This is a genomic window from Sphingomonas dokdonensis (genome assembly GCF_002197685.1).
GTDB classification, from domain to species: domain Bacteria; phylum Pseudomonadota; class Alphaproteobacteria; order Sphingomonadales; family Sphingomonadaceae; genus Sphingomonas; species Sphingomonas dokdonensis.
The window spans coordinates 1-109,260 of sequence record NZ_NBBI01000003.1; the positions used below are offsets into that span (position 1 = coordinate 1).

Consider the following 109,260-nt stretch of genomic DNA (forward strand, 5'->3'; position numbering starts at 1 on the left):
GTCAAAGAGCGACAAAAACCGACGCCACAACCAACCCCTCTTTCGTGGGGCGATCTCGGCGCCTAAGCTTTCGCTAAACCACCGCGGCGACCCGTCCGGGCCACCGCTGCGGTGACACCCATCTAGGGAAAGGGTTCCCACCGGTCAACGGCTTTTTTGCACAACCGCGCAAAAAACCGCAAAACACCAAGAAGGATCAGGTACTTAGCCGAGTCTTCGGCAGCATGTCGGCGCGGTCTTGCCGGGCCACGGCTACGGCGAATCGGCGCGCAAGCCGGCCGCACACTGCAACCACGCGTCCGATTCTCTGGGCATGTTGACCTTTTCGATTGCTCGAATCGGCCCGGGATGGCGCGACGGGCGCTACTTACTGGAAGCCGACCACGCCGTGCGGAACATAGGCGTTTTCCAGCCGGCGTACCTCCGCGTCGCTGAGCACGATGTCGAGCGCTGCAATCGCATCCGCCAGATGCCCCTGCTTCGACGCGCCGACGATCGGCGCCGAGACGACCGGCTGCGCCAACACCCAGGCGAGCGCTATCTGCGCGCGCGGCACACCGCGCTCTGCCGCCACGGCGGCGACCGCCTCCACCACCTTGCGGTCCGCATCGGCGGTGCGGGCATAAAGCGTGCGACCGAACTTGTCGGTCTGCGATCGCTCGGTGGTTGTATCCCAGTCGCGCGTCAGCCGGCCACGCGCCAGCGGGCTCCACGGGATCACGCCGATCCCTTCCGCCTCGCAGAGCGGCAGCATCTCGCGCTCTTCCTCGCGGTATAGGAGATTGAGGTAATTCTGCATCGAGACGAAGCGCGTCCAGCCGTTCGCTTCGGCCACATGCAGCATGGTCGCAAATTGCCAAGCGTACATCGAGGACGCGCCGATATACCTGGCCTTGCCCGCCTTCACGACGTCGTGGAGCGCCTCCAGCGTCTCCTCGATCGGCGTGTCATGGTCGAAGCGATGGATCTGGTAGAGATCGACATAGTCGGTCCCCAGCCGCGTCAGGCTGGCGTCGATCTCGTGCATGATCGCCTTGCGGCTGAGCCCCGCGCCATTGGGCCCCGGCCGCATGCGCCCGTGGACCTTGGTGGCGATCACCACCTCGTCGCGGCGCGCGAACTCCTTCAGCGCGCGGCCCACGATCTCCTCCGAGCTGCCGTCCGAATAGACGTTGGCGGTATCGAAGAACGTGATGCCGGCCTCGATCGCCTGGCGCAGCAGCGGTCGGCTCTGTTCCTCGCTCAGCGTCCATTCGTGATTGCCGCGCGCCGGGTCGCCATAGGTCATGCAACCGAGGCAGAGCCGCGAGATGTCGAGGCCGGTCGAGCCGAGCTTCACATAATCCATTCGCCGCTCCCTTGATCGCACAACACCGTTTACCGTTCCGATCGTTCGCCCGCGGAACCTTCCTTGCTGGCGGTCGTCGCTGGCCTGCTATTCGCCGTGCTACTCGGTCGATCCGGCGTTCGGCTGCTCGCCGGTCTTCTCCTCGCCCAGTTGCCCGGTGCCGTGATAGGCGCGCTTGGACTGGCCGCCATCGAAGTCGCCGCCCTTCTTGCCGGTATGGGGATTGGGATAAGCGCCGCCCTGGCTCTCGCCGCTGCCCGCGGGGTTGCTCGCGATATCGTCGCGCGGCTTGTCACCATGCATCGGCGCGTCGGCGCCGTCCGCCTGCGTTGGTTGCTTGTCGGTCATGTTTTCTCTCCAGCGTACGGCCGAGGCCGGTCTCCGCCCCACAGCAACGAGGCGGGCCGCGGCGTGTTCCGACGCGAGCGGATGAATGCGCGGCGCATCGAGCTGTTGCCGCCAAAAAGCGAAAGGCCGCACCCTTGCGGGCACGGCCTTTCCATTGTCAGCCATTCGTGGCGATCGTCAGGCGAGAACCCCCGCGTCGGCGGTCACACCCATCAGACTTGCCGCGAGCGGCGTGAGACAATGAGACATTCGACCACCTCCTTTCTGTTGTTGAACACTAACCGCGATGTGGGTTGGCGGCGGGCGATTACAATGGTTTAGCGGCCCGATGATGCGCCGCCGTCATATTTTGTTGCCGGGCGCAACGCGTTGCCGGTTCGAGCTTTGTACGTCGCATGCCAACCTATGTCTTTCGCGTCCGCACCCCTGACAATGTCGCCCATCGGGCCCAGCACATCGAGCTGCCGGATCTGAACGCCGCGATGGCGCAGGCCCAGCGCTACGCGCGGACGTTGATCCGCCATCCCGTTCGCCGCGGGCAGCGGGCGATCGGGGGTGCCATGGACGTGGAGGTGGGCGATCAGCCGATCGCGCGGCTGCTGCTGAGCGAAGTCGCGCTGCAAATCTCCTGAGCCGCGGCCGACGAGGGTCTTTGACACCGGCCGCCGACCCGATGCACGGGCGCCGCGATGACCGACGCTCCCAAGACGCTGCTGGCGATCTATGATCTCGATCGCACGATCACCAGCCTGCCGACCTGGACGCCGTTTCTGCTGTTCGCCGCGCGCCGGCTGCAGCCCGCCCGCCTCGCGCTCGCGCCGGCTTTGCTCGGCCCGGCGGCGGCGCGCGCGCTGCGGCTGCTGGACCGTGACCGGCTGAAGGAGCGGATGCATCGCCTGATGCTCGGCCCCGCCGTGCCGCCGCAGCGCATGGCCGAGGTGGCCGACGCCTTTGCCCGCTGGATCGCGCAGCATCACATCCGCCCCGGCGCCCGTGCGCAACTGGCGGCGGACCGGCAGGAAGGCCGCCGTATCCTGATCGCCTCCGCCGCCCACCGTTTCTACGCCGCGTCGATCGCCGCGCAGCTGGGGATCACCGATCTCGTCGCGACGGAGGCTGAGCGCAGCGCGGCCGGCGCGATCCTGCCGCAGCTTGACGGGCCGAACTGCTATGCCGCCGCCAAACAGGTGATGATCGCTGCCTGGCTGGCGCGCGCCGGGCTGGACCGCGCCACCACGCACATCCGCTTCTATTCCGATCACGTCACCGATCGCCCGACGTTCGACTGGGTGGACGAGCCAGTGGCGGTGAACCCGCACCGCAAGCTGCGCGACCTCGCAGCCGCCCGCGGCTGGCCAATGGTCGACTGGGGCGTCGGCTAGGCGCCGAACCGCGCGACGATCGCCGCCGCCGCGCGCACCGATGCCGGCTCCTCGTCACGCGAGAAGGTCGCCGCGAACGCCGCCTCCTGCGCCGCGCGGTAGCGGTCGGGGCTCTCCACCGCGCGGTCGAGCGCGCCGGGCAGCGCATCGACGCTGTCGATCACCTCGCCCAGCCGCCAATGCGTGAAATCCGGGTTCCCCACCCAATCCGCGCCGCTCGCGTTCAGGAAGATCGCCGGGCGCGGCCGCACGATCCATTCGTAAATCTGGCTACTGGCATCGCCCAAATAGATGTCCGCCGCGCGGGTATAGGTCATGTCGACCGACGCCTCGCTCCCCATGTCGACGCGGATATGCGGGAGATCACGAAAGCGCTCGGCCACATCGCGCCGCCAACGGACCACGCGATGCTCGACCGAGGCATGCATCCGCCGCTGCGCCAGCATCACATGCGGCGCGACCACAAGGTTGAAATCGCGCTGCCCGGCGAACCAGGCGATCACCGCCTCACCCATCGCGTACCAGGAGGAGAGCAACGGATCGAAATGCGGGTTGTACAGCACCACCGGCCGATCGTTGTCGAACAAGCGCGCGGGCAGCGCATCGTCGATCGTGTCGAACTTGGGATAACCGACCACCACGTGATTGTCGGGGGTGATCAGCCCGCCTGCCAGCATCCGGTCTCGCACCTTCGCGCCCGACAGCAGCACCAGGTCGAACCCGCGCATCACGTCGCGAAAGCCGACCGAGCGATCCCCCGCCCCATGCGGAATCCACACGTATTTGAGCCGATCGAGCCCGAAGCGATCGCGCAGCAGCAGCGACGTCGTCTCGGGCACAACCAGCACATCCAGCGCCGCGAAAGCCGGCAGATTCTCGCGCAACGTCGCGATCCGGCGAAACGGGGCGACATGGCGAACCACCCGGTCGAGCGCCGCCGCAACCCGCCCCACCGTCAAGGAGACGAACCGCACCTGCCCCGCCGCTGCGCCGAGCAGCCGGCGCACCTCCCCCTCCTGCGCCGCCGAGGACGTAAGCACCACCACCTCGACTTGGCGGTAGCGCAGCAGTGCCGCGATCACCGGCGCGGTGTGGCGGATCTGATGCAGCGCGTCGTGATTGAAGAGAAACCCGACCTTCATGCCGCCGCCCGCCGGCCTTCCATGAAGGCGATCACCGCCTCGGCTGCCCGGCCCGCCGCGCCCGGCGAGGTATCGCCGAGGCTCGCCTTCGCCAGCGCCTCCTGCCGCTCGCGGTACAGCGCATGCCGCTCGGGCGCGGCGCGGATCGCCGCCATCAGGTCCGCCGGATCGTCCACCACATCGCCCAGATGCCAATGCGCAAAGCTCGGATCATCACGCCAGTCGATGCGATGCGCGTTCAGGAACACGCACGGCCGCGGCTGGGCAAGGAATTCATACACCTGGCTGCTGACATCACCGACATAGATGTCCGCCGCCACCGCATAGCTCATGTCGACCGAGCGATCGGAGCCGGGATCGACCAGCACGTTCGCCGTCGAGCGCGCGCGCCACGCGTCACGCACCGCCTCCGTGCGGCGGCGGAACAGCTTCACATGTGGCGCGACGACAAGGTTCATCCCCGGCTCGGCGGCGAACCCCGCGAGCATCGGCTCGATGAATTTGTACCAGGAGGTGAGCTTGGGCTCCTTGTGCGGATTGTAGAGCACGGTGCGCTGCTCGCGCGCAAAGGGTAGCCGGTTCGCCTTGGCGATGCGCGCCGCGGTGTCGAGCTTCACCGATCCGGTCAGCGCATAGCCGCCCTCTCGGACCAAGCCCTCGGCCAGCATCCGCGCCGCCGTCTTCTCGCCGGCGAGCAGCACCAGATCGAACGTCGCAATGCGCGGAATGAAGCCGCGCGCCCGGTCGCCGAAGCCATGCGGGCTGTAGATCAGCCGGGGAAGATCCGCCCCCAGCCGGCGCAACGCCGCCGCGGTATTCTCCACCGCGAAGATCGCGTCATAGCCGTTCAGCTCGGCGATGTTGTCGCGCATCACCATGTCCTTGAACATGCCCAGCCGCCGCAGCCGCTGCTGCGCCGTGCGCGTCAGCCACGATTTGCGCAGTGGCCGCTCCTCGATCGCCGGCCCACCCCACGCCGCCGCGATCCGCGCCAGATGGTGCGGCGTCTCGGGATCGTTATAATGGTTGACGATCGTCCAGTCGGTACGACGGGCGAGCTCCAGCGCGATGGCCGCGCCGTGGTAGCACTGATAGGCTTCTGCGATATAGAGGAAAGCGATGCGCATCCGCGTGCCCCATAGCGCGGTGGCGATTGGAAGACAGCCGTTGACGTCCCCCCCCGAACCAATATCTCCGTTCCGGCGCGCGCTGCGCAACGTCGGCTGGCTGCTGACCGGCAAGGGCCTCGGCGCCGTGCTCAGCATCGTCTATCTCGCGCTCGCCACGCGCTCGCTGGGCGTCGAGACGTTTGGCACCTTCACCCTGATCCTCAGCACGGCGCAGGCAGTGGCCGCGCTGGTCGCCTTTCAGACGTGGCAGATCGTGGTGCGCTTCGGCATGGCGCACCGCGAAAGCGGTGATGCCGGCGCGCTCTCGCGCCTGATCCGCTTCTGCCTCGCGCTCGACATTGGCGGCGCGCTGCTCGGCATCGCCATTGCGGCCGTCGCCTTGTGGCTGATGCAGGCGCATTTCGGCTGGTCCGCCGCGCTGGCGTGGCAGGCGTTCGGCTTTGCCGTGATCCTGCTCCTGTCGGTGCGCTCCACAGCCGTCGGCATCTTGCGCCTGCACGATCGCTTCGCCGTGGGCGCCGCCGCCGATTCGGTCACCTCGATCAGCCGGTTCGTCGGCGCGATCGTCGCGGTGTGGCAGGGCGCCACGCTCACCGGGTTCCTGATCGCCTGGGCGGCGGCCGAAGTGCTGACCGCGCTCGGCTATTGGATCAGCGCCGCGCGCGTCGCCCCGCACGCGCTCGGTCGTTGGCGCGGAGTTTCAGCGACACCCGCCGAGAACCTCGGCATCTGGCACTTCGCCTTCGTCACCAACGTCAATTCGACGCTAAACGCCGCCAGCCGGCAATTCGCGGTCGTGCTCGTCGGGCTGCTCACCGGCGCCGCGGCGGCGGGCAATTACCGGCTCGCCTATCAGCTCAGCCAATCCTTGGTCCGCCTTGCCGATCTGTTCGCACGCGGCGTCTTTCCGGAAGTGACGCGCGCCCACGCCGGGCAGCGGCCGGGCGAACTGCGTCGGCTGGTGCGCCAGTCGGCGAAGCTCGCGCTGGGCGTCGGTTTCGCCACCTGCCTGCTGGTGCCGCTCCTGGGCAGGCCGGCGCTGCACCTCATCGCCGGCGCGGCCTATCTCGGCGCGTTCCCCGTGCTCGTGCTGCTCGGCCTCGCTGCCGGGCTGGACATCATGGCCGTGGGCTTCGAGCCCGTGCTGCTCGGCACCGGCCATGCGGCACGCGCGCTACGCATCCGCGTCGCGTCCGTTGCCGTGCTTTTCGCGCTGATCTTCGCGCTGATGCCGTCGCTCGGCACGATCGGCGCCGGCATCGCCTCGCTCGCCGCCTCCGCGGTGGCGCTCGTCGCGCTGATGCACGGCGCCTATGTCCTGAGCCGGCGGTGAGAGAAGGGCCTCCCCGGCCGACCACCTTGAATTCGCCGCCGCCCGTGGCAACCTACCAAGCTGACAGATCGCCCCCTTCTCGCCGCAAACGGGAAGAACGATGCCGTCACTTGGTTCGAGAACACGCCGGAAAGAAGAACAAGTTTCCACTTCCGCTCGGGAACTGCCGCATTTGCGCCCATTTGCGCAGGCAACGCTCTAGCCGACGATTATCAAACCCTTTCGCTTTGCATCTGTGAGGACGTCAGATTTCCGTGAAAGTGCCCTTTCCGACCGGCGACGCCGTTCCACCCAAAAGTGGGCCGCGCGCGGATCTGATCACGATGCTGGATCGCAAGCCGCTTGCCGCCACGCCCAATGCCACCTTCCGCTTTGCGCGCGGGGCGGCCCGGGCGGGGATCATCAGCAACCCGCGCAGCCGCCGCAACTGGACCGTCGATCTGGAGCGCAAGATCGGCCCCGGCGTGCTCGCGGCGGCGCCGACCACCAACGACCAGCTCGTCGCCACGCTGCGCTCCTTTGCCGAGCAGAAGCTCGAGCTGCTGGTGATCGACGGCGGTGACGGCACGGTGCGCGATGTGCTGAGCGCCGCGGCGGGCATCTATGGCGATGACCTGCCGCCGCTCGCGCTGCTGCCCTCGGGCAAGACCAACGCGCTGGCGCTCGACCTCGGCATTCCCGTCGGCTGGACCTTGCAGGACGCGATGACTGCGCATGCCGAGGGACGCATCCAGACCCGCTCGCCGATCGAGATCCGCCGCGATGCCGAGGAGCCGCTGTGCGGCTTCATCTTCGGCGTCGGCGGCTTCGTGATGGCGACCGAGCTGGCGCAGGGCACGCATCGCCTCGGCGCGATCGACGGCTTGGCGGTCGGCCTGTCGCTGGTCGGCGCGGTGGCGCAAACCTGTTTCGGCAGCCACGCCAACCGCTGGCGCGTGGGCGAAAAGGTCGAGATCCTCGACTACAGCACCGGCGAGACCAAGGTGCGCGACCTTTACCTGCTGCTCGCCTCCACGCTTCACAAGATGCCGCTGGGGATCAAGCCGCTCGGCACCACCAGCACTGGCCTCGATGTGCTGGCCGTCGAGGCACCCCCGCGCATGCTGCCCGTCGCCGCGGCGGCGATCGTCGCCGGTCGCGAGGGCGGCTGGCTGGAGCGGAAGGGGTATCACCATGCCCATGCCGTGCCGCCGGTGCAGCTGAAGCTGGAACGCGGCTTCATCCTCGACGGCGAGCTGTTCCCCGGCGGCACCATCGACGTGCGCACCGGCGCGCCGATCCGGTTCGTGACGCCATGACCGCGCTCACCGATTTCCTTGCCACCGAGCTGCAGCGGCCGGTGCTGCCCGAGGTCGCGCAGGCGGGCCGCCTGATCGCGGAGCGCCTGGGCGGCAGCGCCGCATTGTTCTACGGCTCGGTGCTGCGCACGGGCGACCTCGACGGCCTGCTCGATTTCTACGTGCTGCGCGAGGGCCGTTCGCGCACCGCCATCGGTCGCCTGTTGTGGCCCGACGTCAGCTATCATGAAGTGAGCGTCGGCGGACAGGTGATCCGCGCCAAGGTCGCCGCCATGCCGCTCGATACCTTTGCGCGCGCCGCGCAGGGCGACACGATCGACACCACCATCTGGGCGCGCTTCGTTCAGCCCGCCGCGCTCGTCTGGAGCCAGGATGCGGATTTCAGCCGCCGCACGATCGACGCGGTGGCGGAGGCCGCGATGACCGCGTCGCGCTTCGCCGCGCTGCACGGGCCGGCGGCGGGCGACGCGCTCGATTTCTGGCGCGCGCTGTTTCGCGCCACCTACGCGGCCGAGCTGCGCGTCGAGGCACCGGGGCGCGAGGATCAGATCCTCGGCTACGACCGGGCGCGCTACCGCACCTTGCTCACCCTCGCCTGGCGCGCGGCCGGCGTCGCGTTCGACCAGCACGGCGACACCCTCTCCGCCCACCTGCCCGAGCCGCGCATCGCCGCGCTGGCCGGTGCCTGGCTGCGGCTGGAGCGCGCCGGCAAGCGGCTGAACCTCGCGCGGTTGATGAAGGCCGCCTTCACCTTCGACGGCGCCACCCGCTACGCCGCGTGGAAGATCGAGCGGCATACCGGCCTGCAGGTGCTGGTGACGCCGTTCCGCGAGCGGCACCCGATCATGGCAGCCCCCGGCGTGCTGTGGCAGCTTTGGCGGCACACGGCACTGCGATGACGGCAAACTCAATGCCGGCGGCCGTCGTGCTCGCCGGATCGCGCGGCGGCACCGACCCGGTCGCCGCTTATGCCGGTATTGCCGACAAGGCGCTGATCGACTTCGACGGGCAGACCATGCTGGCGCGCGTGATCCATGCCCTGCGCGCCGCAGACGTCGGCGACATCGCCGTCGCGGCGAACGCTCCCGCCGTTGCAACCGAAGCCGCGGCAAACGACGCCCGGATGCTCCCCGCCGCCGCCGGCCCCAGCGCAAGCACCGGCGCGGCGCTCGCCACGCTCGGCGCGCCCCTGCTCGTCACCACCGGTGATCATGCCCTGCTCCGACCAGCCTGGATCCGCGATTTCGTGGCCGAGGTGCCGCCCGGCGCGGACGTCGCCGTCCTCCTCGCCCGCCGCGAATCGGTCGAGCGCGCCGCGCCCGGCTCGCGCCGCACCTATCTGCGCTTCGCCGACGGCGACTGGTCGGGCTGCAACCTGTTCCTGCTCGCCACGCCCAAGGCCGAGGCCGCCGTGCGCCTGTGGCAAGCGGTGGAGCGCGATCGCAAGCGGCCGTGGCGCATCGTCGGCCGGCTCGGCCCCGGGCTGCTGCTGCGCTACCTCCTTGGCCGGCTCTCGCTCGCCGAGGCGATCGCCGCGCTCGGCCGCCGCGCCGGCGTCGTCGCCGCGGTGGTGGAATGCCGCGACGGCCTCGCCGCGGTGGACGTCGACAAACCCACCGACCTCGATTTCGTCCGCGCGCATCTCGCCGGGACGTAGCGTCCGCGCCTCAGGCCTGCTCGCGCTCCGCCAGGATCGGGCTCTGCGGCCGCGATCGCAGCGCCACCACCAGCACGCCCGCCAGTGCCAGCATCGCGCCCGCTACCATCCGCATGTCCAGCCGGTCGCCGGTCAGCATCACCCCGAACGCGATGGTGAACAGCGGCGTCATCAGCGTCAGCGGCGCCAGCAGGTTCGCCTCGTAGCGGCGGATCAGCCCGTAATAGCTGGTATGCCCCACCACCGAAACGACGAGCGCGGCAAACAGCACCGCCGCCACGAACGGCCATCCGACCGCCGCCGCGCTGCTCCATTGCCCCTGCTCGAACAGCGCGGTCGCCAGCGCCAGCGGCAGGAACGAGACCAGCCCCACCCACGCCTGAAAGCGTAAGGGCGCCACATCCTCCACCTGCTTCATCAGCACCGCGCCGAGCGATCCGGTGAACGCCGCGCCGACCACGAACCACAGCCCCGCAGACAGCGCCACGCCCTCGGGGTTCCACACCACCAGCAGCACCCCCGCCAGCGTCAGCGCGATGCCGAGGCCACGCCGCCAGTGGATCCGCTCCCCCAGCATGACGATCGACAGGAAGGTGGTGAACGGCACGCCGATCTGGATCACGATCGCCGCCGCCGACGGGCTGGCGCTCTGCAATCCGATGAACAGTAACGCGAAATTGCCCGCCCCCATCAACAGCCCGATCACAAGGATGCGCCAGCGCGGACGCGGCATCGGCAGCAGCCAGGGGACCGTCGCGGCGATCACCACCAGGAAACGTACCGCGGCGAAGAACAGCGGCGGCACGCCCCAGGTGCCGACCACGATCTTGCTCAGCACGTTGCTATAGCCCCAGACGAGGCAGATCAGCACCAGCAGCAGAAAGTCGCGCACCTTCATACCGCCACCGTTGGCAGAGCCGGCGGCAGGATACCAGCGGCGACCGTGCCCGCCGCCGATCGGCGCCTTACGCGCGTCCGCGCGCCGAACAGGTCGGTTTCACCAGATGCTCGATGAAGTTGCGGATCTCGGCGGTGCGCCGCTCGGGCACCACCACTTCGTCGTCCAGCCCCAGCCGCCATGCCAGGTCGCGCCGCTCGGGCGCATGATGCAACGCCTCGATCAGCGCGGCGTGGCTTTCCACCGCCTGTTCGTCGCGCGCCAGGTCATGCTCGATCAGGTCGTCCGCCTGCCGCCGTAGCGCCGCGGCCACCTCGAACAGGCTGATCTCGGGATGATATTGCACGCCCCAGAACACGCCGGCGCCGTGCCGGATCTCCGCCGCCTGCACCTTGGTGGTGGCGTTGGTGCACAACAGCGTCGCGCCATTCGGCAGCGTCTCGACCTCGTCGGTGTGGATTGCGGGCGCGTCGAACACCGGCGGGCGGCCATCCAATAGCGGATGCGACCGGCCGGCGTCGGTTGCGTACAGCCGCCGCGCAAAGCCCGCCTCGCGCCGCGCCTCCATCGCCCGCACCGTGCCGCCCGCCGCCACAGCCGCCACCTGAAGCCCGGCACACGAGCCGAAGCTCGGCGTGCCTGCCGCGAACACCGCGCGCATGAAGTCGATCACGCGATTCCCCTCGGCCGATTCCTTATGGAGGTGGAGCGGCGAGCCCGTCAGGATCACCGCATCGGCCGCCTCGATCGCGCCGCGATCCATGGCATCGTCACCGTCATCGACCGGCTTGATCCGCACCAGCTGCGCGTCGGGCACGATGTGCCGCAGCACCGACTGATAGGTTTCGCCCGAGCTTTGGCCGACCGAGTCGCGGCGCGTGTCGCGCGCCTCCGGCGGTTCGCTCTCCGCGATCAGGAACGTCAACGTCTTGCGGCTCACGGCGCGATCCTCTTTGTGCAAATACGGTAAGGAAGCGTCCAGCCTCGACCGGGCGCTGATTGGTCGTCCTCAAGGCTGCACGGGCGGCCCCTCGGTGTCGCAGCCGGTCGGCCGCGCTGCGTCGGCGTCGAGCGTCGCGAACCAGCCGGCATAGGAGCTGTTGCGCGCCAGCCGCCGGTTCTCGTCCGGTGCCCCGTCGGTCCACCACAGCGGCCCGCGCTCGCCCAGCGCGCGCTTGGCCGCGTCGACCTGCGCGCGGGCAGCCTTCAACGCCGCCGCGTCGCCCGTCTGCAGCGCGGTGCGGACGGCACGCCGCGCCGCCATGAGCGCGTCGACGTGCGCCTGCCGCTCCGCCTCCGCCAACGCCGGATTGGCCCGTCGCCACAATCGCCCGCGCACGATGATGTAGCGCCCGTCGGGCGTCACCAGCGGCTCGCTCAGCGCCTGCGCTGCCACATGAAGGCTGCGACACCCGCCGCGACCGCAGCAGCGCCAACCGCCGCGCCAGCCTTGCGCCGCTGATCGGGGCGTCGCCGACCGCCGTCCGGGCCGCTTGCGGTCTCCGGCGGATCGAACAGCGCGCCATCATTGTCCTCGCCCGCTGGCGCCTTGCGCACCCAATGGTCGAGAAAGCCGCTCATGATCGCCGCCGACAGATTGGGCACCGCCAGCTGCCCGAGCTTCAGCGCAATGGCCGGTGCGCCGACCACCGTCGTGTTGCGCGGCCGCTTGGCCAGCCGCACCACGGCTTTCGCCACCGTCTCCGGCGCCAGCGCGCCGGGCGGTAGCGTCAGCCGCGCGCCGGTGTAATTGCCGGCATGGTCGATCCCAGGCGTATCCACAAAGGTCGGATAGACGTCGCACACATGGATGTGCGGCTTCTTGGAAAGCTCGCCGCGGATCGCCTCGCTGAAGCCACGCAAGCCGAACTTGCTGGCCGAATAGGCCGCCGCATAGGGCGTGGCGACGAACCCGCCGACCGAAATCATGTTCACCCAGGTGCCGCGATCCTGCGCCAGGAAGATCGGCAGCACCGCATGCACGTCGTTCATATGGCTGACGAGATTGGCGTCGATCACGCGGGCATGATCGGCGATCGGCACATCCTCGTAGCGGCCGAGCACGCCGACGCCGACACAGCTGAACCACAGGTCAATCCCGCCAAGCGTCGCAACCGCCACTTCGGCCAACCGCGCGACGGCGCCGGCATCGGTGGTGTCGACCACATGGATATGCGCCTGTCCGCCCGCCGCCCGGCACCGCGTGGCGATATCCTTCAGCCCCGCCTCGCCGCGCGCCGCCAGCACCAGCACGGCGCCGCGGCGCGCAAATTCGATCGCCGTCGCCGCGCCGATCCCGCTCGACGCGCCGGTGATGACGATGCGCTCGGCGCGGCTCACTTGCCGATCGCCTCTTTCACCTTGTCGGTCGCCTTGGCGAGCAGGCCCTTCTCGGCCTCCTCGGCCTCTTCCTTGGTCTTGAACGCCGCGCCCTCGGGTTCGGCGGGCGGGGCATAAACGGAGAAGAGCTTCAGCTCGCCCTTGCCCTTGTTGACGACGTTGTGCTCCGACCCCTTGGGCACCACCACCATGTGGTTCGAGCCGGCCTTGGTCGAATGGCCGTCGATCACCACCTGCGCCTCGCCACTGACGATGAAGGTGGTCTGGTCCGCGGGGTGCGTCTCCATCCCGATCTCCTCGCCGGCCGGAATGCTCATCAGCACGATCTGGATCTTGCGATCGCGATACACTTCCTTCTGCCAAAGCGTGTTCTTGGTCGCCAGATCGACCATGTCCTTGTTGAAGATCGCCACGGGGAAAAAATCCTTTGCTTGCGTGGGGCTAAGGACGAACGCCGCGCCGCGCCGTTCCCTCGGCTTTCACCTTTGGGCAGCCGGAAAGGCGTCGCGATGTGCCTCGATCATGCCGCGCAGGTCCACCCGCGCCTTCAGCCGCGCGCATAGCAGCGCGGTGCCGCTCACCTTGCGCTGCACGAACAGCGTGTCGACCGGCGGGACGTGCCAGGTGTCGCGATCGCGCGCCATCGGGATCGCCTCCTCGCGCACCACCGTCACGAAGCCGCGATCGCCGAAGTCGAACGGCCCGGCGCGGTGCAGCTCCGCCACGATGATGTCGATCATGCGATCCACGATGTCGCGGTGCCGCTCGGCCGCCGCCGGCCCCAGAAAGCCTGCCGCAATCGCCGCCTCGCGCACCGCCTGCCGATCATCGTCCAGCGCGGTCATCAGCAGCCGGTGGTACCCCGCCTGCGTCGCCGGCTCGACCGTCCGCGCCGCGCCGAAATCGAGCAGCACCAGCTTTCCCGTCTCGGCCTGCCAGCGATAATTGCCGAAATTGGGGTCGGTCTGCATCAGCCCCCAGTCGAACAATTCGCGCAGCACCAGCGACACGAGCGCCCCCGCCGCCTTGTCGCGCACCGCCTCGTCCGCGCCCTCCAGGCTTTCGATCGGGGCGCCTGCGACATATTCCATCGCCAGCACCTGCCGCGTGCTGAGTTCCGGCACCCCGGTGGGCACGACATAGGCCGGGTCATCGCCGATCAGCGCGCGATACCGCTCCAGCATCGCGGCCTCGCGTACATAATCGGCCTCGTCGCGCAGCTGCTGCTTCGCCTCCGCCAGCAACGGCGCGATGTCGATCTCGCGCGGCAGCAGTCCGGAAACCCGCAGCAGGGTCGCCACATTGTCGACATCGGCATCGATGCTGCTCGCGACGCCGGGATATTGCACCTTGATCGCCAGCACGCGCCCGTCGGGCAGCTCGGCGCGGTGCACCTGCCCGATCGAGGCGGCGGCGATGGGGTGCGCCTGAAAATGCCGAAAGCGCCGCCGCCAGTCGCGACCCCATTCCGCGGCGAGCACCCGCTCCAGCTGCGCCGGCGGCATGTGGTGGGCATTGTCGCGCAGCCGCGCCAGGATCTGCGTCAGCTCGGGCGGCAACAGGTCGCCGGCATCCATCGAGATCATCTGCCCCAGCTTCATCGCCGCACCGCGCAGATGCGCCAGCTGGTCCGCCACGCGCGACGCATTGGCCGGGGTCAGCAGCAGGTCGCCCATCCGCGGACGCTCGCCGGCGGCGAGGCGGCGCGTCCCTTCCGCCAGCACCCCGCTGGCGACCCCGCCCGCCAGCCGCCCGAAGCGGCCGAAGCGCGACAATCGCCCACTCGGCACCGCGCGTCCGCGTCCATCATCCGCCATGGTCGTCCTTTCACCGGGCATCCGCACCGCATCTGGCCGGCGCCCCTTCAAACAAGGCCGGTCATGGCCGATCGTGATCCAAGCGCAGGCCGCAGCGTCCAGTTCCGCGGCCGCGCTGCGCTGGCAAACAGGGCCCTCACGTTGTAACGGGCCGCCGCTCTGCAAAGCTGTCAAAAGGGGCAGCCGGGTCGATCATGGGTGCTGAGTGGTAGACAAAAGCTGGGGCGGCCCGCCCCTCTCCAACGTGCGGGTTCGCACCAACGACAGCCTGGAAGAACGCGCCGCCCGCCGCGCCCGGGAGCGCGAGAATCGGGCGCAATCACGCGACACCGGCATGGCGGAACGACTCGAGGCACGCGCCAAGGCCCGCGAGGCGGGGGCGGCAGAACGCGAGCGAATCCGCCAGGAACGCCGCGAGGCCGAAGCGAAGCTCGCGCAAAGCGATCCCCACACCGCCGCCGCCCAGCGCCGCCGCGGCTCGGGCCGCAAGGACATCGTCCGCGAAGAGCGCGACACCACCGGCTACGCCATGGTCGTCGACCCCGCCCGCATCCGCACGCTCGCCGACCGCGGCGCCTCCGTCGACAGCCTGGCGGCGGTGCTCGGCCTCAGCGTGCAGGAGATCAAGGACGCGCTCGCCAGCGGGAGCGCAGAAAAGCTGCGCTAATCCTTACGAAACGCAGGGCTGCCTTGACAAAACGGCCGCAGCCGCTGATCAACTAAGTCAAGTCGATTAGAGCCTGCGCCAAGCAGGTCGTAACAAGATCGGGGCGTCGCGGGGGCGCCTTGGGAGAGGATGCCGCTACGCTCGCGCTAACGGGCCGATGCCCGGGCCACGCCGTCGCGCGTCCACGGATTTGACGCGTGAGAGGTTGATCATGGCTCGTTTGAAATTCGGCGCGTTCCTGGCGCCGCACCACCCGATCGGCGAGCATCCGATGCTCCAGTTCCGCAGCGACATCGCGCTCGCCAAGCATATGGACGAGCTGGGTTTCGACGAATTCTGGGTGGGCGAGCACCACTCGACCGGCTGGGAGACGATCGCCTCGCCCGAGCTGTTCCTGGCGGCGGTTGGCGAGCAGACGCAGCGCATCCGGCTCGGCACGGGCGTCGTCTCCCTGCCCTATCACCACCCCTTCAACGTCGCGCAGCGCATCGTTCAGCTCGACCACATGACGCGCGGTCGGGTGATCTTCGGCACCGGCCCCGGCGCCTTGCCGTCAGACGCCTACATGCTGGGCATCGACCCAATGACCCAGCGCGACCGGCAGGACGAGGCGATCGGCGTGATTCGCCGGCTGTTCGCCGGTGAGCGCGTCACCCACGAAAGCGAGTGGTTCACACTGCGCGACGCGCGGCTGCAGCTCTTCCCGTTGCAGGAGGACATGCCGTTCGTCGTTGCCTCGTCGATCAGTCCCTCGGGCATGACGCTGGCGGGCAAATACGGCATCGGTGCCTTGTCGATCGGCTCCAATTCGGACGCAGGGCTCGCCGCGCTGCCAACGCAATGGGGCTTTGCCGAGCAGGCGGCGGCGAAGTCTGGCAAGACGGTGAGCCGCAATAATTGGCGCGTGCTGATGAGCTGGCACATCGCCGAAACGCGCGAGCAGGCGCGTGCCGAGGCCGGCGCCGGGCTGATGAAATGGCACAACGAATATACCGTCGGCACGCTGATGCGGCCCGGCGCGAAGGAATTCACCTCGCCCGATCATGCCGTCGACGAGACGGCCTTCGCCGATGGTGCCGCAGCGGTAATCGGCACCCCCGACGATCTGGTCGCCGCGATCCGCAAGCTCTCCGAATCGGCGGGCGGCTTCGGCACGGTGCTGGGCTTCGCACATGACTGGGCCAACCGCGCCAACACGCTGAAAAGCTGGGACCTCGTCGCGCGCTACGTCATCCCCGAGATCCACGGGCTACTCGAGGGGTATCGCACCTCTCGCCAGTATGTGGTGGATCATCGCGAATCGTTCGAGCGCGCCGGCCAGGCGGTCTTGTCCAAGATCATGTCGCACGAGGGCGCGGCGGCGGCGCTCAAGGCGGGGCAGGAAGGTGGCGTCGCAATGCGATCGCCCAATGCGCCCGATCTCAACAAGGCCGCGGAAGCGATGAAGAACTGATCGTCAATCCGGCGACCACCACCACCTCCCGACAAAGGATGCCGCATGTCGATCGATTTCGAAATTCCCGCAGAAGCAAAGGCGATACGCGCCAAGGTGCGCCAGTGGGTGCAGGACGAATGCAAGCCAGCCGAAAAGCGGCTGACCGATGGCGAGGATTACAAGACCGTCCTCAATGAACTGCGCGGCAAGGCGCGTGCGCAGGGGCTGTGGTGCCCGTTCATCCCCAAGGAATATGGCGGCATGGGCCTCGGCCCGCTCGCCAACGCCCTCGTTCAGATGGAACTTGGCGAGAGCCACCTCGGCGCGCTGTCGATGAACACGCAAGGGCCCGATGATGCGACGATGATGACGCTGCTGGCGCACGGCACCGATCATCAGAAGGAGAAGTATCTGAAGCCGCTGCTCAACGGCGAGAAGCGCATCTGCTATTCGATGACGGAGAAGGCGGCGGGTGCCGACGCGACCGGCATGCAGACCCGCGCGGTGAAGGACGGCAACGAGAATTACGTGCTGAACGGCGAGAAATGGTTCTCGTCCGCCGCCAGCGTCGCCGACATCGCGCTCGTCATGGCGATGACCGATCCCGACGCGCCGCGCCACCAGCGCTATTCGACCTTTATCGTCGAACTGCCCAATCCGGGCTACAGGATCGTCCGCGACATCGAGACGATGGCGGTGCACGGCCCGCTGACCGAGATACTGGGCGGCGGCCATTCGGAGGTCGAGATCAAGGACCTCGTCGTGCCGGCGGAGGACCTGCTCGGCGGCGAGGGAAATGGCTTCAACATGGGCCAGCATCGCCTCGCCTACGGCCGCCTACGCCACGGCATGCACAATGTTTCGATGGCGCAGCGCGCGCTCGATCTCGCCACTGCCCACGTCGTTCAGCGGGAGACGTTCGGCAAGAAACTGTCCGAGCGCCAAGGTGTTCAGTGGATGCTCGCCGATTGCGCGGCGGAGATCTACAAGGCGCGGCTGATGCTGCTCCACATCGCCTACAAGGCGGAGCGCGGCGACGACATCCGGCAGGAAAATTCGATCGCCAAGATCTTCCTGGCCAACATGGTGCATCAGGTGGTCGATACCGCCATCCAGCTGCACGGCGCGTTGGGCTTCAGCCTCGATACCCCGCTCGCCGCCTGGTACACCCACATCCGCTCGCAGCGGCTGGTCGACGGCCCGGACGAGGTGCACCGCTGGACGGTCGGCCGCAACGTCATCAAGGCGTTCGAGCGCGAAGGCACGACGGCGTCGGCCTGCGGCGGCGACCTGCTTTGAGCGAGGGGAAGGGTCGCACAAGCGGCCCTTCCTGCGCCGTGTCTTTCAGTAAGTTGGTTGACGCATTCAGGGGCGGCGGGCGAACCAGATGACGTGGGTCGCGCCCTTGCCGTTATCGCGGGCGCGCACCCGCTCCTCCTCCACCGCAAAGCCGGCCTTTACCAGACGTTTGGCAAAGACGGGATCGGGCGCGGCGGACCAGATCGCCAGCGTGCCGCCGGGCTTCAGCGCGCGATAGGCGGCGGCCAAGCCGCGCGCCGCATAGATGCCGTCATTCGCGGGGCGCGTCAGTCCGTCGGGGCCGTTGTCCACGTCGAGCATGATCGCGTCATAGCTTGAGTCGGCGCGGCGAATGGTGTCGGCGACATCGCCCATGTCGAGCGTGACGCGCGGATCGTCGAGACAGCCCGCAGTCATCTCAGCCATCGGGCCGCGCGCCCATTCGATGATGCCGGGCACCAGCTCGGCCACTACCACCTGCGCGTCCGCCGTGAGCCGTTCCAGCACGGCGCGCAGCGTGAAGCCCATGCCGTAGCCGCCGATCAGCAGACGCGACGCGGGTCGGCCGGCGAGTCGCGCACAGGTCATCGTGCCGAGCGCCACCTCCGAGCCGCTCATCCGCGTGCTCATCAGCTCGTTGCGGTCGAGCACGATCATGAAGTCAGCGCCGCGGCGGAACAGCCGCAGCGGCGGCCCGCCCGGCACCTCCGCGGTGCCGATCAGCTCACGCGGGGTCACCCGCGCTGGCGGGCCTTGCGTGCGGCGTAGCGCGCGTCGCGTGCGGCCTTCAGCTCTGCGGGGGTCGGCACCTTGATCGGGGCGGCGCGGCGCGATGCGGCGATCCGTTCCGCCTCGACAGCAGCCTCTTCCTCGGCCTTTGCCCGGGCTTCGGCGCGGGCGGCCTTCTCGCTCTCGATCGCGGCACGGTGGGTGGCGCGGCGCTCGGCGGCGGCGGCCTCCTTGGCCTCCAGCGCGGCGGTGCGCGCGGCTGCCGCCTCGGGATCGACCGCGGGTTTCTCGCGCAGCTTGTCCAGCGCGCGCTGCTTTGCTTCTCGAGACGCGGAGGCGCGCTCGCCGAAATCGGGTATTTTAGCTCCTGCCATGCCGGCGCTCGTTAGCAGAAAATAGCGGCGGCGGAAGGATTATTACCAAGAGTGCCTTGTTGGACCGGCGTGAAGCCGGCCGCTTTCCGGCTCGCTGCGGCGCTTTTCGGCTGGAAAGCGGCGACAAACGGCCTCAAGCGGGAACGCGTCGGCCGCAGCCAGGACCATTGATGCACGGAACAGTGAAAAAAGCGAAAGCCAAACGAAACTGGGTGGCTGCCGCCATGGTCGCGCTGCTTGTCGCCGTTGGCGTAGCGCTGGGTATCACCTGGTCGCAGCCCAAGGACACCGCCGATCAGATCGGCGCCAAGCTGCGCTTGCCGGTCGAGATCACCGCCGATCCCGCGCGGGTCGACTATGCGCGGCTGGACCAGCGGATCGGGCTGGTGATGCAGGAGGCCAATTCGGTGGGTCTCGCCGTGGCGGCGATCGAGCGTGGACGGCTGCGCTTCATCCGCGGCTATGGCGAGACGCTGGCGGGATCGGGCCAGCGGGTGACGCCGGACACGGTGTTCCGCTGGGCCTCGCTGTCAAAGGCGGTTGCCGCCGCGCTCGTCACCCGGCTCGCCGATCAGGGCCGGCTGTCGCTCGACGCCCCGTTGTCGAGCATGAACACCACGCTGACGCTGCCGGGCGGCACCGACAAGGCGACCGTCGCCGATCTGCTGTCGCACCGGCTGGGGCTGGTGCGCAATGCGTGGGACGACCAGCTGGAGGCCGGCGCGGACCCCAGGGCGATCCGTGGCAGGCTGGGCACGCTGCCGCCGTTCTGCCCGCCGGGCACCTGCTATGCCTATCAGAACGTCGCCTATGACGCCGCGTCGGAGATCGTCGAGCGGGCGACGGGCGAGGATTATGCCACCGCCGCACGCACGCGCCTGTTCGAGCCACTGGGCATGAAGAACGCCAGCGTCGGGCGCGCCGGGCTGGAGAATGCCGGGCGCTGGGCCCGGCCGCACCGGCTGGGGCGGCACGCGGTGAGCGTGAACGATGATTATTACAAGATTCCCGCAGCCGGCGGCGTGAACTCGTCGGTGCGCGATCTGGCGCGATGGATGCTGGCGCAAATGGGTGCGGCGCCCAGCGTGCTGCCGGCGGCAACGCTCGCCACGATGCACGAACCACGCGTCGCGACCCCGCCGCATGGGCGGCGCGGCGCGATGGACCGCGCGCTCACCGATGCATCCTATGGCCTCGGCTGGCGCACCTATCGTTATGGCGGGCACGATCTGGTCGGGCATCGCGGCTCGGTCGATGGCTATGGCTCGCTGATCCTGTTCGATCCCGCCGATCGCAGCGGAATCGCGATGCTGTGGAACAGCAACCGGGCCGTGCCCGCGCGGTTGCAGCTCGAATTCTTCGACATGCTTTATGGCCTGCCGCCGACCGATTGGCTGGAACTGCCCGCCACGCCGCCGGCGGGGCGGATCGAAGCCGCACGCTGACCATTGGTGCCGCATGACCAACGAGGCGAGCGGCACCGGCGACATGGAGATCGAACTCAAGCTGGTGATCGATCCGGCGGACGGCGCGGCGCTCGCCCGGTCGCCCGTGCTGGCCGGCATCACCCCCGACGATGGCGCGCAGAGCACCACCTATTTCGACACGCCCGATGGCGCGCTGCGCGACAAGGGCCTGTCGCTGCGCGTGCGGCGAATCGGCGAGCGGTACATCCAAACGATCAAGGCGGCGGGCACCAGCGGCGCGGGCATCTTCGCGCGTGACGAATGGGAGCATGACGTGGCCGGGCCGGCGCCGGATCTCGGCGGATCGTCCCCGCTCGGCGCGATGGTGGACGAGGCGGTGCTTGCCCGGATCGCGCCGGTTTTCTCGGTAACGGTGCGCCGCCGCGCCTGGCAGGTCGTCACCGACGATGCCGAGATCGAACTGGTGCTGGACGAAGGGACCGTCACCGCCGCCGGTCGGCAAGCCCCCGTCGCCGAAATCGAGGCGGAGCTGAAAGGTGGCGCGCCGGCCGCGCTGTTCGCGCTGGCCCGCCGACTCGGGACCGAGGTGCCGCTGCGGCTCGGCGTGCTGACCAAGGCCGAACGCGGCTATCGGCTGTCCGATGGCAAGCTGGGCGCGCCGGTGAAAGCGGCGCCGCTGTCGATCGACCCGGCAGCCGACGTGGCAGCGGCCGTCGCCGCGATCGTCGGCGGCTGCCTGCGACAGTTCCGCCTGAACGAGGACGTGCTGCGCACCCGCGACGATTTGACGGCGCTGCATCAGACGCGCGTGGCGCTGCGGCGGCTGCGTGCCGCGCTGTCGCTGTTCAAGCAGGTGCTGAACGACGATTGCTTCGCCACCTTCACCGCCGGCCTGCGCGAGCTGGCGCGGGCGCTGGGCGAGGCGCGCGATCTCGACGTGGTGATCGACGGTCTGGGTACGCAGGCGCCCGACAGCCTCACCGCCGCCCGCGACCGCGCCTATGCCGCCGCGCGCGCTGCGCTGGACGACCAGAACACCCGCGACCTGATGATCGCACTGGTGGAATGGGTAACGCTTGGCGACTGGCGGCTACGGCCGGCTCATGACGAAGCGGTCAGCCAGCCTGCCGCCGAATTTGCCGCCGCGACGATGACGACGCTGCGGCGGCGGCTGAAGAAGCGGGGCAAGCACCTCGCCGCGCTGGACGACGAGGCGCGGCACGAAGTGCGTAAGCTGGCGAAGAAGGCGCGCTATGCGACCGAATTCTTCGCGCCGCTGGTCACGGGCAAGAAGGCGGTTCGCCGGCACAAGAAGTTTCGCAAGAAGCTGGCGGCGCTGCAGGCGCATCTGGGTGCACTGAACGACCTCGCGGTCGCGCCGGGGCTGTTGGAACGCTTCGGCCTTGCCGATCATCCGGTCGATGCCGAAGCGCGCGAGCGGCTGCTGCGCAAGGCGGCCAAGGCGCACAAGGCGCTGATGAAGACAAAGCGCTTCTGGTCGGCCGGCGCGTGATTGGCCCGGTCTGATCCGCCGATCGGGCGGCAGCGGCGTGGATCACTCGTAGCGCAAGGGCGGCACCCGCATATCAACGGTCCCGTTTGGCGCCCTTCGGCCGTGAGACACTGGCGGAACTCACCGGCGTCATGCCGGGCTGGTCCCGGCATCCACCGCGCCGCAGACTCTGAGGCGTAGGGTTTGTGGAACAGTGGATCCCGGCACGAGGCCGGGATGACGCAGTGATTGGGACGACGGGAGAGTTTGCGCAGAACCCTGCGCCGCTCCCGGCGATTTGCTGCGAGAAGCTCAGGTCACTTTTGCGCCGCTGTCGGGAGCGGACACCTGCGCACGCGTTCAGCCAGCATGCGCGCTTGGCATGGACGGAGTTACCGCGCGCTATCGCTCACCCGCCGGCGTCGAAACGCCCGACGGGGTCGCGGGAAGCGATCAGCGGCCGGTCTGCTTCTGCGCCGCCGGGTCGACCGACGGAGCGCCGCTGGCGGGCGTGGCGGTGTTGGCGATGTCGCCGGTTTCGCCGCGCACGTCTTCCTTCACGGCATCGACCGCGCTGGTCGCGTTGGGCGCGGCGCCGGCGCCCTCCACCGCGTTGCCGCCCTCGGCCGGGTTAGCAGCGTCGGCTGCCGGTGCGGCGGGAAGCGGCAGGTTGGAGCCCTGCTGGTTCAGATACAGGATGATGTTGGCGCGATCCTGCGGGTTGGACAGGCCGGCAAAGGTCATCTTGGTGCCGGGCGCAAACTTGCGCGGGCTGGTGAGCCACGCGTTCATCTTGTCGAAATCCCAGGTGCCGCCGACCTTTTTCAGCGCATCGGTAAAGGCATAGCCGCCCTTGCCCTGCGCCACGCCCTCACCCATCGTCGCATACAGGTTCGGCCCGATGCCGTTCGCCCCGCCCTGGTTGATGGTGTGGCAGGCCGCGCACTTCTTGAACACGTCGGCGCCCTTGGCCGCATCCGCGCTGGCCAGCAGCGTCGCGATCGGCACCTCGGCCGCGGCACCGCCGCCAGCCTCTTCGGCCGCCTCGATCGGATAGCCCGGCTTCTCTACCTCGCCCGAATGGAAGACCATGCCGCCGACGATCGACAGCCCCAGCGCGGCGCCGCAGGCAGCAAGAACCCAGCCTGCAATCGTGTTGGTCCGATCATCCATGTCGTGCGGTTACCCCTCGAAAGTCTGGCGTCCATAGAAAAGCCGTGATCGGACGGCAAGCGCTTGAGACGAAGATGATCAATGCTTAGCGGGCAGATCAATGGAAAATTTCGCCGCGCCCGCCCGTCCGATCGTCGCCAGCATGGTTGCCGCCGCCGCCGCCGCCCCCGATCGCGCGGTCGCGTTTCAGGGCGCGCCGGGGGCAAACAGCCATGTCGCGGTGAGCGAAGCCTTTCCCGACGCGCTGCCGCTGCCGTGCTTTTCGTTCGACGATGCGATCGAGGCGGTGAAGACCGGCGCGGCGGATCGGGCGATGATCCCGATCGAAAATTCGCTGCACGGGCGCGTCGCCGACATCCATTTCCTGCTGCCCGAATCGGGGCTGGTGATCACCGGCGAGCATTTTCTGCCGATCCGCCATGCGCTGATGGGCACGGGCACGCGCGACGACGTGCGCGAGGCGATGAGCCACCCGCAGGCGCTGGGGCAATGCCGCCACTGGCTGAAGGCGCACGATATTCGGCCGGTGTCCTACCCCGATACCGCCGGCGCCGCCGCGATGGTGGCAGAGCAGGGCGCGCCGGGCGTGGCCGCGCTCGCCCCGCCCGCGGCGGCGCAGATCTACGGGCTGAACCTGCTCGCCACCGACATCGCCGATGCCGATCACAACATGACGCGCTTCGTGGTGCTGGCGCGCGGCGGCAAGCCGGCGGTGGGCGACGGGCCGTGGATGACGACCTTCATCTTCGAGGTGAAGAACGTGCCGGCCGCGCTCTACAAGGCGCTGGGCGGCTTTGCGACCAATGGCGTCAACATGACCAAGCTGGAAAGCTATCAGCGCGGCGGCACGTTTGCGGCGACCGATTTCTATTGCGACATCGAGGGCAAGCCCGGCGACGAGAATGTCGATCGCGCGCTGGAGGAGCTTGGTTTCCAGACCAAATGGGTGCGCGTGCTGGGCACCTATCGCCAGGCGCGTAAGCGCGGATGACGGCACCGCGCAAGCGGGGCTGACGCCCCCTTGCGCCCGCCCGCGCCTGTCGTATCACACGCCCCAAGATCAATCGGGCGAGCGGGGAGAACAAGGATGCGCAGGACTTTGCTGGCGGGCGTGGCGCTTGCCGTGGCGACGGGTGCGGGCGCGCAGGAGGCGCCGGTCGCCGCCAAGAAGCCGTTTGCGGTGAAGGCGCCGGCCGGCGTGCGCAACGACGAATATTACTGGCTGCGCGACGACACCCGCAAGAACCCGGAAATGCTCGCCTATCTTCAGGCCGAGAACGCTTATGCCGATGCGAAGCTCGCGTCGCTCAAGCCGCTGGAGGAAACGCTCTTCAAGGAGACGGTGAGCCACATCAAGCAGGACGACAGCTCGGTTCCGTATCTGAAGAACGGCTATTGGTATCAGACCCGGTTCGACACGGGTGCGAACTATCCGATTGTCGAGCGGCGCAAGGGTGATCGCGATGCCCCGGCGCACGTGATGTTCGACCAGCCCGAGATGGCGAAGGGGCACAGCTTCTTCGCGCTGTCCGACTGGGCGGTCAGCCCCGACAATCGCATGGTCGCCTATGCCGAGGACGTGGTTGGGCGGCGGCAATATACGGTGAAGGTTAAGGACCTTTCGACCGGCAAGCTGCTGGCCGACACGATCACCAATGCCGAGCCCAACGTCGTCTGGGCGAACGACAACCGCACGATCCTGTATGTCGCCAAGGATCCGACCACGCTGCGCGGGTACAAGGTGATGGCGCATACGCTGGGCACGCCGGTGGCGCAGGACCGGATGCTGTACGAGGAAAAGGACGATACCTTTCAGATGGGGATCGGGCGGACGAGCGACGATCGCTTCGTCTGCGTGGTCGTCCAGTCGACGGTGAGCGACGAGCAGCGCTGCGCCCCCGCCGCCACGCCCGCTGCGCTGCAGACGCTGGCGCCGCGCAAGCGCGACCTGCGCTACCAGGCCGATCACATGGACGGCCGCTGGATCATGCGCACCAACCTGCGCGCCAAGAACTATACGCTGATGACCGTCGCGGACGGTGCCGCCAAGCAGGGCACGGCGGCGTGGCAGGACCTGACGCCGGCGAGCGACGCGGTGTTCATCGAGGGGTTCAAGCCGTTCAAGGGCTATGTCGCGATCGACCAGCGCGAAGGCGGGAACCGGATGATCCGGCTGCTCGACGCGGCGGGCAAGTCGCTGCCGGTGAAGGCCGACGAGCCGGCCTATCGCATGGCGCTGGACGTCAACGAGGAGCCGGCGAGCGATTGGGTGCGCTACACCTATGGCTCGCTGGTGACGCCCACCACCACCTATGAGGTGAACGCCAGGACGGGCGAGCGGCGCGTGCTGAAGGTAGCGCCGGTGCCCGGCTACGATCCCGCCAATTACGTCACCGAACGCGTCTGGGCGAGCGCGCGCGACGGCACCAAGGTGCCGGTCAGCGTGGTGTATCGCAAGGACGTGAAGCGCGATGGCACCGCCCCGCTGTTCCAATATGCCTATGGCAGCTACGGCAATTCGATGGACCCGGCGGTCGATCCCGGCCGGATCGGGCTGCTCGACCGCGGGGTCGTCTATGCGCTGGCGCACATCCGCGGCGGGCAGGAGATGGGGCGGCAATGGTATGATGACGGCCACCTGCTGAACAAGAAGAACAGCTTCACCGACTTCATCGACGTCACCCGCTATCTGGTGGCGCAGAAATATGCCGCCAAGGATCGCGTCGCAGCGATGGGCGGCTCGGCCGGTGGCCTGCTGATGGGCGCGGTCGCGAACATGGCGCCCGAGGATTACAAGGTCATCGTGGCGCAGGTGCCGTTCGTCGACGTGGTGACGACGATGCTCGACGCATCGATCCCGCTCACCACGTTCGAATATGACGAATGGGGCAATCCGGCGCAGAAGCAATATTACGACTATATGCTGAGCTATTCGCCCTACGATCAGGTCGCGGCGAAGAATTATCCGGCGATGTATGTCGGCACCGGGCTGTGGGACAGCCAGGTGCAATATTACGAGCCCGCCAAATGGGTCGCCAAGCTGCGCGACAAGAAGACGGACAGCAACCCGCTGCTGTTCCGCGTGAACATGGAGGCCGGGCACGGCGGCAAGTCCGGCCGGTTCGAGCGCTACCGCCAGAATGCCGAATGGGGTGCGTTCGTGCTGCAGCAGTTAGGCGTGGTGGAATAAGGCGCCGCCCCTCTTCCCGGCACTGGCCGGGAAGAGGGGGCTCCCACTCAGCCCTCGTCGGCCCAGAGCGTCAGCAGCGTGTGGGCGATGGCATAGCTGGGCGGGGCGACGAACGGGCCGTCGCCGGCAAGCGCGGCGCGCACTTCGTCGCGAGTGAACCAGCCGGCCTTTTCCAGCTCGTTCTCGTCCAGCGTGATCGCATCGTCGGCGGCGATGCCGACGCAGGCGATCATCAGCTGCGACGGGAAGGGCCACGGCTGGCTGGCGACATAGCGCACGCCGGAGACGGCAACGCCCGCCTCCTCCTGGATCTCGCGCGCGACCGCTTCCTCGATCGACTCGCCCGGCTCCAGAAAGCCGGCGAGCGCCGAATAGCGGCCCGCGGGCCAGCTCGGCTGGCGGCCGAGCAGCGCGCGGCCGTCGTGCTCGGCGATCATGATGACGACGGGGTCGACGCGGGGGAAATGCTCGGTGCCGCAATTGTTGCACTTGCGGCCCCAGCCGGCGCGAAAGCTGTCGGTCATCGTGCCGCAATTTGCGCAGAAACGGTGGCGCGCGTTCCAATCGAGCACCGAGCGCGCCATGGCATAGGTCGCAGCCTCACCCGGCGCGAGTTGATCAAGCGCGCGGAACAATGCTGGCGAGCGCAGCGGCGGCGCGGGTACGCCCTCCGGCGCGGCGGCGAAGCGCGGGCGCCCCTCGTCGAAACCGAGCAGCACGATATGCGCGTCGTCGGGCGCCTCGGTCACCATCGTCCAGCCGAGCCGGCCATCCTCGGTGATCTCGGGATCGAAGCCGTCGAGTTTCAGCAGCCGGGCGCGCCAGTCGCCCAGCGCGGCGGCGAATGCCTCCGCATCGTTGCGGTGATCGGCGATGCGGCTCAGCGTGCCGCCGGTGAAACCCGGCACGCTCATCGGCCGGTCAGCCGCTGCATGTCGCGCGCCAGCGCGGGCGGGATGCTTTGCCGGAGGCCCCATTGCTCCGCAGGCATGAATTGCACCATCACCGTTCCTCGCCGTTTGTTGATCGGATCGACCCAGGCGATCGTGCCGGCGGCCCCGCCCCAGCCATAGGTCCCCTTGGTCGGCATGCCGCCCGGCGCATCCTCGAGATACACCGATCCACCCGCGCCAAAGCCCATGCGCGCCGACATGGTGCCGCCGGTGCCGCCGCCGATCCCTTCGAATAGGACGCCGGGCGGCAGCAGGTTCGACATGCCGAGCGCGGCGGTTTGCGCCTTCATCACGCGCTTGCCGTCGAGAATGCCGCCGTTCGACAGCATGTGGAGAAAGCGATCGTAGTCGCGCGCGGAGGAGACGAGGCCGGCGCCCCCATAGGGAAAGCTGGGCGGCGTCAGATAGACCGATCGCGCGCCCGGATCGATCACCGTACGCTTGTCGCCGACGAAGATGTAGTTGGTGGCCAGCCGGCTCGCCTCGCTGGCGGGCACGCTCCAGTAGGTCGAGCGCATGTTCAGCGGATCGAGCAGCCGCGTCTGCACGAAGCGGTCGAACGGCATGCCGCTCACCTTCTCGATCACCGCGCCCATCACGTCGAGGCCGATCGAATAATGCCATTTGGTGCCCGGCTGCGCGATCAGCGGCACGGTGGCGACGCGGCCGGCGAATTCGGCGAGGTTGGTCGGGCGGGTCTGGCGCGCCTTTGCCTCGACCTGGGTGTTCAATTGCGCCGGGACGATGCCGAGCCGCTCATATTCCTTCAGCAGCGGCCCCTTGGCGCTGATGCTGTAGCCCAGCCCCGCCGAATGGGTCAGCAGGTTGCGGATCAGGATCGGGTTCTTGGCCGGCACGCTGTCGAGCGAGGTGTCCGGGCTGGTCAGGACGCGCATGGTGGCGAAGCCGGGGAAATATTTGCTCACCGGATCGTCGAGGCTGATCTTGCCATCCTCGACCAGCAGCATGGCGGCCATGCCGGTGATCGGCTTGGTCATCGAATAGATGCGCCACAGGCTGTCCGGCCCGGCGGGCGCCGCGCCCGGATCGTCGGCGATCCGCCCGGCGCTGACGAATTGGGTCGGCATGTCGCCAACGCCGAAGGCGGCGACGATGCCGGGCATCTTGCCGCTGGAGACGAGGCTGTCGAACAGCGCCTGCGTGTCGCGCAGCAGCGGGTTCTTTGCCGGTGCGGCGCTGGCGGTGGGCGCCGCCTTTGGCGCGGGCGCGGGCTGGGCCGATCGCTGCGCCTGCCGTGCATCACCCGCCGTCGTCGCAAACGCCAGCACCGCCAGCGTGCCGCCCAGCCAATGCGTTCTCATCGCACCCTCCCTATCGCCTTTGCGGCCTTGGCAAACACGGTCGGCAATCCTGCCGCTGCAAGATCGTCCACCCGCCACCATTCGGCCGCGATGGGCGCTGAATGCGCGTCCCAGCGCGCCACGGCAAGCGCGAGTTCGAGCGTAAAGTGCGTAAAGCCGTGGCTGACCTGTTGGTTCAGCATCGTCCAATCGGCGGCGGCGGGCGCCTCCGCGAGGCCGGGCTGCGTCTCCGTCCACGGCCCGGTCGGCAGCGCGCGCATGCCGCCGAGCAGCCCCTTGGCCGGCCGGCGGACGAGCAGCACCTCAAGGCCGCCGCCTGCCGCCGCGCGCTCCAGCCAGAAGATCGTGCCGTGCCGCGTCGGCCGCGGCTTCTTGGCGGGCTTGACCGGAAACGCTTCCTCCTCGCCCGCGCGATGCGCGGCGCAGGCGTCGGCGAGCGGGCAGAGGAGGCATTTGGGCCGTTTCGGTGAGCAGATCGCGGAGCCCAGGTCCATCATCGCCTGCGCGAAGTCACCGGCGCGCTGATCGGGCGTCAGTGCCTCGGCCGCACGGCGCACCGCGGGCTTGCCGGCCGCGCGGCACAGCCGCGACACGACCCGCTCGACATTGGCGTCGATTACCACCGCGCGCCGGCCGAAAGCGATCGCCGCGACCGCCGCCGCGGTATAGTCGCCAAGCCCCGGCAATGCGCGCAGCGCGTCTTCGGTGTCCGGCAGTTTCCCGCCGTGATCGGCGGCGATCGCCTTGGCCGCGCGCACCAGATTGCGCGCCCGGGCGTAATAGCCCAGCCCCGCCCAGGCGGCCATCACGTCCGCCTCGTCCGCCGCCGCCAGGCTCGCCACATCGGGCCAGCGCGCCACCCATGCCTCGAAGCGCGGGCGCACGGTGGCCACCGTCGTCTGCTGCAGCATTACCTCCGACAGCCAGACGCGATACGGGTCCGGCCGCACGCCGGGCGGCGCCCGCCACGGCAGGGTTCTGGCGTGCCGATCGTACCAATCGAGCAGCGTTTCGGCGATCGAGCGCTTGGCGTCCACACCCCGGCTATGGCATGGGGCGCCAGATGAGCAAGCGGGTGCGCGCCTCCCAGTCCCAGCCCGAACCCGCGCGATCCAATCGGTCGCGCCCGGTATCCGAGCTGCTGCCCAGCGCGGGCGGCGCGGCATTCCGCCGTTTCGGCTTCATCCAGTCGGCGATCGTGACGCGCTGGCCCGAGATCGTCGGCGAGAAGCTGGCGGCGGCGAGCGCGCCCGAATCGATCAAGTTTCCCGTCGGCAAGAAGCAGGACGGCACGCTGACGCTGATGGTGCGCAGCGCGCATGGCGTGATGATCCAGCATGTCGTGCCCGAGATCATCGAGCGGGTGAATCTGTTTTTCGGCTATTCCGCCGTCGCAAAGGTCGCGATCCGCCAGGGCGAGCTGGCGCCCCGCGCCAGGCCGCAGCCCGCGCCGACGCTCCGCCCGGTGCCGGTGGAGCTTGGCCAGAGCCTCAAGACCATCGAAGATCCCGAGCTCAAGGCCGTGCTGGAGGCGCTTGCCGCCAGCGTCGGCGCCTCCAGTGGACTGCCCATCGTCAAATGAAGAAACTGCTCGCCCTCGCCGCCATCGCGCTCGCCGCGCCGCTGACCGCCGCCACGCAGAGGCCGTGGACCGCCACAGCCGCGCTCGCGCCCTCGGGCAGCTATGTGATCGGCAATCCCAAGGCCAAGGTGAAGCTGATCGAATATGTCAGCTACACCTGCCCGCATTGCGCGCATTTCTCGCGCGATTCGGCGCCGGTGCTGAAGGACAAGATGATCGCCTCGGGCTCGACCAGCCTGGAGGTGCGCAGCTCGGTGCACGATCGCTACGATCTGGTCGCCGCCACGCTCGCGCGCTGCTCCGGCCCGGCGCTGTTCCCCAAAATGCACGACCTCTTGTTCGCGCGGCAGGACCAGTGGCTGAAGCAGGCCGTGACCTTTGACCAGGCGCAGGGGCAGGCGCCCGCCGGCACGAGTCAGTCGCAGATGATGCGCAAGCTGGCCGATGGCGCCGGGCTGACCGCGATCGCCAAGGCGGCCGGCATGAGCGACGCCGCGATCGCCGCCTGCTTCGCCAAGGAGGCGAACGTGGCAAGCACGCTGAAGGTCGCGCAATCGATTCAGGGCAAGATCAGCGGCACGCCGGCTTTCGAACTGAACGGCACGCTGATCGAGAACACCGGCTGGGCCGAGCTGGAACCAAAGCTGCGCGCCGCCGGCGCCAAGTGATCGTAGTACGGAGTTAACAGCATGAACCTGCGTCTCGCCGCCTCCACCCCGCTTCTTGCCTGCGCGCTGGCGATGCTTGCCGCGTGCGGCGACGGCGGTAGCACCAACACTGCGGCGCCCAATTCGATCGCCGCCGCGCCGGCACCGGCCGGGCAGGATTGGACGCAGGTCGTTTCCAAGACGGCCGACGGCGGCTATCTGATGGGCAATCCCAATGCGCCGCTGAAGCTCGTCGAATATGGCTCGCGCACCTGCCCGACCTGCGGCAATTTCGGCCGCACCGCGACGCAGCCGCTGGAAGAGAATTACATCAAGACCGGCAAGGTCTCGTTCGAATTCCGCGACTTCCTGGTGCACGCGCCCGACCTTGGCGTCGCGACGCTGGGTCGCTGCGTCGGCGAGGCGCCGTTCTTCCCCGTCCTGCACCAGATGTTCGTCGATCAGGATCAGTTCCTGCAGAAGCTGGAAAGCGTGCCGGCCGATTTCCAGCAGCGGCTGCAGGGCATGAGCCCGGCGCAGCAGGCAACCGCCTGGGTCGAACATCTCGGCTATATCGATTTCATGAAGCAGCGCGGGCTGACCGAGGCGCAGGCGCGCCAGTGCCTGTCCGACGGCTCGCGAATCGAGGAACTGGCGAAGATCTCCGAGGTCGCGATGCGCGACAAGGACGTGACCGGTACGCCGACCTTTATCCTGAACGGCGAGAAGCTCGATGCGGCGAGCTGGCCGCAGGTGGAGCAGGCGCTGAAGGCCGCCGGCGCCTGATGCCGTCAACGGCGCCCCGCCGGTCGTGCGGGGCGCTGACCGATGCTTCGGTTAGATCGCGGCCCAGGCGGCGATCTCTTCCGGGTGCCGCTGCGTCACCGCCAGATCGTGCGCGGTGCCTTGCGCCAGATCGATCGTCACCGTGCCGGTCCATTCCACCGTCGCATTGCCGCTGAGCGTCACCATGCCCGCTTCGCTCGCGGAGGCGCGCACCAGCCCGCCACGATTGCGCACCGTCACCGTCCGGTCGAACGGCAGGCGCCCGGTGAGCCCCGCCACGAACGTCGCCGCGCCCATCGCGCTGCCGCAGGCGTTGGTCAGCCCGACGCCGCGCTCGAACGTGCGCACGTAGAGCGTATCGGCATCTCGAAGCTCGACAAAGGATACGTTGGCGCGATTGGGCAGCCACGCGGGCGCGCCCTCGCAGATCTCGCCGATCCGCACGAGCTCGGCCTCGTCCACCCGATCGACGAAGGCGATCAGATGCGGATTGGGCATCGCGACCGCGGTGAAGCGCAGGTCGGGCGACAGCCGCGCGATCACCGCCTCGCGGATTTCGTCGCCCTCGCCATCCAGCGGCCAGGCGCGCACGTCGAGGCTGGCGGGGCCGGCGGTCTCGCGCACGGTATAGACGCCGGCTGCGAGATCAGCGTCGCGCGCCACATCGGCATGGCTCGTCTTCAGCCGTACGTGCGCTGACGGCTGGCCGGTCGCCTCAAGGCCCGCACGCGCGATGCAGCGCAGGCCGTTGAGGCAGGTTTCCGGCTCGGAGCCATCGGCATTGAAGATCCGCATGCCGAACGCCGCCTCTGCGTCCGCGCCGGTCAGCAGCAGGATACCATCGCCGCCGACCGGCCCGGCCCGATCGGTCAGCGCGCGCGCGACCTGTGCCCAGTCGGCGTCGTCCAGCGCCAGATCGCGCGCGTCGATCAGGGCGAAATCATTGCCGGAGCCGTGACATTTGGTGATGGAAAGCCGCATGGTCGCCGCTTATCCGCGCAAGCCGCGGCGGCCGCAAGCCTGCGCGCTCGCGGGCGCGGCTCAGGCGATCCGGTAATGGTCGGCCAGCCGATCGAGCGCCATGGTCAGCACCAGCCGCCCCGATCGCGCCGGCCAGCCCAGCGCCTTTTCGGCCACCGGCAGCCCCTCGCCCGCACACACCACCCGCCACAATACATCGTTCAGCCCGCGTCCGACCGCCGCGACGGCGGCGTCGAAGCGGCGCTTGGCGGCGAGATGCGCGGCGGTCGGCTCCAGCGCCTGCCCCGCCCCGCCATCGACGCGCGCCGACCAGCGCATCGTCACCGTCGGGCCGATCGCCGCGCGCTCGTAATCGGCGCGCAGCTGCTCGCCCGCGGCAAGCTGTCGCGCCGTCAGCAACCCGCGCGCGCCGAGCCACGACAGCGGCGATTCGGCCAGGTTCACCGTGACCCGGCGACCGGGACCGCTCGGCTTGCCCGCGAGAAGATGGCCATTTGCGTCGATCGCGCGCTCTGCCAGCATCCGCATCTATGTTCTCCTTCTGTTCGACGTTGGCGCGATGACACAGAAGGCGGCGTGTAGGACAGCGGCTTAGCGGCGGCCGTATCGTAGCCGCAGCCAGGCGCCGAACGCCCACCACGACAGCGCCCAGAGCGCGCCCGCGCTCCACCCTGCCAGCACGTCACTGGGCCAATGCACGCCAAGGTACACGCGGCTCGCGCCGATCAGCAGCACCAGCGCGATCGTCGCGCCGAACAGGTACGCGCGCGCCGCGCGGCTCGGCACGATCTGCATCACCGTCAGCGCGATGGTGAGATAGACGATGGCGCTGTTGCCGGCATGGCCGCTGGGGAAACTGGCCGAACTCACCTCGACCAGATGATCCACCAGCGCCGGCCGATCGCGCCCGACCAGGATCTTGCCGACGTGGATCAGCGCCGATCCGGTGACGGTGCCGCCGAATACCAGCGCCGCGGTGAGAAGATGCCGGCTCGCCAGCAGAAAGCCGACCGCCAGGATGGTAACAAGCGTCAGCACCGTGCCGCCGCCCAGCGCAGTGAAATCGATCATCGCCGTCTGCACGGCGGGCGGGCCGATCGGCCGCGACAGATCGCCCGCGGTGCGCAGCGCCAGCATGATCGTCTGGTCGAAATGGAATTGCGCGCCCCGCGCGATCGTCCCGCCCAGCAGCGCCAGGATCAGCACCGCCCCGGCGAGCGCCGCCAGCGCGATAAAGGCGTAAGGCGGGTGGCGGACGCCCTCGGGCGCACTCTGATCGGGGGTGGGCTGCTGGGCGGCAAGGGGAGTTTCAGGCAACATCTCCGGGTCTGTAGCAGCGACGCTGCGCACCCGTCGCCCCCCGGTCCGGTCAAAGGCGGAATATGCCGCATGGATGGTTGGAGCCCGCTTGAACTTTGTACGCAACCACGTACATCTGAGGCATGCAATCGATCAGCATTTCCGAAGCGCGCGCCAACATGAAGGCGCTGGTGGACCGTGTCGTCGCCGACAAGGCCCCGGTCGCGATCACGCGTCAAAAGGGCGAAGGCGCGGTGCTGATCTCCGAAAGCGAATGGGCGTCGATCGAGGAAACGCTTTATCTGCTGCAATCGCCGGCGAACGCACGCGAATTGCTGGCGAGTATCGCCGAGCTCGACGCGGGCAAGGGCAGCGAGCGCGACCTGATCGAGCCGTGAGGCTGATGTTCTCCGACCGGGCCTGGCAGCAGTATCTGCACTGGCAAGGCGACGACCGCCGCGGGCTGGAGCGCGTCAACGCGCTGATCAAGGAATGCCAGCGCGATCCGTTTCGCGGCACGGGCAAGCCCGAACCGCTCGGCGGCAACCTGACGGGCTGGTGGTCCCGCCGCATCAACCGCGAACACCGCCTCGTGTACCGCGTGACCGGCCGCGGCGACGCGCAGACGCTGGAGATCGCGCAGTGCCGCTATCATTATTGACGCCGACGCCGGATCGCTGCTGAAGGCGCGACCCGGCGCTTTCGACGTCCAAACGGACCGTGGCGTGTCACTCGATATAGATGCCCACGACCTTCCAGCCGCCATCCTCGCGGTTCAGCGACACCGTTTCGGTCGCACCGCGCTTGTTCGCGAAGTCGGTGCGGAATTGCACCGTGCGGTAGCCGTTGGGCGGCGCGGGCGTGTCGACGTCGCTGATCAGCGTTCGTGAGACCACGCGGCCGAGCGGCACGCGCGCCTGCTGCGATGCCGCCTGCCAATTGGCGACCGTATTTGCGGCGCGGAAGGATGCCGCCGTCCCCTCCCAGCTTCGCTGCCAGTCGGACGCGTCGACCAGCGCCAGCCAATCGCGCGCTGCCTTGCTGACCACGCTTTCGGCGGGCGCGGGTGAAGCGGCGGTGGTTGGCTCGGCAGGCACCTGATTGGGCGTCGAGACAGCGAGCAATGCGGCGATGAGCGAGAACATGGCGATACCTCCTATCGCCCAGCCGGTGAAACGCGACGATCGCGGCGCTGGCGGGGCATGGCCGCTGTCGTCGGGGCCGGCCGGCACGCTGGCATCCCGCAACGGCCTGTCCCCAAGCATTTCGGGGGCCGCGCCCTCCGCATCGTGCAGCAGCCGCGCGGCCTCCTTGCTGCTCGACACCGACAATTTGCGCCGCGCGTCACGCAGCCGCTCGTTGATCGTGTGGACCGACAGGTCGAAGTGGCGCGCCATCGACTTGGCGTCATGGCCGACGAGAAGCAGGCGCAGCGTCTCCTTCTCCTTTTCCGTCAACGCCTCCACGCCCGACACGATAACTCCCCGTCTGAATCGCCCGTCAGACTAGCGTTCGGCGTGCCCGACGTGACCCCCAAAATGGTTGTACCCGCGGCCGACAAGCCGCGGGTACAGGAGAGCTTCAGCGGTGAGACGCCGACTTAGTCGTGCTCGCGGTCACCGGCGCCCATGTAGAGCTCGCGGCCGGTTTCCTCATAGACGCCGCTCATCTTCGCCATGCCGGCTTCCGCCTCAGCGGTGGCGAGAAAGCCTTCGCTGCCCTGGTTCTGCAGCCGGGCGAAGTCGCGCACTTCCTGCGTGATCTTCATCGAGCAGAACTTCGGGCCGCACATCGAGCAGAAGTGCGCGGTCTTGGCGCCTTCCGCGGGCAGCGTCTGGTCGTGGTACTTTTCCGCGGTGTCCGGATCGAGGCTGAGGTTGAACTGATCGCGCCAGCGGAATTCGAAGCGGGCACGCGACAGCGCATCGTCGCGCATCTTGGCCGCGGGGTGCCCCTTGGCGAGATCGGCGGCGTGGGCGGCGAGCTTGTAGGTGACGACGCCGACCTTCACGTCATCGCGATCCGGAAGCCCGAGATGCTCCTTGGGCGTGACGTAGCAGAGCATCGCCGTGCCGTACCAACCGATCATCGCCGCGCCGATGCCGCTGGTGATGTGGTCGTAGCCCGGTGCGATGTCGGTGGTGAGCGGCCCGAGCGTGTAGAAGGGTGCCTCGCCGCACGCTTCCAGCTGCTTGTCCATATTCTCCTTGATCTTGTGCATCGGCACGTGGCCGGGGCCCTCGATCATCACCTGAACGTCCTGCGCCCAGGCGCGGTGGGTCAGTTCGCCCAGCGTGTAGAGTTCGGCGAACTGCGCCTCGTCATTGGCGTCGGCGATCGAACCGGGGCGCAGGCCGTCGCCGAGCGAATAGGCGATGTCATACGCCTTCATGATCTCGGTGATTTCGTCGAACCGCTCGTAGAGGAAGCTCTCCTTGTGGTGCGCAAGGCACCATTTCGCCATGATCGAGCCGCCACGGCTGACGATGCCGGTGACGCGCTTGGCGGTGAGCGGCACGTAGGGCAGGCGGACGCCGGCGTGGATGGTGAAATAGTCGACGCCCTGCTCGGCCTGCTCGATCAGCGTGTCGCGGAAGATCTCCCACGTCAGGTCCTCGGCGATGCCGCCGACCTTCTCCAGCGCCTGGTAGATCGGCACGGTGCCGATCGGCACGGGCGAGTTGCGGATGATCCATTCGCGCGTGTCGTGGATGTTGCGGCCGGTGCTGAGGTCCATCACCGTGTCCGCGCCCCAGCGGATCGCCCAGACGAGCTTGTCGACTTCGGTGGCGACGTTCGACGCGACGGCGGAATTGCCGATGTTGGCGTTGATCTTGACCAGGAAGTTGCGGCCGATCGCCATCGGCTCGGATTCGGGGTGGTTGATGTTGTTGGGGATGATCGCGCGGCCGCGGGCGACTTCGTCACGGACGAACTCGGGTGTCACGTAATCGGGGATCGCGGCGCCAAAGCTTTCGCCATCGCGGGCGTATTCGCGCAGCATCTCGCGGCCGAGGTTCTCGCGCGTGGCGACATATTCCATCTCGGGCGTGATGATGCCGCGGCGGGCGTAGTGCATCTGGCTGACGTTCTGCCCCGGCTTCGCGCGCAGCGGGCGCTTGACGACATTGGGGAACGGCTGCACCCCGCCGGAGCGGTCGGGGCCGAGCTGGCCATTATCCTCCGGGCGAAGCTCGCGCGCGTCATACGCCTCGACGTCGCCGCGGGCCATGATCCAGTCGCGGCGCAGCGGGGCGAGGCCGGCGTTGATGTCGATGCGGACGTTCGGGTCGCTGTACGGCCCCGACGTGTCATAGACGTTGAGCGGGGGCTCGCCGCAGCCCGGCTCCAGATCGATCGCGCGCATCGCGACCTTGAGCGGGCCAACGTGGATCTTGCGGCTGCCGCGGATCGGGCCGGTGGTGACGCCGATGGCGCCGCGCGTTGCTTCGATGGGGGAATCTACGTCGGCCATGTCAGTCACTCTCCAATAGCCGAAGAGCGAAAGACGGATTGCCGGTGGTGGCGCGCCGCTCCCTCCCTCCGCCGGTGTCAACCGGATCAGGTTCAGCGGGTCGGGGGCTCGTGCCCCCCTCTCAACCGCCGACAGCGGTCCCCCGGGGATATGGCCGTTCTACGCCGTTCGCGGCGCGCGGTAAACCCGCGCCGCGCGTCAGCTGGCGGCGCTGGTCTTCAGGTCGCCGTTCAGCCCGGCCGGGAAGAAGCCGCCGGCGGACACCGACGCCTTGTTCACGTAGAGCACGTTCAGCGCCGTGGTGGTCGCGCGGCTGAAGGTGACGCCGTTGGCGTCGGCGGGCGAGATGTTCGCCGCGCCGTTCACCACGACGCCCTGGTCCTGATCGCTCGCGCCATCCAGCGCGTCACGCGCGTCGCTGAAGCGGGTGGCGCGGGCGCGCAGGTCGGCATCGGCATAGATCGCGGTGCGGATCAGCCCGGCGTGATAGCTTTGCGCGCCGAGCAGGCCGAAGAAGCCGGTGCGTGTCGTGCCGATGTTGATGAACGGCTGCAGCCCCTTGTACGCGGTGACGATCACGTCCTGCAGGAAAAACGCGCCGAGCAGGAAATTGCCCTGGTTGGCATAGGGGTTGAACGTCTCGCCCAGCGCGGTGGAGAAGGGGGTCGCCGAGATGTCGATGGCAGGCTGCGCCACCGCTTCCACCGTGACGATGCCGCGCAGATAGGCGATGCGCCGCTGCGCCTCCGCCGCAATCTCGCGCGAACAGGCGGCCAGAAAGGCGTCGCTGAACGATACGGCCGCGCCGCCGGTCACCGCGCCCGCCGCGCCCGTGCCGGTCAGCAGATCGGCCGGCACGCCCGCGCCCGTGAGCGCGTAGCTGAAATATTGCGCCTGCAGATATTCCATCTGCAACGCGAAGTTCACCGTGCCGCGATCGGCATTGCTGGTGGAGGTGGAGGTCGGCGTCGGCGTGGGGGTCGGCGTCGGGGTAGGATCGGGATCATTATCGTCGTTGCCACCGCAGGCGGACAGCAGCGCGAGGCCGCCGGCCGCGATCGAGGCGCCGCCGGCAAGCTGAAGGAAACGGCGGCGCTCGGCGTGCCGCGCGTCGGCGGCATCGTGCGTCGGGGTGATGGTGTCGTGCTCGGTCATGGGAACGTCCTGAAAACGGATAAAGCGGGCGAGGGGGGCAGCGCCTCAGCTCGTCGCGGTCGACTTGATCGTGCCGTTCAGCCCGGCGGTGAAGAACCCGCCGCTCGTTGCCGTGCCGCCGTTCAGATACAGGATGTTGAGCACCTGCTGCGGCGTGCGGCTGATCGCGGTGCCGCTGGCGGTGAGCGGCGCGACGTTCGCGACCGCGGCGCCGGCCGCATTGGTGCCCGGCCGCACACCCTGGTCGAGATCCGCGGCCGCGCCGTCCAGCGTGTCGCGCGCATTGGAGATCGCCTCGCTCGCCTCGATCAGCGACGGCGTGGCGAGACCGCGACGATACAGCAGGCCGCGCAACGCGGCGGCATGATGCGCCTCGGTCGACATCAGGCCGGCGACCGGCTCCAGGAAGGAACGCGTGGTGACGAGACCGAGGATGCCCTGATAGGCGGTGACGGTCACGTCCTTCAGCATGAAGGCGGCGAGGAGGAAATTGTCCTCGCTCGCATACGGATCGAAGGCCTGACCCGCGCCGACCAGCCCGGCGAGGCGCGCCAGGCTGCTGAACGCGCCGCCGGCCGCTGCGCTGAGATCGATCGCCGGCTGTGCGACCGCAAAGTTGCTGGTGAGCGACGCGCGCAGGAACTTGACGTGCGCCAGCCCGTCGGCCGCCATCTCCTTGGCGATCGAGGCGAAAATCGCATCGGCAAAGGTGACGGCGCGTGCGCCCGATGCCGCGCCCGCCGTGCCGCTGCCCGAAATATCCGCCGCGGCCAGCGCGGTGCCGCCCGTCGCCACGGCGAAGAAGTTCGCCTGGAGATATTCGATGTTCAGGATGAAGTTCAGCGCGTCCACCTCGGTCGCGGCGCTTTGCGCGGCGGCGGGCTGCGCCGTCAGCGCCAGCGCCCCTGCCCCGACCGCTGCGGCGCCCAGCGCATTGGCGAAGAAGGCGCGGCGGTCGGCACGCGCGGGGCCGCGCGCCTCCGGCGTCTCGATCAACGTTTCCGTCTGCGACATCGCGGCTTCCTTCTTTCTTTCACACGCACGAAGGCGGATTGGCCTTGCCGCCCGTGCCTAACTCGGTTCGCTGTCGGGTTCCTGAACGGATCGACAGAAACGCGCTAGCGCGAAACGCCGGCAAGGGGAATGTGGTGGTTGCCGGTCATGCGCCGCGCGTGCGCTCAGGCATCGGCCCAGCGGCGCAGCAGATTGTGGTACACGCCGGTCAGCCGGATCACCGCCGGATCGTCCTGCCCCCGGTCCGCCGCCACCGACTGGATGCTGCGATCCAGCTCGAACAGGATGCGCCGGTCGGCGTCGCTGCGCACCATGGATTGCAGCCAGAAGAACGATGCGACGCGGCACCCGCGCGTGACGGGCGTGACGCGGTGGAGGCTGGACGAGGGATAGACCACCGCATGGCCGGCGGGCAGCTTCACCTGCTGCTGCCCGAACAGATCCTCGATCACCAGCTCGCCGCCGTCGTAGCTCGCCGGATCGGCGAGGAAGAGCGTGCACGACAGGTCGGATCGGATGCGGAAATCGCTGCCGCGCTGAATGCGGATGGCATTGTCGACATGCGTGCCGAACGCCTGCCCCGCGCCGTAACGGTTGAACAAGGGCGGAAAGACCTTGAGCGGCAGCGCGGCGGCGAAGAACAACGCCGACCGGCCGAGCGCATCGAGCACGATCCGCCCCGCGTCGCGCGCGGCGGCGCCGTCCTCGGGCAGTTGCTCGTTGCGCTTGGCCAGCGCGGACTGCTGGCCGGAGGTGACGTTGCCGTCGACCCACTCGGCCGCATCGATGATGCCGCGTAGCCGGGCAAGCTCGGCCGCGTCGAGCACATCGGGAATGGCGATCAGCATGCGCGATTGTCCGGGAAAGGCATGACCTGCGATGGAACGCAGGCCGCTATCCTGTCAACCTTGTTGCGAGTGACTATCAACTTTGCGTCGTTGGCTGATGTCGAGCAACCAGGTGCGCAGCGCGCTGGCGAGATTGGGCGGTTCGGCGGCCAGGATGCGCACGGCATCGATCTCTGCGACCAGCGCGGACAGAGGCAGGCCGTGCGCAACCGCGGCCTGCTCCAGCGCCGTCCAGAACAGCGGCTCCAGGCTGATCGAGGTGGGATGCCCGGCGATGGTGATCGAGCGTTTCACCGGCCCGGCAAAGCCGCCGGGCGGCGGGGCGATGCGCGCGGTCATGTCGCCGATCGATCGAGGTGCCGCCGCTTCATGTGCCGTGTTGTGGCAAGCGCGGCTGAGCGGCGCAAGCCGGTGCCGCGCCGCCCACGCCGTGCCGGCCTATTCGAGGTCGGATTCGCTCACCACGATCGGGTTCGCATCCGAATTGCGGCTGAGCGCGGACAGCGCCGCCTCCGTCACCTGATCGATGAAGCGATTGAACATGTCCACGCCGTCGCCATCGGGCCGGTCGCCGCTCAGCGCCTCCAGCAGGTCATATTGCACGGCGAACTCGTAATCGTCGCCGTCGACCTCGCCGGTAAACTCGACCAGCTCGGCATCGAGATTGTCGAGCACGGAACTGGGGTCGATCTCCAACTGGCTGTTCGCCATCACTGTTTCCTTCTTTCTTGGTGCATCGCCGGCCGCTCAGGCCGGCATGTGTCGCGCGAGATCGCCGATAGCGGAGCCGACGAACCTGTCGAGGGGCAGCGCGCCGCCCAGATGGACGGGTCGCTCCAGCGTCAGCACCGCATCCTTTTGCATGGCGCCGTCCAGCTGCTGCCAGGCGCGGACCGCCGCCTCCAGATTGGTGACTTCGGGCACGGCCTCGCCGGCGCGCGTGACGTCTTCGAGCGACGCGCTCATTTTCCAGTCGATCGACGTGCCGTCCGTATCACCCCAGGTCGCTTCGGCCATGTTGCACCTCTCGATTTCTGTGTGCCCCAATCGCCGGAACCCGTATCGAGGTTCCCAAGGCTCGCGATCGCCGCGCAGAAGCACGCCGCCCGCGCGATGCTGGTCCCCGCGCGAACCTTGGCTTAGGGGCGATAGGATGACGACGCAGCGCAAGGGGGTTTGGTGATGACGCGGCATCTTCCGTGGATTGCGCTGGCCTTGGTCGGCGCCGCCAGCTTCGGCGTCGTCGCCACGGTGCGCGGGGAGCCGGTCAACGCACTGTGGATCGTCGCGGCGGCCGTTTCGGTCTATCTCGTCGCGTACCGCTATTATGCGCTGTTCATCGCGCGTGCGGTGATGGGCATCGATCCCGCGCGGCCCACCCCGGCGGTGCGCCGCGCCGACGGGCTCGATTACGTCGCCACCGACCGCCGCGTCCTGTTCGGCCACCATTTCGCCGCCATCGCCGGCGCCGGCCCGCTGGTCGGCCCCGTGCTCGCCGCACAGATGGGCTATCTGCCCGGCACCTTGTGGATCCTCGCCGGCGTGGTGCTGGCGGGTGCGATACAGGATTTCATGATCCTGTTCATCTCCATGCGCCGCGACGGCAAGTCGCTGGGCGAGCTCGTCCGCATGGAAATGGGCGCGATCCCCGGCACCATCGCATTGGTCGGCGCCTTTGCGATCATGGTCATCATCCTCGCCGTGCTGGCGCTGATCGTGGTGCGCGCATTGGCGGAAAGCCCCTGGGGGCTGTTCACCGTCATCGCCACCGTGCCGCTCGCCATGCTGATGGGTGCCTATACCCGCTGGATCCGCCCCGGCGCGATCGGCGAGGTGTCGATCATCGGCTTCATCGGGCTGATCGCGGCGATCGTCTTTGGCCAGTCGGTGGCGGAAAGCGCCTTCTGGGCGCCACTCTTCACGCTGACGCCCGTGCAATTGTGCTTCGGCCTGATCGCCTACGGCGCGATTGCCTCGCTGCTGCCCGTCTGGCTGCTGCTTGCGCCGCGCGACTATCTGTCCACGTTTCTGAAGATCGGCGCGATCGCCGCGCTGGCGATCGGCATCGTCGTGCTCGCGCCGCCGCTGCGCATGCCGGCGCTGACGCAGTTTGCCTTCACCGGCACCGGCCCGGTCTGGGCGGGGCCGCTGTTCCCGTTCCTGTTCATCACCATCGCCTGCGGCGCCGTCTCCGGCTTCCACGCGCTGATTTCCAGCGGCACCACGCCCAAGCTGATCGCGAGCGAGGGCGACGCGCCGTTCATCGGTTACGGCGCGATGCTGATGGAAAGCGCGGTGGCGATCATGGCGCTGATCGCCGCGTCGATCCTCGATCCCGGCATCTATTTCGCGATGAACGCCCCCGCCGCGATCACCGGCGGAGATCCCGCTACCGCCGCCGCCGCGATCACCGCCATGGGCTTCCCCATCTCCGCCGACGCGCTCGCCACCACCGCGCGCGAGGTGGGCGAGACGACCATCGTCAGCCGCGCGGGCGGCGCGCCGACGCTGGCGGTGGCGATGGCGGAGATCTTCAGCAACGTGCTCGGCGGACCGGGGATGAAGGCCTTCTGGTACCATTTCGCCATCCTGTTCGAGGCGCTGTTCATCCTCACAGCGGTGGATGCCGGCACGCGATCGGGCCGCTTCATGCTGCAGGACCTGCTCGGCCTCGCCTCGCCGCGGTTCAAGGAAACGTCGAGCTTCCTGCCCGGCCTCGTCGCCACGCTGATCTGCGTCGCGGCCTGGGGATTCTTTCTCTACCAGGGCGTCACCGATCCGCTCGGCGGGGTGAACACGCTGTGGCCGCTGTTCGGCATCTCCAACCAGATGCTCGCCGCCGTCGCGCTGATGCTCGCGACGGTGGTGCTGTTCCGCATGAAGCGCGACCGCTTCGCCTGGGTGACGATTGTGCCCGCCGCCTGGCTGGTGCTGTGCACCGGCACCGCGGGGCTGATGAAGCTGTTCCACCCCGATCCGAAGGTCGGCTTCCTCGCGCACGCCAACGTCTTCTCCGACGCGGTCGCGCGCGGCGAATTGCTGAAGCCGGCCAAGTCGATGGCGGAAATGAGCCGCATCGTCTTCAACGACCGGATCGACGCCGCGCTCTGCGCGCTGTTCCTCGGCGTCGTCGCCGCGATCCTGGTCTATACCGTGCGCACCTGCTTCGCCGCGCGGCGCATTTCCCGCCCGAGCGTAACCGAGATCCCGCCCGCGCTGGAGCTCGCCCGATGACCCTGCTCTCGCGCCTCGCCGAAACTGCGCGGCTGATGGTCGGCATGCCGGACTACAACGCCTATTGCCGCCACGTCGCCAGCCATCATCCCGATCGAACGCCGATGACCCGCGCCGAATTCTTCCGGAACCGCCAGCAGGCCCGCTACGGCAGCGGCGGCGGGCGGTGCTGTTAGGTTTCTTCCGTTCGCCCTGAGCCGGTCACAAATCCGGGTAGCGCTCCATCAGCGCGCTGGTCACGCCATTGGTCCAGCCAAAGCCGTCCTGCGTCGGATACTCACCCCCGCCGCCGGCCTTGCGCTCCTCCACGTCGTATTTTTCTAGCATCTTGCCCGTCTCGGCATAGGCGGCCTCCACCGTGCCGAGCCAGCGTTTGGCGATCTCGCGTGCCAGCGCCGTCTCGCCGCTCCGCTCCAGCCCGGCGATCGCGACCCATTGCAGCGGCGCCCAGCCGTTGGGCGTGTCCCATTGCTGCCCGGTGCGCACTGGCGTGGTGCGTAGCCCGCCCGTTGCCAGCAGCTCGCGCCTGACCGTCGCCGCCACCGCGCGCGCCTGCTGCGGGGAGGCGGCGCCGGCGAACAGCGGAAACAGCATCGCCGCCGAGACGCGCGGCGTCGGCTTGCCCGTCACCCGGTCCCAATCGGCATAGCGCCCCTCGCGCGCCACCCAGAAATAGCGGTCCAGCGCCGCGCGCCGCTTCGCCGCCAGTGCCCGAAATTGCGCCGCTGCTTCGGAATCCCCCGCCGCCGCCGAGCGCCGCGCGATCGCCTCCTCCATCATCAGCAGGAGGCTGTTGAGGTCGACCGGCACGATGTCGGTCGTGCGGATCGAGGCGAGCCGCTGCGGATCATCAAGCCAGCGGCTGCTGTAATCCCACCCACTCTCCGCCCCGGCGCGCAAATGCCGGTACACCACCGACGCCGGCCGTTCCGGATCCTCCTTTGCGGTGATCACGTCCTCGGCATAGCTTTCGTCGCGCGGCAAGGCGCGGTCGTCCCAATACCGGTTGAGCAACGTCCCGTCGGGCATCCGCACCACCCGCGCGCACGCGCCGCTGGCATCGAGGCAATCGGCGCCCTTCATCCAATAAGCATGTTCGGTCTTCAGCGCCGCCAGCCGCCTAGCCGCCGTCGCCGGATCGACGTCCTTCGACAGGTCCAGCATCAGCGCAAAGAACGGCGGCTGCGACCGGCTGAGATAATAGGTCCGCATGCCGTTCGGAATGTGGCCGTACCGCTCGATCACGTCGGTGAAGTTCGCCAGCATCGATTCCACCAGCGGCTGCTGCCCGTCGACGGCGAGCCCCAGCATGGTGAAATAGCTGTCCCAATAATACATCTCGCGAAACCGCCCGCCCGGCACGACATAGCGGTGCGCCATCGGCAGCAGCGACGAACCTTCGACCACACGGTCGGGCTGGCGCACCAGCATCGGCCACAGATCGCGGACATGCTGGCGAAGGTCCGCCTCGCCGCGGTCGTTGATGCCGGGCACGGAGAAATTCGCCAGCACGAACGCGCGCAGCGCCTCGGGCGTCCTGGGCGCCAGCCGCCGGTAATCCGCCACGATCGCCGTCGGATCGCGCTTCGGCGTCGCATCGACGAACGTCTTGCCGTCAGGGAACAACCGCCCCGTCTGCACCGCGGCGAACAGGTCCGGGTACAGTGCGGCGGGGCTTTGTTGCGCGGTCAACGGCTCGGCCAGCAACGCAGCGACCATCAACGACACTCCCACCCACGCCTTCATCGATTGCGGCCCTCGACTACCCGACATCAAAGGACAAGCGCCCGACCGGCCCGGATGGCTCCCTTGTGGCAGCAGGAAGATCGTTTTGACGGGTGGGGCGCATACCGGGTTGTGACGCTAGAGAGCGAAAGCCGCAATCTGAGAGGAAAGCGGACCTTCGCCGAGATCAGGTAAGCATCACAACGATCACAAGAGGGACCGCGAACAAGAGCACCAACCAAGCAGCGAACCGAATGGACAGATGCCGTACTCGCCACTTCCAGAGGACTGCTGTTGATCCAAGCGCGAGGACTACGCAGATTGGGGCCAGATAGCGAATCCGTACAGCTCCATTCGGGTGGTGCGGTGTTAGCGCCAAGATCAGGACCAAGATAACCCCGGCCATTGCAGATCCAACGCTCACGTCCCGATACATGCGCCACGCGCGCTGCACTTCTGTGCCTTCGTTGGCTATCGTCTTCTGCTCGGCATGGAGCCACTCGTACCGATCAGGCTTCATGCAGAAGGTATGAGCGTATCGGTGAACGTCCGCAACTGGGCGGAACCTGTCAATCTCTCCATCGTCATCCCCGCGAAGGCGGGGATCCATAAACTCTGGACATCGCGAGAGAAGCGGGCGCTGCGTTTATGGATGCCCGCCTTCGCGGGAATGACGGACGAAGGAGGGGGCGTGAGCAAACCCTTGAGTGACGGCGGCTCCCGATAACCTCTCCCTAGCTCAGATTCGGCCGCAGCCAGCGTTCCACCTCGTCCTTCGGCCGCCCGCGCCGGGTGGCATAGTCGGCCACTTGGTCCTGCCCGATCTGCGCCACGCCGAAATAGGCCGCGTCCCGGTGTCCGAAGTAGAAGCCGGAGACCGCCGCGGTCGGCAGCATCGCCATGCTCTCGGTCAGCGTGATGCCCGCCACGTCGCCCGTTTCGTCGGCCAGCATCTCGAACAATTCGGGCTTGAGCGTATGGTCCGGGCACGCCGGATAGCCCGGCGCGGGGCGGATGCCGCGATATTGCTCGCGGATCAGCGCCTCGTTGGTCAGCTGCTCGTCGGGGGCATAGCCCCACAAGGTCGTGCGGACATGCTGGTGCAGCCGCTCGGCGAACGCCTCGGCAAAGCGATCGGCTAGCGCCTTCAGCAGAATGTCGTTGTAATCGTCGGTATCGGCCTTGAACCGCGCGAGGTGCGGATCGATGCCGTGGATCGCGACAGCGAAGCCGCCCAGCCAGTCGCCCTCCGGATCGATGAAGTCTGCAAGGCACATGTTCGCCCGCCCCTCGCGCTTTGCCACCTGCTGGCGCAGGAAGCACAAGCGCCGGCTTCCCTCGTTGCTGCGGTCGAGATCGGGCACGCGGATATGCTCGGGCACGCTGCCGCCATCGGGCGTGCGGTGATCGTCTGAATGGCGGTGCTGCACGAACACGTCGTCGCCCCCCGCTCCTTGACCCCGATGCGCCGGCCACAGCCCGACGACGCCGCGAGCGGTCAGCCACTTCTCCTCGACGATCGTGTCCAGCATCGCGAGCGCATCGGCGTAGAGCGAGCGCGCGCTCTCGCCGACGATCGCGTCGTCCAGAATCGCGGGAAAATTGCCCGCCAGCTCCCACGAGCGGAAGAACGGCGTCCAGTCGATCAGTTCGCGCAGATCGGCGAGATCCCAATCGTCGAAGCGGTGCACGCCCGGCTGGTGCGGCGCCGCGGGCTTCTGCGCCATGTCCGCGACGAACGCATTCTCGCGTGCCTTTTCCAGCGGCACGAGATTCGATCCGCCGGCATTGGCGCGCTTCACGCGCACGTCGTCATATTCCGCCTTGGTCCTCGCCACGAAATCGATCGACTGCGTGTCCGAAACCAATTGCGTGCACACGCCGACCGCGCGGCTCGCGTCCAGCACATGGACGACGGCGCCGTCATACGCCGGATCGATCTTCAGCGCGGTGTGCACCCGGCTCGTCGTCGCGCCGCCGATCAGCAGCGGCATCGTCATGCCGGCGCGCTTCATCTCCTCGGCCACCGTCACCATCTCGTCGAGCGATGGGGTGATGAGGCCGGACAGGCCGATCATGTCGGCATCATGCTCCTTCGCGGCATCGAGGATCTTGGACCACGGCACCATGACGCCAAGGTCGACGATCTCGAAGCCGTTGCACTGGAGCACCACGCCGACGATGTTCTTGCCGATGTCGTGCACGTCACCCTTCACGGTCGCGAGCACGATCTTGCCCTTGCCCTTCGCCCCCGGCTCCTTCGACGCCTCGATGTAGGGCAGCAGATGCGCCACCGCCTTTTTCATTACGCGGGCGGACTTCACCACCTGCGGCAGGAACATCTTGCCCGAACCGAACAGGTCGCCGACGACGTTCATGCCGTCCATCAGCGGGCCTTCGATCACCTCGATCGGCTTGGCCGCCTGCTGCCGCGCCTCCTCGGTATCCTCGACCACGAAGGCGTCGATGCCGCGCACCAGCGCGTGTTCCAGCCGCTTGGCCACCGGCCAGCCGCGCCATTCGAGCGCCGCCTTGTCGTCCGCCACCGCGCCCTTCTGCCCGCGGAACCGCTCGGCAATGGCGATCAGCCGCTCGGTCGGGCTCTCGTCGTCGCGGCGGGCCGGGCGGTTGAGGATCACATCCTCGCACGCCTCGCGCAGTTCGGGATCGATCTGGTCATAAACGTCGAGCTGCCCGGCGTTGACGATCGCCATGTCGAGCCCGGCAGGGATCGCATGGTAGAGGAACACCGAATGCATCGCGCGGCGCACCGGCTCGTTGCCGCGGAAGCTGAACGACAGATTGGAGAGCCCGCCCGAGAAATGGACGTGCGGGCACGCCGCCTTGATGCGCTTCACCGCATTGATGAAATCGACGCCATAATTGTTGTGCTCGTCGATCCCCGTCGCCACCGCGAACACATTGGGATCGAAGATGATGTCCTCGGGCGGGAAGCCGATGCCGGTCAGCAGCCTGTAGGCGCGCTGGCAGATCTCGACCTTGCGATCCTCGGTATCCGCCTGCCCCACCTCGTCGAACGCCATGACGACGACGGCCGCGCCATAGGCCATGCACTTGCGCGCCTCGGCGAGGAACTTGTCCTCGCCCTCCTTCATGCTGATCGAATTGACGATCGGCTTGCCCGAGACGCACTTCAGCCCGGCCTCGATCACCTCCCACTTCGAGCTGTCGATCATCACCGGCACGCGCGCGATGTCGGGCTCGGCCGCGATCCGCTTCAGAAACGTGGTCATCGCCTCGACCGCGTCGAGCAGGCCCTCGTCCATGTTGACGTCGATCACCTGCGCGCCATTCTCGACCTGGTTGAGCGCGACGGTGACGGCGGCGTCGTAATCGCCCGCCATGATCAGCTTCTTGAACGCCGCCGATCCGGTGACGTTGGTCCGCTCGCCGATATTGACGAAACTGGTGGAGGAGGTGGTGGTCATCGTTCTTCTTTCTCCCTCTCCTCGCGTGCGGGGAGAGGGTCGGGGAGAGGGGCAGTCAAAGGCGGCTTCCACTGCCCCTCTCCCGCCTTCGCTTCGCTCGGCACCCTCTCTCCTAAAGGCCCCATCAAAGTAATACTTTGATGGGTACCCCAAGCGGGGAGAGGGAGTTAGGTCACGCCGCCATGGTAAACGGCTCGAGCCCGGCGAGCCGCGTGCGCACCGCCGGCGTCGGGATCACCCGCGGTGCCAGCCCACGCACCGCCTCGGCGATCGCGCCGATATGCGCCGGCGTCGAGCCGCAGCAGCCGCCCAGCACGTTGACCTGCCCCGCGGCGGCCCATTCGCGCACCAGCCCGGCGGTGGTCGCCGGCGCCTCGTCATAGGCGCCAAGCTCGTTGGGCAGCCCGGCATTGGGATAGACCATGATCAGCGTGTCGCAGATCTCTGACAGCGTCTTCACATGCGGGCGAAGCTGCTCCGCGCCGAACGAGCAATTGAGCCCGATCGTCACCGGCTTGGCATGGCGCACGGCATGCCAGAACGCCTCCACCGTGTGGCCCGACAGGTTGCGCCCCGACAGGTCGGTCAGCGTCATCGACAGCATGATCGGCACGTCGCGCCCGAACGCAGCCGCCGCTTCGGACGCCGCCATCACGCCGGCCTTGGCGTTCAGCGTGTCGAATACCGTTTCGATCAGGATGAAGTCCGCCCCGCCCTCGATCAGCGCATCGGTCTGCTCGCGATAGACGTCTTTCAGATAATCGAAGTCGATCTCGCGAAAGCCGGGGTCGTTGACGTCGGGCGACAAGGACAAGGTCTTGTTGGTCGGTCCAATCGCACCCGCCACAAAGCGGCGGCGCCCGTCGCGTGCGGCATATTCATCCGCCACGCGCCGCGCCATCGCCGCGCTCTCGATGTTGATCTCGCGCACCAGCCCTTCCGCGCCATAATCCGCCTGGCTGATGCGATTGGCCGAGAAGGTGTTGGTCTCGGCGATGTCCGCCCCCGCCTCGAAATAGGCGCGGTGGATCGATTCGGGCACTTCCGGCTTGGTCAGCGCCAGGATGTCGTTGTTGCCCTTCTGGTCATGGCCCAGCCCCAGCGTGCCGGCATAATCCGCCTCGCTGAGCTTCCAGTTCTGGATCTCCGTCCCGAACGCGCCATCGGTGACGAGGATACGCTCGCGCGCGGCGGCGAGCAGGGCTTCGCGGGCGCCCTCGGGCGCAAGTTGGGCGTGGCTGGGCATGACGCGCAGCATATAAAGATATCTTTATATGTTCAAGACAGCTGTCGGGCAGCCTCCGTCGCCACGATCACCCGCCGTCCGTCGGCGCGCACCAGCACCTCCACCGCGACGCCATAAGCTGCCGCCAGATTGTCCGGCGTCATTACCGTTTCGGTAGGACCATGCGCCAGCACCTGTCCGTCCTTCAGCAGCAGCACCTCATCGGAGACCGCCGCCGCCTGCGTGAGATCATGGAGCACCACCACGACGCCCATGCCCGCCGCCGCCGCATCGCGCAGCAGCGCCAGCGCCTCCAGTTGGTGCAGCGGGTCGAGGCTCGCGAGCGGCTCGTCGGCGAGCAGCCAGCGCGGCTCCCCCGCCAGCACCCGCGCCAGCAGCACGCGCGCGCGCTCGCCGCCGGACAGGTCGCGCACCGACCGCTCGGCGAAGTCGGCGGTGCGCGTCGCCGCGAGTGCCCGATCGACCGCCGCATCGGCCACCCCGCCGCCATGCGGCAAGCGGCCCAGCGCCACCACATCGCGCACCCGCATGTTCCAATGCACCGCGGCGTCCTGCGGCAGGTAGCCGATCGCCTGCGCCCGCTCGCGCACCGGCATTGCCGCCACATCCGCGCCGCCCAGCGCGACCCGCCCGGCCGCCGCCGGCACCAGCGCGGCGCCCGCGCGCAGCAGCGTGCTCTTCCCCGCGCCGTTGGCGCCCAGCACCACCGTCACGCGGCCCGGCGCAAACGCCGCCGATACGTCGCGCAGCACGGTACGCCGGCCCAGCGCCACCGTGAGGCCCTCCGCGATCAGCTCCACGACCGCCCCCGCTCGCCCAGCAGGAGCGCCAGAAAGAACGGCGCGCCGATCAGCGCCATGGCGACGCCCAGCCGCACCTCGCCCGGCCCCGGCACCAGCCGGCACAGGCTGTCCGCGCCCAGCACCAAAGCCGCGCCGCCGAGCGCGCTCGGCACCAGCAGCGCCGACGGCCGCGCGCCGACCAGCGGGCGCAACAGGTGCGGCACCACCAGCCCGACGAAGCCGACCACCCCCGTCACCGCCACGCCCGCGCCGACCGACAGGCCGGTCCCCAGGATCACCAGCGCCTGCAACCGCCTGAGGTCGACGCCCAGCGACCGCGCCGCATCCTGTCCCAGCGTCAGCGCGTCGAGGCTCCGCCCGGTGCCGAGCAGCAGCGCCGCCCCCGCCAGCATGAACGGCGCGGCATGGGCGAGGTCGTCGGGCCCGCGATCGGTCAGCGCGCCCATCAGCCACTCGATCACTTCCGCCACGACATAGGGATTGGGCGCGATCGAGATCAGGAAGGCGGTCAGCGCTGCGGCAAGGCTGGCGAGCACCGTGCCCGCCAGCACGAACGCCGCCGGGCTTTCCGCGCGCCACGTCAGCGCGGCAAGCAGCGCCATCGCGCCCACTGCGGCGGCCATCGCCGCCGCGAACACGCCCCACTGGCTCCCCGCGCCCAGCACCAACGCCGCCACCGCGCCCAGCGCCGCCGCGGACGACACGCCAAGCACGCCGGGATCGGCCAGCGGATTGCGCAGCCACCCCTGCAACACCGCGCCCGACAGCCCCAGCACGCCGCCCAGCAGCAGCGCCAGCACCGCCCGCGGCAGCCGTAATTGCGTCACGATCGTCCAGCGCGGATCTCCGGACCAGGCGGCCTCCGGCGGCACCCACGCCTTGCCCGCCATCAGCGACGCGGCGAACAGCAGCGCCACCAACAATCCAAGCTTGGCGTTCAGCCGCATCATACCCCCCGCCGGATCGCGGCCAGCCGCCGCAGCGCCGCCGGGATCGTCGGCCCGCCGCAATTGATCAGCTCGCGATCGAACGGCACCTCGCGCGTCTTCGCACCCGTCGCCGCCAGCAGGTGCCGCCGCATTGCCGCCGTCCGCCCGCCCCCGTCGGGCGACAGGATCAGTGCGGGCGGGCGCGCAACGATCGTCTCGACCGGCAATCGCCCGGTCATCGTAACGCCGTAATCCGCCGCCGCATCGCGCAGCCCGACATGCGCCATCATCTCGTCCAGCAACGTCCCGTCCCCGTTCGCCAGATCACCGCCGATGAACAGCAGCGCCGGCACCGCCGGCCCTTGCGCCTCGGTTGCGCCAAGCGCCGCATCGATCCGCGCGTTCAGCGCTTCCCCGCGCACCTCGGCACCGACCACCCCGGCCACCTCACCAATCTGCTGCTTGCTCGCCGACACCGTGGCCGGCGATCCCAGATACAGCGTCTTCAGCCCCGCACGATCGAACGCGGCGCGCGTCGCAGGCGGCGTGAAGGCGCTCGCCACCACCAGATCGGGCGACAGCGCGATCACCTCCTCCGCCGTTCCCGCGGTGGTGCGAAAGCGCCGCGCCACGTCGAGCGGAATCGAGGTCGCGCGCGGATCCTGCGAATAATGGCTGATCGCCGCGATCCGCTCTGCCGGTACCAGCGCGAGCAGCAACTGGTCCGCACACGGATTGAGCGACACGATCCCGCCCCCGCGCACGGCCGGCCCGGCGGCGGAACAGCCGGCGAGCAGGAGGGCGAGAAGCAGGATCGCACGCATCGCTTTTCAGCCTCTACTTCGTCATGCCGGGCCTGTCCCGGCATCCACCGCGCCGCACACCCACCAGCGGCAAGTTTGCGGGCCGGTGGACCCCGGCATAAGGCCGGGGTGACGAACCTTTCCTGGCCTCAATCGAACTTGACCCGAACGCCGCCATACACCGCGCGCCCGATCGTGCCGTAATTCGCCACCGTCCGGTAATCGGCATCGAACAGATTTTCGACGCGCCCGTACAGCGAGAAACGATCCCCCAGCGGCAGTTCCGCGCGGATGTTGGTCAGCGTATAGCCATCCAGCCGCACGGTGTTCGCCGCATTGTCGAAACTGTCGCCGACCACCAGCACCGTCGCGCCCAGCGCGAGCCCGAACGGGAAGCGGTAATCCGCCGACATGCTGACGGTATCTTCCGGACGGCGCGCCAGGTCGTTGCCGACAAAGCCGGCGCTGCGGTTCTCGTTGGCGATATGCGTGTACGATCCGCTGACGGTGAACCGCTCGACCGGGCGCATCACCAGCCCGATTTCGACGCCCTCCGCCCGCGTCCGGGCGATGTTGCTGTAGCTGAAGGTCAGCAGGTCGTAGTCGATCTGGTTGCGCGTCTTGCGGTTGAAGTAGGTCGCGCTGGCGACGAGCTGATCGCCGATCAGCCGCTGCTCGATGCCGGCGTCCCAGCTCTTCGCCGTTTCCGGATCGAGATCGGGGTTGCCGGAGAAGCCGTCGTACAATTGGTACAAGGTCGGCGCCTTGAAGCCCTCGGCATAGCTCGCGCGCAGCGTCGTGCCGGTCGGCAGCGTATAGGCGGCGTTGGCGGCGAAGGTCGTGTTGCCGCCGAACGCATCGTCGTCGTCGTGGCGCACCGCGCCGGTCACCGCGAGGCCCTCGACCGGCGTCACGATCACCTCGCCCCAAACGCTCGTCACGCCGCGGCTGAAGCGTCCGACACCGTCGAAATAGCGCGTCGTCTCATGCTCGACGCCCGCGACCAGCCGGACCTGCTCCAGTGCCTGGAAGTCGCCCTTGTAGGTGTAGCGTTCGCTGCGCCCGCGCCCGAAAAACTGCGGCTCGCCGCCCGCCGCATCGCGGTCGAAATTGTCGCGGTTGATGTCGGCGATCTGGAACGCCACCACGTTGCGGAAGCGCCCGTCGAGCAAGTCGGCGTTGAGCCCGGCATAGCCATACAATTCCTGCGCGGTCGAATATTCATTCGTATCGGCAAAGGTGAAGGCGGGCGCGGGGAAGCCGTCGAGATCGGTGCGGCTGTCCGCCCAATAGCCGCGCAGGTCGAGGCGGATGTTGGGCGCGAACGCCACTTCCACCCGCCCGCTCGCGCCATATTGGCGATAGCCGTCACGCTCGGTGCCGCGGTCATAGGCCGAGATGCCATCGGTGCGCAGGTATCCGCCGCTCAGCGACCCCGAGATGATCCCGCTGCTGCCCGACACGCCGCCGCTCGCGAACAATGTGTCCATGTCGCCATATTCAACATTGCCGCGCGCCTGCAGCCCCTCGGTCGGGCGCCGGGTGATCACGTTGACCACGCCGCCGATCGCCTGGCTGCCCCATGGCACCGAGTTCGGCCCCCGCAGCACCTCGACCCGCTCGACCGACGCGGAGAGCAGATTGGCGAAGTCGAACCCGCCCCCCGGCGACGACGGATCGTTGACGCGCACGCCGTCGATCAGCGTCAGCGTCTGGTCGCCCTCCGCACCGCGGATGCGCACCGCGGTGTTGGTGCCAAGGCCGCCGTTGCGCGTCACGGTGATGCCCGGCGTGGTCTGGAGCAGGTCGGACAGCGCGACCGTCTGGCGCTGCTCGATCGTCTCGCGGTCGATGATCGTCACCGCCTGGCCTGTGGTGTCGACGTCCTGCGCGACGCCGCTTGCGGTCACGGTGATGTCGCCGTCGCGGTCGAGATCCTGCGCCACTGCCGGCACGGCGAGGAGGGCGGTCGATGCCGCCAGCCATTGAATAAACTTCACGTGTTCTTGCCCCAAACAGGGCCGCGGCCGGCGCGTGTGTGCACCGTCCGTCAGCCGATCCCTCATGTCGTTCGCTCGAGGGTTTCGGCCTCGTCCGCCCGGCACACCCCGTCCGCGCGATGGATCGACGTGCGACCGGCAGGTCTCCTGGCTCTCGGGTCAAACGTGCCGCCCCGCCTTCCCGGATCGCTCCAGTGGCATGGGGTGGGCGGCACTCGCCGATCACAGTTGCGGGGGCAGCGCGGGGTCGAGCGTTTCAGCCCTTCCCGACTTCCCTTTTCATCCCGTCTCCGGGAACCGTTCGCGGCCGCGCCCCTAGGGCCGGCGCGGCAGGTTCGTCAATATTCCACTCCCTTCTGCGCGTTGAAGCCGGCGTTGAACGGATGCTTCACCTCGCCGAATTCGGTGACGAGGTCGGCGATCTCCTTCAGCTCCGCCCGCGCGCCGCGCCCGGTGATGCAGATATGCTTGGTCAGCGGCCGCTCCTTCAGGAACGCCAGCGCCTCGTCGAACGGCAGCGTGTCGTCGGCCAGCACGATGTTGAGTTCGTCCAGGATCACGAAGTCGATCTCGGGATCGAGGATCAGGTCCTTGGCCCGCTCCCACCCGCGCCGCGCCGCCGCGATATCCTTGGCGCGGTCCTGCGTGTCCCAGGTGAAGCCCTCGCCCATGCTCTCGAAGCTGACGAGGTCGCTCGGGTGATCGGTGAAGAAATTGCGCTCCCCCGTCTCCCACGTCCCCTTCACGAATTGCAGGATCGCGACGCGCATGCCCCAGCCGATCGAGCGGATCGCCATGCCGAAGGCGGCGGAGGACTTGCCCTTGCCGTTGCCGGTGTGGACTAGCAGCAACCCGCGCTCCAGCGTGCGCCGCGCCTGCAGCTTGTCGCGCGCCACCTTCATGCGGCGCATCTTCTCGTTGTGGCGGCTGTGGTCGTCGGGCTGATCGGTCATGGCGATGCTATCGCCGTGCGAGGCTCGTGGCGCAACTCCCGCACGACCACCCGCCCACATCGTCACCCCGGCCCTGTGCCGGGGTCCACTGACCCGCGCACTCGCCGGCCTGAGGGGCTGAGGCACGGTGGATGCCGGGACAAGCCCGGCATGACGAAGCGGGAGGCGGCTGGTCAAGCAAACTTCCTCTCCTTAGTGATCGCACAACAGGGGGGACGATCAATGAACCGCACGACCATGCTGCTCGGGCTGGCACTCGCCGCCGCACCGCTGTCCGCCCACGCGCAAACCCCCGCGCCGCTCGCCAATACCGAGCAGCTCGATGGTCTCCTTCCCGTCCACCTCGATCGCAGCGGCGGGCGCATCCTCCTGTCGCTGCCCGCTCCCGGGGCCGACGGCGTCGCCGCGCGGCTCCTGTATTCCACCGCGCTGCGCACCGGGCTCGGCTCCGCGCCTGTCGGGCTCGACCGCGCGCAGCCCGGCCCCGCGCAGATCCTGGTCATCCGCCGCCTGGGCAAGAAGGTCGCGTTCGAGCTGGAGAACAGCCGCTTCCGCGCCACCGGCGGCTCCCCCGCCGAACAGGCCGCGGCGAGCGACGCCTTTGCCTCCTCCACGCTGTGGATGGGCGACGCCATCGCCGGCCCCGACGGCCGCCTGCTGGTCGACATCGCGCCGTTCCTCGCACGCGATACCAAGGGGATCGCCGATCAGCTGAAGGATGCCGGCGAAAAGGGGTGGAAGCTCGTCCCCGATCTCAGCGCCGCCGACCCGGCCGCGACCCACGTCTTCCCCCGCAACATGGTGTTCGAGGCGCGCCAGACCTTTGCCAGCGACACGCCGGGGGCCGAGGTGCGCAACATCGCCCCCGACGCGCGCCAGGTCACATTGGTGGTGCGCCACAGCTTCGCCGCGCTGCCGGAAGGCGGCTACACCCAGCGACGCTTCGATCCGCGCGGCGGCAGCTTCTCGACCCAAATCCTCGATTTCGCCGCCCCGCTCGGCCAACCAATCGTCCGCAACCTCGCCAACCGCTTCCGCCTCGACAAGGTCGATCCCAGCGCCGCGCGGTCGCGGGTGAAGAAGCCGATCGTCTTTTACATCGACAATGCCGCCCCCGAGCCGATCCGCACCGCGCTGCTGGAGGGCGCATCGTGGTGGAAACAGGCGTTCGACGCGGCCGGCTTCATCGACGCCTATCAGGTGAAGATCCTGCCCGACGGCGCCGACCCGCTCGACCTCAACTACAATGTCGTCAACTGGGTCAACCGGGCGACGCGCGGCTGGTCCTACGGCTATGCCGTCTCCGATCCGCGCACGGGCGAGATCCTGAAGGGCTCGGTGCTGCTCGGCTCGCTGCGGGTGCGGCAGGACATGCTGATCTACGAAGGGCTGGTCGGCGCCGCCGCGACCGGCAGCGGCGGACCCAACGACCCGCGCGAAGTGGCGCTCGCCCGCATTCGCCAGCTTGCCGCGCACGAGGTCGGCCACGCGCTCGGCCTCATGCACAATTTCGCCGCCAGTACGCAGGATCGCGCCTCCGTGATGGACTATCCCGCGCCGCGCGTGGGGCTGGTCGACGGCGCGCCCGACCTGTCGGACGCTTATGGTGTCGGGCTGGGCGCGTGGGACCTGTATGCGATCGACTGGCTGTACGGCGACAAGGCGGGCAGCGACCCCGACGCGCTCGCGCTGACCAAGGCGGCCGATGCGCAGCAGCGCGGCTTGCGCTTCGTGTCGGACGAGAATGCGCGCGCGGCATCGGCGTCGCAGCCTTGGGGCAGCCTGTGGGACGATGGCGCCGATCCGGTGGCCGAGCTTGCCCGCATGATGCAGGTGCGCGCCGCCGCGATCGCCCGCTTCGGCCCGCAGGCGCTCGCCGCCGACGAACCCGCCGCTAACCTGCGCCGCAAGTTCGTGCCGATCTGGCTGCTCCACCGTTATCAGGTGGAGGCCGCGGCCAAGCTGATCGGCGGCGTCACTTCCGAATATGCCGTGGCGGGCGACGGCCACAATGTCGCCGCCGCCGTGCCGGGCGCGTCGCAGGATGCCGCACTCGACGCCTTGCTCGCGACGCTCGATCCCGCCGCGCTCGACGTGCCCGAACGGCTGATCCCGCTGCTGTCGGCCGGCTGGTCGGGCGACCGCGACCGCCAGTTCGATATCGAGGTGATGCGCACCGCAGGCAGCACCGTGTTCGATCCGCTGGTCGCCGCCGAGGTCGCGGCGCAGGTGACGCTGGACGCGCTGCTCGCCCCCGAACGGCTGGCACGCATGGCCGATCAGCACCGCCGCGACGCCGCGATCCCCGGCCCGGGGATGCTGGCCGATCGCCTGCTCGCGCGCGCCGCCGCGCCCGTCGCCGACGATCGCCTTGCCGCCGTCCGCCGCGCGATCGGCACCCGCATCGTGCTGAGCCTGGCGAAGGCCGCCCGCGCGCCGGCGACCGGGAGCGAAGCCCAAGTCGCCATCGATCAGGCGCTGGCCGATTGGGCGGCGAAGCAAGGAAAAAGCCGCATCGCCGGTGCCAATGACCGCGCCTGGGCGCTCACCACCGCGCGGTTGCTGGGGGACCGCGACGCGCTCGCCGCCGCGCTGAAAGACGAGGCGATCGAACCCAAGATCCCGCCGGGCATGCCGATCGGCAGCGGCGAGCTGCACTGAGCGTCAGCCGCGCGCGATCCGTTCCAGCGCGGCATGATCCACCACCGTGATCGCGCGATAGCCCCGCGCGATCACGCCCTTGCGCTCCAGCGCTGCCAGGTGGCCGTTGATCGTCTTGCGTGACAGGCCGGTCATTTCGGCAAGGTCGCTCTGGCTCACCGGCACACTGTCGCCTTGCGCGAATTGCAGCAGGCGCAGCGCCACGCGCCCCTCGGCCGTCTGCACCAGGAGATAGGCGGCCAGCCGCGTCGCCTGCTCCAGCTGCGCGTACACCAGCTCGTTGATCGCCCGCCACAAGCTCGCGTCGGTCGCCGCTGCGCGGTCCAGCGCATCGTCGGCGATCATCAGCACTCGCGCCGGCGTGTTTGCCCGCACCGTGATGATGCGCGGCCCGCCGCCGCTGCGCCGCGTGCGGCCCAGGATGGTCGGTGCCGAGGCCAGCCCGATCATCACGTCGCGATCGGCATCCAGCGCCACCTCCATGCGCAGCGCCCCGTCGAGCACGGCCAGCAGCCCCGTCCCCTCGTCCCCCTGGCTATAGACCCATTGTCCGCGCTGCAGGTCCACCGTCCGCCCGCCGGCGACCAGCATTCGCTGTAGCGCAGCCGGCTGGCGCGCGAACCACGGGTTGCGGCCAAGCGCCGCGAGCATTGCCGGCTCAAATGTCACAAAGGTGACAATACCGCTCCCGCGACTCGGGTAAACCCCGATCAGACAGAAGAGACAGGAGTGGATCATGGCAACGCAGCTCAAGGATCGCGTGACGACCCGCCCGATCGGCAAGCATGTCGGCATCGAATTCGAAGGCGTCGACCTCACCAGCCTCGACGATCTGACACTGGCCGAGATGCGCCAGGCACTGGCCGATCACGGCATGGTCTTCGTGCGCGACCAGCAGCTTACCCCCGAACAGCACATCGCCTTCGCGCGTCGCTGGGGCGAGATCGACATCAACAACTACTTTCCCGCGAACGGCGGCTATCCCGAGATCGCCGAGGTGCGCAAGGCGGAGAACCAGCAGACCAATATCGGCGGCGGCTGGCACACCGATCACAGCTACGATCAGGTGCCGGCGATGGGATCGATCCTGCTCGCCCGCGAAACCCCGCCGACCGGCGGCGACACGCTGTTCGCCAGCATGTCCGCCGCGTTCGAGTCGCTGTCGCCAGGCATGAAGGAAACGCTGCGCACGATGCGCGCCGTCCACTCGGCCGACCATATCTACAGCAAGGACGGCATCTACTCGAAAACCGATCAGGCGGCGGACCTGAAGGGGCATGACGTGCACACCCACGCCGTCCACCCCGTCGTCATCAAGCATCCGCGCACCGGGCGCGAGATCCTCTACGTGAACCCCGCCTTCACGCTCCATTTCGAAGGCTGGACGCGTGAGGAGAGCATGCCGCTGCTCACCTATCTGTATCAGGTCGGCATGCGGGAGGAGTTCCACTGCCGCGTGCAATGGGCGCCGGGATCGATGGCGATCTGGGACAATCGCTCAACCTGGCATCATGCGATGAACGATTATCACGGCCACCGCCGGCTGATGCACCGCATCACCATTTCGGGCGAGCCGCTCAACTGAGCGGTCGCTAGCTCGCCGCAGCGCGCGTGTAGCGGACGAAATCGCCCAGCACGATCTGGCTGCGGACGGCGCGGGAGCCGGGATCGACCAGTCGCACCCTGTCGGCATCGCATAATTGCGTGCCGACATTGCGCGTCAGCAGGATGTCGCGCCGCTCCAGCCGCGCAGCGTCCGATCGCGGCCGATTGACGTACACCCGACTGCCCACGCGGTAGATGATCGCCGTGCCGTCGATGATCTCGGTCGCGGTGATGCCGCTCAGGCTGATGCAGCGCACCGGCGCGCCCGGCACCAACCCGGCGGTCGCCTTGGCTAGGGCGGTTTGACCATCCTTGGGCGCTGCTGCGGTGGCGGGCGCAGCAAGGCCGGCGATCGTTGCGAGCAGCAGGGCGATGCGTGTCATGATCGCGATGTTGCCCCGGCCCCGCTGAACACGTGCTGACCGCGCCGGCCGCCGCGGCGATGATTGCAGCGGCGGCAAAGCGGGCTACACGGGGGCCGTGCCGCTTTCCCTTTCTCCCGTGCGCACGGCGCTGCGCCGCGTCGCGCTCGCCTCCCTCCTCCTGCTCGCGCCGGCCGCCACGGTGCTGGCTGCGGAGGGCAATGCCTTTGATCTCGCCGGCCCGTCGCTGCGCGTCTCGGTCACGCATGGCGACGTCACCTTGCCGCTGTCGCAGGTGCCGAACCTGACGGCCGGCGATCGCATCCGCGTCGTCGCCGACCTGCCGGTCGAGCAAAGCGCGCATTACCGCATGGTGCTCGCCTTCCTGCGCGGCGCGACCAATCCGCCGCCCAAGGACTGGCTCGCCGACGTGCGCACGTGGAAGCCGAAGGAAGCCGCGATCGACATGCGCGTGCCGGAGGGCGCGCAGCAGGCGCTGGTGTTCCTGGTGCCCGACACCGGCGGCGCGATCGACGGCGTGGCCAAGGCGATCCGCGATCAGCCCGGCGCGTTCGTACGCGCCTCGCAGGAGCTGAACCAAGCGATGCTCGACCGCACCCGGCTCGAGACGTTCCTGGAGCAGATCCGCACCCGCGAGCCGGCAGAGGTCGCCCGCGTATCGCCCAAACTCGCCGACAGCCTGGCGATCAAGCTCGACGCCGCCTGCCTGCTGCGCCAGTCCGACCCGCGCGCCGGCTGCCTTGCGCAAAGCGGCAATGCCGCGGTGCTGGCCGACAGCCAGACCAGCTCGATCGCGCAGACGCTCGCCGGCGCGCCTGCCAATATCGCGCTGCAGCTCAGCGCCACGCCGCAGGGCGGCTTTGGCTATTACAGCGGGTATATCGGCGTGGTGCGTGATCTCGCCCGCATGCTGGGCGCGTTCCAGTCGGCGCAGCTGCGTTTCATCCCGGCGCTCAGCGTGCCGCGCGAAGGGCATATCGAGCTGTTGCTCAACACCGTGCCCTCGTTCCGCAAGCCGCAGTCGGTGCTGGTCGCCGCACTCCCCACCGTTGCCGCGCCGACCCCGCCGGTGCTGACGGTGAAAAGCGCCGGCCCCTTCTGCCTGACACAGCCGGGGCTGGTGCTGCCCGTCGGCGGCGCGCCGCTGGTCTTTTCCACCGCCTATCCGCGCGCGATGACGCTGCGCGTGCCGACCGCCGCGGGCAAGACGCTCGACCTGCCCGCCGCCGCCGATGCCGCCGCGGGTGGCTTCGTCGTCGGCGCCACCGCCACGCCCGCGATCGCGCTGGCCGAGGGCGGCGAGGCGCGCCTGCAAGGCTTCTGGGGCTTCCAGCCGTTCGACGGCCCGCGCTTCCGCCTCGTCAGCCCGGCCGGCGACAAATGGCAGGCCGATGGCGCGACCCTGGTGGTCGGCCGCGACACCCCGCTCACCCTGACCGGCGGCGCGGCGTCCTGTGTCGCGGAGGCATGGCTTGAGCGCGGCACGCAGCGCCGTGCAGTGGCGGTCAAGGCTGGCGTGGACGGCGCGCTCGCGCTCACCGTGCCGCTCGCCGGCATGGAGCCCGGCCCCGTATCGCTGCTGATCCGCAGCCACGGCGTCGCCCAGCCGCGCCGCCTCGATCTGCGCGCCTATGCCGAGGCGGGCAGCATCACCGGCTTCACCATGCATGCCGGCGACACCAGCGGCACGCTTGCGGGCACGCGGCTCGATCAGGTCACCGCGCTGGAGATCAACACCGTCGCCTTCACCCCCGCGGGCCTCACCCGCGCCGGCACCAACGACCGGCTGGCGCTCACCGCCCAGGCGCCCGCCGCGGCACAATGGCCGGCCGGCGAGGCGACCGGCCGCGCGACGCTGGCGGACGGCCGCACGGTAAAGGTGCCGGTACGCATCGTTCCCGCCCGCCCGGACGCCACCCTTATCACCCGCTCGCTCAGCCGGACCGGGGCGCCGCCGGCAGTGCCGCTCGCGCTCGCGGGCGATACCTTCGTGCCGCAGGACATGCTGATCACCTTTTCGCTGCGCGCCGCCGGCACCACGCGCTTTGCCGCAACCGACCGGGTCGAGGTGGAGGCCGGCGAGACCGGCGCCACCGCCCAGCTTTCGCTGCAATTGCAGGACGACCACGTCGCCATCGCCACGCTCGATCCCGCCAAGGCGCTGGGGCCCGCCGCGCGCGGGCCGCTACGCTACCGGCTGGTGCGCGACACGGCGGCGGGCGACTGGCACCCGCTCGCCACGCTCGTCCGGCTGCCGCAGCTGTCGGCGGTCGCTTGCCCCGCCGGGGCTGCGCGCTGCACGCTGACCGGCACCGGCCTGTTTCTCCTCACCCGGATCGCCGGCCTTGCGGATACGCCGGTGCCGGACGGCTTCACCGGCACCACCCTGCCGATCTCGCCGCCGACAAATGGCGCCTGGCAGCTGCACCTGCGCGATGCACAAGGCGCCGTTGCCACGCTGGCTGCGCCATGATGGCTCCGGTCAGTGCACCGTGCGCCGCGGCGGCGGCGGCAGGCCGCGCCCGTCAAGCGTCACCAGCGCCGCATTGAGGTGAAGGCTGGTTTCGGACAAGCCGAGCCCATCCGCCACTTCAAGGGCGTGCCGCACGGCATCGAGGAGATGCCGATTTCCTTTCCTGCGCATGGCCGCTATTTTGCCCGCTGCGGCGACGGCGCGAAACCCATGAACATGGTTAATAGCGCCACCACGGCGTCTTTATGCGCCAAACGACCGATTGGCCGGCGGCGCGGATCGCCGGGCGTCCCGCGATCGCGCCACATTGCACTCTTTCGGCGCCTCCCCCACATAGCCGGGTAATACACCAACTGGGGCAACAATGGCGGATCCATATTCGACGCTCGGCGTGGCGCGGGGCGCCACCGAGGCGGACATCAAGAAGGCGTATCGCAAGCTCGCCAAGGAGCTGCATCCCGATCGCAACCAGGACAATCCCAAGGCGGCGGAGAAGTTCAGCCAGGTCACCTCCGCTTATGATCTGCTGAGCGACAAGGACAAGCGCGCCCGCTTCGACCGCGGGGAGATCGACGCCGACGGCAATCCCGCCTCGCCGTTCGGGTCGGGTTTTGCCGGCGCGCGCCCGGGCGGCGGTGGCGGCTTTCGCAGCCAGGATTTCGGCGGCGCCGAGGGCGTCGACGTGTCCGACCTTTTCGAGGGGCTGTTTGGTGGCCGCGCGGGTGGCCCAGGCGGCGGCTTTTCCGGCGGGTTCGGCCGCCGCCAGCCGCCGCCGCGCGGCGCCAATACCGCTTATCGCCTGCGCGTGCCCTTCGTTGACGCCGCCGCCAGCGTACCGCAACGCATCACGCTTTCCGACGGCAAGACGATCGACCTCAAGCTCCCGCACGGCGTCGAGACCGGCACGCAGATGCGCCTGCCGGGCAAGGGCGAGCAGGGCCCCGGTGGCGCGGGCGACGCGATCGTCACCATCGACGTACAGCCGCACCGCTTTTTCACCCGCGATGGCGACGACGTGCGCCTCGACCTGCCGATCACGTTGACGGAGGCGGTGAAGGGCGGCCCGGTCAAGGTGCCGACGGTGGAAAAGCCGGTCATGCTGACGGTGCCCGCCGGCTCCTCCTCGGGCCGCACGCTGCGGCTGAAGGGCAAGGGCTTTCACCGCAAGGACGGCACCCGCGGCGACCAGCTCGTCACGCTGATGATCGACATACCGGCCAGCGACGCGGCGCTCGCCAGCTTCGTGGAAGGCTGGTCCGGCGGCGGGAACCCGCGCACCGACATGGGCGTCTGACCTTTCGGCACCGTGTGGCGCCGACAGGAAAAGGGGCAGGGATGGTCGACGAGACGGTAGCGCTGACACCCGAGGGCCGCCGGCATCAGGGCCACGCGCGCGTTCGGCTCGATCGCCAATTGGCCAAGGTGAAACCGGGCAGCTACGCCTTTGAGGTGATGAAGCGCGCCGCCACCGGCGTCTATACCGATGGCTTCATCCACGCCGGCAACCTGGCCTATCTGGCATTGATGACGGTGTTTCCGTTCTTCATCGTCGCCGCCGCCGTGCTGGCGGCGCTGGGGCAGAACGAAGGGACGCGACAGGCGGTCGAATCCTTTCTTCACGTCCTGCCGCCGGATGTCGCCGACATCCTGCGTAAACCGATCACGGACGTGCTCGCCGCACGCACCGGCTCGCTTCTGTGGCTTGGCGCGCTGGTCGGCCTGTGGACGGTCGGCAGCTTCGTGGAAACGATCCGCGAAATCTTCCGCCGCGCCTACGGCACGCACAGCTCGCAGACGCTGTGGCGCGCGCGCCTCGGTCTCAGCCTCGGCATCGTCGCCTCGGTGATCGTCGCGCTGCTGTCGTTCCTGGTGCAGGGCATTCTCGTCGCTGTGGAGCAGTTCATCTACCAGTTGCTGCCCTGGGCCAAGGATCTCGCCGGCTGGGTCGGGATCAGCCGCGCGGTGCCCGGCCTGGTGATGTTCGGCGCGCTGTTCATGCTGTTCTACTTCGTCACACCGCCGCGCTACCGCTCGACGCATGCGCGCATCTGGCCCGGGGCGCTGTTCACCGCCGCCTGGTGGGTCGGCATGACCGCGGGTCTGCCGCTGGTCTTGTCCAATCTTGGCGGCTATGATCTTACCTATGGCAGCCTCGCCGGCGTAGTGGTGATGCTGTTGTTCTTCTACCTCATCGGCCTCGGATTGGTCTTTGGGGCCCATCTCAACGCAGCACTGGCGGAACCCCCGGAGACAGGTCTAGAGGGGGCGCCCCCGGGAATGGAAGCAAAGGCGACGTCGTGAACGCATTGATGGCAGGCAAGCGCGGGCTGATCATGGGCCTGGCCAATGACAAGTCGCTCGCCTGGGGCATTGCCAAGAAGCTGTCGGAGGCCGGCGCCGAGCTCGCCTTCAGCTATCAGGGCGACGCGATGGAGAAGCGGGTGCGCCCGCTCGCCGAGCAGCTCGGCACCCCGCACCTGTTCAATTGCGACGTCAGCAACATGGACGCGCTGGACCAGACCTTTGCCCGGCTCGCCGAAACCTGGCCGACGATCGACTTCGTCGTCCACGCCATCGGCTTTTCGGACAAGAACGAGCTGCGCGGGCGCTTTGTCGACACCAGCCTCGACAATTTCCTGCTCACCATGAACATCAGCGTCTATTCGTTCGTCGCGGTGGCGCAGCGCGCGGCAAAGATGATGCCCAACGGCGGCAGCCTGCTGACGCTGAGCTATTACGGCGCCGAAAAGGTGATCCCGCATTACAACGTCATGGGTCTTGCCAAGTCGGCGCTGGAAACCAGCGTGCAATATCTCGCCGTTGATCTTGGCCGCGACAACATCCGCGTGAACGCGATCTCCGCCGGACCGATCAAGACGCTGGCGGCGAGCGGCATCGGCGATTTCCGCCTGATTCTGAAGTGGAACGAGCTGAACGCGCCGCTGAAGCGCAACGTCACCATCGACGACGTCGGCGGCGCCGGCCTCTACATGCTGAGCGATCTCGCCAGCGGCGTCACCGGCGAGGTCCACCATGTCGACGCAGGCTATAACGTCATCGGGATGAAGGCGGAGGACGCGCCCGACATCGCGCTGGCCTGAGCGTCATGGCGATCGCGATCCGCCCCGCGGGCGCCGCCGACGTCGCCGCGATCGACGCCTTGCTCCGCACCAGTTTCCCGCATCCGGAAGAAGCCGATCTCGTCCGCGATCTGTGCATCGCGGGCGATATGGTGCTGACGCTCGTCGCCGATGACGAGGATAGCGGCACGCTGGCCGGCGCGGTCGTCTTCAGCCGCATGGCGGTGACGGTCGCCGGAAAGCCGGTCCCCGCGGTCGCGCTCGCGCCGCTCGCGGTCGCCCCGCCCTACCGTCGCCAGGGCGTCGCCGAGGCGCTGGTCGGTGCCGCGCATGAGCAGCTGGAGGCTGCCGGCGTGGTGCTCAGCTTCGTGCTGGGCGATCCCCAGTTCTACGGTCGCTTCGGCTATGACGCTGCCGTCGCGCGCAACTTCACCTCGCCGTACGCCGGCGAGTATTTCCTCGCGCTGCCGTTGCAGGGCGGGCTGGTGCCGTGCGGCGTGCGCGAGGCGGCGCACCATGCGCCGGCTTTTTCGCAACTGGGGGCCGCATGAGCTTCAATACATTCGGCCGCGTCTTCCGCTTCACCACCTGGGGCGAATCGCACGGGCCTGCGCTCGGCGCCGTGATCGACGGGTGCCCGCCGGGGGTCGTGCTCGGCGAGGCGGACATCCAGCCCTGGCTCGACAAGCGCCGCCCCGGCACCTCGCGCTTCACCACGCAGCGGCGCGAGCCCGATCAGGTCCGCATCCTGTCCGGCGTGTTCGAAGGCCGCACCACCGGCACGCCGATCAGCCTGATGATCGAGAATGTCGACCAGAGGTCGAAGGATTATTCGGAGGTCGCGCGCGCTTATCGCCCCGGCCACGCCGATTACGCCTATGACGCCAAATATGGCTTTCGCGACTATCGCGGCGGGGGGCGCTCCTCGGCGCGCGAAACCGCAGCGCGCGTCGCGGCGGGGGCGGTCGCCCGCGCGGTGATCCCGGGCGTGCGCATCCGCGCCTGGGTGGAGGCGATCGGCGGCGATGCGATCGACCCGGCAGCGTTCGACGATGCGCAGATCGACGCCAACCCCTTCTTCTGCCCCGATGCCGCCGCCGCTGCACGCTGGGAGGAAAAGGTCGATGCCGCGCGCAAGGCCGGCTCCTCGCTCGGCGCAGTGATCGCCTGCGAGGCGACGGGCGTCCCCGCCGGCTGGGGTGCGCCGCTCTATGCCAAGCTCGACAGTGAGCTCGCCGCCGCGATCATGTCGATCAACGCGGTAAAGGGTGTGGAGATCGGCGACGGGTTCGCCGCCGCGGCGCTCAGCGGAGAGGAGAACGCCGATCCAATGCGCCCGGGCGACAATGGCCCCACCTTTCTCGCCAACCACGCCGGCGGGATCGCCGGCGGCATCGCCACCGGTCAGCCGATTCGCGTGCGCGCGGCCTTCAAGCCCACCAGTTCGATCCTGACGCCCGTCCCGACGATCGCCAGCACCGGCGAGGCGACCGAGATCGCGACCCGCGGGCGGCACGACCCGTGCGTTGGCATTCGCGGCGTACCGGTAGTGGAAGCGATGGTCGCATTAGTTCTCGCGGACCAATCCATGTTACATCGCGCACAGTGCGGATGAACAGATATTCATCTTCGAAACGGTTATTTGATCTGTTTTGAGATAAAGCGAGTTTATCTGCCGATAGCCGGAAGAACTTTATCGATTGTCGCGCATTATACTCTCACTGGTTTCATGAAGACTCCAAAGGAGAGCAAAATGAAGACTCTTGGTATCATCGCAGCAGCTGCCCTGGCCCTTCCGGGCGCCGCGATCGCCCAGACGGCACCTACCCAGTCGGCACCGACGCAGTCGACCATGCCGGCACCGGACAGCACCATGTCGGACCCGGCGATGAGCACGCCTGACACGGCAACCTCGCCGACCATGACGCCGACGCCGACGCAGCCGAGCACGGACATGACCGATCCGAGCGAGGACAGCGCAACGAGCCCGACGTCGCCGTCCACGACGACCCCGACCGTTCCGCCGCAGGGCTGATCTAGTCACTACGGAGCGGGGCCCGGCAGCATTGCTGCCGGGCCTTTGCTGCGTTCTGCACTCAGCGACACGCCTTGCGCGCCCTGTACGGGAGTCACCTCATGCGCTCTGCCATTCTGATCGCAGCCGCCCTAACCGTGGGTAGCCCTGCCGCCGCGCAGCTTGCCGACCGCCTGTCACGCGGCGTGGAGCCCAACGCGATCGATCGCGCGCTCGGTAGCGATCGCGGAGGCGCAGCCGCCTCCGATGCCGCCGCAGCCGATCGGCGGCGTGCGCAGGAGGCCGCACGTGATGCCGCCGCCCGGCGCACACCCCCGCCCACCTCGACGCTGGTCGACGGACCGAACGGCGTGCAACGTCTCGGCGGCGGTGTGACGCCCCCGGCTGCGCCGCCCGCCTCGCTGCCCGGCCCGCAGCGCTGAGCCGCCGGCGTTAACCCATATCTGTCCGATCCGTGGACAGCGCGAAATCTTTACGGGAAATTGGGTAGCTGATCGCCTAAATGGCGCCGGCACGCGGCACCGTCGCCGCATGAGGGACGCCTTGGTTCGATGACGATCGCGCTACATCCTCGCGAGCGCGCGGCGCTGCGCCGGATGCGCCGCCCGGCGCGCCGCCGCGCATGGCAGCAGGCGGCGATGATCGCGGCGCCGATCGTTCTGTTGATTTCCGCGCTCGTGCTCGGCGCGCTCGTCTGGAGCGGCGCCGCCGCCTCGTTGCCGCCGATGGTGCGCGCGGCCGCGTCGCTCGCCGGCGGCGACACCGATGCTTCCACCTTCGCCTCGCCCGGCGATGGCACCACCGGCACCGCGCCCTTGCCCCCGCTCCCCGCCTCGCTGCGCGGGATCGCGGCGACCGCCGCCACCGGCGTCACCGCCGCCCAACCGTTCAGCATGCGCGGCGCCTCCGCGCTGGATCGCGCCCGCGCGCTCGAATGCCTGTCCGCCACCATCTATTACGAGGCCGCCTCGGAGCCCGACGACGGCCAGCGCGCCGTGGCACAGGTGGTGCTGAACCGCGTGCGCCACCCCGCCTTCCCCGCCACCGTCTGCGGCGTCGTCTATCAGGGTGTGGAGCGCGGCACCGGCTGCCAGTTCAGCTTCGCCTGCGACGGTGCCATGGCGCGCATCCCGAACCCCAAGGGCTGGGCGCGCGCGGCGCGGACCGCCGCGGCGGCGCTCGCTGGTTCAGTGTTCGCGCCCGTCGGCCTCGCCACGCATTACCACACCTATGCCGTCACCCCGTCGTGGAACCGCTCGCTGGTGATGACCGACGTGATCGGCGCGCATTTCTTTCACCGGTGGAAGGGCGTGTGGGGCACCGCCGCCGCCTTCCACCAGGCCTATGCCGGGCACGAGCCGCAGCCGCTGCCCCCCACGCCGCGGCTCGCCGATCCGGTCATCGCCATGGAGCGCGCCGTCCCCGTTGCGCCGCCGCTCGCCGCGCTCAGCGGCGCGAAGCCGCGCCTGCTCGAAAGCGGCGCGCCGCTCGCCGAGCCCCCCTCCGCCGCCCCAACGCCCGCCGCCCCGACACCCGAAAGCATCGCCGCATCGCAGATCCTCGATCGCTGGAAGGACAGCGGCAAGCCGTTGCGCTGACCGGCACCCGCGCGGGGCTATTCCATCCCGATCCGCATCGCCGCCGCGCTGACGAACGGCGCGCCCGCCAGCAGCACCAGGCTGACCGCGCCGAGCAGCTTCAGCCCGCCGGCTCCGCCCTCGATCGCGCCCGCACCGAAGATCAGCAGCGGGATGGCGAGCGGCAGCAGCACCAGCCCGGCGACTGCGCCGGCGCCGCGCAGGCCGGCGGTCAGCGCGCCCGTCGCCACCGCCAGCGCGGCGAGCCCCGGCGTGCCGATCGCCAGCCCGGCCAGCACCGTGACCGTCGCGGCCGAATCCAGTCCGAACAGCGCCGCCGACAGCAGCGCCGCGCCCATCACCGGCGGGGCAAAGGCAAGCCAATGCCCCGCCATCTTCGCCGCCGCGACGACCGGAAGCGAATAGCCGCGCACCGCCATCTGATCGAGCACGCCTGTCTCCAGGTCCGGCGCGATCAGCCGCTCCACCGGCAGCAGCGCGGCCAGCAGCGCCGCCGCCCAGATCACCCCGCCGCCGACGCGCGCCAGCAGCCGCGCATCGGGCCCGATCGCAAAGGGGAACAGGATCGCGACCAGCAGGAAGAACCCGAGCGTCAGCGTCGCCCCGCCTCCGGCGTAGCTGCGCCGCACGTCACGCAGCACCAGCGCGATCATGCCGCCTCCGCCACGCGATATGCCGCCAGATCAAGAGTCGCCGCGCCGGCGACCGCCAGCGGCTGGTGCGTCGCGATCACGGCGATCCCGCCGCGCTCCCGATGCCGCGCCACCGCCGCCTCCAGCAGCGCGATTGACGCCATGTCGAGCCCCGTCGCCGGCTCGTCGAGCAGCCACAGCTCCGCCCCGCTCGCCAGCACCCGCGCCAGCGCCGCGCGCCGCCGCTGCCCGGTCGACAGCAGCCGCACCGGCACATCGCCAAGCTCCGCCAGCGCCACATCGTCCAGCGCGCGCGCCACGCACCCCGCCGGATCGGCCACTCCGTCCAGCATCGCCCAGAAATGCAGCGCCGCGCCCAGCGTCCGGTCGCCGTCGAGTGCGCTCGCCTCGCCCAGCAACGCAACGCGCCCGCTCAACGCCACCTCGCCCTCGAACGGCGGCAGCAGCCCCGCGATCATGCGCAACAGACTCGATTTGCCGCAGCCGTTCGCGCCCGTCACCACCAGCGCGTCGCCCGCCGCGAGCGGGCAGGAGACGCCCGCGAACAGCAGCCGCCCGCCGCGCCGGCACGCCAAGTCGCTCAGCGCCAGCGCCGCGCTCAATCGGCCACCGCGTCCTCTAGCGCGTGCATGTCGTCGTCGCTCAGCCCGAAATGATGGCCGATCTCGTGGATGGTGACATGCGCCACCAGATCATCGAGCCGCACCCCCGTTTCGCACCATTCCGCTAGGATCGCCTGGCGATACAGATGGATGCGGTCGGGCATCGCGCCCGAATCGAACGACGATTTGTCGCCGATCGGGCGGCCGTGATACACGCCGGTCAGCTCCAGCGGATGCTCCAGCCCGACGCTCGCCAGCGTCTCGGCATCCGCCTCCTCCTCGACCAGCAGCACCACGTCGCCCAGATGCGCGCGAAACGCCTCGGGCAGCCGCGCGATCACCTGGCGCGCATGCCGCTCGATCGCCGCCAGCGAGGGCGGTTCGCCGGGAAGGTCTTGTCCGCTCATCCGTGTCGCCATAGGCGTTGCCCCTCCCACGCGACAAGCATGTCGAAAAGGATCCGGATTGTGGTCGATCAACTGAGCGAAGCCGAACGCGCCGATGCGCTCGATAGCCTGGCGGACTGGGACTATGACGAGGGCCGCGACGCGATCACCCGCACCATCGTCTTTACCGATTTCGCCGAGGCCTTCGGCTTCATGACGCAGGTCGCGCTGATCGCCGAGCGGGCGGACCATCATCCCGAATGGACCAATGTGTGGAATCGGGTGGAGATCACACTCACCACGCATGACGCCGGCGGCCTGTCCGAACGCGACGTCGAGCTCGCCACCGCGATCGACGCGATCCTCGACGGCTAGGCGTTACCGCCGGCTGCGCACCCCGGTCATCGCCGCGCCGCCCGCCAGGGTCAGCCCGGCGAGCACCGCCAGCACGGCGGTGAAATCGTCGGGCGTCGCCAGCGTCCAGGTGAGCAGCGGGCCGAGCAGCGCGGGCAGCGTATTGGCGAGGTTCAGCAGCCCCAGGTCGCGACCGCGATTGGCTGCGCTGGGCAGCAGCTGCATGGCAAAGGCGGCGTGCAGCGCCAGGAACACCGCCGATCCGACGGCATAGAGGGCAAAGCTCGCCGCCGCCCAGCGCCAGTCGCTCGCCAGCGCCATGCCCGCCAGCCCCGCGGCGGCGACCACCGCTCCGCCCAGCAGCACCGGCTTGCGCCGCCCGATCCGGTCCGACACCCGCCCCGCGACCAGCGCGATCGGCAGCGAGAGGACATAAGCGAGCGTCAGCAGCTGCCCCACCTGCGGCGCCAGCGCGCTTGCCGCCGCGCGCGGCACGATGCTCTGGAAATAATACAGCAGGTACAGCGACATGGCATTGCCCGCGACCTGCACCAGCAGCCGCGCACCCCACGCCAGCACCAGGTCGCCGCGCCGGATCGCCACCTCCGGCCGCGCGGGCAGCACGACCAGTGCGGCCCGGGCGGGGATCAGCAGCAACGGCAGGCACGCGGCGACGACGATCCCCGCCAGGATCAGCAACCGCAGCGCTTCGCCCGCGCCGGAAAGCCCCACCAGCATCGCCGATACGGCCGACGCGATCGGGACGGCGGCCGACAGCAGCCCGCCCGCCACGCCCTTTTGCGCATCGGGCACCTCGTCCGCCATGATCGCCACCAGCGGCGCGAGCAGCGCATTCACCGCCACCTGGAACAGCACCACCGCCGCCATGATCGCCGGCCCGCTATCCGCCATGATCACCGCGCCGAACGACAGGCACGTCGCGCCCAGCCCCAGCGCCGTCCACCGCCGCCGGCCGCCGCCCGCGCGCATCGACCGATCGCTCAGCCAGCCGAACAGCACATTGGCGCCGCTCGCCGCCAGCGCCCCCACGATCACGATCGCGCTGAACAATTCGATCCGCGCCGCCCCGGCGAGCTGCGCGACCTTCAGCGGCAGCAGCAGCGACAAGAGCGGCAGATAGGCGATGACCCCGCCGGCATAGGCCAGCGCATAAGCGACGAGGAACGCGGCCGATCGCCGTTTCTCGCTGGTGTCTTGGATAGGGATGGCGGCAGGCTGGATCATGGCGTCGTCGGGCTACTTGTGCGCCCCGCCATCGCCGCGTGCAATGTGGGTCCGGCTGTGCTATGGCCCCGCCAGAGTTACTTCTGACGCAGGCGGACAACGATCGGCCTTTCCGTCAACCCTAAGGGTTGCAGTGCGCGCCAGATGAGCCACTTAGGGACCAAGCATGACATTTGAATCACTACCCGCGCCGCTCGCCGGTGCGCTCGCCGAGCGTGGCTACGAAGCGCCCACGCCAGTCCAGGCCGCCGTGATCGAGCCCGACGCCGCCGGCCGCGACCTCATCGTTTCCGCCCGTACCGGATCGGGCAAGACCGTCGCCTTCGGCATGGCGATGGCGGCCGAGCTGCTGGGCGAGGACGACCGCATCATTCCCTCGCGTGAGCCGCACGCTTTGGTCATCGCGCCGACCCGCGAACTCGCGCTGCAGGTCAGCCGCGAGCTGATCTGGCTCTACGGCCCGACCGGCGCACGCATCGTCACCTGCGTCGGCGGCATGGACGCCTCCAAGGAACGGCGAAACCTCAACCACGGCGCGCATATCGTCGTCGGCACCCCCGGCCGTCTGCGCGACCACCTGGAGCGCGGCGCATTGGAGCTTTCCGCGCTGAAGGTCGCGGTGCTCGACGAGGCGGACGAAATGCTCGACATGGGCTTCCGCGAGGATCTGGAAGAGATCCTCGACGGCACGCCGGAGGGCCGCCGCACGCTCCTGTTCTCGGCGACGATGCCGAAGCCGATCGTGGCGCTCGCCAAGCGTTACCAGAAGGACGCGCTGCGCATCTCGACCGTCGAGGAGGATCGCGGCCATGGCGACATCAGCTACCAGGCCGTCGCCGTCAGCCCGTCGGACATCGAACATGCGGTGATCAACCTGCTGCGCCTGTATGAGGCAGAAACGGCGATCCTGTTCTGCGCCACGCGCGACAATGTCCGCCACCTCCACGCCAGCCTTGTCGAGCGCGGTTTCGCCGCCGTGGCGCTGTCGGGCGAGCACAGCCAGAACGAGCGGAACGCCGCGCTGCAGGCGCTGCGCGACCGCCGCGCCCGCGTCTGCGTCGCGACCGACGTCGCCGCGCGCGGCATCGATCTGCCGAGCCTCAGCCTCGTGATCCACGTCGAGCTGCCGCGCGATGGCGAGACGCTGCAGCACCGTTCGGGCCGCACCGGGCGCGCAGGGAAAAAGGGCACCGCGGTGCTCATCGTCCCCTATCAGCGCCGCCGCTGGGCCGAATCGATGCTGCGCAACGCCAAGATCCCGGTCGAATGGGTGCCCGCACCCACGCCCGAGGACGTGCGCGCCAAGGATCGCGATCGCCTGCTCACGCAGCTGCTCGCCCCGGTCGAGGTGGAGGACGAGGATCGCGCGCTCGCCGAGAAGGTCATCGCCGAGAAGAGCCCGGAGGACATCGCCGCCGCGCTGGTCCGCGCCTATCGCGCCGCCATGCCCGCGCCCGAGGAGATCGTCGCCGCCACGCCCGAGGCGCATCGCGCCGCGCAGCGTGAAAAGCACCGCCCCGGCTTCGACGACGTCGTGTGGTTCCGCATGAACCTCGGCCGGCGCCAGAATGCCGATCCACGCTGGATCCTGCCGCTGATCTGCCGCCGCGGCAATCTGACCAAGAACGATGTCGGCGCGATCCGTATCGGTCCGAACGAGACGGCCTTTCAGGTGCCGCGCGCGCTGGCGAACAAGTTCATGTCCGCGGTGCAGAAGACCGCGACCGCCGACGATGACGTGATGATCGAGGTGTCCGAGCAGCCCTCCGGCAACCCGGTCCGCCCGCCCGCCGGCACGCGCCAATATGCCCCGCGCCCGACCAACCCGCGCGGTCGCGGTGACGGCCCGCCCCGCGGCGGCCCGGCACGCGGTGGCCCGCGCCGCGGCAGCACCGAGCGGCGCTGATCCGCACGCTAAGCCATCCCGCCGGTAACGCGCCGGCGGGATGATCGGGCGAAGTGGCAGTTTAAACCACCTGACTTAATTCCCGTTGCGCGCGGCGCGCCCGCCATCTACGCCCCTTTCCCAACGGCCATCAGCGCCATGGGGAGAGAGATGATGCGCACCATTCAGTTGCAGAAGCCCGGCGGGCTCGATCGGCTTCAGGTCACAGACACCGAGCGCAAGGCCCCGCGCCGCGGCGAGATCGTCGTGCGCGTCGGCGCGAGTTCGCTCAACTTCCACGATTATGCCGTGGTCGCCGGCATGATCCCGGTCGAGGACAGCCGCGTGCCGATGTCCGACGGCGCGGGCGAGGTGATCGAGGTGGGTGAGGACGTCACCGAATTCGCAGTCGGCGACAAGGTCGTCTCCACCTTCTTCCCGCACTGGATGGATGGCGAGCCCGATCGCGCGGTGATGGGCGACGTACCCGGCGACATGGCGGACGGTTTCGCGCGCGAATATGTCACCAATGCCGCCACCGCCTTCACCCGCGCCCCCGCCGGCTTCTCCGATGCGGAGGCGGCGACACTCACCTGCGCCGGCCTCACCGCGTGGCGTGCGCTCGTCGTCAACGGCCAGGTCAAGGCGGGGGACACCGTGCTGGTGCAGGGTACCGGCGGTGTCTCGATCTTTGCGTTGCAGTTCGCCAAGGCGGCGGGTGCAACCGTGATCGCCACCTCCTCGTCGGACGAGAAGCTGGAGCGATTGCGCGGCATGGGCGCCGACCACCTCATCAACTACAAGAGCCAGGAAAATTGGGGCGAGGTCGCGCGCGGCATGACCGGCGGCCGCGGCGTCGACCATGTGGTCGAGATCGGCGGCTCGGGCACCATGCCGCAGTCGATCGTCGCCACGCGCACCGGCGGGCATATCGCGCTGATCGGCGTGCTCGCGGGCGTCGGCGGCCATGTGCCGACCGTGATGGTGATGCACAACAACCAGCGGATCATCGGCCTCACCGTCGGCGCGCGCCGCCACCAGCAGGACATGGTCCGCGCGATCGAGGCGAACGGCATCAAGCCGGTGATCGACCGCCACTTCCCGCTCGAACAGATCGCCGACGCCTTCCGCCATCAGGAATCGGGCAAGCATTTCGGCAAGATCGTGCTCGACATCTGAGCGGCCGGCACTCGGGCGGTGCCGCGATGCGCGGCCCGCCCCGCTGCCAACATTTCCCCTACGGCATTGCCAGCGCCGCCCGCCCCCGGATAGTACGGCAAACATATTGTCGTTTTTGGGGGATTTCATGAGGTTCTACACGGCATCGCTCGTGTCCTTGGCCGCGCTTGTCGCGCATGGCGCCGCTGCGCAAGGCACCACCCCCGCCGCCAAGCCCAAGTGGGACGTGAACGCCCCCGCCGGCGCCGCCATCCGCCAGGTGCCGATCCGCACCAGCGAAGGCAGCTGGATGGACGTGGACGTCAGCCCCGATGGCCGCACGCTCGCCTTCACGCTGCTCGGCGACATCTACACCATGCCGATCACGGGCGGCACGCCGACGCGCATCGCGGAAGGGCTCGCCTATGAGGTGCAACCGCGCTTCTCGCCCGATGGCCGGCGCATCGCCTTCACCTCCGATCGCGGCGGCGGCGACAACATCTGGGTGATGAACCTCGACGGCAGCGACAAGCGCCAGGTGACCCGCGAGGACTTCCGCCTGCTCAACCAGCCGAGCTGGAGCAAGGACGGCCGCTTCATCGTCGCCAAGAAGCATTTCACCACCGGGCGTTCATTGGGCACCGGCGAGGTGTGGATGTACCACGTATCGGGCGGCGCCGGCGTGCCGCTGGTCAAGCGCCCCAACGAGACGCACCAGAAGGAACTGGGCGAGCCGATCTACGCCGCCGATGGCAAGTCGATCTTCTACACCCGCAACGTCACGCCCGGCCCGATCTTCGAATATGCGCAGGATTCGAACACCGACCTGTTCGATATCGAGCGCTACGATCTCGCCAGCGGCGAGGTGACCAAGGCCGTCACCGGCGCCGGCGGCGCGGTCCGCCCCACCCCCTCGCCCGACGGCAAGAAGATCGCGTTCGTCCGCCGCGAGGCGACCCGCTCGAAGCTCTACGTCAAGGATCTCGCCTCGGGTGAGGAGCGCAAGATCTACGACGATCTCGATCAGGACGTGCAGGAAACCTGGGCGGTCACCGGCGTCTATCCCAACATGGCGTGGCTCCCCGACAATTCGGGTCTCGTCTTCTGGGCCAAGGGCAAGATCCGCCGCGTCGATGCCGATGGCGGCAACGCGCGCGAGATCCCCTTCACCATCGATGAAACGCGCGGCCTGATCGACGGCCCGCACCCGCAGATCGCGGTCGCGCCCGATCGCTTCACCACCGCCATGCCGCGCTTCGCCAGCGTCTCGCCCGACGGCCGCGAGGTGGTGTTCGAAACGCTCGGCAAATTGTGGGTGAAGCCCGTCGCCGGCGGCACCGCGCGCCGCCTCACGCGCGGCGACGACGGCTTCGAGCTGTTCCCCAGCTGGTCGCCCGACGGCAAGAGCCTCGCCTTCGTCAGCTGGACCGACGATGGTCTCGGCCGCCTGCGCGTCATCGGCGCGAACGGCGGCAGCGCGCGCGACGTGATCGGCCAGCCCGGCCATTACGCCCGCCCGCGCTTCTCGCCCGACGGCAAGACCATCGTGTTCGAGCGTACCGGTGCCGGCGGCCTCACCAGCCCGCGCTGGTCGCAGGATGCCGGCGTGTACCGCGTGGCGACCAGCGGCGGCGCCGCCAGCCTCGTGTCACGCGGCGCCGCCTCGCCGCAGTTCGGCGCCGGCAACGATCGCCTGTTCATGCTGGAGGACGAGCGCAAGGACGGCAAGTCGGTGCGCCAACTCGTCAGCACCGACATGTCGGGGCAGGACAAGCGCGTCCACGCGACGGGCGAGCTCGCGACCGATTACGTCGTCTCGCCGACCGGCGAATATGTCGCCTTCCGCCAGAATTACGCCGCTTATGTCGTGCCGCTGATGCGGGGCGGGCAGACGATCGCGCTGTCGCCCGATACCAAGGCGCTGCCGGTCACGCGCGTCAGCGCCGGCGGCGCGGATTACATGAACTGGTCGAACGACGGCACGCGCCTGCACTGGAGCCTCGGGCCGACGCTCTACACCGTCGAGACCGCTAACATGTTCGCCGCCGCTCCCCGCGCGGACGGCACCCCCGGCTTCGTCCCGCCGACCGCTGGCGTTTCGCTCGCGATGGAGCAGGCCGCGGCCAAGCCGACCGGCACCGTTGCGATCACCGGCGCGCGGCTCGTGACGATGGCGGGCACCGATGGCGGCATCATCGACGATGGCGTGGTGGTGATCCGCGGCGACCGCATCGTCGCGGTCGGCCCGCGCGCCTCCACCGCGATCCCCGCTGGCGCCACCACCGTCGATGCCGCCGGCAAGACGATCATCCCCGGCCTGATCGATGCGCACGCCCACGGCCCCGCCGGCAGCGACGAGCTGGTGCCGCAGCGCAACTGGTCGATGATGCAGAATCTCGCGCTCGGCACCACGACGATCCACGATCCGTCGAACCGCGCCAGCGAGATCTTCACCGCATCGGAATATCAGCGCGCCGGCCTGATCCTCGCCCCGCGCATCTTCTCCACCGGCGAGGTCGTGTACGGCGCCAAGGCGGCCGATGTGTATGCGCAGATCGACAGCCTGGATGATGCCATGTCGCACGTCCGCCGGCTGAAGGCGCAGGGTGGCCATAGCGTCAAGAACTACAACCAGCCGCGCCGCGAGCAGCGCCAGCAGATCACCGAGGCCAGCCGGCGCGAGGGGATGCAGGTCGTGGCGGAGGGCGGCTCGATCTACGGGCTCGACGTCACCCACATCGCCGACGGCAACTCGACGGTCGAACACAACATCCCGCTGGAAACCTTCTACGACGACATTCTGCAGTTCTTCGCCGCGTCGAAGACCAATTACACGCCCACGCTCGTCGTCACCTTCGGCGGCCTCGCTGCCGATCCGTACTGGCGCCAGCATACCGACGTCTTCGCCAATCCGCTTCTTCAGGCACACACCCCGCCGACCAAGCTGCTTGCGGACAACGCCCGTCGCCTGATGGCGCCGGAGGGCGATTTCGTCGACGACGACAATGCGCGCGAGGCGCACAAGCTCGCCAAGCGCGGCGTGCTCGTGTCGATCGGCGCGCACGGCCAGCAGGCCGGCATCGGCGCGCATTGGGAGCTGTGGTCCTTCGTGCGCGGCGGCATGACCCCGCTCGAGGCGCTGCGCGCGGGCACCATCGTCCCCGCCCAGTCGCTCGGCATGGCGCAGGACATCGGCTCGCTCGAGGTCGGCAAGCTAGCCGACATGGTGGTGCTCGATGCCGATCCCACCGCGGACATCCGCAACAGCGACAAGGTCGCGCAGGTGATGCTCGGCGGCCGGCTGTATGACGCCAAGACGCTGAACGAAGTGGCGACCGGCACCGCCAAGCGCGGGCCTTATTTCTGGGAAACCGGCGCCACCAGCGCACAATGATCGTCCCGCCTCGCCCTTGAGCCCCTTTTCCCGGTCGCCGCGCGTCCAGCACGGCGGTGACCGGGCTGTTCCCCCCAGGAGTACAACCCTATGGATCGTCGCACCTTTCTCGGCAGCACCGGCGCCGCTGCCCTTGCCAGCGCCGTGCCGGCCGCCGCGCAGCAGGCCACCACAGCGACAACAGGCAAGAACCCGAACGACGCGAAGCTGCACGCGATGCTCGATCAGTTCTTCTACGCGCGGATCGACGACAATCCCGAAGGCGCCACCGCGCTCGGCCTCGACAATGGCGCGCGCGCCGCGCTCAAGTCGAAACTGAACGACGCCTCGGCCGCCGGCGTGAAGGAGGATCTCGCCCGCGCGAAGGCGGAGCTCGCCGCGCTGCGCCAGATCAACCCCGCCTCGCTCTCCCCCGCCGCGCGGATCGATTACGAGGTCGTCTCCTATCAGCTCCAGCGCAGCATCGCTGGTGGTGAGCAGTTCACCTACGGCGCCAGCATGGGCCGGTTCGCGCCCTATATCCTGACGCAGCTGACGGGCGCCTATCGCGAAGTGCCCGATTTCCTCAGCTCGCAGCACCGCGTCGCCGATGCCGCGGACGCCGACGCCTATCTCGCCCGCGTTTCGGCCTTCGCCACCGCGATCGACCAGGATACCGAGCGGCAGCGCGCCGATGCCGCGCGCGGTGTCTTCGCGCCCGATTACATCCTCGACACGACGCTCAAGCTGATGGGCGGTCTGCGCGATCAGCCCGCCGCCGCGACCGTGCCCGTGACCGCGCTCGCCACCAAGCTGAAAGCCGCGAACCTCCCCGACGATCGCGTCGCCCAGGCGACCAAGATCATGAACGATCAGGTCTTCCCCGCGCTCGATCGCCAGCGCGCGCTCGTCACCGAGCTGCGCGGCAAGGCGTCGCATGACGCCGGCGTCTGGCGCCTTCCCGATGGCGAGGCCTATTACGCTGCTGCCGTCGAGGCCGCGACCACCGTCGCCATGCCGGGCGAGGAGGTCCACCGCCTCGGCCTCGCGCAGGTCGCCGAGATCACCAACCGCATCGACGGCATCCTGAAGGCGCAGGGCATGAGCCAGGGCACCGTCGGCGAGCGGCTCGTCGCGCTCAACCAGCGCCCCGATCAGGTTTATCCCAACACCGACGCCGGCAAGGAACAGCTGATCGCGCAGCTCAACCGCCAGGTGATCGCGATGCAAAAGCGCCTGCCCGAGCAGTTCGCCTTCATTCCCAAGGCCCCGGTCGAGGTGCGACGCGTGCCCAAGTCGATCGAGGCGGGCGCGCCGGGCGGCTATTACCAGAACGCCGCGATCGATGGCTCGCGTCCGGGCATCTACTACATCAACCTGCGCGACAGCTTCGATCGCCCGAAATTCGGCCTCGCCACGCTGACGCATCACGAGGCGGTGCCCGGCCACCACCTTCAGGTGATGACCGCGCTTGAATCGCAGGATATCCCGCTCATCCGCCGCCGCGGCGGGTTCAGCGGCTATACCGAGGGCTGGGCGCTCTATTCGGAGCAGCTGGCGGACGAGATGGGCATGTTCGAGGGCGATCCGCTCGGCCAGGTGGGCTATCTCCAGTCGCTCCTGTTCCGCGCCACGCGGCTCGTCGTCGACTCGGGCCTCCACCACAAGCGCTGGAGCCGCGAAAAGGCGACCGAATATTTCATCGCCACCACCGGGATCGCGCAGGGCCGCAGCCAGAACGAGATCGATCGCTACACCGTCTGGCCCGGCCAGGCGACCAGCTACAAGATCGGCCACACCGTCTGGGTGCGCCTGCGCGACGCGGTGAAGAAGAAGCAGGGCGCCGCCTTCGACCCGCGCACGTTCCACGCGGTGCTGCTCGACGGCGCCATGCCGCTCACCATCCTCGAACGCATGGTGACCGAGCGGATGCTGAAGGCCTGACCACCCAATCCGTCATCCCCGCCTTTGCGGGGATGGCGTTTGTGTTAGGAGCAGGGGCAAAAGACGGGAGAGGCAGCAATGCAAAGCTATGACGACGTGGTGAACGGCCGCCGCAGCATCCGCGGGTTCAAGCCCGATCCCGTCCCCCGCGCGCTGATCGAGGAGATCCTCGCGCTCGCCCTGCGCACACCCTCCTCGCTCAACACCCAGCCGTGGAACTTCACCGTCCTGACCGGCGAACCGCTCGACCGCATCCGCCAGGGCAATACCGAGCGCAACCTGGCCGGCGTGCCCCACTCGCGCGAATTCCGCCTCGGCGAGGAGTACGGCGGCGTCCACCGCGAACGGCAGATCGAGATCGCCAAGCAACTCTTCGGCGCCATGGACATCGCGCGCGAGGACAAGGAAAAGCGCCACGATTGGGTGCTGCGCGGCTTTCGCCAGTTCGACGCCCCCGTTTCGATCGTCGTCACCTATGATCGCGTGCTGCTGGGCAGCGACATCGCGCCGTTCGATTGCGGCGCCGTCACCACCGCGCTCGTCAACGCCGCCTGGTCGCGCGGGCTCGGCTGCGTCATCAACAGCCAGGGCATCATGCAATCACCCGTGGTGCGCGAACACGCCGGCATTCCCGACGATCAGGTGATCCAGACCTGCGTCGCGATGGGCTGGCCCGACGACACCTTTCCCGCCAACGCGGTGGTCTCACGCCGCAAGCCGGTGAGCGAAGCGGCACGGTTCGTGGGGTTTGCGGAGTAGGCAGAGCGACAAGCAATTGGAGTATAGCGCGAGCGGAATGGCGGCTTTTGGGAGGAGAGCGGACATTGCGGCCTTTCCTCGCTGCGAATAGCGGTCGGTCATGACTGAAGAACAGGCGATGTCTGGGAAAGCCATTTACGAGGTGTTCTTCGAGCACGGCGAGGTGCGATCAGATTTCAAAAAGGAGTTCATTTCGCTGTGGCCGGGGTGGCTGGGTAAAGAACGGCTTCACCTGTTGGATGAGGTCAGTGAAGACAAATGGCTGAGGTTTAACCGAATGCTGTTGGCCGCCTTCGGAGCCTTCCACATGGGGGTAGTCGATCATTCAAACGAAACAATTAAATTTCCTGCACGTCTGGAGCCGTTCTTAAGCGACCATCAGGAAGCCATGCAAAAGGACGCGAGCCAGTTCCTTCAGTTTGTCATCCCCGCGATGAATTGTGTGATCACGGAAGATTGGGATTACACCTACATTCTCTGGCACCGAGACGTAGATACGCTGGAAGCGATAAAGCCGCTTCTTTCCGGGGCGAGGCTCGAACACTTTTCTGATTAGCGCCTTCACCATATGCAAGCTCAGATCGCGCTCTCGAACGTCCGCTATTGGGCGACTTCTGCCACTCTCTCCATCGTCATCCCCGCGAAGGCGGGGATCCATAACCTTTGAACCTGACAAGAAAAGCAGGCGCTGCGTTTTTGGATTCCCGCCTTCGCGGGAATGACAGGGACCTAGCTTCTGCAGACGGACCGCTCTCTCCGCCCCCACCCCCCAAAAGGCACGGCCCGCATCGACAGCCATCCATCTGCCGATACGAGCCATACCCTCACACTCGCCGAAACGAGCCGAACCCGCCGGCAAGGCCGCGTGGAGTGCCGCGACCCCGCCCCGCTACGGGCTCATCCGAACAGGAAAGAGGTCCGCTCCTCTCCCCCGCCCAGCCCAGGATACCATCGCCCCGAAACGCCCCATGGCGCCTCAGCGCGGAAACCTCTTGTCCAACCAGCCAAGCAGCGCGCGGTTCACCGCGTCGGGATATTCCTGCTGCGTCCAATGGCCCGATTTCTCCACCAGCACCCGCTCCAGATCGGGGACATAGCGCTCCATGCCCTCCGTCATCGCGGGGCTCAGCACCACGTCATTCTCCGCCATCACCATCAGCGATGGCACGTCGACGCGCTCGACCAGATCGGCCGACGCCTGCCAGTTGCGCGTGAAGTTGCGATACCAGTTGATCCCGCCGGTGAAGCCCGTCGCCGCGAACGTCTCGGCAAACGCCGCAATCTCCTCGTCCGACAGGAACTGCTGCGAGTCGTTCTCGGCATCGTAGAGCTTCAGCCCCTCGCCCAGCGCCAGCGTCCGCTGCTCGGCGGGCAGTTGCTCATATTCCTTCAGCGTCATCTGCGGCTTGCGCATGAAGAAGCGCATCGACCGCTCCGGGTCGGCCGCCAAGGCCGCATCCGCCTCGCCCGGCTTCTGGAACCAGACGATATACATGTCCTCGCCATAGGCCGCGCGCATCCCCGCGATCGGGTCGATCTCGCCGCGCGGCAGGAATGGCGTGTTCACCCCGATCACGCCCGCGCACCGCTCGGGGTAGCGCAGCGCGAATTGCCACACGACCATGCCGCCCCAATCGTGCCCGCAGGGGATCGCCTTTTCGATGCCCAGCGCGTCCATCATGCCGGCGATATCGGCCGTCAGATGTTCGAGGTCGTAATCCTCGATCCGCTCCGGCCGGCTGGTCAGGCCATAGCCGCGCTGGTCGGGCGCGATCGCCCAGCGCTCCGCCTTCTCGAACGCATCCAGCTGATGCCGCCACGAAAAGGCCAGCTCGGGAAAGCCGTGGCAGAAGATCACGGGCACGCCCTCGCCCTTCGGCCCCACCTCGTAATAGGCCATGCGGATGCCGTTCGTTTCCACGAACTGCACCGGCGGCATCGCGGCGGCGAGCGCGCGCGGCGCCTCCATCGGCAGGCTCATGCGCGCAGCTCCGGCCGCACCACCACCTTGCACTGCTTTTCAGGATCGGCGAGCGCGACAAAGGCTGCGGCCACATCGTCCAGCCCCACCTCGTCGGTGATCGCCGGCAGCACGTCGATCTTGCCCTCGGCGATATTGCCCAGCGTCGCGGCGAATTCGTCGGCGGTGTAGCCAAGCACGAAGCGGAAATCGATCTGCTTGTTGATGCACAGGAACGGCTCGATCTTGTCGGTTTCCATGCACACGCCGGCCACGATCACCTGCGTGCTCACCGGCACCGATTCGATGATGTTCTGCAAGACGCCCGGCACGCCGACGCATTCGAAGACGATCGCGCGCTTGCCTGTCTGCCCGCTCATCATTGCCGCCATCCGCTCCGACGAAGTGCGCGGTACGCCCAGCTCGCTCCACTTGGTGTGCGGCGATTCCTTGGCCGGATCGACGATCACATCGGCGCCCATCTTTTCCGCCACCGCGCGCCGCGCGGGCGAGAAATCCGCCGCGACGATCGGCCCCAGCCCGCGCGATTTCAGCGCCGCGATCACCGCCAGCCCCACCGGGCCGCAGCCGATGACGAGATTCACCGTGTCCGGCCCCGCTGCCGACATGGCGACGGCATGTTCGCCCACCGCGAACGGCTCGGTCATCGCCGCCTGAATGTCGCTGAGGCCATTGGGCACTTCCAGCAGCATGGCCTCGCTCAGCACCATCCGCTCGCTATAGCCGCCGGGATAGGTGTTCGAATAACCGATCGCTTCATAGCCCTCCGGCTTCATCGCGATCGGCATGGAAACGACGCGCGTGCCCGCCTTCAGCGTCTTCGCCGATCCGGGGCCGTGGTCCAGGATCTCGGCGGAAAATTCATGGCCGAAGATCATGTCCTTGGACGGATCGGTGCGCGGCTTCTCGCCGGTGCGTGCGCCCAGCTCCAGCATGTTCTCGAACGAATGCACCGCGTGGAGGTCAGACCCGCAGATGCCGCAGGCCAGTGTCTTCACCAGCACCTCGCCCTGGCCGGGCGTGGGATCGGGCACCTCGTCGCACACCAATTGCTTGTTGCGTCTCACCACGGCGCGCATGGCAGCCCCTCCCTATGCTGTTGCCCGGCTTTCTCGCCGGATCATGCCCAGCATGGTGACGCGTCCCGCCGCCAAGCGCAACCCGCATAATCATAACGCGTTTGTATTTCTTGCGATTGGTCGCGTTTCGGACTATTCGGCGTGCCGGGATGATGGAGAGAGCCATGTCGGACACGAGCGTTTCAGACCGGTCGGGCGAGCAGGTGGTGGTGGTCGGGGCCGGCATCGCCGGTCTGTGCACCGCGCTGCGACTCGGCGGGGGCACGCGCCGCGTCACGCTGCTCGAACGCGACGATGCGCCGCCAGAGGGCGGCCCCGATGTGGCGTTCGATCAATGGCAGCGCCGCGGCGTCGGCCAGCTGCGCCAGAGCCACGCGTTTCTCGCCCGGCTGCGCAACATCATCCGCGACGAGCATCCCGCGCTGCTGGCGGATCTCTACGCTGCCGGCTGCCGCGACATCACCTTTGCCGACATGCTGCCGCCCAGGATGAAGGCGCAATATGTGCCGCAGCCCGGCGACGCCGATCTCACCATCCTCACCAGCCGCCGCACCACGCTGGAGCTGGTGATCCGCCGCTATGTCGAGCGGCTGCCCGGCGTCACGATCCGCAGCGGCGTGAAGGTCCGCGCGCCGATCTCGCACCCCGACAATCACGGCACCATCGTTGTGACCGGGGTGGTGGCCGATACTGCGGCGGGCCGCGAGGAAATCACCGCCGACGTGGTGGTCGATGCCGGCGGCAAGGCGGCGAACCTCATCGAACAGCTCATAAAGGCCGGCGCGCCGATCGCGGAGGCGGCCGAAACCGCCGGCGTGCTGTATTTCACCCGCCATTACCGCCTGCTGGACGGGCAGGAGGAGCCGCCACGCGGCGACGTCCCCGCGTCGGGCGATCTCGGCTATCTCAAGTTCGGCGTCTTCCCCGCCGACAACCGCCGCTTCTCCATCACGCTCTGCGTGCCCGAGATCGAGCATGCGCTGCGCCGCGCGGTGATGGACGGCGATACCTTTCAGCGCATCTGCATGGCGATGCCCGGCATGGCGCCATGGGTCGATCCGGCCGTGTCGGAGCCGGTCGGCAAAGTCATCGGCATGGGCGATCTGCACAGCCGCTGGCGCAACCTCGTCGTTGACGACAAGCCCGCATTGCTCGGCTACTTCGCGATCGGCGACGCGCTGGTGCGCACCAACCCGCTCTACGGGCGCGGCTGCTCGCTCGCCGCGGTCAGCGCCGGCGTGCTGCGCCGCGCGCTCGACAGCACGCGCGATCCCGCCGCCCGGCTCGGCATCTACCATCGCGGCATCCAGGCGGAGGTGAAGCCTTATTACGATCTGATGCTGAAGCAGGATCGCGCCGCCATCCGCCGTGCCCGCGCCACGCTCACCCCCGATCACCGCCCCCGGCTGAAGGCGCGGCTGGCCAAGAGCTTCGTCGAGGACGGCATCACGATCGCCGCCCGCTCGGACGTTCAGCTGATGCGTGCGATGATGCGTGGCTTCCACATGCTCGAGCATCCCGAGGCATGGCTGAAGCGCCCGCAGAACCTCAGCAAGGTGCTCGGCTATTGGGCGCGCGGCCGCCGCCTCAACGCCGACGCCTACGCCCCCCAGCCCGGCCCCGACCGCCCCGAACTGATGGCCACCATAGGCCTCGACGCGCGCGCGGACATGCTGAAAGCGGCCTGATCGGGGCATGGCAAGGTAACTGGCCAGCGCCGCGGCATTGCCGGCCAGAAGAGGCCGATTAATTGCCGCTACCCGGCCGCCGCACCACGATCCGTGGCCAAATTTCTCCGCTCAGCCGGCGGTCGCGCCGATCTGCGCATCAATCGTCGCGAACAATGTGCCCGCCGCCATCTCGTCGCGCGTCTGCTCGGGGTGCAGCGTCGCCCGATGGTCCAGCGCCACCAGCTCGCGCGGCACATACCAGTGCAGCGTGTCGGAATGATATGCTTCCCACACCGTCTCGGCCACCTCGCGCGGCGGAATGGCGCGGAAAACTCCCGTTTTCGGCGCTGCCGCCGCTGCGCCCTCGGGCAGGATCGGGGTATCGATCAGCGCCGGCAGCACGTCCGCCACGCGCACGCCGAACGGCTTCAGCTCGATCGCCAGCGCCTCGGTCAGCCCCTTCACCGCATGCTTCGTCGCCGAATAGACCGCGATCATCGGCATGCCGTACGTCGCAGACGACGAGGATGTGGTGAAGCACAAGGATCCCGGCGTCGCCTTAAGCAACGGTATTGCCAAGTGAATTCCGGTCAGCACGCCGATGAAGTTCACTTTCACGACCGCCAGCACATCGGCCCACGGCTGGTCGGCAAACGGCCCGCCGCGCCCGATCCCGGCATTGTTGTACAGGATGTCCAGCCGCCCGCCGCTCGCCCCCGCAAACCGCTCCAGCGCCGCGGCATAAGCGTCGCGGTCGGTCACATCCAATTGCTGGATCAGGCAATTTTCCGCGCCAAGCTCTTCTTCCAGCGCCGCGAGCCCTGCCCTGTTGACATCGACCCCGCCGACGAACCAGCCCTCGCGCGCGAACAGCCGCGCCGTCTCCAGCCCCATGCCGGACGCCGCGCCGGTGATGAAGATCGCCTTGCGACCATTCGCCACCCCGCTCACGCCAGCGCTCCTGCATTCCGCGCGCGCACGGTACCGATCCCGGTAATCGCCTCGGCCATGGCCCTCTCCTCTGTTCGTCTTTGCCACCCAAGCTAGGCCGCACCCGCACGGCTGACCAGAGACTTTGCAAACGCGTTATGGAAATTTACCACCCCGCCGTTGCAGCTTGCGCCCGCGCCGCCTATCGATCGGCCATGCAAAGGGAATTGGGGTGAGCCGGCGCGAGGACGCCAAGGCGGAGCGTCGGCGGCGGATCATCGCCGCGGCACGCGATCTGATCAAGGAAACGGGCGATACCGGCTTGTCGATGCGCGCAATCGCTGCGCGCGCCGGCGTGTCGCTGACCACGCCGTACAACCTGTTCGGGTCCAAACGCGCCATCGTCATCGCGCTGCTGGAGGACGTACGTGAATTTCACGAGCGTTTCTCGCAACTTCACCGCGTCGGCGCCACCGACCGGATCTTTCAGGCGGTGTCGATTTCGCTCGCCTATCTTGCCGACGATCCCGAGTTTTACCGTACCTTGTGGACCGAGGCGCTGCGCTTCGACAGCAAGGAATTGCGCGGGGAATTGCAGACACCGCAGCGTTACGGCTTCTGGTGGGCGCTTCTCAACGAGGCGAAAAGCGATGGTGCGCTGCTTGCCGCGGTGGAAATCGATCCGCTGCTCCGCGCGCTGGACGCGGTTTACGTGGCAGCAATGCTGGCCTGGGTCCTGGGCGGGATCGAGGTGCACGAGCTCGAGGCGCATGTCGGCTACGGCTACGCGATAACGTTGCGCGGCGCCGCGACGGGGGCGGCTGCCGAAAAGCTCGAGCAGCGACTGATCACGTATCAGGAGGAGCAGCAGCGGCACCGCGCAAGCGCCGCCGCTGCCTGACCTGCCACCGCGCCGACATTTCCGGCGCAGTGGCAAGATCGGCTGGATCAGCCGCCTATTGCATCCAGCGCCTGGCTGAAGTCGGCGATCAGATCCTCGGCGTCTTCCACGCCGATCGAAATGCGCACCAGATTGTCGGTGATGCCCAGCGCCGCCTTGCGCTCGTCGGCGACCGACAGGTGGGTCATGCCGGCGGGGTGGCTCGCCAGCGTCTCGGTACCGCCCAGGCTGACGGCCAGCTTGGCGATCTTCAGCGCGTCAAGGAAGGCGAACGCCTCCGGCTCGCCGCCCTTCAGATACAGCGAGAAGGTCGAGCCCGCGCCGCTGCAATGGCGGCGATAGATATCGGCCTGCCGCTTGTCCTCGCCCCGCTCCAGAAAGCCGAGATAGCCGACCTTCTCCACCTTCGGGTGCGCGGCTAGGAATTCGCACACCTTGGCGGCATTCTCGCCCGCCCGGCTCATGCGCAGTTCCAGCGTTTCTAGGCTGCGGAGCAGCATCCATGCGGTGTTCGGATCGCAGATCGTGCCGATCGTGTTGCGCATGGAGCGGATCGTGTTGATGTGCTCCTTGGAACCCAGCACGCCGCCCGCCACCAGGTCCGAATGGCCGCCGGCATATTTGGTCAGCGAATAGACCACGATGTCCGCGCCCTGCTGCAGCGGCTTCGCCCACAGCGGCCCGAGGAACGTGTTGTCGATCGCGATCGGCGGCTTGCCGTCGCCGGTAAAGATCGCGTCACGGCTCGCCGCGACGGCCTCCACATCGACCAGCGCGTTGGTCGGGTTGGCGGGGCTTTCGAGATAGATCAGCGCGACATTGCCGGTCGCCGCCTCGGTCAGCACCTTGTCGATTTCCTCGCGCGTCGCGCCGGCCGGAAAGTCGAGCCACTTCACGCCGAACTTGCCCAGGATGCGCGCGATCAGCGTCTCGGTGGCGGCATAGAGCGGCCCCGAATGGACGATCGTGTCGCCCGGCTTCACCATCGACAGGAACAGCGTGGCGATCGCCGACATGCCGCTGGAGAAGGCGAGTGCATCCTCGGCATCCTCCCAGACGCTCAGCCGGTCTTCGAGGATTTCCTGGTTGGGGCCGTTGAAGCGCGAATAGACGAGGCCCTCCGCGCCGCCCGGCCGCTTGCCCGTCACGCCCTCGAAATGGCGCTTGCCCGCCGCGGCATTGGGAAAGACGAAGGTGGAGGTGAGAAAGATCGGCGGCTTCAGCGATCCTTCGGACAGCGACGGATCATAGCCGTGACCCATCATCAGCGTGGCCGGCTTCAGCTTGCGGCCGCCGATCTCGTCCACCTTGGGCTTGGGCGCAACGCGCGGCGCAACGCCGGTGAGATCGGCTTCGGTTTCGTTCGACATTATCTTGGCTCCGCTGGGGAAGAGGCGCGGTCCCGCGCCATGAGCGGATGCCTAGCAGCAACGATCCGGTCTGGCGATCAGCCTGCGGTATAGGGTGTGAACGGCCCGATGGCGCAGCTCCCGGTCTGGAACCGTGCGGCTCTATCGACCGTGGTGGCGATATCGCCGCGACACAGCCGAGGCCCGAACTGCCGCGTCACCAGCGCATCGCCGCGCGCCACATTCTCGCACCCGCCCGCGGTTTCGCTAACGTACATGCGATCGCGGCTTTCGCGATAGATCAGCTTGGTGCCGATCGCCTCCAGCGACACGTTGCGAAAGCGCGTGTCGATGCAATCGACCGGCTGCTGCGGGGTCAGGCGCGCCAGCTCTTTCTGCAGCCGGATCTGCTGCCGCTCGTACGGCCCGGGCCGCTTGTCACCGGCAGCACAGGCCGCCGTCATCCCGGCCGCGCCCACTGCTGCGGCAAGTGCAAAGGAAATCAACATCTTGGCCATTGTCGTGCCTCCTGTCGGCCGCTCAGCACTACAACGCCGCTACCCGCGAAAACTATCCTTCGCGGCGCGATATGCCGCCAATTGCTCGGCGCTGGTGGCGCGCAGGAACGGATTGGTGGCGCGTTCGTCGCCGATCGTCGTCGGGATCGTCGCTTCGCCGGCGGCGCGCGCCTGGTTCACCCGTTCCAGGCGCGCCTTGATCGCCGCATTATCGGGCTCGGCCACCACCGCATAACGCCCGTTCGACTGGGTATATTCGTGCCCGCAATACACCTTCGTCGCGTCGGGCAACGCGGCGTAGCGCTGCATGTTGCCGAACATATCCGCCGGCGTCCCCTCGAATAGCCGGCCACAGCCCATCGCAAACAGCGTGTCGCCGGTGAAGATCACCGCATCGTCGGCGAAGTGGAACGCCACATGCCCCTGCGTATGCCCCGGCACCGTCATCACCACGGCCTGGTGCTGGCCGAGCGACACGCTGTCGCCCTCGCCGACGCCGCGGTCGACCGCGCCGATCTTCTCGCGTTCCGCCTCCGGTCCAGTGACCGTCGCGCCGGTCGCCGCCACGATGCCGGCATTGCCGCCGACGTGATCGGGGTGCCAATGCGTGTTCCAGATCTCACCGATCGTCCAGCCGCGCGCCGCCGCGGCATCGAGCAGCGGCTGCGCCTCGCCCGGATCGATCACCATTGTCGCGCCTCTATCCGGATCGTGCACCAGCCAGCTGTAATTGTCGCTGAGCACGGGCACGCGAACGATCTCAAGTGGCGACATGGTAGCTCCCTTCAACACGCGCGATCAGGCGACGACTGCCATACCGGCACGGTGCCGCCCGCGAGAGGTCCCGCGGGCGGCCCGGCCGACTTACCAGCTGCCGGTATTCGGCATCGACGCCCACGGCTCCTGCGGCGGCTTAGGGCCGTTCAGCTGCAGCAGCTCGATCGAGATCCCGTCCGGCGTCTTCACGAAGGCCATGTAACCGTCCCTCGGCGGGCGGTGAACGGTATAGCCGGCGTCCAGCACCGCCTGACACGTCGCGTAGATGTCGTCGCAATCATACGCGAGATGCCCGAAATTGCGCCCGCCGGTATATTCCTCCGGCGCGCTGCCATCCTCGGCCGGCCAGTTGTACGTCAGTTCCACCTCGGCCCGCGCGCGCTCGCCGGGGCCGCGCATGTCATCGGGCGTGGCGAGAAAGATCAGCGTAAACCGGCCCGCCTTGCTGTCGGTGCGGCGCACTTCCTCGAAGCCCAGCACCTTGAAAAAGGCGATCGTCTTGTCCGGATCGGCTACCCGGATCATGGTGTGGAGATACCGCATCTATCCTCCAGATTATGGCTGTTGATTGCCCGTGAACTGCGTCAACGCACGAGCCGCCGATTGGCCCGCCGGCTTATCGGGCGCGATCCGCACCGCTTCGCCCCACGCCGCCTTCGCGCCCGCCTCGTCGCCGCTGGCGGCGGCGATGTTGCCGGCTTCCAGCTGCACCTGCGCGTCGTCTGCCGCCCGGCGCAGCGCCTGTGCAATATCGACCTTCGCACGCGACAGATCGCCCGTGCGCCGCGCCCAGGTGGCGGAAAGCAGCCAGGCCAGCGGATCATCCGCTGCGTCCTTTAACGCCAGATCGAGGTCGGCGCGCGCGGTCGGCAGGTCGCCCAGCGCCACCAGCGCCCGCGCCCGATCCAGCGCCGCCTCGCCCCGCTCTAGTCCCGCCAGCGTGCCCGACGCCAGGGCCGCATTCAGCGCGGCGCGCGCCTTGGCCGGCTCCTGCCCCGCCAGCCAGGCATTGCCGGCCTGCGCCCAATAACGCGCGGCCAGTCCGTCGCGGGCAAGCTCTGATACGCGCGCCGCTTCCTCAAACGCGGGCGCCGCCGCGATGAACTGCCCCTGCTCCGCCAACGCCAGGCCAAGGCACGCGCGCCCGTCCGCGCTGCGATCGCTTATGGCGCGCTGCTGCGCCGCGACCGGATCGGTGAGGGCGAGCGCCGCGCATCCCGGCGCGACCGGGGCGGCGGATACCTGCAGCGCCAGCGCCAGCAGGATCATGCCAACACGCCCTCAACGGTGCGGATCAGCAGGGCGATGTCCGCGTCGCGCGACAGGCGATGGTCGCCGTCCTTCACCAGCGTCACCTGCACGTCGTCGCCGCGGATCAGCTCCGCCAGCCGCACCGTTTGCGCCCACGGCACATCGGGGTCGCGCTGGCCGTGGAGCAGCCGCATCGGAACGTCGAGCGCGATAGCGCCGTGCATCAGCCGATTGGCTTCCCCCGCCTGCCAGAAACGGCGAGTGTAGACGGTCGGCTGCGGCCCATAGGGGTTCGGCCGCTCGAGCCGGCCATGCTGGAGGATGTAGAGCTTTTCTTCCTGGCTGAAGCCCCAGTCGGTGAAATCGGGCGCTGCGGCGATGCCGACCATTGCCTGAACGCGCTCGGGCCGGGCCAGCGCGGCCAGCAGCATGATCCACCCGCCCATCGAGGAGCCGACCAGCACCACTGGGCCTTCCACCGCATGATCGATCATCGCCAGCGCGTCGTCGCGCCAATCGGCCAGCGATTGCTCCTCGAACGCGCCCTCGCTGGCGCCGCATCCCGCATAATCGAAGCGCAGAAAGGCGCGCCCGCTCTCCCGCGCCCAGCTTTCCAGCGCGAGCGCCTTGCTGCCGGTCATGTCCGAGGCATAGCCCGGCAAGAAGACGATCGTCGGGCCGCTCCCCTGCGTCAGGTGATAGGCAAGGCGTGGACGCTGCGGGTCTGTCATGCGGCGCGATGTAGCGACGGGCCGGGCCAAGCGAAAGGCGGGCGTCTCGTCGCCGGCGCGTCAGATCACATATTCGACCGTCTTCACCTGCGTCTCGGCATCGCGCTTTGCGGTACGCTTGGCGACCATCTCGGCATGCAGCTCGGCGATCGTGCGGCTGCCGGTGGTCTTGCAGGCGAACGGCAGCACGGCATGGACCAGCGCACCCATGCCGCCAACCATCATGCGCGCGCCGAACCGCCCGGCCACGCCGAAATGCTCCGCATAGCTTTCGCCGACGGAGGCAGGATGATCGAGAAACAGGCGGCGCAGCATCGATTTTCCTTGGGTGGGAGGTTGCCGATCAGCCGACACTATCACGGGTGCCGAGTTGCGCCACCATCTCCGCGGCGAGCAGCGGCAGCGTGTCGTCGCGCGCGCCCATGATGACGATGCGGTCGCCGGGGCGGGCGCTTGCGACCAAATGCGCCGCCGCCGCCGCGCGATCGGGAATGTACCGAGCATTGCCGCCGCTGACCGCGACGTCACTGATGATGTCGGCGCTGGTCACCTCGCGGCTGACGGTGCCACCCTGATAGACCGGGTCGGGCAGCACCAGCAGGTCGTCGGGGCCAAGCCCCTGGGTGAACGTTTCGACCAGTTCCCTTCGCATGGTTTTGAGCGGGCCATAGCCATGCGGTTGGAACAGCACGAGCAGCCGGCCTGGGAAGGCATGAAGCGTCGCGAGGGTCGCGGCGATCTTGTCCGGGTTGTGCCCGAAATCGTCAATCACCGCGACGCCGCCCGCCTCGCCGACCAGGTCGAAGCGGCGCTTCAGGCCAGTGTAGCGCGCGATCGCCGCCGCAGCCGTATCGAACGGCACACCCGCGGCGAGCGTGGCGCCAATCGCGGCCAGCGCATTGGCGACATTGTGGCGACCGGGCACGTTCAGCCGAATGCGGATGCCGCGCAGCGTGAAAGCGGCGGCAAACGGCTCTTCCTCGATGTCGGTCGGCACCAGATCGGCCTCGCCGCTCAACGCAAAGGTCGTCACCCGATCGCGCGGCAGTCGCATCGCCAGCGCGGCGGCATCGGGGTTGCCGGCATTGACCACCGCATGGCCTGCCTTGGCGATGAAGTCGCCGAACAGGACGTTCAGTTCGTCGAGCGATTTGTGATCGAGGCTGACGTTGTTCAGCACCGCAACGCGCGGCGTGTAGAGCGCGATCGAGCCGTCGCTTTCGTCCACCTCGCTGACATAGGGATCGCCCGTTCCGACCAGCGCGCTGGCGAACGGGCGATCGGCGCCAGCGAAATCCTTCATCACCGCACCGTTCATGACGGTCGGATCGAGCCCGGCATCGTGGAGGATGCGCGCGATCATGCCGGTGACGGTCGACTTGCCGCTGGTACCCGCAACGCCGATCGGCAGGCGGCTGGCGTTGAACAAGGCCGCGTTCAGCTCGGCGCGGCTCATCCGGCGGCACCCCAGCCGGTCCGCCGCCACCATGTCCGCCACCGTCACCTCGACCGCGGCGGAAGCGACAACGATCTGATCGGCCGACACGATGCCGCTGCCGTCCTGCGGGAACAGCTGCACGCCCTTAGCCTGAAGGTCCGCAAACTTCGCCGGCACGCGCCCCTGATCGAGGCCGCGATCCGATCCGGCGACGATCGCCCCGCGCCCCGCGAGGATCATGGCGAGCGGCATCATGCCCGAGCCGCCGACGCCCACGAAAAAGAAGGATTGTCCTGCGATGTTGCCGTCCTGCATGGCCGCGCGCTATCGCCGCGCGCAGCAACGGGCAAGGCGAAGGCGGCGACACGGATGAAGATCGGGCCCTTATGAAGATCGGGATCGTCGCGCCGGCGAACACGGCCAACCCGCAGATGGTGGCCCCGATGACCGCCTATGCCGCGCTCGCCTATCCGGAGGTCGACCTCGTCTTTCACCCGCAATGCTGGGAAAGCGACGGCCATTTTGCCGGGCCGGACGCCCGTCGCGCGGCGGCGTTCCTGGAGATCGCCAACGATCCTGCGTTCGAGGCGGTGTGGTTCGCGCGCGGCGGTTATGGCTCGAACCGCATCCTTGAGCTTATCATGCCGCAATTGAATGACGCGGCGCGACGCAAGAAATATGTCGGCTATTCCGACATGGGCTTCATGCTGGGCGCGCTCTACGCCCGTCGCATCGGGCGCGTGGCGCACGGCCCGATGCCGACCGACATCCTGCGCAGCTCGGGCGGCGGCGATGCCACGGTGGCGCGCTCGCTCGGCTGGATCGCGCGCGGCGAGCGGCAGGGGCTGGAGCCGGGCCTCGGCAAGCGCCCCGCCGCGGCATTCAACCTTGCCATCCTCGGATCGCTGATCGGTACGCCGTGGCTGCCCGACCTTACCGATCACGAGCTGCTGATCGAGGAAGTGTCCGAGCCGATGTACAATATCGACCGGCTGCTGTTCACCATGGCCAACGCGCCGCAGCTGCGCGGCATCGCTGGGGTGCGGCTGGGCGCGGTGACGGGGGTGAAGGAAAACACGCCCGGCTGGAACATCCCGCTGCCGGCGATGATGGAGCGCTGGTGCCGCGACATGGGCGTGCCGTTCCTCGGCAATGCGGAGATCGGCCATACGCAGACAAACCATGTGGTGCCGTTCGGGATGGTGTGACCATGGGTACGTCGGCCGCGCGAAGGCCGTGACGGACGTGTCCTTACCCTGCGACGGCCGCAGCCAGCCACGTCGGCATCAGCGCATCGCCCAGGTCCTCGACGCGGCGATGCTCCACCATCAGGCCGAGCTCGGGATAGGTCGCGCGCGTGCGCGGCCCCGCTTCGCCGAGCGGCGCGACCACCAGCCGGCGATTGACCTTGGAGCGATAATTCATCCGCGCCGTATTCTCCTGCCCGACGTAGCAGCCCTTGCCAAAGCTGACGCCGTTCAGCTCGCGCGCATTGCACTCCAGCCACAGCGTTTCCGCATTGCCGAGCTCCGCCACGCCCTCGGTGACGCCCAGCGACAGCCGATGCGCGACCCAGCCTTCCGCGCCCGCGCCCGCCAAGGCAATCCACCGCCGACCGAGTTCGGGCAGCCGCGGATCGGGCACGCCCGCCTCGCCCTCGCGCGACCAATGCACCGCCAGCGCATCGTCGCGCGCGATCGTGATCGGGCGACGGAGGCGATAGAGCGTCAGCCGCTTCGCCAGCAGATTGGCCTGTTCCGCCTCGCAATCGAGCAGCAGGTCGTCGCCGTCCGCCCAGATGATGAAGTCGAACAGCGCCTTGCCCTGCGGCGACAGCAACGCCGCCCACACCGGCAACGGCCCGGTGACGTCATTCGTCACTAGCCCTTGCAGAAAGCCGCGAACGTCCTCCCCCGAAAGACGAACAAGGGCGCGGTCGGCTAGAGTGGTGGCGTCGGTCATGCCGACAAGCTAGGGCGTCGCGCGCGCATTCCAAGCATGGCAGGACCTGCATGACCGACCGCATCACGATCCGCCGCCCCGACGACTGGCACGTCCACCTGCGCGATGGCGCGATGCTGGCGTTGATCGCGCGTCACACCGCGCGCCAGTTCGCCCGCGCGATCATCATGCCGAACCTGACGCCGCCGGTGACGACGGCGGAGGCCGCGCGCGCCTATCGCGATCGCATCCTTGCCGCTTTGCCGAACGACGCGGGCTTCACCCCGCTGATGACCTGCTACCTCACCGATCAGGCCGATGCCGACGCGATCGCCGCGGCGCATGAAGAGGGCGTGTTCACCGCGTGCAAGCTCTATCCCGCGCACGCCACTACCAATTCCGCGCAAGGCGTGACCGACATCTTTGCGCTCGCCCCCGTGCTGGAGCGGATGCAGGCGATCGGCATGCCCCTGCTGATCCACGGTGAGGTGACCGACAAGTCGATCGACATCTTCGATCGCGAAGCGGTGTTCATTGATCGCATCCTGCGCCGGCTGGTCAGCGATTTCCCCGCGCTCAAGATCGTGCTCGAGCACATCACCACCGCCGAGGCGGCGCAATATGTCGCCGAGGCGCCCGCCAATGTCGCCGCGACGATCACGCCGCAGCACCTCCTGATCAATCGCAACGCGATCTTCGACGGCGGCATCCGCCCGCATGCCTATTGCCTGCCGGTCGCCAAGCGCGAGACGCATCGCCTCGCCGTGCGCAAGGCGGCCGTCTCGGGCTCGCCCAAATTCTTCCTCGGCACCGACAGCGCGCCGCATGTCGTCGAGGCCAAGGAATCCTCGTGCGGCTGCGCCGGCATCTTCAACGCGCCCTTCGCGCTAGAAAGCTACCTGCGCGCGTTCGACGAAGACGGCGCGCTTCAGCATTTCGAAGCGTTCACCAGCGAAAACGGCGCGCGCTTCTACGGCCTGCCACTGAACGAGGGCACGGTAACGCTGGAGCGGGTGGAGATTCGCGTGCCCGACCGGATCGGCGACGATGCGCTGTCGGTGGTGCCGTTCCACGCCGGCGAGACGATCGGCTGGCGCATGGTGGACTGAGGGAGCGAAACATTCGCCTCGATTCTGCCGTCATCCCGGACTTGATCCGGGGTCCAACCGTCCGCGGGCGCTGCCGCTAGTGCCTCCAGCCTCAGCGTTCGCGGCACCATGAATCCCGGATCAAGTCCGGGATGACGTCGCAGGCATTGGTCGCCCGCCTCAGCGCAGGCGACCGACCAGCGCGATCACATATTCGTAGGCCGATCGATCCTCGGCGGCGAAGCGCGCCGTCAACGCCGCGGCGTCGCCCTGCACCGTGCGCGATCGGAACAGCGCCACCTGGAATGCCTTGCGCTCGGCGGCGCAGGCTTCGTTGGTCTGGAGCGCGATGGTCGCCGGCGTGCCGCTGCTCGCCATCGCCACTTGCGTGAAATCCTCCAGGCAGGCGTACCAAGCGTCACGTTCGGGCAAGGCGGGGGTCGCCACCGCGAGCGACAGGGCAAAGGCGATCATAACGGCCGCCCGGGGGCGATCAGGCCTTTTCCAGCGTGCATTGCAGCGGGTGCTGATTGGCGCGGGCGAAATCCATCACCTGCCCCACCTTGGTTTCCGCCACTTCGTAGCTGAACACCCCGCACACGCCGACGCCCTTCTGGTGCACATGGAGCATCACCCGCGTCGCTTCTTCCGCCGTCATGCGGAAAAAGCGTTGCAGGCACAGCACCACGAATTCCATCGGGGTGTAATCGTCGTTGAGCATCAGCACGCGATAGGGGGTCGGCTCCTTGACCTTGGCGCGGGTGCGAGTCGCCACGCCAACGCCGGTGCCGCCACCGTCCTCGCGGCCGCCATCATCGCGTCGTTCCGCCATGTCGATCTGATTGCTGATCATTGTCACCGCCTGAAATATGGCATCGCGCCCGGTCAGGGCAAGGCCCGAGCATGCAGCCGCCTGGTTGCGCGGCCCGCTCAGGCGAAGGCCGGCGCCTGCCGCAATTGCTGATAGGCGGCAATCACCTTTTGCAACATCGCCTCATGGCTGCGATCCCCGCCGTTGCGATCGGGATGATATTTGCGCACCAATTCGCTGTAGCGCCGGCGCAGCCCCGCACGGTCCGCATCAGGCGCCAGGCCCAGCACCTTCAGGCTCGCGCGGTCCTGCCCCGACAGGGGTTTGCCGTCGCTCCGCTCGGGCGCGACCTCGCGGCGATAGCGCGCGCCGATCGCATCGAGCGGATCGGAAAAGTCGGCCCAGCGCGGCCCCTGATCGCCCGCGCCGGCCCGCGCAAAGGCGCGCGTCTCGCGCTCCCACCCCGCCATCGGCCGCTGTGCGCGGTTGATCTCCTCCGCCGTCATGCCATCGAAGAAATTGTAGCTCGAATTGAACGCGCGCACATGGTCGAGGCAGAACCAGCGGTAGCGGCCCGGGCCATCACCGCCCGGCCCCTCCAGCGGCGGCGCGCGAAACTCGCCCGCCGCATCGCAACCGGGTGCCTCGCACGGCCGGTCGCCCTCGATCCTCCCATGAAAACGCGCGTTCGGCCGGTCCTTCGCCAAAATCGAAAACATCCCTGCAAAAACGGACTATATAGGCGCGATGACCACGCCTTCCACCGGCCCCGTCGAGCAGGCCATCACCGCTCGCCTCACCGACGCACTCGATCCGACGCACCTCGAAGTCATCAACGAAAGCGGGCTGCACCGCGGCCATGCCGGCGACGACGGGTCGGGCGAATCGCACTTCCGCGTGGTGGTGGAAAGCGCCGCCTTTTCAGGGCTCAACCGCGTCGCGCGGCAGCGGCTGGTCAACGGCGCGCTCGCCGAGCTGCTGCGCGATCACGTCCATGCCTTGGCGATGAAGACGCTGGCGCCCGGCGAGCCGCGATGAGCGTCGCGCCCGCCGCCCGGATCGCGCGCGCCGCACGGCCGGCGGCGCGCATCCTGCTGGTGAACCGCGCCCGCGAGGTGCTGCTGTTCCGCTTCACGCCGGGCGACGATCGCGCACCCTTCTGGTGCACGCCGGGCGGCGCGCTCGATCCGGGCGAGAGCTATGCCGCAGCGGCGCGGCGCGAATTGTTCGAGGAAGCCGGCATCCGTGCGGATCCGGGGCTGGAGGTGGCGCAACGCCACGTCGATTTCCTCACCATCGAGCGCATCGAGGTGACGGCGGACGAACGCTGGTTCCGCGTCGACGTCGACGCGGGCGACATCGATCCCGCCGGCCATACCGAGCTCGAGCGGCGCGTGATGACGCAATGGCGCTGGTTCCGCCGCGACGAGATCGCCGACTGGCCCGAACCCATCTATCCCGACGACCTGCTCACCATGCTGGAGGCGACCGACCATGACGCGTGAGGATCTGATCGAACTAACGCTGCTTCCCGCCACGCACGACATCGGCGGGTTCAAGGTGCACCGCACCCTGCCGCACCGCGAACGCACCATGGTCGGCCCATTCCTGTTCTTCGACCAGATGGGCCCGGCGCATCTGCCGCCCGGCGAGGGCATCGACGTGCGCCCGCACCCGCACATCAACCTGTCCACCGTCACCTATCTGTTCGACGGCGCGCTCGGCCACCGCGATTCGCTCGGGACCGAGATCGTCATCCGCCCCGGCGCGGTGAACCTGATGACGGCGGGCCACGGCATCGTCCATTCGGAGCGCTCGCCGGCCGAGGTCCGCCCCGACGGGCCGCCGCTGTCAGGCATCCAGACGTGGCTCGCGCTGCCCGACGGGCGCGAGGAGATCGACCCGGCGTTCGAGCATGTCGCGGCGGGCGACCTGCCGGTGATCACCGACGGCGGCATCACCGCGCGCGTCATCATGGGCAGCCTGTGGGGCCGCAGCGCCCCCACCACCACCTATGCCGGCACGATCTACGCCGACATCGTGCTGGCGACGAACACCAGCGTGCCGATCGACGCCGATGCGGACGAGCGCGCCATCTATCTGGTGGAGGGCGACGCGACGCTGGAGGGCGTGCCGCTGGAGCCGCAGCGGCTGTACGTGCTGCGCCCCGGCATCGCCGCGACGCTGCGCTCCACCGGCGGCGCGCGCGCGATGCTGGCGGGCGGCGACGCCTTTGCCACGCCGCGGCACGTGTGGTGGAATTTCGTCAGCTCCTCGCGCGAGCGCATCCAGGAGGCGAAGCGCGCGTGGATGGCACGCGAATTCCCGGTGGTGCCCGGCGACGAGATCGAATGGATCCCGATCCCCGGCCAGCCCAAGACCGTCAGCTATCCCTGACGCCACCCCCGGTCATGCCGGGCCTGTCCCGGCATCCACCGTGCCGCACCTAGACCGCTCGCGTTGGCGCAAGGCGCGCTAATCCCGCTCATACGGCCCACGCCGCATCACATAATCGCGCGTTTCATAGGGCGGCGCCAGCGCCTCGACCCAGGCGCCATGCGCATGGGTGAGCGCCACCAGCTCCATCGGCGTTTCGCCCGGCCATGTCTGCACGCGCACCTCGTGCCGGTGGAGATCGCGATTGGGCTCCATCATCACCCACGCAAGCCGCCGTTCGGGCGTCGCCCGCGCGCCTGCCGCCGCCATCGCGTCGCGGATACGAGTCTGCGCGGCGGGCGGCAGATATTGCCACACGACCGAATGCATCAGCACGCGGGTGGTGCCGGCGTTCTGCGGCTCGGCCAGTTTCGCCTCCACCCAATCGGCCGCATCTCCCTGCACCAGCGACACACCATATTGCCGGATCATCGCGATCCCGCGCTCGATCCGCTCCAAGCGCTCGGCCGCATCCACCCAGACGTAGCCGGCCAGCCGCTCGGCCTCGGCCGGATCGGTCACGTCGACCGGCGCGATGTCCACGCCCTGCACGGAACGGATCGCGATCGGCGCGTCGGGCGGCGGCGGCCCGCGCCATTCGGGCGCGATCAGAACGGGTGCGTCGTCCGGACCGCGCCGGATACCACCAAGGTCGAACGCATAGCGGTCGATCAGCAGGTTCAGCCCCGCGCTCGAGCCGATTTCCAGCAGCTCCATGTCCGGCCCGAAGCGCGCAGCGACATGGAGCAGCCCGGTCATGAGTCCGGCCGATCGCCCCGCCTCGTTCGTCTGCGGCGGCCCACCCAGCCACGGCAGCAACGCCGCGTCATGCGTGTGGACAGCATCGCGCAAGATCGCCTCAACCTCCCCCGGCCCGGTCACCGCCCCGGTAAACACCCGGTCCAGCGCCGGATCGACCCCGCGGCGGTGGAGCGCATGCAGCCCGCCGACCAGTCGCAGCACTAGCGCATCCGCCACCGGCTCGCCCGGCCAGTCGAGCACCCGCCGGCCGGTGGCGCTCTCCCGATCCAGCGCGGTGCCAAGCGCGACACAGACGCGCGCGGTGATCGGCGCCGCCATCGCCTCGCAATAGGCCGCCTGGATGTGAAACGACTCGCGATTTGCTGCCTCGGTGCCCATCGGTGCGTGTTGCGCCCGTTAGGGCCGGTGCGTAAAGCCCGCCGCCATGGCCGAACCGCTCGTCATCGCCGTGCCCAAGGGGCGGATCCTCGCCGAGGTGCAGCCGCTGCTCGCCGCCGCCGGGGTCGTGCCCGAGTCGGCGTTCTTCGATGAGGACAGCCGCGCGCTACGCTTCGCCACGCAGGATCCGGCCATCGCGCTGATCCGCGTGCGCGCGTTCGATGTCGCGACTTTCGTGGCGCATGGCGCGGCACAGCTCGGCATCGTCGGCTCGGACGTGCTCGGCGAATTCGCCTACCCCGAGCTGTACGCGCCGGTGGACCTCAACATCGGCTATTGCCGCCTGTCGGTCGCCGAACCGAAGGAACTGGCCGAAACCGACGATCCGCGCGGCTGGAGCCACGTGCGCGTCGCCACCAAATATCCGCATCTCACCGCACAGCATTTCGCCAGCCGCGGCGTGCAGGCGGAATGCATCAAGCTGAACGGCGCGATGGAGCTCGCCCCGATGCTGGGCCTCGCCCCGCGCATCGTCGATCTCGTCTCCTCCGGCCGCACGCTGAAGGAAAACGGCCTTGTCGAGGTCGAGACGATCGTGGAGGTCTCCTCGCGCCTGATCGTCAATCGCGCGGCGATGAAGATGCGCGCCGGACTGGTGGTGCCACTGGTGGAGGCATTCCGCCGCGCCGTGAGCGAGGCGCAGGCGGCATGATCCGGCTGTCCACCGCCGACGCGTCCTTCGCGCACGACTTCGCCGCACTGGTCGACGCGCGCCGCGAATCGGATGCCGACGTGACGCGCGACGTGTCGACCATCCTGCGCAGCGTGCGCGACGAGGGCGATGCCGCGTTGAAGGCGTTCACGCAGAAGCTCGACGGCCACGATCTGGACGAGAGCGGCTGGTCGATCCCGCTGGCGGATTGCGCCGCGGCGTTCGACGCGCTCGATCCCTTTCTGCGCGACGCGCTGGAACTCGCGGCGACGCGCATCCGCGCCTATCACGAGAAGCAGCGCCCCGCGGACACCGCCTTCACCGACGATGCCGGCGTGCGGCTCGGCGCCCGATGGCGGCCGGTGGACGCGGCCGGCATCTACGTGCCCGGTGGCCGCGCGGCCTACCCGTCCACGCTGCTGATGAACGCCATCCCCGCCAAGGTCGCCGGGGTCGAGCGGCTGGTGGTCGTCACCCCGACGCCGAAGGGCGACATCAACCCGCTCGTCCTCGCCGCCGCCCACCTCGCCGGGGCCGACGAGGTTTGGCGCGTCGGCGGCGCGCAGGCGATCGCGGCGCTCGCCTGGGGTACCGAGCGGATCAACCGCGTCGATGTCGTGACCGGCCCGGGCAATGCCTGGGTCGCGGAGGCCAAGCGCCAGGTCTATGGCGTTGTCGGTATCGACATGGTCGCCGGCCCGAGCGAGATCGTGGTCGTCGCCGACGGCGCAAACGATCCCGAGTGGATCGCCGCCGACCTGCTGAGCCAGGCCGAGCATGACGTCACCACCCAATCGATCCTGTTCACCGATTCGCCCGACTTCGCCGATGCGGTCGTCGCGGCGGTCGAGCGGCAGCTAGGTGACCTCGCGACCGGCGAAACCGCGCGGATCGCGTGGGAGCGCAGCGGCGCGATCGTGATCGTGCGCGATCTTGCCGAGGCGATGCCGCTGGTCGACGCGCTCGCGCCCGAGCATGTCGAGATCGCGGTGGACGACCCCCAGCCGTTGTTCGACCTGCTGCGCCACGCCGGCTCCGCCTTTCTCGGCCGCCACACGCCCGAGGCGATCGGCGATTACGTCGCCGGGCCGAATCACGTCCTCCCCACCGGCCGCCGCGCGCGCTTTGCTAGCGGGCTTGGCGTCACGGACTTCATGAAGCGCACCAGCTTCCTGCAACTCGACGCCGCCTCGCTGAAAAAGCTTGGCCCGGCAACGGTCGCACTGGCCGAGGCGGAAGGGCTGCCCGCGCACGCGCAATCGGTGGCGCTGCGCCTCAAGCGGTAACGTCGCAGGGGCGGAAAGACCGGCACTCACTCGACTCGTCATCCCGGCCCCGCGCCGGGATCCATGATGCCGCACATGCTGACGCTTGAGGTGCAGGCCCGTATGGAGCGTTGAATGCCGGCCCAACGCCGGGATGACGCGAGTGGGTAGCGCCTACCAGCGCGCTCGCGAGCCAAGCCTCCTTGCACCCACGCACCGAAGGACTGGTCGATTCGCGCGCAGGAGCGTAAGGGCCGCCGCCATGTCCCGTACCGCTGCTCGTACCAAGGCCCGCGCCGCCGCGCGCCTCGCCGCCACCCAGGCGCTTTATCAGCATGAGATGGAAGGCACCGCGATGCCGGCGCTGCTCCACGAATTTCACAATCACCGCATCGGCGCCACGATTGAGGACGCCGAATATGCCGAGGCCGACGTCGCGTTTTTCGACGATCTCGTCACCGGCACCCATGCCCGCATGGGCGAGATCGACAAACTGATCGCGGCGAAGCTCGCCAGCGGCTGGTCGCTCGATCGCCTCGACAAGCCGATGAAGGCGATCCTGCGCGCGGGCACCTACGAGCTGCTCTCGCGCGTCGACGTGCCCAAGGGGGCGGTGATCAGCGAATATGTCGATGTCGCCCACGCTTTCTACGAGCGGCGCGAGGCCGGCTTCGTCAACGGCCTGCTCGACGCGATCGCACGCGAGGTGCGCGCCTGACATGGGTGAGGTGATCAACCTGCGCCGCGCTCGAAAGGCCAAGGCGCGGGTTGATGCCGCCAACACCGCGGCGGCGAATCGCGCCGCCTTCGGCCGCACCAAGGCCGAGCGCGCCGCGGAACAGGCCGAAAAGGCTCGGCACGACAAGGCGCTGGACGGGGCGAAACTGGACGACTGATCCGTTCCGTCACACCCCGCAACGCCTGACAATCGCTGACGTCACCCCCAGCCTGCAATGGCATGGCAGATCAGGCAGACTGATCGGCGACTCAGCCCCGCCCGACCGGCACCACCGGCGTCAGCGTCACCGCCCCGCCGCCGCCGTCCATCCCGACCACGATCGCCAGCGCCCAGCCTGCCAGGATCAGCGTGATGATCCACGTTGCCACCGCACCGCCGGCGCGAAAGCCATTGGGTGCCGACCGCCCCATGCCGAGCGGATGCGCGATTCGCGCCACCACGAACACCGCGCCGATGATCCACAAGGCCACCAGCGGCCCGCGCGCCAGCTCGATCAGCGCCATCAGAATCAGCACGATCGGCGCATATTCGCCGAAATTGGCGTGCGCGCGCATGCCCGACAGCATCGCAGGATCGCCGCCGTCGCCCACCATCACCTTTCCACGAACGCGCCCGCGCACCAGGCGCAGCGCAAGCCAGATGTTGATCACCGCACAGGCCGCGGCAATGACAAGCGTTACCGGCAAGACCATCTTTTCCTCCCCTTTTTGCTGCGTGAAAGCGTGCCAGCCCGCCGCGCGGCTTGCAACGGCCGCGCGATCCGCTATAGGCGCGGGTCTTCGCGATGCGCCCGGCTGCCCGGCGCGGCCGGTGACACCGGTCTGCGCCGATCGTCGTCGGGCCAATCGTATTTGTTTAGAACAATATTGATCAAGGTGCCGCGATGGCCGTCCCCAAGCGAAAGACTTCCCCCTCCCGCCGTGGCATGCGCCGCGCGCATGACGCCCTCTCGGTTGAGGCGTTCCAGGAGTGCCCGAACTGCGGCGAACTGCGCCGCCCGCACAATCTGTGCACATCCTGCGGCCATTATAACGGCCGCGAGGTCATCTCGGTCGAGGGCTGACGCCGTCTGCAGCGTGGTCGCGCCTGCGCGCCCGCTGCCGAACCGGTTACGCTGACTAGAGTACGGAGATCGTCCCGCCATGGCCGACAGTTCCTGGATCGCCGTCGATGCGATGGGCGGCGACGAGGGGCTGGCGGTCATGCTCGCGGGCGTCGCGCGTGCGCGTCACCAATATGAGGGGATGAAGTTCCTCCTCGTCGGTGACGAAGCGGCGATTCGCGACGGGCTGACCCGTCACCCGAACCTCAGCCAGAACGCCGAGATCGTCCACGCGCCCGATGTCATCAAGGGCGATGAAAAGGCGGGCGCCGCGCTGCGCCGTGCCAAGACGACCTCGATGGGCCGCGCGATCGATTGCGTGAAGCAGGGTCGCGCCGGCGCCGCCGTCTCGTCGGGTAACACCGGCGCGCTGATGGCGATGGCGAAGCTGTCGCTGCGCACCATGCCCGGGATCGATCGGCCCGCGCTTGCCGCCCTGCTGCCGACGCTGGGCGACAACGACGTGTGCGTGCTCGATCTCGGCGCCAATACCGAGGTCGAGGCCAAGAACCTCGTTCAGTTCGCGGTCATGGGCGCGGCCTATGCTCGTGTGACCATGGACCTCGCCAGCCCCCGCGTCGCGCTGCTCAACATCGGCAGCGAGGATCAGAAGGGCACGGAGGAAATCCGCGACGCCGCCGCCGCGCTGCGCAGCGCCGATCACCTGCCGATGACCTTTACCGGCTTCGTCGAGGGCGATCGCCTGTCGCGCGGCGAGCATGACGTGATCGTCTGCGACGGCTTTTCGGGCAACATCGCGCTCAAGACCGCAGAGGGCACCGCGCGCTTCGTTGCCGACCTGCTGAAGCGCGCCTTCACCAGTTCGGTCCGCTCCAAGATCGGCTTCCTGATCTCGCGCCCCGCGACGCAGCTGCTGCGCGATCATCTTGATCCCAACAATCACAACGGCGCCGTCTTCCTCGGCCTGAACGGGCTGGTGCTGAAAAGCCACGGCAGCGCCAACGAGGTCGGCGTCGCGACCGCGATCGGCGTGGCGGCCAAGATGGTGCAGGCCGATCTGGCGCGCCGCATTGCCGAGGATCTCAAGCATTTCGAGAGGCAGGCGGCATGATTCGCAGCGTCATCACCGGCACCGGATCGGCGCTGCCGGCACGCCGCGTGTCGAACGCCGAAATGGCCGACATGGTCGACACCACCGATGAGTGGATCGTCGAGCGTACCGGCATCCGCTTCCGCCACATTGCCGGCCCCGAAGAGACCACCGCCACGCTCGCCCGCGACGCCGCCTCCGCCGCGCTGGCGAAGGCTGGCGTGCTGGCTCAGGACATCGACCTGATCGTCCTGGCAACGGCGACGCCGGACCAGACCTTTCCGTCCAGCGCCACCAAGGTGCAGGCGATGCTGGGCATCGACGATTGCGTCGCATTCGACGTCGCCGCCGTCTGCTCCGGCTTCCTCTATGCCGTGCAGGTCGCCGACAGCATGTTGCGCGCCGGCGCCCATCGCCGCGCGCTTGTGATCGGCGCCGAGACGTTCAGCCGCATCCTCGATTGGGAGGATCGCACCACCTGCGTCCTGTTCGGCGACGGTGCCGGCGCGATCGTGCTCGAGGCGCAGGAAAGCGCGGAGGCGGACGGCCGCGGCATCCTCGCGACGCGTCTTCACGCCGATGGGCGGCACAACGAATTGCTCTATGTCGATGGCGGTCCGTCCACCACCGGCACGGTTGGCAAGCTGCGCATGAGGGGCCGCGAGGTGTTCCGCCATGCCGTGGTCAATCTGGCCGCCGTAATGGAGGAATCGCTGGTGGTTGCCGGCCTCACCTCGGACCAGGTCGATTGGGTCGTGCCGCATCAGGCCAATGCCCGCATCCTTGACGCCACCGCGCGCAAGCTCGGGCTACCGGCCGCAAAGGTCGTGATGACCGTCGACCAGCACGCCAACACCTCCGCCGCCTCGGTGCCGCTCGCGCTCGATGCCGCGGTGCGCGACGGCCGCGTGCAGGAAGGCCAGATCGTCGTGCTGGAGGCGATGGGCGGCGGTTTCACCTGGGGCGCCGCCGTCGTCCGGTTCTGAAACGCGGCGAGTGGCGACATGCAGCTTCCGATTCGCACCCGTTCCTGATAACCTGACGCAATAAGCGGCGGGGAGTTTTTGACATATGAGTGATGTTGGCACGTTGACCAGGGCCGATCTGGCCGAGTCCCTGCACCGTCAGGTGGGGTTGTCGCGCGCCGACTCTGCGCGGCTGGTCGAGCAGATCCTCGAATCTTTGTGCGGCGCGCTCGCCCGCGGCGAGAATGTGAAGATCTCCGGCTTTGGCACCTTTGTCCTGCGCGACAAGGGCGAGCGCGTTGGCCGCAACCCGAAAACCGGCGTCGAGGTGCCGATCGCGCCGCGCCGGGTGCTCACCTTCCGCGCCAGTCAGATGATGCGCGATCGCATCGTCAATGCAGGCGCGTGAGCGGTAGCGAAAAGTCCGAAGGTGCCTTTCGCACCATTGGGGAGGTGGCGTCCGCAACCGGCGTCGCCCCCCACGTGCTGCGCTATTGGGAAACGCGCTTTCCCGAACTGCGCCCGGTCACGCGCGCCGGCAACCGGCGCTATTATCGCCCCGCCGACGTCGCGCTGGTCGAGCGCATCCAGCGCCTGCTGAATACCGAGGGTTACACGGTAAAGGGCGTGCAGAAGCTGCTCGCGGCGGAAACGCGCGGCGACAAAGCCTTGCTCCCACCGGTCGTCCCGGACGCATCGACCACGCCCGCGCCGTCGCCGACCTATGATCCGGCGGCACTGCGCGCGATCCGCGACCGCCTGCAGCGCGCGCTCGACGCGGCCTGACCTGACCTAGCCGATCCGCCACGGCGGAAAGCGGCGGTTCTCCCCGGCAACGTAGAGGCACAGCTGGTTGCCCGCCGGGTCCGCCAGCCGCGCCTCGCGCCACCCCCAGGGCTGGTCCTGCGCCTCACCCACCTGAATACCGTGTTCCCGCGCCGCCGAGACTGCCGCGTCGAGATCGGCGACCTCAAGAAAGATCACCGGCCGGCCGCCAATCTCATCCGCCGCCTCGACCGACAGCGTCGTCCCGCCGGCGCTTTCGAACCGCGCATAGCGACCGCCGCTTTCCACGATCATGGAGAGGCCAAGCGCCCGGTAAAAGGCGACACTCGCCGCATGATCCCGCGCCGGCAGCGTCACCTGATTGGGCGTCGCGCCGCCCAGATCGCAGTCCAGCCGCACGCGATGGTGCCCCATCGGGCCATGCCCCGCGCCCAGTCCCGGCGCCTCGCGCAGCGCCACCCGCACGAAGCGCCGCGCGCGGGCGATCGCCGCCGCCAGCGGCAACCCACGCCCCAGCCCCTCCGCCACCGCGCTCGCCACCGTGCAGCCGGTGCCATGCGTGTGCTGCGTCTCGATGCGCGGGTCCGCCCATGCGGTATCGTTGCCGTCCGGCAGGATAAGCGTGTCCGCGACCTGATCGCTGCCGGCTGCGTCGTCATCATCCGCTGCCAGATGCCCACCCTTTGCCAGCACCGCCGCACCCGTATCGCGCGCCAGGTCCC

Annotated in this window: 114 protein-coding genes and 2 riboswitches (1 of these 116 only partly in view); of the genes, 54 read left to right on the top strand and 60 right to left on the bottom strand. The window is 68.6% G+C overall.

Going from position 1 to position 109,260, the window contains the following annotated elements; genetic code table 11:
- Window positions 1–367 precede the first annotated feature (367 nt).
- Together SPDO_RS08405 and SPDO_RS08410 are read right to left on the bottom strand one after the other, a co-directional pair.
- A complete protein-coding gene (locus tag SPDO_RS08405; protein ID WP_088367059.1) occupies window positions 368–1,348 on the bottom strand; it encodes an aldo/keto reductase in 981 nt (326 codons plus the stop codon).
- 99 nt (window positions 1,349–1,447) lie between these two features.
- Window positions 1,448–1,696: a hypothetical protein gene (locus SPDO_RS08410; RefSeq protein WP_088367060.1), complete on the bottom strand. Its 249-nt coding sequence runs from the start codon at window positions 1,694–1,696 to the stop codon at window positions 1,448–1,450.
- A 395-nt stretch (window positions 1,697–2,091) separates the two neighbouring features.
- Here SPDO_RS08410 and SPDO_RS08415 point away from each other — a divergent pair, with 395 nt between their 5' ends.
- Complete coding sequence (locus SPDO_RS08415) at window positions 2,092–2,328, top strand: DUF6894 family protein (protein WP_088367061.1); 237 nt, start codon at window positions 2,092–2,094, stop codon at window positions 2,326–2,328.
- 57 nt (window positions 2,329–2,385) lie between these two features.
- On the top strand, window positions 2,386–3,078 hold the full coding sequence (locus tag SPDO_RS08420; RefSeq protein ID WP_088367062.1) for an HAD family hydrolase: 693 nt from the start codon (window positions 2,386–2,388) through the stop codon (window positions 3,076–3,078).
- On the opposite strand, the gene SPDO_RS08425 is transcribed toward SPDO_RS08420, so the two are convergent.
- Window positions 3,075–4,220, bottom strand: coding sequence for a hypothetical protein (locus tag SPDO_RS08425; protein ID WP_088367063.1), 1,146 nt, complete (start codon window positions 4,218–4,220; stop codon window positions 3,075–3,077). The two genes, SPDO_RS08420 and SPDO_RS08425, sit on opposite strands and share 4 nt — an antisense overlap.
- Entirely contained in the window at window positions 4,217–5,347 is a 1,131-nt protein-coding gene (locus SPDO_RS08430; RefSeq protein ID WP_088367064.1) for a hypothetical protein, read from the bottom strand. Before SPDO_RS08430 ends, SPDO_RS08425 begins: the two co-directional genes overlap by 4 nt.
- A gap of 40 nt (window positions 5,348–5,387) precedes the next feature.
- On the opposite strand from SPDO_RS08430, the gene SPDO_RS08435 reads away from it, so the two are divergent.
- The 4 genes from SPDO_RS08435 (at window position 5,388) to SPDO_RS08450 (ending at window position 9,638) form a co-directional block, all read left to right on the top strand.
- Complete coding sequence (locus tag SPDO_RS08435) at window positions 5,388–6,683, top strand: lipopolysaccharide biosynthesis protein (protein ID WP_158212166.1); 1,296 nt, start codon at window positions 5,388–5,390, stop codon at window positions 6,681–6,683.
- Window positions 6,684–7,006: 323 nt separating this feature from the next.
- Window positions 7,007–7,981: a diacylglycerol/lipid kinase family protein gene (locus tag SPDO_RS08440; RefSeq protein WP_143559619.1), complete on the top strand. Its 975-nt coding sequence runs from the start codon at window positions 7,007–7,009 to the stop codon at window positions 7,979–7,981.
- Window positions 7,978–8,880, top strand: coding sequence for a hypothetical protein (locus SPDO_RS08445; protein ID WP_088367067.1), 903 nt, complete (start codon window positions 7,978–7,980; stop codon window positions 8,878–8,880). Before SPDO_RS08440 ends, SPDO_RS08445 begins: the two co-directional genes overlap by 4 nt.
- Window positions 8,877–9,638, top strand: a complete 762-nt coding sequence (locus SPDO_RS08450; protein WP_088367068.1) for a nucleotidyltransferase family protein — start codon at window positions 8,877–8,879, stop codon at window positions 9,636–9,638. The genes SPDO_RS08445 and SPDO_RS08450 overlap by 4 nt, the downstream gene beginning before the upstream one ends.
- Before the next feature lie 10 nt (window positions 9,639–9,648).
- On the opposite strand, the gene SPDO_RS08455 is transcribed toward SPDO_RS08450, so the two are convergent.
- The 6 genes from SPDO_RS08455 to SPDO_RS08480 form a co-directional block, all read right to left on the bottom strand.
- Window positions 9,649–10,536, bottom strand: coding sequence for a DMT family transporter (locus SPDO_RS08455; protein WP_088367069.1), 888 nt, complete (start codon window positions 10,534–10,536; stop codon window positions 9,649–9,651).
- A gap of 67 nt (window positions 10,537–10,603) precedes the next feature.
- Window positions 10,604–11,476, bottom strand: a complete 873-nt coding sequence (locus SPDO_RS08460; RefSeq protein ID WP_245829321.1) for a type 1 glutamine amidotransferase — start codon at window positions 11,474–11,476, stop codon at window positions 10,604–10,606.
- A gap of 69 nt (window positions 11,477–11,545) precedes the next feature.
- Complete coding sequence (locus SPDO_RS08465) at window positions 11,546–11,932, bottom strand: hypothetical protein (RefSeq protein WP_342746664.1); 387 nt, start codon at window positions 11,930–11,932, stop codon at window positions 11,546–11,548.
- Entirely contained in the window at window positions 11,914–12,876 is a 963-nt protein-coding gene (locus SPDO_RS08470) for an SDR family oxidoreductase (protein WP_088367070.1), read from the bottom strand. Before SPDO_RS08470 ends, SPDO_RS08465 begins: the two co-directional genes overlap by 19 nt.
- Window positions 12,873–13,289 carry a cupin domain-containing protein gene (locus SPDO_RS08475; RefSeq protein ID WP_088367071.1) on the bottom strand — a complete coding sequence of 139 codons (417 nt, stop codon included), beginning with the start codon at window positions 13,287–13,289 and terminating at the stop codon, window positions 12,873–12,875. Before SPDO_RS08475 ends, SPDO_RS08470 begins: the two co-directional genes overlap by 4 nt.
- A 66-nt stretch (window positions 13,290–13,355) precedes the next feature.
- Window positions 13,356–14,693: an ABC1 kinase family protein gene (locus SPDO_RS08480; protein WP_088367072.1), complete on the bottom strand. Its 1,338-nt coding sequence runs from the start codon at window positions 14,691–14,693 to the stop codon at window positions 13,356–13,358.
- A gap of 205 nt (window positions 14,694–14,898) precedes the next feature.
- Between SPDO_RS08480 and SPDO_RS08485 the strand changes: the two genes are divergently transcribed.
- The 3 genes from SPDO_RS08485 (at window position 14,899) to SPDO_RS08495 (ending at window position 18,094) form a co-directional block, all read left to right on the top strand.
- Window positions 14,899–15,360, top strand: a complete 462-nt coding sequence (locus SPDO_RS08485; RefSeq protein ID WP_088367073.1) for a hypothetical protein — start codon at window positions 14,899–14,901, stop codon at window positions 15,358–15,360.
- Window positions 15,361–15,571: 211 nt separating this feature from the next.
- Window positions 15,572–16,813: an LLM class flavin-dependent oxidoreductase gene (locus SPDO_RS08490; RefSeq protein ID WP_088367074.1), complete on the top strand. Its 1,242-nt coding sequence runs from the start codon at window positions 15,572–15,574 to the stop codon at window positions 16,811–16,813.
- Window positions 16,814–16,858: 45 nt separating this feature from the next.
- Window positions 16,859–18,094 (top strand): acyl-CoA dehydrogenase family protein, encoded by a 1,236-nt coding sequence (locus SPDO_RS08495; protein ID WP_088367075.1) that lies wholly within the window; start codon window positions 16,859–16,861, stop codon window positions 18,092–18,094.
- A gap of 66 nt (window positions 18,095–18,160) precedes the next feature.
- Here the strand turns inward: SPDO_RS08495 and SPDO_RS08500 are convergent, their stop codons facing one another.
- On the bottom strand, window positions 18,161–18,832 hold the full coding sequence (locus SPDO_RS08500) for a spermidine synthase (protein ID WP_088367076.1): 672 nt from the start codon (window positions 18,830–18,832) through the stop codon (window positions 18,161–18,163).
- A complete protein-coding gene (locus SPDO_RS08505) occupies window positions 18,829–19,197 on the bottom strand; it encodes a DUF6481 family protein (protein ID WP_088367077.1) in 369 nt (122 codons plus the stop codon). Before SPDO_RS08505 ends, SPDO_RS08500 begins: the two co-directional genes overlap by 4 nt.
- A 212-nt stretch (window positions 19,198–19,409) precedes the next feature.
- Between SPDO_RS08505 and SPDO_RS08510 the strand changes: the two genes are divergently transcribed.
- A complete protein-coding gene (locus SPDO_RS08510; protein ID WP_211280034.1) occupies window positions 19,410–20,642 on the top strand; it encodes a serine hydrolase domain-containing protein in 1,233 nt (410 codons plus the stop codon).
- Between the two features lie 13 nt (window positions 20,643–20,655).
- On the top strand, window positions 20,656–22,137 hold the full coding sequence (locus SPDO_RS08515; RefSeq protein WP_158212167.1) for a CYTH and CHAD domain-containing protein: 1,482 nt from the start codon (window positions 20,656–20,658) through the stop codon (window positions 22,135–22,137).
- Between the two features lie 432 nt (window positions 22,138–22,569).
- Here the strand turns inward: SPDO_RS08515 and SPDO_RS08520 are convergent, their stop codons facing one another.
- Window positions 22,570–23,289, bottom strand: a complete 720-nt coding sequence (locus SPDO_RS08520) for a c-type cytochrome (protein ID WP_088367080.1) — start codon at window positions 23,287–23,289, stop codon at window positions 22,570–22,572.
- A 100-nt stretch (window positions 23,290–23,389) separates the two neighbouring features.
- Here SPDO_RS08520 and SPDO_RS08525 point away from each other — a divergent pair, with 100 nt between their 5' ends.
- Both SPDO_RS08525 and SPDO_RS08530 read left to right on the top strand, forming a co-directional pair.
- Window positions 23,390–24,280 (top strand): prephenate dehydratase, encoded by an 891-nt coding sequence (locus SPDO_RS08525; protein ID WP_088367081.1) that lies wholly within the window; start codon window positions 23,390–23,392, stop codon window positions 24,278–24,280.
- A gap of 96 nt (window positions 24,281–24,376) precedes the next feature.
- Window positions 24,377–26,479 (top strand): S9 family peptidase, encoded by a 2,103-nt coding sequence (locus tag SPDO_RS08530; protein WP_088367082.1) that lies wholly within the window; start codon window positions 24,377–24,379, stop codon window positions 26,477–26,479.
- Between the two features lie 47 nt (window positions 26,480–26,526).
- Here SPDO_RS08530 and nudC read toward each other — a convergent pair whose 3' ends face one another.
- From nudC to SPDO_RS08545, 3 genes are read right to left on the bottom strand one after another with little or no spacing between them, the layout of a single operon-like run.
- Complete coding sequence (gene nudC, locus SPDO_RS08535) at window positions 26,527–27,393, bottom strand: NAD(+) diphosphatase (RefSeq protein WP_088367083.1); 867 nt, start codon at window positions 27,391–27,393, stop codon at window positions 26,527–26,529.
- Window positions 27,390–28,754, bottom strand: a complete 1,365-nt coding sequence (locus SPDO_RS08540; RefSeq protein WP_088367084.1) for a serine hydrolase domain-containing protein — start codon at window positions 28,752–28,754, stop codon at window positions 27,390–27,392. Before SPDO_RS08540 ends, nudC begins: the two co-directional genes overlap by 4 nt.
- Window positions 28,751–29,791 carry an A/G-specific adenine glycosylase gene (locus SPDO_RS08545; protein WP_425441938.1) on the bottom strand — a complete coding sequence of 347 codons (1,041 nt, stop codon included), beginning with the start codon at window positions 29,789–29,791 and terminating at the stop codon, window positions 28,751–28,753. Before SPDO_RS08545 ends, SPDO_RS08540 begins: the two co-directional genes overlap by 4 nt.
- Before the next feature lie 26 nt (window positions 29,792–29,817).
- On the opposite strand from SPDO_RS08545, the gene SPDO_RS08550 reads away from it, so the two are divergent.
- From SPDO_RS08550 to SPDO_RS08560, 3 genes are read left to right on the top strand one after another with little or no spacing between them, the layout of a single operon-like run.
- A complete protein-coding gene (locus SPDO_RS08550; protein WP_245829322.1) occupies window positions 29,818–30,336 on the top strand; it encodes a DUF721 domain-containing protein in 519 nt (172 codons plus the stop codon).
- A complete protein-coding gene (locus SPDO_RS08555) occupies window positions 30,333–31,004 on the top strand; it encodes a DsbA family protein (RefSeq protein ID WP_088367086.1) in 672 nt (223 codons plus the stop codon). The genes SPDO_RS08550 and SPDO_RS08555 overlap by 4 nt, the downstream gene beginning before the upstream one ends.
- Window positions 31,005–31,025: 21 nt before the next feature.
- Window positions 31,026–31,769, top strand: coding sequence for a thioredoxin domain-containing protein (locus SPDO_RS08560; RefSeq protein ID WP_088367087.1), 744 nt, complete (start codon window positions 31,026–31,028; stop codon window positions 31,767–31,769).
- A gap of 51 nt (window positions 31,770–31,820) precedes the next feature.
- On the opposite strand, the gene dapF is transcribed toward SPDO_RS08560, so the two are convergent.
- The 3 genes from dapF to SPDO_RS08575 all read right to left on the bottom strand — a co-directional run bounded on the left by dapF (window position 31,821) and on the right by SPDO_RS08575 (window position 34,070).
- Entirely contained in the window at window positions 31,821–32,750 is a 930-nt protein-coding gene (gene dapF / locus SPDO_RS08565; protein ID WP_088367088.1) for a diaminopimelate epimerase, read from the bottom strand.
- A gap of 60 nt (window positions 32,751–32,810) precedes the next feature.
- Window positions 32,811–33,278: a DUF6456 domain-containing protein gene (locus SPDO_RS08570; protein ID WP_088367089.1), complete on the bottom strand. Its 468-nt coding sequence runs from the start codon at window positions 33,276–33,278 to the stop codon at window positions 32,811–32,813.
- Between the two features lie 63 nt (window positions 33,279–33,341).
- Window positions 33,342–34,070, bottom strand: coding sequence for a phosphatase PAP2 family protein (locus tag SPDO_RS08575; protein ID WP_088367090.1), 729 nt, complete (start codon window positions 34,068–34,070; stop codon window positions 33,342–33,344).
- A 122-nt stretch (window positions 34,071–34,192) separates the two neighbouring features.
- Between SPDO_RS08575 and SPDO_RS08580 the strand changes: the two genes are divergently transcribed.
- Both SPDO_RS08580 and SPDO_RS08585 read left to right on the top strand, forming a co-directional pair.
- Window positions 34,193–34,447: a type II toxin-antitoxin system Phd/YefM family antitoxin gene (locus SPDO_RS08580; protein WP_088367091.1), complete on the top strand. Its 255-nt coding sequence runs from the start codon at window positions 34,193–34,195 to the stop codon at window positions 34,445–34,447.
- A 5-nt stretch (window positions 34,448–34,452) separates the two neighbouring features.
- Window positions 34,453–34,710: a Txe/YoeB family addiction module toxin gene (locus SPDO_RS08585; RefSeq protein ID WP_425441950.1), complete on the top strand. Its 258-nt coding sequence runs from the start codon at window positions 34,453–34,455 to the stop codon at window positions 34,708–34,710.
- Window positions 34,711–34,777: 67 nt separating this feature from the next.
- Here the strand turns inward: SPDO_RS08585 and SPDO_RS08590 are convergent, their stop codons facing one another.
- The 8 genes from SPDO_RS08590 to SPDO_RS08625 all read right to left on the bottom strand — a co-directional run bounded on the left by SPDO_RS08590 (window position 34,778) and on the right by SPDO_RS08625 (window position 41,558).
- Entirely contained in the window at window positions 34,778–35,515 is a 738-nt protein-coding gene (locus SPDO_RS08590; protein ID WP_342746665.1) for a helix-turn-helix domain-containing protein, read from the bottom strand.
- Between the two features lie 134 nt (window positions 35,516–35,649).
- Window positions 35,650–37,524: a phosphomethylpyrimidine synthase ThiC gene (thiC, locus tag SPDO_RS08595; RefSeq protein ID WP_088367094.1), complete on the bottom strand. Its 1,875-nt coding sequence runs from the start codon at window positions 37,522–37,524 to the stop codon at window positions 35,650–35,652.
- A 46-nt stretch (window positions 37,525–37,570) separates the two neighbouring features.
- Window positions 37,571–37,679, bottom strand: a riboswitch (TPP riboswitch).
- 43 nt (window positions 37,680–37,722) lie between these two features.
- Window positions 37,723–38,679 carry a ferritin-like domain-containing protein gene (locus SPDO_RS08600; protein ID WP_088367095.1) on the bottom strand — a complete coding sequence of 319 codons (957 nt, stop codon included), beginning with the start codon at window positions 38,677–38,679 and terminating at the stop codon, window positions 37,723–37,725.
- Between the two features lie 45 nt (window positions 38,680–38,724).
- The gene (locus SPDO_RS08605; RefSeq protein ID WP_088367096.1) at window positions 38,725–39,693 is read right to left on the bottom strand and encodes a ferritin-like domain-containing protein; all 969 of its coding nucleotides are present in this window, start codon (window positions 39,691–39,693) and stop codon (window positions 38,725–38,727) included.
- A 164-nt stretch (window positions 39,694–39,857) separates the two neighbouring features.
- Complete coding sequence (locus SPDO_RS08610) at window positions 39,858–40,541, bottom strand: Fe2+-dependent dioxygenase (RefSeq protein ID WP_088367097.1); 684 nt, start codon at window positions 40,539–40,541, stop codon at window positions 39,858–39,860.
- A gap of 54 nt (window positions 40,542–40,595) precedes the next feature.
- Complete coding sequence (locus tag SPDO_RS08615; RefSeq protein ID WP_088367098.1) at window positions 40,596–40,880, bottom strand: ribbon-helix-helix domain-containing protein; 285 nt, start codon at window positions 40,878–40,880, stop codon at window positions 40,596–40,598.
- A gap of 99 nt (window positions 40,881–40,979) precedes the next feature.
- A complete protein-coding gene (locus SPDO_RS08620) occupies window positions 40,980–41,252 on the bottom strand; it encodes a hypothetical protein (RefSeq protein WP_088367099.1) in 273 nt (90 codons plus the stop codon).
- Between the two features lie 36 nt (window positions 41,253–41,288).
- Window positions 41,289–41,558: a hypothetical protein gene (locus tag SPDO_RS08625; RefSeq protein ID WP_088367100.1), complete on the bottom strand. Its 270-nt coding sequence runs from the start codon at window positions 41,556–41,558 to the stop codon at window positions 41,289–41,291.
- Between the two features lie 165 nt (window positions 41,559–41,723).
- Between SPDO_RS08625 and SPDO_RS08630 the strand changes: the two genes are divergently transcribed.
- Window positions 41,724–43,775, top strand: coding sequence for a carbon starvation CstA family protein (locus SPDO_RS08630; protein ID WP_088367101.1), 2,052 nt, complete (start codon window positions 41,724–41,726; stop codon window positions 43,773–43,775).
- A complete protein-coding gene (locus tag SPDO_RS08635; RefSeq protein WP_088367102.1) occupies window positions 43,772–43,951 on the top strand; it encodes a YbdD/YjiX family protein in 180 nt (59 codons plus the stop codon). Before SPDO_RS08630 ends, SPDO_RS08635 begins: the two co-directional genes overlap by 4 nt.
- Before the next feature lie 25 nt (window positions 43,952–43,976).
- On the opposite strand, the gene treF is transcribed toward SPDO_RS08635, so the two are convergent.
- The 8 genes from treF to cobO all read right to left on the bottom strand — a co-directional run bounded on the left by treF (window position 43,977) and on the right by cobO (window position 55,683).
- A complete protein-coding gene (treF, locus tag SPDO_RS08640; protein ID WP_245829324.1) occupies window positions 43,977–45,494 on the bottom strand; it encodes an alpha,alpha-trehalase TreF in 1,518 nt (505 codons plus the stop codon).
- A 740-nt stretch (window positions 45,495–46,234) separates the two neighbouring features.
- Window positions 46,235–48,949, bottom strand: coding sequence for a methionine synthase (gene metH, locus SPDO_RS08650; RefSeq protein WP_088367105.1), 2,715 nt, complete (start codon window positions 48,947–48,949; stop codon window positions 46,235–46,237).
- A 172-nt stretch (window positions 48,950–49,121) separates the two neighbouring features.
- On the bottom strand, window positions 49,122–50,195 hold the full coding sequence (locus SPDO_RS08655; RefSeq protein WP_088367455.1) for a homocysteine S-methyltransferase family protein: 1,074 nt from the start codon (window positions 50,193–50,195) through the stop codon (window positions 49,122–49,124).
- 32 nt (window positions 50,196–50,227) lie between these two features.
- The gene (locus SPDO_RS08660) at window positions 50,228–50,995 is read right to left on the bottom strand and encodes an ABC transporter ATP-binding protein (RefSeq protein WP_088367106.1); all 768 of its coding nucleotides are present in this window, start codon (window positions 50,993–50,995) and stop codon (window positions 50,228–50,230) included.
- On the bottom strand, window positions 50,986–51,948 hold the full coding sequence (locus tag SPDO_RS08665; protein WP_088367456.1) for a FecCD family ABC transporter permease: 963 nt from the start codon (window positions 51,946–51,948) through the stop codon (window positions 50,986–50,988). Before SPDO_RS08665 ends, SPDO_RS08660 begins: the two co-directional genes overlap by 10 nt.
- Complete coding sequence (locus tag SPDO_RS08670) at window positions 51,945–52,751, bottom strand: ABC transporter substrate-binding protein (RefSeq protein ID WP_088367107.1); 807 nt, start codon at window positions 52,749–52,751, stop codon at window positions 51,945–51,947. The genes SPDO_RS08665 and SPDO_RS08670 overlap by 4 nt, the downstream gene beginning before the upstream one ends.
- A gap of 128 nt (window positions 52,752–52,879) precedes the next feature.
- Entirely contained in the window at window positions 52,880–54,730 is a 1,851-nt protein-coding gene (locus SPDO_RS08675; protein WP_245829326.1) for a TonB-dependent receptor plug domain-containing protein, read from the bottom strand.
- 132 nt (window positions 54,731–54,862) lie between these two features.
- Window positions 54,863–55,034: riboswitch (cobalamin riboswitch) on the bottom strand.
- Window positions 55,035–55,068: 34 nt separating this feature from the next.
- Window positions 55,069–55,683, bottom strand: a complete 615-nt coding sequence (gene cobO, locus SPDO_RS08680) for a cob(I)yrinic acid a,c-diamide adenosyltransferase (protein WP_088367109.1) — start codon at window positions 55,681–55,683, stop codon at window positions 55,069–55,071.
- A 222-nt stretch (window positions 55,684–55,905) separates the two neighbouring features.
- On the opposite strand from cobO, the gene SPDO_RS08685 reads away from it, so the two are divergent.
- Complete coding sequence (locus tag SPDO_RS08685) at window positions 55,906–58,344, top strand: zinc-dependent metalloprotease (protein ID WP_088367110.1); 2,439 nt, start codon at window positions 55,906–55,908, stop codon at window positions 58,342–58,344.
- Window positions 58,345–58,347: 3 nt separating this feature from the next.
- On the opposite strand, the gene SPDO_RS16680 is transcribed toward SPDO_RS08685, so the two are convergent.
- A complete protein-coding gene (locus SPDO_RS16680; protein WP_158212168.1) occupies window positions 58,348–59,013 on the bottom strand; it encodes a Crp/Fnr family transcriptional regulator in 666 nt (221 codons plus the stop codon).
- 67 nt (window positions 59,014–59,080) lie between these two features.
- On the opposite strand from SPDO_RS16680, the gene SPDO_RS08700 reads away from it, so the two are divergent.
- Window positions 59,081–59,929: a TauD/TfdA dioxygenase family protein gene (locus tag SPDO_RS08700; protein ID WP_088367112.1), complete on the top strand. Its 849-nt coding sequence runs from the start codon at window positions 59,081–59,083 to the stop codon at window positions 59,927–59,929.
- A 7-nt stretch (window positions 59,930–59,936) separates the two neighbouring features.
- Here SPDO_RS08700 and SPDO_RS08705 read toward each other — a convergent pair whose 3' ends face one another.
- Window positions 59,937–60,332 (bottom strand): hypothetical protein, encoded by a 396-nt coding sequence (locus tag SPDO_RS08705; protein ID WP_088367113.1) that lies wholly within the window; start codon window positions 60,330–60,332, stop codon window positions 59,937–59,939.
- 97 nt (window positions 60,333–60,429) lie between these two features.
- Between SPDO_RS08705 and SPDO_RS08710 the strand changes: the two genes are divergently transcribed.
- A complete protein-coding gene (locus tag SPDO_RS08710; protein ID WP_245829328.1) occupies window positions 60,430–62,805 on the top strand; it encodes a hypothetical protein in 2,376 nt (791 codons plus the stop codon).
- Between the two features lie 9 nt (window positions 62,806–62,814).
- On the opposite strand, the gene SPDO_RS16820 is transcribed toward SPDO_RS08710, so the two are convergent.
- Window positions 62,815–62,976: a hypothetical protein gene (locus SPDO_RS16820; RefSeq protein WP_158212169.1), complete on the bottom strand. Its 162-nt coding sequence runs from the start codon at window positions 62,974–62,976 to the stop codon at window positions 62,815–62,817.
- 193 nt (window positions 62,977–63,169) lie between these two features.
- Here SPDO_RS16820 and SPDO_RS08715 point away from each other — a divergent pair, with 193 nt between their 5' ends.
- The 8 genes from SPDO_RS08715 to SPDO_RS08750 all read left to right on the top strand — a co-directional run bounded on the left by SPDO_RS08715 (window position 63,170) and on the right by SPDO_RS08750 (window position 69,518).
- Window positions 63,170–64,099, top strand: coding sequence for a DnaJ C-terminal domain-containing protein (locus SPDO_RS08715; protein WP_088367114.1), 930 nt, complete (start codon window positions 63,170–63,172; stop codon window positions 64,097–64,099).
- Between the two features lie 41 nt (window positions 64,100–64,140).
- Window positions 64,141–65,106 (top strand): YihY/virulence factor BrkB family protein, encoded by a 966-nt coding sequence (locus SPDO_RS08720; RefSeq protein ID WP_088367115.1) that lies wholly within the window; start codon window positions 64,141–64,143, stop codon window positions 65,104–65,106.
- Window positions 65,107–65,114: 8 nt separating this feature from the next.
- Window positions 65,115–65,906 carry an enoyl-ACP reductase FabI gene (gene fabI, locus SPDO_RS08725; protein ID WP_211280052.1) on the top strand — a complete coding sequence of 264 codons (792 nt, stop codon included), beginning with the start codon at window positions 65,115–65,117 and terminating at the stop codon, window positions 65,904–65,906.
- A gap of 5 nt (window positions 65,907–65,911) precedes the next feature.
- On the top strand, window positions 65,912–66,436 hold the full coding sequence (locus SPDO_RS08730; protein WP_088367117.1) for a GNAT family N-acetyltransferase: 525 nt from the start codon (window positions 65,912–65,914) through the stop codon (window positions 66,434–66,436).
- Entirely contained in the window at window positions 66,433–67,500 is a 1,068-nt protein-coding gene (gene aroC / locus SPDO_RS08735) for a chorismate synthase (protein ID WP_088367118.1), read from the top strand. Before SPDO_RS08730 ends, aroC begins: the two co-directional genes overlap by 4 nt.
- 138 nt (window positions 67,501–67,638) lie before the next feature.
- Window positions 67,639–67,920, top strand: a complete 282-nt coding sequence (locus tag SPDO_RS16685; protein ID WP_143559622.1) for a hypothetical protein — start codon at window positions 67,639–67,641, stop codon at window positions 67,918–67,920.
- Window positions 67,921–68,021: 101 nt separating this feature from the next.
- Window positions 68,022–68,342: a hypothetical protein gene (locus SPDO_RS08745; protein ID WP_088367120.1), complete on the top strand. Its 321-nt coding sequence runs from the start codon at window positions 68,022–68,024 to the stop codon at window positions 68,340–68,342.
- A gap of 129 nt (window positions 68,343–68,471) precedes the next feature.
- Entirely contained in the window at window positions 68,472–69,518 is a 1,047-nt protein-coding gene (locus SPDO_RS08750; RefSeq protein WP_245829330.1) for a cell wall hydrolase, read from the top strand.
- Window positions 69,519–69,535: 17 nt separating this feature from the next.
- Here SPDO_RS08750 and SPDO_RS08755 read toward each other — a convergent pair whose 3' ends face one another.
- From SPDO_RS08755 to SPDO_RS08765, 3 genes are read right to left on the bottom strand one after another with little or no spacing between them, the layout of a single operon-like run.
- Window positions 69,536–70,171: a heme exporter protein CcmB gene (locus SPDO_RS08755; RefSeq protein ID WP_088367121.1), complete on the bottom strand. Its 636-nt coding sequence runs from the start codon at window positions 70,169–70,171 to the stop codon at window positions 69,536–69,538.
- Window positions 70,168–70,773 (bottom strand): heme ABC exporter ATP-binding protein CcmA, encoded by a 606-nt coding sequence (ccmA, locus tag SPDO_RS08760; protein ID WP_088367122.1) that lies wholly within the window; start codon window positions 70,771–70,773, stop codon window positions 70,168–70,170. Before ccmA ends, SPDO_RS08755 begins: the two co-directional genes overlap by 4 nt.
- On the bottom strand, window positions 70,770–71,180 hold the full coding sequence (locus SPDO_RS08765; RefSeq protein WP_245829332.1) for a metallopeptidase family protein: 411 nt from the start codon (window positions 71,178–71,180) through the stop codon (window positions 70,770–70,772). Before SPDO_RS08765 ends, ccmA begins: the two co-directional genes overlap by 4 nt.
- A gap of 39 nt (window positions 71,181–71,219) precedes the next feature.
- Between SPDO_RS08765 and SPDO_RS08770 the strand changes: the two genes are divergently transcribed.
- Complete coding sequence (locus SPDO_RS08770) at window positions 71,220–71,534, top strand: 4a-hydroxytetrahydrobiopterin dehydratase (protein WP_425441941.1); 315 nt, start codon at window positions 71,220–71,222, stop codon at window positions 71,532–71,534.
- Window positions 71,535–71,537: 3 nt separating this feature from the next.
- Here the strand turns inward: SPDO_RS08770 and SPDO_RS08775 are convergent, their stop codons facing one another.
- Window positions 71,538–72,758 carry an MFS transporter gene (locus tag SPDO_RS08775; protein WP_088367124.1) on the bottom strand — a complete coding sequence of 407 codons (1,221 nt, stop codon included), beginning with the start codon at window positions 72,756–72,758 and terminating at the stop codon, window positions 71,538–71,540.
- Between the two features lie 166 nt (window positions 72,759–72,924).
- On the opposite strand from SPDO_RS08775, the gene SPDO_RS08780 reads away from it, so the two are divergent.
- From SPDO_RS08780 to SPDO_RS08805, 6 genes are all read left to right on the top strand, one after another.
- Window positions 72,925–74,664, top strand: a complete 1,740-nt coding sequence (locus SPDO_RS08780) for a DEAD/DEAH box helicase (RefSeq protein WP_088367125.1) — start codon at window positions 72,925–72,927, stop codon at window positions 74,662–74,664.
- Window positions 74,665–74,817: 153 nt separating this feature from the next.
- Complete coding sequence (locus SPDO_RS08785) at window positions 74,818–75,822, top strand: zinc-dependent alcohol dehydrogenase family protein (RefSeq protein WP_088367461.1); 1,005 nt, start codon at window positions 74,818–74,820, stop codon at window positions 75,820–75,822.
- A 127-nt stretch (window positions 75,823–75,949) separates the two neighbouring features.
- Window positions 75,950–79,195, top strand: a complete 3,246-nt coding sequence (locus SPDO_RS08790; protein WP_088367126.1) for an amidohydrolase family protein — start codon at window positions 75,950–75,952, stop codon at window positions 79,193–79,195.
- A 90-nt stretch (window positions 79,196–79,285) separates the two neighbouring features.
- Window positions 79,286–81,118 carry a DUF885 domain-containing protein gene (locus SPDO_RS08795; protein ID WP_088367127.1) on the top strand — a complete coding sequence of 611 codons (1,833 nt, stop codon included), beginning with the start codon at window positions 79,286–79,288 and terminating at the stop codon, window positions 81,116–81,118.
- Window positions 81,119–81,196: 78 nt separating this feature from the next.
- Entirely contained in the window at window positions 81,197–81,877 is a 681-nt protein-coding gene (locus SPDO_RS08800) for a nitroreductase family protein (protein WP_088367128.1), read from the top strand.
- 100 nt (window positions 81,878–81,977) lie between these two features.
- Window positions 81,978–82,433, top strand: a complete 456-nt coding sequence (locus SPDO_RS08805; RefSeq protein WP_088367129.1) for a hypothetical protein — start codon at window positions 81,978–81,980, stop codon at window positions 82,431–82,433.
- A 420-nt stretch (window positions 82,434–82,853) separates the two neighbouring features.
- On the opposite strand, the gene SPDO_RS08810 is transcribed toward SPDO_RS08805, so the two are convergent.
- Together SPDO_RS08810 and SPDO_RS08815 are read right to left on the bottom strand one after the other, a co-directional pair.
- Window positions 82,854–83,858 carry an alpha/beta fold hydrolase gene (locus SPDO_RS08810; protein ID WP_245829334.1) on the bottom strand — a complete coding sequence of 335 codons (1,005 nt, stop codon included), beginning with the start codon at window positions 83,856–83,858 and terminating at the stop codon, window positions 82,854–82,856.
- Window positions 83,855–84,937: a zinc-binding dehydrogenase gene (locus tag SPDO_RS08815; protein ID WP_088367131.1), complete on the bottom strand. Its 1,083-nt coding sequence runs from the start codon at window positions 84,935–84,937 to the stop codon at window positions 83,855–83,857. Before SPDO_RS08815 ends, SPDO_RS08810 begins: the two co-directional genes overlap by 4 nt.
- Before the next feature lie 164 nt (window positions 84,938–85,101).
- On the opposite strand from SPDO_RS08815, the gene SPDO_RS08820 reads away from it, so the two are divergent.
- The gene (locus SPDO_RS08820) at window positions 85,102–86,625 is read left to right on the top strand and encodes an NAD(P)/FAD-dependent oxidoreductase (RefSeq protein WP_088367132.1); all 1,524 of its coding nucleotides are present in this window, start codon (window positions 85,102–85,104) and stop codon (window positions 86,623–86,625) included.
- A gap of 111 nt (window positions 86,626–86,736) precedes the next feature.
- Here SPDO_RS08820 and SPDO_RS08825 read toward each other — a convergent pair whose 3' ends face one another.
- The gene (locus SPDO_RS08825; protein ID WP_245829335.1) at window positions 86,737–87,558 is read right to left on the bottom strand and encodes an SDR family oxidoreductase; all 822 of its coding nucleotides are present in this window, start codon (window positions 87,556–87,558) and stop codon (window positions 86,737–86,739) included.
- Between the two features lie 211 nt (window positions 87,559–87,769).
- Between SPDO_RS08825 and SPDO_RS08830 the strand changes: the two genes are divergently transcribed.
- Window positions 87,770–88,438, top strand: a complete 669-nt coding sequence (locus SPDO_RS08830; RefSeq protein ID WP_158212170.1) for a TetR/AcrR family transcriptional regulator — start codon at window positions 87,770–87,772, stop codon at window positions 88,436–88,438.
- 47 nt (window positions 88,439–88,485) lie between these two features.
- Here SPDO_RS08830 and SPDO_RS08835 read toward each other — a convergent pair whose 3' ends face one another.
- From SPDO_RS08835 to SPDO_RS08870, 8 genes are all read right to left on the bottom strand, one after another.
- The gene (locus tag SPDO_RS08835) at window positions 88,486–89,808 is read right to left on the bottom strand and encodes a cystathionine gamma-synthase family protein (protein ID WP_088367134.1); all 1,323 of its coding nucleotides are present in this window, start codon (window positions 89,806–89,808) and stop codon (window positions 88,486–88,488) included.
- 77 nt (window positions 89,809–89,885) lie between these two features.
- Entirely contained in the window at window positions 89,886–90,305 is a 420-nt protein-coding gene (locus tag SPDO_RS08840) for a hypothetical protein (RefSeq protein WP_088367135.1), read from the bottom strand.
- A 39-nt stretch (window positions 90,306–90,344) separates the two neighbouring features.
- A complete protein-coding gene (gene gloB / locus SPDO_RS08845) occupies window positions 90,345–91,079 on the bottom strand; it encodes a hydroxyacylglutathione hydrolase (protein WP_088367136.1) in 735 nt (244 codons plus the stop codon).
- A gap of 90 nt (window positions 91,080–91,169) precedes the next feature.
- Window positions 91,170–91,625, bottom strand: coding sequence for a VOC family protein (locus SPDO_RS08850; protein ID WP_088367137.1), 456 nt, complete (start codon window positions 91,623–91,625; stop codon window positions 91,170–91,172).
- A 12-nt stretch (window positions 91,626–91,637) separates the two neighbouring features.
- Complete coding sequence (locus SPDO_RS08855; RefSeq protein ID WP_088367138.1) at window positions 91,638–92,351, bottom strand: tetratricopeptide repeat protein; 714 nt, start codon at window positions 92,349–92,351, stop codon at window positions 91,638–91,640.
- A complete protein-coding gene (locus tag SPDO_RS08860; RefSeq protein ID WP_088367139.1) occupies window positions 92,348–93,064 on the bottom strand; it encodes an alpha/beta fold hydrolase in 717 nt (238 codons plus the stop codon). Before SPDO_RS08860 ends, SPDO_RS08855 begins: the two co-directional genes overlap by 4 nt.
- Before the next feature lie 60 nt (window positions 93,065–93,124).
- Window positions 93,125–93,379: a DUF6356 family protein gene (locus SPDO_RS08865; protein ID WP_088367140.1), complete on the bottom strand. Its 255-nt coding sequence runs from the start codon at window positions 93,377–93,379 to the stop codon at window positions 93,125–93,127.
- A 28-nt stretch (window positions 93,380–93,407) separates the two neighbouring features.
- Complete coding sequence (locus tag SPDO_RS08870; protein WP_088367141.1) at window positions 93,408–94,817, bottom strand: UDP-N-acetylmuramate--L-alanine ligase; 1,410 nt, start codon at window positions 94,815–94,817, stop codon at window positions 93,408–93,410.
- 71 nt (window positions 94,818–94,888) lie between these two features.
- Between SPDO_RS08870 and SPDO_RS08875 the strand changes: the two genes are divergently transcribed.
- Window positions 94,889–95,710 carry an LD-carboxypeptidase gene (locus SPDO_RS08875; RefSeq protein WP_169716251.1) on the top strand — a complete coding sequence of 274 codons (822 nt, stop codon included), beginning with the start codon at window positions 94,889–94,891 and terminating at the stop codon, window positions 95,708–95,710.
- 43 nt (window positions 95,711–95,753) lie between these two features.
- On the opposite strand, the gene ygfZ is transcribed toward SPDO_RS08875, so the two are convergent.
- Window positions 95,754–96,464: a CAF17-like 4Fe-4S cluster assembly/insertion protein YgfZ gene (gene ygfZ, locus SPDO_RS08880; protein ID WP_088367142.1), complete on the bottom strand. Its 711-nt coding sequence runs from the start codon at window positions 96,462–96,464 to the stop codon at window positions 95,754–95,756.
- Between the two features lie 50 nt (window positions 96,465–96,514).
- Between ygfZ and pyrC the strand changes: the two genes are divergently transcribed.
- Window positions 96,515–97,552, top strand: a complete 1,038-nt coding sequence (gene pyrC / locus SPDO_RS08885) for a dihydroorotase (RefSeq protein ID WP_088367143.1) — start codon at window positions 96,515–96,517, stop codon at window positions 97,550–97,552.
- Window positions 97,553–97,711: 159 nt separating this feature from the next.
- Here the strand turns inward: pyrC and SPDO_RS08890 are convergent, their stop codons facing one another.
- The 3 genes from SPDO_RS08890 to SPDO_RS08900 all read right to left on the bottom strand — a co-directional run bounded on the left by SPDO_RS08890 (window position 97,712) and on the right by SPDO_RS08900 (window position 99,061).
- A complete protein-coding gene (locus tag SPDO_RS08890) occupies window positions 97,712–98,005 on the bottom strand; it encodes a hypothetical protein (protein ID WP_088367144.1) in 294 nt (97 codons plus the stop codon).
- Between the two features lie 19 nt (window positions 98,006–98,024).
- On the bottom strand, window positions 98,025–98,363 hold the full coding sequence (gene clpS, locus SPDO_RS08895) for an ATP-dependent Clp protease adapter ClpS (protein ID WP_088367464.1): 339 nt from the start codon (window positions 98,361–98,363) through the stop codon (window positions 98,025–98,027).
- A 98-nt stretch (window positions 98,364–98,461) separates the two neighbouring features.
- Complete coding sequence (locus SPDO_RS08900) at window positions 98,462–99,061, bottom strand: J domain-containing protein (RefSeq protein WP_088367145.1); 600 nt, start codon at window positions 99,059–99,061, stop codon at window positions 98,462–98,464.
- Between the two features lie 28 nt (window positions 99,062–99,089).
- Here SPDO_RS08900 and SPDO_RS08905 point away from each other — a divergent pair, with 28 nt between their 5' ends.
- The 3 genes from SPDO_RS08905 to SPDO_RS08915 are packed head-to-tail and all read left to right on the top strand — an operon-like array spanning window position 99,090 to window position 100,739.
- Window positions 99,090–99,380: a BolA family protein gene (locus SPDO_RS08905; protein WP_088367146.1), complete on the top strand. Its 291-nt coding sequence runs from the start codon at window positions 99,090–99,092 to the stop codon at window positions 99,378–99,380.
- Window positions 99,377–99,847, top strand: a complete 471-nt coding sequence (locus SPDO_RS08910; protein ID WP_088367147.1) for an NUDIX hydrolase — start codon at window positions 99,377–99,379, stop codon at window positions 99,845–99,847. The genes SPDO_RS08905 and SPDO_RS08910 overlap by 4 nt, the downstream gene beginning before the upstream one ends.
- Window positions 99,837–100,739: a pirin family protein gene (locus tag SPDO_RS08915; protein ID WP_088367148.1), complete on the top strand. Its 903-nt coding sequence runs from the start codon at window positions 99,837–99,839 to the stop codon at window positions 100,737–100,739. Before SPDO_RS08910 ends, SPDO_RS08915 begins: the two co-directional genes overlap by 11 nt.
- 78 nt (window positions 100,740–100,817) lie before the next feature.
- On the opposite strand, the gene SPDO_RS08920 is transcribed toward SPDO_RS08915, so the two are convergent.
- Window positions 100,818–101,918: a DUF2332 domain-containing protein gene (locus SPDO_RS08920; protein ID WP_088367149.1), complete on the bottom strand. Its 1,101-nt coding sequence runs from the start codon at window positions 101,916–101,918 to the stop codon at window positions 100,818–100,820.
- A 46-nt stretch (window positions 101,919–101,964) separates the two neighbouring features.
- On the opposite strand from SPDO_RS08920, the gene hisG reads away from it, so the two are divergent.
- From hisG to SPDO_RS08940, 4 genes are all read left to right on the top strand, one after another.
- Window positions 101,965–102,630 (top strand): ATP phosphoribosyltransferase, encoded by a 666-nt coding sequence (gene hisG / locus SPDO_RS08925; protein WP_088367150.1) that lies wholly within the window; start codon window positions 101,965–101,967, stop codon window positions 102,628–102,630.
- On the top strand, window positions 102,627–103,916 hold the full coding sequence (gene hisD / locus SPDO_RS08930; RefSeq protein WP_088367151.1) for a histidinol dehydrogenase: 1,290 nt from the start codon (window positions 102,627–102,629) through the stop codon (window positions 103,914–103,916). The genes hisG and hisD overlap by 4 nt, the downstream gene beginning before the upstream one ends.
- Before the next feature lie 241 nt (window positions 103,917–104,157).
- Window positions 104,158–104,613, top strand: coding sequence for a transcription antitermination factor NusB (nusB, locus tag SPDO_RS08935; protein ID WP_088367152.1), 456 nt, complete (start codon window positions 104,158–104,160; stop codon window positions 104,611–104,613).
- Window position 104,614: 1 nt separating this feature from the next.
- Window positions 104,615–104,791, top strand: coding sequence for a DUF4169 family protein (locus SPDO_RS08940; RefSeq protein WP_088367153.1), 177 nt, complete (start codon window positions 104,615–104,617; stop codon window positions 104,789–104,791).
- 91 nt (window positions 104,792–104,882) lie between these two features.
- Here the strand turns inward: SPDO_RS08940 and SPDO_RS08945 are convergent, their stop codons facing one another.
- Window positions 104,883–105,326 carry an MAPEG family protein gene (locus SPDO_RS08945; protein ID WP_088367154.1) on the bottom strand — a complete coding sequence of 148 codons (444 nt, stop codon included), beginning with the start codon at window positions 105,324–105,326 and terminating at the stop codon, window positions 104,883–104,885.
- Between the two features lie 191 nt (window positions 105,327–105,517).
- On the opposite strand from SPDO_RS08945, the gene rpmF reads away from it, so the two are divergent.
- The 5 genes from rpmF (at window position 105,518) to SPDO_RS08970 (ending at window position 108,538) form a co-directional block, all read left to right on the top strand.
- Window positions 105,518–105,697 carry a 50S ribosomal protein L32 gene (gene rpmF / locus SPDO_RS08950; protein ID WP_088333810.1) on the top strand — a complete coding sequence of 60 codons (180 nt, stop codon included), beginning with the start codon at window positions 105,518–105,520 and terminating at the stop codon, window positions 105,695–105,697.
- 79 nt (window positions 105,698–105,776) lie between these two features.
- On the top strand, window positions 105,777–106,808 hold the full coding sequence (plsX, locus tag SPDO_RS08955) for a phosphate acyltransferase PlsX (protein ID WP_088367155.1): 1,032 nt from the start codon (window positions 105,777–105,779) through the stop codon (window positions 106,806–106,808).
- A complete protein-coding gene (locus tag SPDO_RS08960) occupies window positions 106,805–107,773 on the top strand; it encodes a beta-ketoacyl-ACP synthase III (protein ID WP_088367156.1) in 969 nt (322 codons plus the stop codon). The genes plsX and SPDO_RS08960 overlap by 4 nt, the downstream gene beginning before the upstream one ends.
- Window positions 107,774–107,858: 85 nt before the next feature.
- Window positions 107,859–108,161: an integration host factor subunit alpha gene (locus SPDO_RS08965; protein WP_088367157.1), complete on the top strand. Its 303-nt coding sequence runs from the start codon at window positions 107,859–107,861 to the stop codon at window positions 108,159–108,161.
- Window positions 108,158–108,538: a MerR family transcriptional regulator gene (locus SPDO_RS08970; protein WP_088367158.1), complete on the top strand. Its 381-nt coding sequence runs from the start codon at window positions 108,158–108,160 to the stop codon at window positions 108,536–108,538. The genes SPDO_RS08965 and SPDO_RS08970 overlap by 4 nt, the downstream gene beginning before the upstream one ends.
- Window positions 108,539–108,544: 6 nt before the next feature.
- Here SPDO_RS08970 and thiD read toward each other — a convergent pair whose 3' ends face one another.
- A protein-coding gene (gene thiD / locus SPDO_RS08975; RefSeq protein ID WP_245829337.1) for a bifunctional hydroxymethylpyrimidine kinase/phosphomethylpyrimidine kinase crosses the window boundary here: on the bottom strand, window positions 108,545–109,260 show its 3' portion. 523 nt of this gene lie beyond the right edge of the window; the window shows 716 of its 1,239 coding nt (coding positions 524–1,239); its start codon lies off the right edge, out of view; the stop codon is at window positions 108,545–108,547.

What these genes read in the sequence shown, in the direction of transcription:
- SPDO_RS08405 (WP_088367059.1), bottom strand. Translation starts at nt 1,348, where the DNA reads ATGGATTATGTGAAGCTCGGCTCGACCGGCCTCGACATCTCGCGGCTC.
- SPDO_RS08410 (WP_088367060.1), bottom strand. Translation starts at nt 1,696, where the DNA reads ATGACCGACAAGCAACCAACGCAGGCGGACGGCGCCGACGCGCCGATG.
- SPDO_RS08415 (WP_088367061.1), top strand. Translation starts at nt 2,092, where the DNA reads ATGCCAACCTATGTCTTTCGCGTCCGCACCCCTGACAATGTCGCCCAT.
- SPDO_RS08420 (WP_088367062.1), top strand. Translation starts at nt 2,386, where the DNA reads ATGACCGACGCTCCCAAGACGCTGCTGGCGATCTATGATCTCGATCGC.
- SPDO_RS08425 (WP_088367063.1), bottom strand. Translation starts at nt 4,220, where the DNA reads ATGAAGGTCGGGTTTCTCTTCAATCACGACGCGCTGCATCAGATCCGC.
- SPDO_RS08430 (WP_088367064.1), bottom strand. Translation starts at nt 5,347, where the DNA reads ATGCGCATCGCTTTCCTCTATATCGCAGAAGCCTATCAGTGCTACCAC.
- SPDO_RS08440 (WP_143559619.1), top strand. Translation starts at nt 7,007, where the DNA reads ATGCTGGATCGCAAGCCGCTTGCCGCCACGCCCAATGCCACCTTCCGC.
- SPDO_RS08445 (WP_088367067.1), top strand. Translation starts at nt 7,978, where the DNA reads ATGACCGCGCTCACCGATTTCCTTGCCACCGAGCTGCAGCGGCCGGTG.
- SPDO_RS08450 (WP_088367068.1), top strand. Translation starts at nt 8,877, where the DNA reads ATGACGGCAAACTCAATGCCGGCGGCCGTCGTGCTCGCCGGATCGCGC.
- SPDO_RS08455 (WP_088367069.1), bottom strand. Translation starts at nt 10,536, where the DNA reads ATGAAGGTGCGCGACTTTCTGCTGCTGGTGCTGATCTGCCTCGTCTGG.
- SPDO_RS08480 (WP_088367072.1), bottom strand. Translation starts at nt 14,693, where the DNA reads ATGGCGGATGATGGACGCGGACGCGCGGTGCCGAGTGGGCGATTGTCG.
- SPDO_RS08490 (WP_088367074.1), top strand. Translation starts at nt 15,572, where the DNA reads ATGGCTCGTTTGAAATTCGGCGCGTTCCTGGCGCCGCACCACCCGATC.
- SPDO_RS08495 (WP_088367075.1), top strand. Translation starts at nt 16,859, where the DNA reads ATGTCGATCGATTTCGAAATTCCCGCAGAAGCAAAGGCGATACGCGCC.
- SPDO_RS08505 (WP_088367077.1), bottom strand. Translation starts at nt 19,197, where the DNA reads ATGGCAGGAGCTAAAATACCCGATTTCGGCGAGCGCGCCTCCGCGTCT.
- SPDO_RS08515 (WP_158212167.1), top strand. Translation starts at nt 20,656, where the DNA reads ATGACCAACGAGGCGAGCGGCACCGGCGACATGGAGATCGAACTCAAG.
- SPDO_RS08520 (WP_088367080.1), bottom strand. Translation starts at nt 23,289, where the DNA reads ATGGATGATCGGACCAACACGATTGCAGGCTGGGTTCTTGCTGCCTGC.
- SPDO_RS08525 (WP_088367081.1), top strand. Translation starts at nt 23,390, where the DNA reads ATGGAAAATTTCGCCGCGCCCGCCCGTCCGATCGTCGCCAGCATGGTT.
- SPDO_RS08530 (WP_088367082.1), top strand. Translation starts at nt 24,377, where the DNA reads ATGCGCAGGACTTTGCTGGCGGGCGTGGCGCTTGCCGTGGCGACGGGT.
- nudC (WP_088367083.1), bottom strand. Translation starts at nt 27,393, where the DNA reads ATGAGCGTGCCGGGTTTCACCGGCGGCACGCTGAGCCGCATCGCCGAT.
- SPDO_RS08540 (WP_088367084.1), bottom strand. Translation starts at nt 28,754, where the DNA reads ATGAGAACGCATTGGCTGGGCGGCACGCTGGCGGTGCTGGCGTTTGCG.
- SPDO_RS08550 (WP_245829322.1), top strand. Translation starts at nt 29,818, where the DNA reads ATGAGCAAGCGGGTGCGCGCCTCCCAGTCCCAGCCCGAACCCGCGCGA.
- SPDO_RS08555 (WP_088367086.1), top strand. Translation starts at nt 30,333, where the DNA reads ATGAAGAAACTGCTCGCCCTCGCCGCCATCGCGCTCGCCGCGCCGCTG.
- SPDO_RS08560 (WP_088367087.1), top strand. Translation starts at nt 31,026, where the DNA reads ATGAACCTGCGTCTCGCCGCCTCCACCCCGCTTCTTGCCTGCGCGCTG.
- dapF (WP_088367088.1), bottom strand. Translation starts at nt 32,750, where the DNA reads ATGCGGCTTTCCATCACCAAATGTCACGGCTCCGGCAATGATTTCGCC.
- SPDO_RS08570 (WP_088367089.1), bottom strand. Translation starts at nt 33,278, where the DNA reads ATGCGGATGCTGGCAGAGCGCGCGATCGACGCAAATGGCCATCTTCTC.
- SPDO_RS08575 (WP_088367090.1), bottom strand. Translation starts at nt 34,070, where the DNA reads ATGTTGCCTGAAACTCCCCTTGCCGCCCAGCAGCCCACCCCCGATCAG.
- SPDO_RS08580 (WP_088367091.1), top strand. Translation starts at nt 34,193, where the DNA reads ATGCAATCGATCAGCATTTCCGAAGCGCGCGCCAACATGAAGGCGCTG.
- SPDO_RS08585 (WP_425441950.1), top strand. Translation starts at nt 34,453, where the DNA reads ATGTTCTCCGACCGGGCCTGGCAGCAGTATCTGCACTGGCAAGGCGAC.
- thiC (WP_088367094.1), bottom strand. Translation starts at nt 37,524, where the DNA reads ATGGCCGACGTAGATTCCCCCATCGAAGCAACGCGCGGCGCCATCGGC.
- SPDO_RS08600 (WP_088367095.1), bottom strand. Translation starts at nt 38,679, where the DNA reads ATGACCGAGCACGACACCATCACCCCGACGCACGATGCCGCCGACGCG.
- SPDO_RS08605 (WP_088367096.1), bottom strand. Translation starts at nt 39,693, where the DNA reads ATGTCGCAGACGGAAACGTTGATCGAGACGCCGGAGGCGCGCGGCCCC.
- SPDO_RS08610 (WP_088367097.1), bottom strand. Translation starts at nt 40,541, where the DNA reads ATGCTGATCGCCATTCCCGATGTGCTCGACGCGGCCGAGCTTGCCCGG.
- SPDO_RS08615 (WP_088367098.1), bottom strand. Translation starts at nt 40,880, where the DNA reads ATGACCGCGCGCATCGCCCCGCCGCCCGGCGGCTTTGCCGGGCCGGTG.
- SPDO_RS08620 (WP_088367099.1), bottom strand. Translation starts at nt 41,252, where the DNA reads ATGGCGAACAGCCAGTTGGAGATCGACCCCAGTTCCGTGCTCGACAAT.
- SPDO_RS08625 (WP_088367100.1), bottom strand. Translation starts at nt 41,558, where the DNA reads ATGGCCGAAGCGACCTGGGGTGATACGGACGGCACGTCGATCGACTGG.
- SPDO_RS08630 (WP_088367101.1), top strand. Translation starts at nt 41,724, where the DNA reads ATGACGCGGCATCTTCCGTGGATTGCGCTGGCCTTGGTCGGCGCCGCC.
- SPDO_RS08635 (WP_088367102.1), top strand. Translation starts at nt 43,772, where the DNA reads ATGACCCTGCTCTCGCGCCTCGCCGAAACTGCGCGGCTGATGGTCGGC.
- treF (WP_245829324.1), bottom strand. Translation starts at nt 45,494, where the DNA reads ATGGTCGCTGCGTTGCTGGCCGAGCCGTTGACCGCGCAACAAAGCCCC.
- metH (WP_088367105.1), bottom strand. Translation starts at nt 48,949, where the DNA reads ATGACCACCACCTCCTCCACCAGTTTCGTCAATATCGGCGAGCGGACC.
- SPDO_RS08655 (WP_088367455.1), bottom strand. Translation starts at nt 50,195, where the DNA reads ATGCCCAGCCACGCCCAACTTGCGCCCGAGGGCGCCCGCGAAGCCCTG.
- SPDO_RS08665 (WP_088367456.1), bottom strand. Translation starts at nt 51,948, where the DNA reads ATGATGCGGCTGAACGCCAAGCTTGGATTGTTGGTGGCGCTGCTGTTC.
- SPDO_RS08670 (WP_088367107.1), bottom strand. Translation starts at nt 52,751, where the DNA reads ATGCGTGCGATCCTGCTTCTCGCCCTCCTGCTCGCCGGCTGTTCCGCC.
- cobO (WP_088367109.1), bottom strand. Translation starts at nt 55,683, where the DNA reads ATGACCGATCAGCCCGACGACCACAGCCGCCACAACGAGAAGATGCGC.
- SPDO_RS08685 (WP_088367110.1), top strand. Translation starts at nt 55,906, where the DNA reads ATGAACCGCACGACCATGCTGCTCGGGCTGGCACTCGCCGCCGCACCG.
- SPDO_RS08700 (WP_088367112.1), top strand. Translation starts at nt 59,081, where the DNA reads ATGGCAACGCAGCTCAAGGATCGCGTGACGACCCGCCCGATCGGCAAG.
- SPDO_RS08705 (WP_088367113.1), bottom strand. Translation starts at nt 60,332, where the DNA reads ATGACACGCATCGCCCTGCTGCTCGCAACGATCGCCGGCCTTGCTGCG.
- SPDO_RS16820 (WP_158212169.1), bottom strand. Translation starts at nt 62,976, where the DNA reads ATGCGCAGGAAAGGAAATCGGCATCTCCTCGATGCCGTGCGGCACGCC.
- SPDO_RS08715 (WP_088367114.1), top strand. Translation starts at nt 63,170, where the DNA reads ATGGCGGATCCATATTCGACGCTCGGCGTGGCGCGGGGCGCCACCGAG.
- SPDO_RS08720 (WP_088367115.1), top strand. Translation starts at nt 64,141, where the DNA reads ATGGTCGACGAGACGGTAGCGCTGACACCCGAGGGCCGCCGGCATCAG.
- fabI (WP_211280052.1), top strand. Translation starts at nt 65,115, where the DNA reads ATGGCAGGCAAGCGCGGGCTGATCATGGGCCTGGCCAATGACAAGTCG.
- SPDO_RS08730 (WP_088367117.1), top strand. Translation starts at nt 65,912, where the DNA reads ATGGCGATCGCGATCCGCCCCGCGGGCGCCGCCGACGTCGCCGCGATC.
- aroC (WP_088367118.1), top strand. Translation starts at nt 66,433, where the DNA reads ATGAGCTTCAATACATTCGGCCGCGTCTTCCGCTTCACCACCTGGGGC.
- SPDO_RS16685 (WP_143559622.1), top strand. Translation starts at nt 67,639, where the DNA reads ATGAAGACTCTTGGTATCATCGCAGCAGCTGCCCTGGCCCTTCCGGGC.
- SPDO_RS08745 (WP_088367120.1), top strand. Translation starts at nt 68,022, where the DNA reads ATGCGCTCTGCCATTCTGATCGCAGCCGCCCTAACCGTGGGTAGCCCT.
- SPDO_RS08750 (WP_245829330.1), top strand. Translation starts at nt 68,472, where the DNA reads ATGACGATCGCGCTACATCCTCGCGAGCGCGCGGCGCTGCGCCGGATG.
- SPDO_RS08755 (WP_088367121.1), bottom strand. Translation starts at nt 70,171, where the DNA reads ATGATCGCGCTGGTGCTGCGTGACGTGCGGCGCAGCTACGCCGGAGGC.
- SPDO_RS08765 (WP_245829332.1), bottom strand. Translation starts at nt 71,180, where the DNA reads ATGAGCGGACAAGACCTTCCCGGCGAACCGCCCTCGCTGGCGGCGATC.
- SPDO_RS08770 (WP_425441941.1), top strand. Translation starts at nt 71,220, where the DNA reads ATGTCGAAAAGGATCCGGATTGTGGTCGATCAACTGAGCGAAGCCGAA.
- SPDO_RS08775 (WP_088367124.1), bottom strand. Translation starts at nt 72,758, where the DNA reads ATGATCCAGCCTGCCGCCATCCCTATCCAAGACACCAGCGAGAAACGG.
- SPDO_RS08780 (WP_088367125.1), top strand. Translation starts at nt 72,925, where the DNA reads ATGACATTTGAATCACTACCCGCGCCGCTCGCCGGTGCGCTCGCCGAG.
- SPDO_RS08785 (WP_088367461.1), top strand. Translation starts at nt 74,818, where the DNA reads ATGCGCACCATTCAGTTGCAGAAGCCCGGCGGGCTCGATCGGCTTCAG.
- SPDO_RS08790 (WP_088367126.1), top strand. Translation starts at nt 75,950, where the DNA reads ATGAGGTTCTACACGGCATCGCTCGTGTCCTTGGCCGCGCTTGTCGCG.
- SPDO_RS08795 (WP_088367127.1), top strand. Translation starts at nt 79,286, where the DNA reads ATGGATCGTCGCACCTTTCTCGGCAGCACCGGCGCCGCTGCCCTTGCC.
- SPDO_RS08800 (WP_088367128.1), top strand. Translation starts at nt 81,197, where the DNA reads ATGCAAAGCTATGACGACGTGGTGAACGGCCGCCGCAGCATCCGCGGG.
- SPDO_RS08805 (WP_088367129.1), top strand. Translation starts at nt 81,978, where the DNA reads ATGACTGAAGAACAGGCGATGTCTGGGAAAGCCATTTACGAGGTGTTC.
- SPDO_RS08810 (WP_245829334.1), bottom strand. Translation starts at nt 83,858, where the DNA reads ATGAGCCTGCCGATGGAGGCGCCGCGCGCGCTCGCCGCCGCGATGCCG.
- SPDO_RS08815 (WP_088367131.1), bottom strand. Translation starts at nt 84,937, where the DNA reads ATGCGCGCCGTGGTGAGACGCAACAAGCAATTGGTGTGCGACGAGGTG.
- SPDO_RS08820 (WP_088367132.1), top strand. Translation starts at nt 85,102, where the DNA reads ATGTCGGACACGAGCGTTTCAGACCGGTCGGGCGAGCAGGTGGTGGTG.
- SPDO_RS08835 (WP_088367134.1), bottom strand. Translation starts at nt 89,808, where the DNA reads ATGTCGAACGAAACCGAAGCCGATCTCACCGGCGTTGCGCCGCGCGTT.
- SPDO_RS08840 (WP_088367135.1), bottom strand. Translation starts at nt 90,305, where the DNA reads ATGGCCAAGATGTTGATTTCCTTTGCACTTGCCGCAGCAGTGGGCGCG.
- gloB (WP_088367136.1), bottom strand. Translation starts at nt 91,079, where the DNA reads ATGTCGCCACTTGAGATCGTTCGCGTGCCCGTGCTCAGCGACAATTAC.
- SPDO_RS08850 (WP_088367137.1), bottom strand. Translation starts at nt 91,625, where the DNA reads ATGCGGTATCTCCACACCATGATCCGGGTAGCCGATCCGGACAAGACG.
- SPDO_RS08855 (WP_088367138.1), bottom strand. Translation starts at nt 92,351, where the DNA reads ATGATCCTGCTGGCGCTGGCGCTGCAGGTATCCGCCGCCCCGGTCGCG.
- SPDO_RS08860 (WP_088367139.1), bottom strand. Translation starts at nt 93,064, where the DNA reads ATGACAGACCCGCAGCGTCCACGCCTTGCCTATCACCTGACGCAGGGG.
- SPDO_RS08865 (WP_088367140.1), bottom strand. Translation starts at nt 93,379, where the DNA reads ATGCTGCGCCGCCTGTTTCTCGATCATCCTGCCTCCGTCGGCGAAAGC.
- SPDO_RS08870 (WP_088367141.1), bottom strand. Translation starts at nt 94,817, where the DNA reads ATGCAGGACGGCAACATCGCAGGACAATCCTTCTTTTTCGTGGGCGTC.
- SPDO_RS08875 (WP_169716251.1), top strand. Translation starts at nt 94,889, where the DNA reads ATGAAGATCGGGATCGTCGCGCCGGCGAACACGGCCAACCCGCAGATG.
- ygfZ (WP_088367142.1), bottom strand. Translation starts at nt 96,464, where the DNA reads ATGACCGACGCCACCACTCTAGCCGACCGCGCCCTTGTTCGTCTTTCG.
- pyrC (WP_088367143.1), top strand. Translation starts at nt 96,515, where the DNA reads ATGACCGACCGCATCACGATCCGCCGCCCCGACGACTGGCACGTCCAC.
- SPDO_RS08890 (WP_088367144.1), bottom strand. Translation starts at nt 98,005, where the DNA reads ATGATCGCCTTTGCCCTGTCGCTCGCGGTGGCGACCCCCGCCTTGCCC.
- clpS (WP_088367464.1), bottom strand. Translation starts at nt 98,363, where the DNA reads ATGGCGGAACGACGCGATGATGGCGGCCGCGAGGACGGTGGCGGCACC.
- SPDO_RS08900 (WP_088367145.1), bottom strand. Translation starts at nt 99,061, where the DNA reads ATGTTTTCGATTTTGGCGAAGGACCGGCCGAACGCGCGTTTTCATGGG.
- SPDO_RS08905 (WP_088367146.1), top strand. Translation starts at nt 99,090, where the DNA reads ATGACCACGCCTTCCACCGGCCCCGTCGAGCAGGCCATCACCGCTCGC.
- SPDO_RS08910 (WP_088367147.1), top strand. Translation starts at nt 99,377, where the DNA reads ATGAGCGTCGCGCCCGCCGCCCGGATCGCGCGCGCCGCACGGCCGGCG.
- SPDO_RS08915 (WP_088367148.1), top strand. Translation starts at nt 99,837, where the DNA reads ATGACGCGTGAGGATCTGATCGAACTAACGCTGCTTCCCGCCACGCAC.
- SPDO_RS08920 (WP_088367149.1), bottom strand. Translation starts at nt 101,918, where the DNA reads ATGGGCACCGAGGCAGCAAATCGCGAGTCGTTTCACATCCAGGCGGCC.
- hisG (WP_088367150.1), top strand. Translation starts at nt 101,965, where the DNA reads ATGGCCGAACCGCTCGTCATCGCCGTGCCCAAGGGGCGGATCCTCGCC.
- hisD (WP_088367151.1), top strand. Translation starts at nt 102,627, where the DNA reads ATGATCCGGCTGTCCACCGCCGACGCGTCCTTCGCGCACGACTTCGCC.
- nusB (WP_088367152.1), top strand. Translation starts at nt 104,158, where the DNA reads ATGTCCCGTACCGCTGCTCGTACCAAGGCCCGCGCCGCCGCGCGCCTC.
- SPDO_RS08940 (WP_088367153.1), top strand. Translation starts at nt 104,615, where the DNA reads ATGGGTGAGGTGATCAACCTGCGCCGCGCTCGAAAGGCCAAGGCGCGG.
- SPDO_RS08945 (WP_088367154.1), bottom strand. Translation starts at nt 105,326, where the DNA reads ATGGTCTTGCCGGTAACGCTTGTCATTGCCGCGGCCTGTGCGGTGATC.
- rpmF (WP_088333810.1), top strand. Translation starts at nt 105,518, where the DNA reads ATGGCCGTCCCCAAGCGAAAGACTTCCCCCTCCCGCCGTGGCATGCGC.
- plsX (WP_088367155.1), top strand. Translation starts at nt 105,777, where the DNA reads ATGGCCGACAGTTCCTGGATCGCCGTCGATGCGATGGGCGGCGACGAG.
- SPDO_RS08960 (WP_088367156.1), top strand. Translation starts at nt 106,805, where the DNA reads ATGATTCGCAGCGTCATCACCGGCACCGGATCGGCGCTGCCGGCACGC.
- SPDO_RS08965 (WP_088367157.1), top strand. Translation starts at nt 107,859, where the DNA reads ATGAGTGATGTTGGCACGTTGACCAGGGCCGATCTGGCCGAGTCCCTG.